This is a genomic window from Bradyrhizobium sp. Ses1, from assembly GCF_059512365.1.
In genome coordinates, this window is the sequence record NZ_JCAMOQ010000026.1 from 1 (window position 1) to 113646 (window position 113646).

The 113646-nt window shown below is 64.1% G+C and carries 104 protein-coding genes, 3 tRNA genes and 1 riboswitch; of the genes, 55 read left to right on the forward strand and 52 right to left on the reverse strand.

The window, feature by feature from the left end:
* Positions 1-130: 130 nt before the first annotated feature.
* Entirely contained in the window at positions 131-892 is a 762-nt protein-coding gene (locus AC5ZG5_RS26355; RefSeq protein ID WP_456644743.1) for an SDR family oxidoreductase, read from the reverse strand.
* 89 nt (positions 893-981) lie between these two features.
* Here AC5ZG5_RS26355 and AC5ZG5_RS26360 point away from each other — a divergent pair, with 89 nt between their 5' ends.
* Entirely contained in the window at positions 982-2511 is a 1530-nt protein-coding gene (locus AC5ZG5_RS26360; RefSeq protein ID WP_456644742.1) for a malonate--CoA ligase, read from the forward strand.
* Positions 2512-2650: 139 nt separating this feature from the next.
* Positions 2651-3040 (forward strand): DUF3658 domain-containing protein, encoded by a 390-nt coding sequence (locus AC5ZG5_RS26365; RefSeq protein WP_456644741.1) that lies wholly within the window; start codon positions 2651-2653, stop codon positions 3038-3040.
* Between the two features lie 30 nt (positions 3041-3070).
* On the opposite strand, the gene AC5ZG5_RS26370 is transcribed toward AC5ZG5_RS26365, so the two are convergent.
* Together AC5ZG5_RS26370 and AC5ZG5_RS26375 are read right to left on the reverse strand one after the other, a co-directional pair.
* A complete protein-coding gene (locus tag AC5ZG5_RS26370) occupies positions 3071-3931 on the reverse strand; it encodes a sulfite exporter TauE/SafE family protein (protein WP_456644749.1) in 861 nt (286 codons plus the stop codon).
* 17 nt (positions 3932-3948) lie between these two features.
* Positions 3949-4188 (reverse strand): hypothetical protein, encoded by a 240-nt coding sequence (locus AC5ZG5_RS26375; protein WP_456644750.1) that lies wholly within the window; start codon positions 4186-4188, stop codon positions 3949-3951.
* Positions 4189-4292: 104 nt separating this feature from the next.
* On the opposite strand from AC5ZG5_RS26375, the gene AC5ZG5_RS26380 reads away from it, so the two are divergent.
* From AC5ZG5_RS26380 to AC5ZG5_RS26400, 5 genes are all read left to right on the forward strand, one after another.
* Complete coding sequence (locus AC5ZG5_RS26380) at positions 4293-5216, forward strand: LysR family transcriptional regulator (RefSeq protein WP_456644740.1); 924 nt, start codon at positions 4293-4295, stop codon at positions 5214-5216.
* Positions 5217-5425: 209 nt separating this feature from the next.
* Complete coding sequence (gene sdhC / locus AC5ZG5_RS26385) at positions 5426-5824, forward strand: succinate dehydrogenase, cytochrome b556 subunit (RefSeq protein ID WP_028165151.1); 399 nt, start codon at positions 5426-5428, stop codon at positions 5822-5824.
* 17 nt (positions 5825-5841) lie between these two features.
* Entirely contained in the window at positions 5842-6216 is a 375-nt protein-coding gene (gene sdhD / locus AC5ZG5_RS26390) for a succinate dehydrogenase, hydrophobic membrane anchor protein (RefSeq protein ID WP_130229006.1), read from the forward strand.
* Positions 6217-6219: 3 nt separating this feature from the next.
* Positions 6220-8061 carry a succinate dehydrogenase flavoprotein subunit gene (gene sdhA / locus AC5ZG5_RS26395; protein WP_456644739.1) on the forward strand — a complete coding sequence of 614 codons (1842 nt, stop codon included), beginning with the start codon at positions 6220-6222 and terminating at the stop codon, positions 8059-8061.
* Positions 8062-8098: 37 nt separating this feature from the next.
* Entirely contained in the window at positions 8099-8881 is a 783-nt protein-coding gene (locus tag AC5ZG5_RS26400; RefSeq protein ID WP_028165154.1) for a succinate dehydrogenase iron-sulfur subunit, read from the forward strand.
* A gap of 119 nt (positions 8882-9000) precedes the next feature.
* Here the strand turns inward: AC5ZG5_RS26400 and AC5ZG5_RS26405 are convergent, their stop codons facing one another.
* The 8 genes from AC5ZG5_RS26405 to AC5ZG5_RS26440 all read right to left on the reverse strand — a co-directional run bounded on the left by AC5ZG5_RS26405 (position 9001) and on the right by AC5ZG5_RS26440 (position 18210).
* Positions 9001-10245, reverse strand: a complete 1245-nt coding sequence (locus AC5ZG5_RS26405; protein ID WP_456644738.1) for a GGDEF domain-containing protein — start codon at positions 10243-10245, stop codon at positions 9001-9003.
* A 145-nt stretch (positions 10246-10390) separates the two neighbouring features.
* A complete protein-coding gene (locus AC5ZG5_RS26410) occupies positions 10391-13735 on the reverse strand; it encodes an adenylate/guanylate cyclase domain-containing protein (protein WP_456644737.1) in 3345 nt (1114 codons plus the stop codon).
* A gap of 94 nt (positions 13736-13829) precedes the next feature.
* A complete protein-coding gene (locus AC5ZG5_RS26415; protein ID WP_051396836.1) occupies positions 13830-14702 on the reverse strand; it encodes a hypothetical protein in 873 nt (290 codons plus the stop codon).
* Between the two features lie 97 nt (positions 14703-14799).
* On the reverse strand, positions 14800-15171 hold the full coding sequence (locus tag AC5ZG5_RS26420) for a hypothetical protein (protein ID WP_028165157.1): 372 nt from the start codon (positions 15169-15171) through the stop codon (positions 14800-14802).
* 317 nt (positions 15172-15488) lie between these two features.
* Positions 15489-15923 carry a cupin domain-containing protein gene (locus tag AC5ZG5_RS26425; protein WP_456644736.1) on the reverse strand — a complete coding sequence of 145 codons (435 nt, stop codon included), beginning with the start codon at positions 15921-15923 and terminating at the stop codon, positions 15489-15491.
* Between the two features lie 113 nt (positions 15924-16036).
* Positions 16037-16921, reverse strand: coding sequence for a LysR family transcriptional regulator (locus tag AC5ZG5_RS26430; RefSeq protein WP_456644735.1), 885 nt, complete (start codon positions 16919-16921; stop codon positions 16037-16039).
* A 264-nt stretch (positions 16922-17185) separates the two neighbouring features.
* Positions 17186-17464 carry a hypothetical protein gene (locus AC5ZG5_RS26435; RefSeq protein ID WP_028165159.1) on the reverse strand — a complete coding sequence of 93 codons (279 nt, stop codon included), beginning with the start codon at positions 17462-17464 and terminating at the stop codon, positions 17186-17188.
* Between the two features lie 272 nt (positions 17465-17736).
* Positions 17737-18210: a nuclear transport factor 2 family protein gene (locus tag AC5ZG5_RS26440; RefSeq protein ID WP_456644734.1), complete on the reverse strand. Its 474-nt coding sequence runs from the start codon at positions 18208-18210 to the stop codon at positions 17737-17739.
* Between the two features lie 225 nt (positions 18211-18435).
* Here AC5ZG5_RS26440 and AC5ZG5_RS26445 point away from each other — a divergent pair, with 225 nt between their 5' ends.
* The 5 genes from AC5ZG5_RS26445 to AC5ZG5_RS26465 all read left to right on the forward strand — a co-directional run bounded on the left by AC5ZG5_RS26445 (position 18436) and on the right by AC5ZG5_RS26465 (position 24797).
* Positions 18436-20580: a hybrid sensor histidine kinase/response regulator family protein gene (locus AC5ZG5_RS26445; RefSeq protein ID WP_456644748.1), complete on the forward strand. Its 2145-nt coding sequence runs from the start codon at positions 18436-18438 to the stop codon at positions 20578-20580.
* Between the two features lie 71 nt (positions 20581-20651).
* Complete coding sequence (locus AC5ZG5_RS26450) at positions 20652-21587, forward strand: glutathione S-transferase family protein (RefSeq protein ID WP_456644733.1); 936 nt, start codon at positions 20652-20654, stop codon at positions 21585-21587.
* Positions 21588-21604: 17 nt separating this feature from the next.
* Entirely contained in the window at positions 21605-21988 is a 384-nt protein-coding gene (locus tag AC5ZG5_RS26455) for a VOC family protein (protein ID WP_456644732.1), read from the forward strand.
* Positions 21989-22117: 129 nt separating this feature from the next.
* The gene (locus AC5ZG5_RS26460; protein ID WP_130229005.1) at positions 22118-22360 is read left to right on the forward strand and encodes a hypothetical protein; all 243 of its coding nucleotides are present in this window, start codon (positions 22118-22120) and stop codon (positions 22358-22360) included.
* Between the two features lie 199 nt (positions 22361-22559).
* Positions 22560-24797 (forward strand): OmpA family protein, encoded by a 2238-nt coding sequence (locus tag AC5ZG5_RS26465; RefSeq protein WP_456644731.1) that lies wholly within the window; start codon positions 22560-22562, stop codon positions 24795-24797.
* Between the two features lie 139 nt (positions 24798-24936).
* On the opposite strand, the gene AC5ZG5_RS26470 is transcribed toward AC5ZG5_RS26465, so the two are convergent.
* From AC5ZG5_RS26470 to AC5ZG5_RS26505, 8 genes are all read right to left on the reverse strand, one after another.
* Positions 24937-25872 (reverse strand): homocysteine S-methyltransferase family protein, encoded by a 936-nt coding sequence (locus AC5ZG5_RS26470; RefSeq protein ID WP_456644730.1) that lies wholly within the window; start codon positions 25870-25872, stop codon positions 24937-24939.
* A 226-nt stretch (positions 25873-26098) separates the two neighbouring features.
* On the reverse strand, positions 26099-27856 hold the full coding sequence (locus tag AC5ZG5_RS26475) for an alkaline phosphatase (protein WP_456644729.1): 1758 nt from the start codon (positions 27854-27856) through the stop codon (positions 26099-26101).
* Positions 27857-28048: 192 nt separating this feature from the next.
* Complete coding sequence (gene argG, locus AC5ZG5_RS26480; protein WP_130227331.1) at positions 28049-29386, reverse strand: argininosuccinate synthase; 1338 nt, start codon at positions 29384-29386, stop codon at positions 28049-28051.
* A 101-nt stretch (positions 29387-29487) separates the two neighbouring features.
* Positions 29488-30243: a phosphatase PAP2 family protein gene (locus tag AC5ZG5_RS26485; RefSeq protein ID WP_130227332.1), complete on the reverse strand. Its 756-nt coding sequence runs from the start codon at positions 30241-30243 to the stop codon at positions 29488-29490.
* A gap of 179 nt (positions 30244-30422) precedes the next feature.
* Positions 30423-30914 (reverse strand): hypothetical protein, encoded by a 492-nt coding sequence (locus AC5ZG5_RS26490; RefSeq protein ID WP_456644728.1) that lies wholly within the window; start codon positions 30912-30914, stop codon positions 30423-30425.
* A 142-nt stretch (positions 30915-31056) separates the two neighbouring features.
* The gene (gene rlmN / locus AC5ZG5_RS26495) at positions 31057-32271 is read right to left on the reverse strand and encodes a dual-specificity RNA methyltransferase RlmN (RefSeq protein WP_028165173.1); all 1215 of its coding nucleotides are present in this window, start codon (positions 32269-32271) and stop codon (positions 31057-31059) included.
* A gap of 65 nt (positions 32272-32336) precedes the next feature.
* Positions 32337-32957, reverse strand: a complete 621-nt coding sequence (locus AC5ZG5_RS26500) for an invasion associated locus B family protein (protein WP_456644727.1) — start codon at positions 32955-32957, stop codon at positions 32337-32339.
* A gap of 122 nt (positions 32958-33079) precedes the next feature.
* Entirely contained in the window at positions 33080-33919 is an 840-nt protein-coding gene (locus tag AC5ZG5_RS26505; protein ID WP_456644726.1) for an SDR family oxidoreductase, read from the reverse strand.
* An 89-nt stretch (positions 33920-34008) separates the two neighbouring features.
* Here AC5ZG5_RS26505 and AC5ZG5_RS26510 point away from each other — a divergent pair, with 89 nt between their 5' ends.
* From AC5ZG5_RS26510 to AC5ZG5_RS26520, 3 genes are all read left to right on the forward strand, one after another.
* Positions 34009-34983, forward strand: coding sequence for an NADPH:quinone oxidoreductase family protein (locus AC5ZG5_RS26510; RefSeq protein ID WP_456644725.1), 975 nt, complete (start codon positions 34009-34011; stop codon positions 34981-34983).
* Between the two features lie 353 nt (positions 34984-35336).
* Positions 35337-36203, forward strand: coding sequence for a hypothetical protein (locus AC5ZG5_RS26515; RefSeq protein WP_456644724.1), 867 nt, complete (start codon positions 35337-35339; stop codon positions 36201-36203).
* An 18-nt stretch (positions 36204-36221) separates the two neighbouring features.
* Complete coding sequence (locus AC5ZG5_RS26520; protein WP_456644723.1) at positions 36222-37397, forward strand: TAXI family TRAP transporter solute-binding subunit; 1176 nt, start codon at positions 36222-36224, stop codon at positions 37395-37397.
* On the opposite strand, the gene AC5ZG5_RS26525 is transcribed toward AC5ZG5_RS26520, so the two are convergent.
* A complete protein-coding gene (locus AC5ZG5_RS26525) occupies positions 37398-37781 on the reverse strand; it encodes a YkvA family protein (RefSeq protein WP_456644722.1) in 384 nt (127 codons plus the stop codon).
* A 111-nt stretch (positions 37782-37892) separates the two neighbouring features.
* Positions 37893-38192, reverse strand: coding sequence for a 4a-hydroxytetrahydrobiopterin dehydratase (locus AC5ZG5_RS26530; RefSeq protein ID WP_208823086.1), 300 nt, complete (start codon positions 38190-38192; stop codon positions 37893-37895).
* Between the two features lie 172 nt (positions 38193-38364).
* On the opposite strand from AC5ZG5_RS26530, the gene AC5ZG5_RS26535 reads away from it, so the two are divergent.
* Positions 38365-39807 carry a TAXI family TRAP transporter solute-binding subunit gene (locus AC5ZG5_RS26535; RefSeq protein ID WP_165435319.1) on the forward strand — a complete coding sequence of 481 codons (1443 nt, stop codon included), beginning with the start codon at positions 38365-38367 and terminating at the stop codon, positions 39805-39807.
* Between the two features lie 288 nt (positions 39808-40095).
* On the forward strand, positions 40096-41643 hold the full coding sequence (locus AC5ZG5_RS26540) for an alkaline phosphatase D family protein (protein WP_456644721.1): 1548 nt from the start codon (positions 40096-40098) through the stop codon (positions 41641-41643).
* 99 nt (positions 41644-41742) lie between these two features.
* Here the strand turns inward: AC5ZG5_RS26540 and AC5ZG5_RS26545 are convergent, their stop codons facing one another.
* Complete coding sequence (locus AC5ZG5_RS26545) at positions 41743-42123, reverse strand: response regulator (RefSeq protein WP_456644720.1); 381 nt, start codon at positions 42121-42123, stop codon at positions 41743-41745.
* A gap of 200 nt (positions 42124-42323) precedes the next feature.
* Between AC5ZG5_RS26545 and AC5ZG5_RS26550 the strand changes: the two genes are divergently transcribed.
* From AC5ZG5_RS26550 to AC5ZG5_RS26560, 3 genes are all read left to right on the forward strand, one after another.
* Complete coding sequence (locus AC5ZG5_RS26550) at positions 42324-43085, forward strand: Crp/Fnr family transcriptional regulator (RefSeq protein WP_456644719.1); 762 nt, start codon at positions 42324-42326, stop codon at positions 43083-43085.
* 338 nt (positions 43086-43423) lie between these two features.
* Complete coding sequence (typA, locus tag AC5ZG5_RS26555) at positions 43424-45250, forward strand: translational GTPase TypA (RefSeq protein ID WP_028165184.1); 1827 nt, start codon at positions 43424-43426, stop codon at positions 45248-45250.
* Between the two features lie 152 nt (positions 45251-45402).
* Positions 45403-46647 (forward strand): flavin monoamine oxidase family protein, encoded by a 1245-nt coding sequence (locus AC5ZG5_RS26560; RefSeq protein ID WP_456644718.1) that lies wholly within the window; start codon positions 45403-45405, stop codon positions 46645-46647.
* A 221-nt stretch (positions 46648-46868) separates the two neighbouring features.
* On the opposite strand, the gene AC5ZG5_RS26565 is transcribed toward AC5ZG5_RS26560, so the two are convergent.
* Together AC5ZG5_RS26565 and AC5ZG5_RS26570 are read right to left on the reverse strand one after the other, a co-directional pair.
* Positions 46869-47276, reverse strand: a complete 408-nt coding sequence (locus tag AC5ZG5_RS26565) for a thiol-disulfide oxidoreductase DCC family protein (protein WP_456644717.1) — start codon at positions 47274-47276, stop codon at positions 46869-46871.
* 44 nt (positions 47277-47320) lie between these two features.
* Entirely contained in the window at positions 47321-48217 is an 897-nt protein-coding gene (locus AC5ZG5_RS26570) for an alpha/beta hydrolase family protein (protein WP_456644716.1), read from the reverse strand.
* 271 nt (positions 48218-48488) lie between these two features.
* Between AC5ZG5_RS26570 and AC5ZG5_RS26575 the strand changes: the two genes are divergently transcribed.
* From AC5ZG5_RS26575 to AC5ZG5_RS26585, 3 genes are all read left to right on the forward strand, one after another.
* On the forward strand, positions 48489-48998 hold the full coding sequence (locus AC5ZG5_RS26575; RefSeq protein WP_028165189.1) for a GNAT family N-acetyltransferase: 510 nt from the start codon (positions 48489-48491) through the stop codon (positions 48996-48998).
* 168 nt (positions 48999-49166) lie between these two features.
* Complete coding sequence (gene ppa, locus AC5ZG5_RS26580) at positions 49167-49694, forward strand: inorganic diphosphatase (protein ID WP_028165190.1); 528 nt, start codon at positions 49167-49169, stop codon at positions 49692-49694.
* Positions 49695-49755: 61 nt separating this feature from the next.
* On the forward strand, positions 49756-51237 hold the full coding sequence (locus AC5ZG5_RS26585; protein ID WP_456644715.1) for a M20 family peptidase: 1482 nt from the start codon (positions 49756-49758) through the stop codon (positions 51235-51237).
* Between the two features lie 99 nt (positions 51238-51336).
* On the opposite strand, the gene AC5ZG5_RS26590 is transcribed toward AC5ZG5_RS26585, so the two are convergent.
* The 3 genes from AC5ZG5_RS26590 to AC5ZG5_RS26600 are packed head-to-tail and all read right to left on the reverse strand — an operon-like array spanning position 51337 to position 52868.
* The gene (locus tag AC5ZG5_RS26590) at positions 51337-52221 is read right to left on the reverse strand and encodes a bifunctional methylenetetrahydrofolate dehydrogenase/methenyltetrahydrofolate cyclohydrolase (protein ID WP_456644714.1); all 885 of its coding nucleotides are present in this window, start codon (positions 52219-52221) and stop codon (positions 51337-51339) included.
* Between the two features lies 1 nt (position 52222).
* A complete protein-coding gene (locus AC5ZG5_RS26595; RefSeq protein WP_456644713.1) occupies positions 52223-52552 on the reverse strand; it encodes a DUF167 domain-containing protein in 330 nt (109 codons plus the stop codon).
* A 25-nt stretch (positions 52553-52577) separates the two neighbouring features.
* A complete protein-coding gene (locus AC5ZG5_RS26600) occupies positions 52578-52868 on the reverse strand; it encodes a YggT family protein (protein WP_028165194.1) in 291 nt (96 codons plus the stop codon).
* A gap of 180 nt (positions 52869-53048) precedes the next feature.
* On the opposite strand from AC5ZG5_RS26600, the gene AC5ZG5_RS26605 reads away from it, so the two are divergent.
* Positions 53049-53124, forward strand: a tRNA-Ala gene (locus AC5ZG5_RS26605).
* A 129-nt stretch (positions 53125-53253) separates the two neighbouring features.
* Here AC5ZG5_RS26605 and AC5ZG5_RS26610 read toward each other — a convergent pair.
* The 5 genes from AC5ZG5_RS26610 to AC5ZG5_RS26630 all read right to left on the reverse strand — a co-directional run bounded on the left by AC5ZG5_RS26610 (position 53254) and on the right by AC5ZG5_RS26630 (position 58758).
* Complete coding sequence (locus AC5ZG5_RS26610; protein ID WP_456644712.1) at positions 53254-54057, reverse strand: glutamine amidotransferase; 804 nt, start codon at positions 54055-54057, stop codon at positions 53254-53256.
* Positions 54058-54184: 127 nt separating this feature from the next.
* The gene (locus AC5ZG5_RS26615; RefSeq protein WP_130227351.1) at positions 54185-54964 is read right to left on the reverse strand and encodes an SDR family NAD(P)-dependent oxidoreductase; all 780 of its coding nucleotides are present in this window, start codon (positions 54962-54964) and stop codon (positions 54185-54187) included.
* 229 nt (positions 54965-55193) lie between these two features.
* Positions 55194-55697: a tellurite resistance TerB family protein gene (locus tag AC5ZG5_RS26620; protein WP_456644711.1), complete on the reverse strand. Its 504-nt coding sequence runs from the start codon at positions 55695-55697 to the stop codon at positions 55194-55196.
* Between the two features lie 219 nt (positions 55698-55916).
* On the reverse strand, positions 55917-57326 hold the full coding sequence (locus tag AC5ZG5_RS26625; RefSeq protein WP_456644710.1) for an adenylate/guanylate cyclase domain-containing protein: 1410 nt from the start codon (positions 57324-57326) through the stop codon (positions 55917-55919).
* Positions 57327-57372: 46 nt separating this feature from the next.
* On the reverse strand, positions 57373-58758 hold the full coding sequence (locus tag AC5ZG5_RS26630) for a cytochrome P450 (protein ID WP_456644709.1): 1386 nt from the start codon (positions 58756-58758) through the stop codon (positions 57373-57375).
* Positions 58759-59009: 251 nt separating this feature from the next.
* Between AC5ZG5_RS26630 and AC5ZG5_RS26635 the strand changes: the two genes are divergently transcribed.
* The gene (locus AC5ZG5_RS26635; RefSeq protein WP_456644708.1) at positions 59010-60701 is read left to right on the forward strand and encodes an MFS transporter; all 1692 of its coding nucleotides are present in this window, start codon (positions 59010-59012) and stop codon (positions 60699-60701) included.
* 30 nt (positions 60702-60731) lie between these two features.
* On the opposite strand, the gene AC5ZG5_RS26640 is transcribed toward AC5ZG5_RS26635, so the two are convergent.
* Entirely contained in the window at positions 60732-60956 is a 225-nt protein-coding gene (locus AC5ZG5_RS26640) for a hypothetical protein (RefSeq protein WP_456644707.1), read from the reverse strand.
* A 256-nt stretch (positions 60957-61212) separates the two neighbouring features.
* On the opposite strand from AC5ZG5_RS26640, the gene AC5ZG5_RS26645 reads away from it, so the two are divergent.
* Positions 61213-62262, forward strand: a complete 1050-nt coding sequence (locus AC5ZG5_RS26645; protein WP_028165202.1) for a polysaccharide deacetylase family protein — start codon at positions 61213-61215, stop codon at positions 62260-62262.
* Between the two features lie 97 nt (positions 62263-62359).
* Here the strand turns inward: AC5ZG5_RS26645 and AC5ZG5_RS26650 are convergent.
* From AC5ZG5_RS26650 to AC5ZG5_RS26665, 4 genes are all read right to left on the reverse strand, one after another.
* A tRNA-Thr gene (locus AC5ZG5_RS26650) sits at positions 62360-62435 on the reverse strand.
* 90 nt (positions 62436-62525) lie between these two features.
* Positions 62526-64307 carry a heme biosynthesis protein HemY gene (locus AC5ZG5_RS26655; RefSeq protein WP_456644706.1) on the reverse strand — a complete coding sequence of 594 codons (1782 nt, stop codon included), beginning with the start codon at positions 64305-64307 and terminating at the stop codon, positions 62526-62528.
* A 7-nt stretch (positions 64308-64314) separates the two neighbouring features.
* The gene (locus AC5ZG5_RS26660) at positions 64315-65589 is read right to left on the reverse strand and encodes a COG4223 family protein (protein WP_456644705.1); all 1275 of its coding nucleotides are present in this window, start codon (positions 65587-65589) and stop codon (positions 64315-64317) included.
* Positions 65590-65701: 112 nt separating this feature from the next.
* Positions 65702-66439, reverse strand: a complete 738-nt coding sequence (locus AC5ZG5_RS26665; protein WP_456644704.1) for a uroporphyrinogen-III synthase — start codon at positions 66437-66439, stop codon at positions 65702-65704.
* Positions 66440-66573: 134 nt separating this feature from the next.
* Here AC5ZG5_RS26665 and tsaD point away from each other — a divergent pair, with 134 nt between their 5' ends.
* The 3 genes from tsaD (at position 66574) to AC5ZG5_RS26680 (ending at position 69242) form a co-directional block, all read left to right on the forward strand.
* Positions 66574-67647, forward strand: coding sequence for a tRNA (adenosine(37)-N6)-threonylcarbamoyltransferase complex transferase subunit TsaD (gene tsaD, locus AC5ZG5_RS26670; RefSeq protein WP_456644747.1), 1074 nt, complete (start codon positions 66574-66576; stop codon positions 67645-67647).
* Between the two features lie 198 nt (positions 67648-67845).
* Positions 67846-68826 (forward strand): NAD(P)H-dependent glycerol-3-phosphate dehydrogenase, encoded by a 981-nt coding sequence (locus AC5ZG5_RS26675; RefSeq protein ID WP_456644703.1) that lies wholly within the window; start codon positions 67846-67848, stop codon positions 68824-68826.
* Positions 68827-68828: 2 nt separating this feature from the next.
* Complete coding sequence (locus AC5ZG5_RS26680; RefSeq protein WP_130226288.1) at positions 68829-69242, forward strand: EVE domain-containing protein; 414 nt, start codon at positions 68829-68831, stop codon at positions 69240-69242.
* A gap of 93 nt (positions 69243-69335) precedes the next feature.
* Here AC5ZG5_RS26680 and AC5ZG5_RS26685 read toward each other — a convergent pair whose 3' ends face one another.
* Positions 69336-70484: a DNA topoisomerase IB gene (locus tag AC5ZG5_RS26685; RefSeq protein WP_456644702.1), complete on the reverse strand. Its 1149-nt coding sequence runs from the start codon at positions 70482-70484 to the stop codon at positions 69336-69338.
* A 342-nt stretch (positions 70485-70826) separates the two neighbouring features.
* Here AC5ZG5_RS26685 and acs point away from each other — a divergent pair, with 342 nt between their 5' ends.
* The 3 genes from acs to AC5ZG5_RS26700 all read left to right on the forward strand — a co-directional run bounded on the left by acs (position 70827) and on the right by AC5ZG5_RS26700 (position 73998).
* Positions 70827-72779, forward strand: a complete 1953-nt coding sequence (gene acs, locus AC5ZG5_RS26690; protein ID WP_456644701.1) for an acetate--CoA ligase — start codon at positions 70827-70829, stop codon at positions 72777-72779.
* A gap of 21 nt (positions 72780-72800) precedes the next feature.
* Entirely contained in the window at positions 72801-73193 is a 393-nt protein-coding gene (locus AC5ZG5_RS26695) for a Kazal-type serine protease inhibitor family protein (protein ID WP_456644700.1), read from the forward strand.
* Between the two features lie 274 nt (positions 73194-73467).
* On the forward strand, positions 73468-73998 hold the full coding sequence (locus AC5ZG5_RS26700) for a L,D-transpeptidase (protein ID WP_456644699.1): 531 nt from the start codon (positions 73468-73470) through the stop codon (positions 73996-73998).
* A gap of 51 nt (positions 73999-74049) precedes the next feature.
* Here the strand turns inward: AC5ZG5_RS26700 and AC5ZG5_RS26705 are convergent, their stop codons facing one another.
* Both AC5ZG5_RS26705 and AC5ZG5_RS26710 read right to left on the reverse strand, forming a co-directional pair.
* Positions 74050-74559 carry a thermonuclease family protein gene (locus tag AC5ZG5_RS26705; RefSeq protein ID WP_456644746.1) on the reverse strand — a complete coding sequence of 170 codons (510 nt, stop codon included), beginning with the start codon at positions 74557-74559 and terminating at the stop codon, positions 74050-74052.
* 216 nt (positions 74560-74775) lie between these two features.
* Positions 74776-74973 (reverse strand): DUF1674 domain-containing protein, encoded by a 198-nt coding sequence (locus AC5ZG5_RS26710; RefSeq protein WP_028165213.1) that lies wholly within the window; start codon positions 74971-74973, stop codon positions 74776-74778.
* 196 nt (positions 74974-75169) lie between these two features.
* On the opposite strand from AC5ZG5_RS26710, the gene AC5ZG5_RS26715 reads away from it, so the two are divergent.
* The 3 genes from AC5ZG5_RS26715 (at position 75170) to purH (ending at position 80218) form a co-directional block, all read left to right on the forward strand.
* Entirely contained in the window at positions 75170-76516 is a 1347-nt protein-coding gene (locus AC5ZG5_RS26715) for an RsmB/NOP family class I SAM-dependent RNA methyltransferase (protein ID WP_456644698.1), read from the forward strand.
* Positions 76517-76706: 190 nt separating this feature from the next.
* Positions 76707-78461 (forward strand): heparinase II/III family protein, encoded by a 1755-nt coding sequence (locus AC5ZG5_RS26720; RefSeq protein ID WP_130226293.1) that lies wholly within the window; start codon positions 76707-76709, stop codon positions 78459-78461.
* Between the two features lie 59 nt (positions 78462-78520).
* Positions 78521-78602, forward strand: a riboswitch (ZMP/ZTP riboswitch).
* A 23-nt stretch (positions 78603-78625) separates the two neighbouring features.
* Entirely contained in the window at positions 78626-80218 is a 1593-nt protein-coding gene (gene purH, locus AC5ZG5_RS26725; protein ID WP_456644697.1) for a bifunctional phosphoribosylaminoimidazolecarboxamide formyltransferase/IMP cyclohydrolase, read from the forward strand.
* Between the two features lie 182 nt (positions 80219-80400).
* On the opposite strand, the gene AC5ZG5_RS26730 is transcribed toward purH, so the two are convergent.
* Positions 80401-81786: an MFS transporter gene (locus AC5ZG5_RS26730; RefSeq protein WP_456644696.1), complete on the reverse strand. Its 1386-nt coding sequence runs from the start codon at positions 81784-81786 to the stop codon at positions 80401-80403.
* Between the two features lie 219 nt (positions 81787-82005).
* On the opposite strand from AC5ZG5_RS26730, the gene ggt reads away from it, so the two are divergent.
* The 4 genes from ggt (at position 82006) to AC5ZG5_RS26750 (ending at position 87797) form a co-directional block, all read left to right on the forward strand.
* Positions 82006-83652, forward strand: a complete 1647-nt coding sequence (ggt, locus tag AC5ZG5_RS26735; protein WP_456644745.1) for a gamma-glutamyltransferase — start codon at positions 82006-82008, stop codon at positions 83650-83652.
* A gap of 339 nt (positions 83653-83991) precedes the next feature.
* Positions 83992-85290, forward strand: coding sequence for an MFS transporter (locus tag AC5ZG5_RS26740; protein WP_456644695.1), 1299 nt, complete (start codon positions 83992-83994; stop codon positions 85288-85290).
* 19 nt (positions 85291-85309) lie between these two features.
* On the forward strand, positions 85310-86206 hold the full coding sequence (locus AC5ZG5_RS26745; RefSeq protein WP_130226298.1) for an SDR family oxidoreductase: 897 nt from the start codon (positions 85310-85312) through the stop codon (positions 86204-86206).
* A 202-nt stretch (positions 86207-86408) separates the two neighbouring features.
* Positions 86409-87797: a serine hydrolase domain-containing protein gene (locus AC5ZG5_RS26750; protein WP_456644694.1), complete on the forward strand. Its 1389-nt coding sequence runs from the start codon at positions 86409-86411 to the stop codon at positions 87795-87797.
* 146 nt (positions 87798-87943) lie between these two features.
* On the opposite strand, the gene AC5ZG5_RS26755 is transcribed toward AC5ZG5_RS26750, so the two are convergent.
* Entirely contained in the window at positions 87944-88609 is a 666-nt protein-coding gene (locus AC5ZG5_RS26755) for a glutathione S-transferase (RefSeq protein ID WP_130226300.1), read from the reverse strand.
* A gap of 159 nt (positions 88610-88768) precedes the next feature.
* Between AC5ZG5_RS26755 and AC5ZG5_RS26760 the strand changes: the two genes are divergently transcribed.
* From AC5ZG5_RS26760 to panE, 3 genes are all read left to right on the forward strand, one after another.
* Positions 88769-89350 (forward strand): DUF2239 family protein, encoded by a 582-nt coding sequence (locus AC5ZG5_RS26760; protein ID WP_456644744.1) that lies wholly within the window; start codon positions 88769-88771, stop codon positions 89348-89350.
* A 220-nt stretch (positions 89351-89570) separates the two neighbouring features.
* Positions 89571-90917, forward strand: a complete 1347-nt coding sequence (locus tag AC5ZG5_RS26765; RefSeq protein ID WP_456644693.1) for an MATE family efflux transporter — start codon at positions 89571-89573, stop codon at positions 90915-90917.
* Between the two features lie 174 nt (positions 90918-91091).
* Entirely contained in the window at positions 91092-92012 is a 921-nt protein-coding gene (gene panE, locus AC5ZG5_RS26770) for a 2-dehydropantoate 2-reductase (RefSeq protein ID WP_456644692.1), read from the forward strand.
* Positions 92013-92113: 101 nt separating this feature from the next.
* Here panE and AC5ZG5_RS26775 read toward each other — a convergent pair whose 3' ends face one another.
* The 3 genes from AC5ZG5_RS26775 to AC5ZG5_RS26785 all read right to left on the reverse strand — a co-directional run bounded on the left by AC5ZG5_RS26775 (position 92114) and on the right by AC5ZG5_RS26785 (position 94693).
* Positions 92114-92692, reverse strand: coding sequence for a c-type cytochrome (locus AC5ZG5_RS26775; RefSeq protein WP_456644691.1), 579 nt, complete (start codon positions 92690-92692; stop codon positions 92114-92116).
* Between the two features lie 204 nt (positions 92693-92896).
* Complete coding sequence (locus AC5ZG5_RS26780; RefSeq protein WP_130226302.1) at positions 92897-94174, reverse strand: PQQ-dependent sugar dehydrogenase; 1278 nt, start codon at positions 94172-94174, stop codon at positions 92897-92899.
* Between the two features lie 444 nt (positions 94175-94618).
* A tRNA-Gly gene (locus AC5ZG5_RS26785) sits at positions 94619-94693 on the reverse strand.
* Positions 94694-95092: 399 nt separating this feature from the next.
* Between AC5ZG5_RS26785 and trxA the strand changes: the two genes are divergently transcribed.
* Together trxA and AC5ZG5_RS26795 are read left to right on the forward strand one after the other, a co-directional pair.
* On the forward strand, positions 95093-96013 hold the full coding sequence (trxA, locus tag AC5ZG5_RS26790; RefSeq protein WP_028165228.1) for a thioredoxin: 921 nt from the start codon (positions 95093-95095) through the stop codon (positions 96011-96013).
* 33 nt (positions 96014-96046) lie between these two features.
* A complete protein-coding gene (locus AC5ZG5_RS26795; RefSeq protein ID WP_028165229.1) occupies positions 96047-96721 on the forward strand; it encodes an LON peptidase substrate-binding domain-containing protein in 675 nt (224 codons plus the stop codon).
* A gap of 149 nt (positions 96722-96870) precedes the next feature.
* Here the strand turns inward: AC5ZG5_RS26795 and AC5ZG5_RS26800 are convergent, their stop codons facing one another.
* Complete coding sequence (locus AC5ZG5_RS26800; protein WP_130226304.1) at positions 96871-97221, reverse strand: hypothetical protein; 351 nt, start codon at positions 97219-97221, stop codon at positions 96871-96873.
* Positions 97222-97299: 78 nt separating this feature from the next.
* On the opposite strand from AC5ZG5_RS26800, the gene AC5ZG5_RS26805 reads away from it, so the two are divergent.
* Both AC5ZG5_RS26805 and AC5ZG5_RS26810 read left to right on the forward strand, forming a co-directional pair.
* Positions 97300-97836: a TetR/AcrR family transcriptional regulator gene (locus AC5ZG5_RS26805; RefSeq protein ID WP_456644690.1), complete on the forward strand. Its 537-nt coding sequence runs from the start codon at positions 97300-97302 to the stop codon at positions 97834-97836.
* A 41-nt stretch (positions 97837-97877) separates the two neighbouring features.
* Positions 97878-98075, forward strand: a complete 198-nt coding sequence (locus AC5ZG5_RS26810; protein WP_028165232.1) for a Trm112 family protein — start codon at positions 97878-97880, stop codon at positions 98073-98075.
* A 140-nt stretch (positions 98076-98215) separates the two neighbouring features.
* On the opposite strand, the gene AC5ZG5_RS26815 is transcribed toward AC5ZG5_RS26810, so the two are convergent.
* Positions 98216-99436: a ubiquinone biosynthesis hydroxylase gene (locus tag AC5ZG5_RS26815; protein WP_456644689.1), complete on the reverse strand. Its 1221-nt coding sequence runs from the start codon at positions 99434-99436 to the stop codon at positions 98216-98218.
* A 116-nt stretch (positions 99437-99552) separates the two neighbouring features.
* Here AC5ZG5_RS26815 and tesB point away from each other — a divergent pair, with 116 nt between their 5' ends.
* Positions 99553-100413: an acyl-CoA thioesterase II gene (gene tesB, locus AC5ZG5_RS26820; protein WP_456644688.1), complete on the forward strand. Its 861-nt coding sequence runs from the start codon at positions 99553-99555 to the stop codon at positions 100411-100413.
* 109 nt (positions 100414-100522) lie between these two features.
* Here tesB and AC5ZG5_RS26825 read toward each other — a convergent pair whose 3' ends face one another.
* Positions 100523-101410 (reverse strand): DUF4339 domain-containing protein, encoded by an 888-nt coding sequence (locus AC5ZG5_RS26825; RefSeq protein ID WP_456644687.1) that lies wholly within the window; start codon positions 101408-101410, stop codon positions 100523-100525.
* Positions 101411-101661: 251 nt separating this feature from the next.
* Here AC5ZG5_RS26825 and AC5ZG5_RS26830 point away from each other — a divergent pair, with 251 nt between their 5' ends.
* The 4 genes from AC5ZG5_RS26830 (at position 101662) to AC5ZG5_RS26845 (ending at position 105512) form a co-directional block, all read left to right on the forward strand.
* Positions 101662-102000 (forward strand): P-II family nitrogen regulator, encoded by a 339-nt coding sequence (locus AC5ZG5_RS26830; RefSeq protein ID WP_028164749.1) that lies wholly within the window; start codon positions 101662-101664, stop codon positions 101998-102000.
* A gap of 82 nt (positions 102001-102082) precedes the next feature.
* On the forward strand, positions 102083-103384 hold the full coding sequence (locus AC5ZG5_RS26835) for an ammonium transporter (protein ID WP_130226307.1): 1302 nt from the start codon (positions 102083-102085) through the stop codon (positions 103382-103384).
* 308 nt (positions 103385-103692) lie between these two features.
* Complete coding sequence (locus tag AC5ZG5_RS26840) at positions 103693-104031, forward strand: P-II family nitrogen regulator (protein ID WP_028164751.1); 339 nt, start codon at positions 103693-103695, stop codon at positions 104029-104031.
* Between the two features lie 38 nt (positions 104032-104069).
* Positions 104070-105512 (forward strand): ammonium transporter, encoded by a 1443-nt coding sequence (locus AC5ZG5_RS26845; RefSeq protein ID WP_130226308.1) that lies wholly within the window; start codon positions 104070-104072, stop codon positions 105510-105512.
* A 191-nt stretch (positions 105513-105703) separates the two neighbouring features.
* Here AC5ZG5_RS26845 and AC5ZG5_RS26850 read toward each other — a convergent pair whose 3' ends face one another.
* Positions 105704-106114, reverse strand: a complete 411-nt coding sequence (locus AC5ZG5_RS26850) for a type II toxin-antitoxin system VapC family toxin (RefSeq protein WP_456644686.1) — start codon at positions 106112-106114, stop codon at positions 105704-105706.
* Positions 106111-106347 carry an AbrB/MazE/SpoVT family DNA-binding domain-containing protein gene (locus AC5ZG5_RS26855; RefSeq protein ID WP_130226310.1) on the reverse strand — a complete coding sequence of 79 codons (237 nt, stop codon included), beginning with the start codon at positions 106345-106347 and terminating at the stop codon, positions 106111-106113. The genes AC5ZG5_RS26850 and AC5ZG5_RS26855 overlap by 4 nt, the downstream gene beginning before the upstream one ends.
* Positions 106348-106521: 174 nt before the next feature.
* On the opposite strand from AC5ZG5_RS26855, the gene AC5ZG5_RS26860 reads away from it, so the two are divergent.
* From AC5ZG5_RS26860 to AC5ZG5_RS26875, 4 genes are all read left to right on the forward strand, one after another.
* Positions 106522-107748 carry an aminotransferase class I/II-fold pyridoxal phosphate-dependent enzyme gene (locus tag AC5ZG5_RS26860; protein ID WP_456644685.1) on the forward strand — a complete coding sequence of 409 codons (1227 nt, stop codon included), beginning with the start codon at positions 106522-106524 and terminating at the stop codon, positions 107746-107748.
* 20 nt (positions 107749-107768) lie between these two features.
* Positions 107769-110240 carry a DNA translocase FtsK gene (locus tag AC5ZG5_RS26865; RefSeq protein ID WP_456644684.1) on the forward strand — a complete coding sequence of 824 codons (2472 nt, stop codon included), beginning with the start codon at positions 107769-107771 and terminating at the stop codon, positions 110238-110240.
* A gap of 151 nt (positions 110241-110391) precedes the next feature.
* Positions 110392-111195, forward strand: a complete 804-nt coding sequence (locus AC5ZG5_RS26870) for an outer membrane lipoprotein carrier protein LolA (RefSeq protein ID WP_456644683.1) — start codon at positions 110392-110394, stop codon at positions 111193-111195.
* Between the two features lie 151 nt (positions 111196-111346).
* Positions 111347-112162, forward strand: a complete 816-nt coding sequence (locus AC5ZG5_RS26875) for an exodeoxyribonuclease III (protein WP_028164758.1) — start codon at positions 111347-111349, stop codon at positions 112160-112162.
* Between the two features lie 134 nt (positions 112163-112296).
* Here the strand turns inward: AC5ZG5_RS26875 and AC5ZG5_RS26880 are convergent, their stop codons facing one another.
* Positions 112297-112737 (reverse strand): cyclic nucleotide-binding domain-containing protein, encoded by a 441-nt coding sequence (locus AC5ZG5_RS26880; protein ID WP_028164759.1) that lies wholly within the window; start codon positions 112735-112737, stop codon positions 112297-112299.
* Between the two features lie 41 nt (positions 112738-112778).
* Entirely contained in the window at positions 112779-113465 is a 687-nt protein-coding gene (locus AC5ZG5_RS26885; protein WP_027582830.1) for a response regulator transcription factor, read from the reverse strand.
* Positions 113466-113646 lie beyond the last annotated feature (181 nt).

A 113646-nucleotide genomic window follows, 5' to 3' on the forward strand; every position in this document is an offset into this window, starting at 1 on the left:
CCATCAACCCGCCCTGCCGCCTCAAGCGGCGGGCACCTGTCCCTGATTATCGTGTCTCACGATAAGGGTGCACTTCATGCACCTATCCCGGATTACGCTGCGCTCCATCCGGGCTACAGGGGATCAAAGACTAATCCCTGCTCGTGGGGGTCTGGATGAAGCCGCGGTTGTGGGTCGGGCTGATCAGGATCTCGTTGACGCAGACCCGCGGCGGCAGGCTGGCGACGAAGGCGATGGTGCGGCCGAGATCCTCCGGCTGCAGCATCTTGGCCTGCTCGGCTTCGCTCGGCACCACCGGCCGCAGTTTCAGGATCGGCGTAGCGACCTCGCCGGGCGACAGGCAGCAGGCGCGCAGGCCATTGGCGCATTCATCCATGTTGAAGGAATGGGTCAGCGCCAGCACCGCATGCTTGGTCGTGGTGTAGGCCGGCCCCGGCATCTTCGAGACATGGCGTCCGGCCCAGGAGGCTACGTTGATGATGCAGCCATCCTGCTGCTTGCGCATCGCCGGCAGCACCGCATGCATGCAATACAGCACGCCGTTGAGATTGATCTCGACCAGTCTGTCCCAGCCCTGAAGCTCCATGTCGGCCCAGCTCCGCTTCGGCACGTTGATGCCGGCGCTGTTGACCAGGAGGTCGATGCGGCCATGACGGCCGAGGATCTGGTCGGCGGCCTTGTTGACCTCGTCCTTGTTGCTGACGTCGAGCGGGATGGCCTCGGCCTTGCCGCCCTTCTTGGCGATGTTGGCGACCACCCGGTCCAGCTCCTCCTTGCGGCGGCCCGAGACCACCACCGTCCAGCCGTCAGCCGCCAGGAATTCCGCCCCGGACTCGCCAATCCCGGTGCCGCCGCCCGTCACCCAGGCCACGCGTTTCCCATTATTTGTCATGCAAACTGTCTCCGTTGCTTTCCAAAGGGCGTTTTTGCTAAGCCATTCGCCGGATTTCCCGGCCTTTTCGCCCTTCCAGGGAATGTTGCATGAACACGAGCGCCAACGCCAACCTGTTTTCCCGCCTGTTCGACGGTCTCGAGGATCCGAGCCGGCTCGCGATCGAGCAACTCGACGGCAGTCGCATCAGCTATGCGGACCTGATCGCGCGCACCAGTCAGATGGCGAACGTGCTGGTTTCGCGCGGCGTCAAGGTCGGCGACCGTGTCGCGGCGCAAACCGAAAAATCGGTGCAGGGCCTTGTGCTTTATCTCGCGACTGTGCGCGCCGGCGCGATCTATCTGCCGCTCAACACCGCCTATACGCTGAACGAGCTCGACTACTTCATCAGCGACGCCGAGCCATCGCTGGTGGTGTGCGATCCTTCCAAGGCGGAAGGCATCGGCGCGATCGCGGCGAAAGTCGGCGCCAAGGTCGAGACGCTCGGTGCCGACGGCAAGGGCTCGCTGACGGAGGCCGCCGACAAAGCGAGCCCGGAGTTCAAGACGGTCGCGCGCGGCAATGATGATCTCGCCGCGATCCTCTATACGTCGGGCACCACCGGCCGCTCCAAGGGCGCGATGCTGAGCCACGACAATCTCGCCTCGAACTCGCTGTCGCTGGTCGACTACTGGCGCTTCACCAAGGACGACGTGCTGATCCACGCGCTGCCGATCTATCACACCCACGGCCTGTTCGTGGCCAGCAACGTCACGCTGTTCGCCCGCGCCTCGATGATCTTCCTGCCGAAGTTCGATCCGGACCTGATCACCAAGCTGATGGCGCGCGCCACTGTGCTGATGGGCGTGCCGACCTTCTACACGCGCCTCCTGCAGAATCCCGCGCTGAATAAAGAGACGACAAAGCATATGCGGCTGTTCGTTTCGGGCTCGGCGCCGCTGCTCGCCGACACCCACCGCGAATGGTCCGCGCGCACCGGCCACGCCGTGCTCGAGCGCTACGGCATGACCGAGACCAACATGAACACCTCCAACCCCTATGACGGCGAGCGCGTGCCCGGCGCGGTCGGCTTTCCGCTGCCCGGCGTCTCCGCGCGCGTCACCGACCCTGAGACCGGCAAGGTGCTGCCGGCGGAGACCATCGGCGTGATCGAGGTCAAGGGCCCGAACGTCTTCAAGGGCTATTGGCGGATGCCGGAAAAGACTAAGGCCGAGTTCCGCGACGACGGCTTCTTCATCACCGGCGACCTCGGCAAGATCGACGCCAAGGGCTACGTGCATATCCTCGGCCGCGGCAAGGACCTCGTGATCTCGGGGGGCTTCAACGTCTATCCCAAGGAAATCGAGACCGAGATCGACGGCATGCCCGGCGTGGTCGAATCCGCCGTCATCGGCGTGCCGCATGCCGATTTCGGCGAAGGCGTCACCGCCGTCGTGGTGCGCCAGCCCGGGGCCACGATCGATGAAGCCGCGGTGCTCAACGGGCTCGATGGCCGATTGGCGAAATTCAAGATGCCGAAGCGGGTGTTCATCGTCGACGAACTGCCGCGCAACACCATGGGCAAGGTGCAGAAGAATATTTTGCGGGATACGTATAAGGATATTTATACGAAGAAGTAGGGGCGCACAGCCGCTCCGGGGGACAGAGCTTATGAACCGAGAGCAAGCGGAAGAGATTCACGAATATCTGCTTGACGTTGTTGAGTCGCTCGAGCGAGCAGAGGGAGCGATCTCCAGCCTCGGTGAGGAAGCACGAAGGATGTTCGCCAGCGGTCTTGGGGCAGCCGGCGATGCCGTGTACTACGAGCTACTGTTCGTGCTCTACAAGAAATTCCCGGATCTGAGACCGCCGGATAAGGAGGCTCCGCACATCCTCAGCACGCTTCGCTGGGAAGAGGTTTCGCTTCCCTCTTCGATTTCCGAAGCCGATATCGATGGGATAATCTTTTCGGTGCTGCATTCTCAGTGGCGCAAGACCGCGGCGATCATTGGCTGGGCGCTCGATCGGTGTAGGGAACTGGGACTGGTGGTCAGCGATGAGGTTCTCGCTGCGCGGCTCGGCGCATTGGCCGAAGCCGACTGCATTGAGAGCCAAGGCGATCTCCGCATGTGGCGGCATAGTGAGGTAAGGAAAAAGCCGTCGAACTGACCGTCCGCCGCTGAAAGCGCAGTTCGGCAACTACTGCCCGCTCACGAGGCTGATCGCGAACCGGCCGCCGACGATGAAGAGGTAGGCGCCGAACGCCATCTCCAGCGCCCGCTTCGATAGCGCATGCGCGACCTTCACGCCGAGCGGGGCGGTGACCAGCGTGGTCGGCATCACCAGGATAGCGCCGATCAGCGAGACATAGCCGAGCGCGAACGGGACCTGCAGCGCAAGGACATCGGGAAAGCTCGCCGCGGCCGGCCAGCCGGCATAGACATAGCCGAGCGCGCCGGGGATCGAGATCAGCACCGCGAGCGCCGAAGAGGTTGCGACCGCCTGATGGATCGGGCGGCCGTAGAAGGTCATCAGGAGATTGGCGAACAGGCCACCGCCGATGCCCATCAAGGTCGAGAGCAGACCGACGAAGAAGCCGTAGACGCGCATCAGGAAGCCCTTCGGCAGTTCGTCGCCGAACTTCCAGCCCTCGCGCGCCAATAGCAGCCGCGCCGCGGCCGACCATGCCACCATCACGAATACGATCTTGAACAGCCGCTCCGGCGCAAACCGCGCGGTGACGCTGCCGGCGAGGACACCGAGCACGATCGGAATCCACCAGCGCTTCAGCACCTCCATGTCGACCGCGCCACGCCGGTAATGGGCGCGAAACGAACTGATCGAGGTCGGGATGATGACGGCAAGCGAGGTGCCGATGCAGAGCGGCATCCGCACCTCCACTGGCACCCCGGCCAGACGGAAGCATTCGTAGAACACCGGCACCAGGATCGCGCCGCCGCCGATGCCGAACAGGCCGGCGAGAAAGCCGGACAAGGCCCCAACCGCGATCAGCAGCAATGCGAGTTCAAGGAGTTCGATAAGATCGAGGCCAGCCATGATGTCCCTTGCGCCAGCGTTTAGTCTCTGCAGCCTTGCACGCGCAAGGCCGCCAGAGCCGCCACGGCTGGCGCCGCGAGGATCAGGCTCACCCCGAAGACCGAGGGGTATCGATCGCCCGCCTGAGCCAGCATCGCGGTCCCATCCAGCAACAGCCCTGTAACCGCGAAAACAACCGGACCGATCAGGCCATCGGCCGATCGGTTGTGAAGCAGACGCATCGTCCTGGGATGCGATACGAAGCCGGTACTCCATCCCATCTCAAATTCCTCCATATGACGCCTTCCCGAAGCCTAGACCCTTGTCGAAGGCGGGAGTATCTAACCTCTTTGGTGGTTACCTTTGCGAATTCCGGAAGGATCGGATGGACCAGCTTTCGGCCATGGCGACCTTTGTGCGCGCGGTGGAGACGGGCAGCCTCTCGGCGGCGGCCCGCTCGCTCCCGAGTTCGCTGACCTCGGTCAGCCGCCAGATCTCCGCGCTGGAGCAGCATTTCGGCACCAGGCTGCTATTGCGCACCACGCGGCAGCTCGCGCTGACCGATGATGGCCGGATCCTCTATGAGCGCGCGAAATCGATCCTCGGCGAGGTCAAGGAAATCGAAGCCGCATTGTCACGCGACCGCCACCAGCCCTCGGGACGACTTCGCGTGAGCTGCCCCAGCCTGATGGGACGGCTCGTGATCGCGCCGCTGCTCGCCGAATTCCTGCGCCGCTATCCACTGCTGTCAGTCGATCTGCTGCTGGTCGATCGCGCCGTCGACATGGTCGAGGAAGACGTCCATCTGGCGATCCGTGTCGGCCGCTTGCGGGATTCGCAACTGGTCGCGCGCAAATTCGCCGACCTCAGGATGATCGTGTGCGCCTCACCCGCCTACCTCGCGCGCCACGGCGTGCCGCAGACGCCGCGCGACCTCGCTAGTCATGACTGTCTCGTGTTCTCCGATGCACCCGGCAGCGCCGAGTGGCGCTTCGCGGAGAGCACGAAGGCAGACCGCAAAATCCGCATATCCGGTCGGCTCTGGATGAATAGCCTCGATGCGCTTGCCGCGGCGGCGAAGGAAGGCGCGGGCATTGTGCGCGTGCCGTCGTGGCAGGTCGACGCCGATATCAGGGCTGGCAGCTTGCGGCGCATCCTCGCCGACTACGAACCGCCGCCCACGCCGTTGCACCTCGTGTTTCAGCCATCGCGGCTTGCGTCGCCAAAGACGAGGGCATTTGTCGATTATCTGGTTGAGCGATGGCGAGCCGCCGACCCGTTCGGCGCGCATGCAGTCGCAGCCTTCTAACGGAATCAGAATTCGCTTCTTGGACTGGATCGACCGCCCTGGTATACCAAGCCCCTGATCGGCTTGCTTCATCAATGGTGTAGCAATGAATACCCGTTCGTTTTGCAGGCATTTGGCCGTTGCGCTGTAAGGTTCGACTCCGTAAATAGAATTTATCTACCGCGCTCCCCGATGGGCCGGCCGCGGTCCCACCAAACTCAAAGTCGCTGATGACCGCCAGGATCGAACGACCGCTCTCGCCCCATATACAGACCTATCGCTGGACCCTGACGATGGCGCTTTCCATCGTCCATCGCGCCACGGGAATAGCGCTTTATGCCGGCACGCTGCTGCTCGCCTGGTGGCTGATCGCGGCGGCCTCCGGCCCCAGCGCCTACGCCAATCTGCAGGCTTTCACCGGCAGCTTCATCGGCAAGCTGATCGTGTTCGGCTACACATGGGCGCTGATGCACCATCTGCTCAGCGGCATCAGGCATTTCGTGTGGGACTTGGGCTACGGCTTCAAGGCCAATGAACGGGAAGCCCTGACCTGGGCCGCGCTGATCGGCGGCATCGTGCTCACGGTGCTGATCTGGATCATCGCTTACGCGATCGGAGGCGGACGATGAGCGACTCTCGTTCCTCGATGCGCACGCCGCTCGGCCGCGTCCGCAATCTCGGCGCCTCGCATTCCGGCACCACCGATTTCTGGCGCCAGCGCCTCACCGCTGTCGCGATGACGCTGCTGATCGTGCCGGTGCTGTTCGTGATCCTGACGCTGGTCGGCCGCAACCATGCGGGCGCGACACAGATCCTCGGCTCGCTGCCGATCGCGATCATCCTCTTGCTCTTCATCGTCGCCAGCACCTGGCACATGAAGATCGGCATGCAGGTCGTGATCGAGGACTATGTGCATAACGAGAAGCTGAAGCTCGCCAGCATCATGGCCAACAATTTCTTCTGCGCTGCGGTGGCCTTGGCCTCGATCTACGCGCTCCTTAAATTATCCTCGGGAGTATGAACCATGGCCGCTGAAGGTAACGGCAAGGCCACCAATGGCAGTGGCCCGGCCACGAACGGCAAAGCCTATCCGATCGAAGACCACACCTACGACGTCGTCGTGGTCGGCGCCGGCGGCGCCGGCCTGCGCGCGGTGGTCGGCTGCTCGGAAGCGGGCCTGCGCACCGCCTGCATCACCAAGGTGTTTCCGACCCGCTCGCACACGGTCGCGGCGCAGGGCGGCATCTCGGCCTCGCTCGGCAACATGCATCAGGACGACTGGCGCTGGCACATGTACGACACCGTCAAGGGGTCGGACTGGCTCGGCGACCAGGACGCGATCGAATACATGGTGCGCAACGCGCCGGAGGCGGTCTACGAGCTCGAGCATTGGGGCGTGCCGTTCTCGCGCACCGAGGACGGCAAGATCTACCAGCGTCCGTTCGGCGGCATGACCATCGACTACGGCAAGGGCCAGGCGCAGCGCACCTGCGCCGCCGCCGACCGCACCGGCCACGCGATGCTGCACACGATGTACGGCCAATCGCTGCGGCACGCGGCCGAGTTCTTCATCGAGTTCTTCGCCATCGACCTGATCATGGACGACCAGGGCGTCTGCCGCGGCGTGATCGCGATCAAGCTCGACGACGGCACGCTGCACCGCTTCCGCGCCCAGACCACGATCCTCGCCACCGGGGGCTACGGCCGCGCCTATGCCTCCTGCACCTCGGCCCATACCTGCACGGGCGACGGCGGCGGCATGGTGCTGCGCGCCGGCCTGCCGCTGCAGGACATGGAATTCGTGCAATTCCACCCGACCGGGATCTACGGCGCCGGCTGCCTCGTCACCGAGGGCGCCCGCGGCGAAGGCGGCTATCTCGTCAATTCCGAGGGCGAGCGCTTCATGGAGCGCTATGCGCCATCGGCCAAGGACCTCGCCTCGCGCGACGTGGTCTCGCGCGCGATGACCATCGAGATCCGCGAAGGCCGCGGCGTCGGCAAGAAGAAGGACCACATCTACCTGCACCTCGATCATCTCGATCCGAAGGTGCTGGCCGAGCGGCTGCCCGGCATCTCCGAATCGGCACGGATCTTCGCCAATGTCGACGTCACCCGCGAGCCGATCCCGATCGTGCCGACCGTGCACTACAACATGGGCGGCATCCCCACCAACTTCCACGCCGAAGTGCTGACCAAGCGGGACGGCGACGACAATGCGGTGGTGCCCGGTCTGATGGCGATCGGCGAGGCCGCGTGCGTCTCCGTGCACGGCGCCAACCGGCTCGGCTCCAACTCACTGATCGACCTTGTGGTGTTCGGCCGCGCCGCCGCGCTGCGCTGCGCCGAGAAACTGACCGCCAACGCCAAGCAGCCGGAACTGCCGAAGGATTCCGCCGAGATGGCGCTCGGCCGGCTCGATCATTTCCGCTACGCCTCGGGCGGCACGCCGACGGCGAAGCTGCGCGACAGCATGCAGCATGTGATGCAGACCAATTGCGCGGTGTTCCGCACCGGCGAAGTGCTGCAGGAAGGCAAGAACCTGATCCACAAGGTGCATGGCGGCATTGGCGACATCGCCGTCTCCGACCGCTCGCTGGTGTGGAATTCCGACCTGATCGAGACTCTGGAATTCGACAATCTGATCGTGCAGGCCGTCGTCACCATGGATTCGGCGGCCAATCGCACCGAGAGCCGCGGCGCGCATGCGCGCGAGGACTTCCCGGATCGTGACGACAGGAACTGGATGAAGCACACGCTGGCCTGGCTCGATCAGAAGGGCAACACCACGATCGAGTTCCGCCCGGTGCACGATTACACAATGACCAACGACGTGCAGTATATCCCGCCCAAGGCGCGTGTGTACTGATCGCGCGTAGTGATGACGACAGCGAAGGCTTGCAAGCATGGTTGAATTCGCGCTTCCGAAGAACTCGAAGATCTCAGGCGGCAAGACCTGGCCGAAGCCGGCCGGCGCCACCGAGACGCGCGAGTTCAAGATCTATCGCTGGAATCCGGACGACGGCAAAAATCCGAGCGTCGACACTTATTATGTCGACACCAACGATTGCGGACCGATGGTCTTGGACGGCCTGATCTGGATCAAGAACCACATCGATCCGACGCTGACCTTCCGTCGCTCCTGCCGCGAGGGCGTGTGCGGCTCCTGCGCCATGAACATCGACGGCCAGAACACGCTCGCCTGCACCAAGTCGATGCACGACGTCAAAGACGGCGCGGTGAAGGTCAACCCGCTGCCGCACCAGCCGGTGGTGAAGGACCTTGTCCCCGACCTCACCAATTTCTACGCGCAATACGCCTCGATCGAGCCGTGGCTGAAAACCACAACGCCGACGCCGCAGAAGGAATGGAAGCAGAGCCACGAGGACCGCGAGAAGCTCGACGGCCTCTACGAGTGCATCCTCTGCGCCTGCTGCTCGACCTCGTGCCCGAGCTACTGGTGGAACAGCGAGCGCTTCCTCGGTCCCGCCGCGCTGCTGCAGGCCACGCGCTGGGTCACGGACAGCCGCGATGAGGCCACCGGCGAACGGCTCGACAATCTCGAGGACCCGTTCCGGCTCTATCGCTGCCACACCATCATGAACTGCGCCAAGGCCTGCCCCAAGGGCCTCAACCCCTCCGAAGCGATCGCCGAGCTCAAACTGAAGCTGGTCGAGCGGCAGATGTAAGCCGCCGGCGAACGTTACAGGGACGACGGCCTGCGATAACTCGCGCCACGGGTCAAAAGCACGGGTCGTCTTCGCTCATTCGGGGTACCGATCTACCCTCGAAAGCGGTCATCAAACATTTAAGCGTCCGCGCCGACAACCCCGTTCCTGCCTGACGCCTTCGCCCGATAAAGGGCAGCATCCGCCTTCTCGAGCAGCTCCCGAAAAACCCTGGCATGGGTTGGAAAGGTGGCGATGCCGATGCTGACCGTCACCGGCCGCTGTAGTTCTGGATGAGTGCTGTCGGCCACAGCCGCCCGAATGCGTTCTGCCAGCGCCATGGCGCCTGGGGGCAGCTGCGGGCACAGCAATGCGAACTCTTCCCCGCCATATCGAAACAGCTCGTCACCCTCACGCTTTGAGGCGACAATCGTCTCGGCCACCTTGCGGATCACTCCATCGCCGACGACGTGGCCACGGCTGTCGTTGATCGATTTGAAGTGGTCGATGTCGATCATCATGAGACTAAGCGACAGGCCCGATTGCGAAGCAGCCTGCAGCATTGCCACCCCTTTCGCATCGAACTGCCCACGATCCTGAAGTCCCGTCAGCGCATCCCTGCCAACTCGCTCAGCAAGCTTCTCGTAGCGATGCCGGTAAGTCAGGCGATCGAACACGTCCGCGGCGCGACGCGATTGCACGGGAAGAGGCTCTCGTTCAAAGATGCGGAGATATGCGGTCATCATGAGGCTGAAGAAGGCAGCCGCGGCGACCTTGGCGATCCACCCGCCGTAGAATGCCGATTCTGGCACGCCGGTAAGATGATGCAGCCCCAGGTAGAAGAAAGCCTGGTCGAAGCTCAACACAAGCGCCAGGCTGATGAAGATCCGCCCGGGGACGGTGGTCGTCACCAATTTTCCAAGCCGTTCATAAATGATGACAAGGGCGATCAGATCGATGAACAGCAATAGGCTGCCCCAGACCATGAGCAAGCCCATTTGGTCGATGAAGCGGAGATCCGGATTATAGCCTGGCAAGCTCGCCGGATTGCTATAGAGGCGCAGGAGAAGCCCTAGCGCGATCATCAGAATGTTGCCGCTCAGGAGGCCGTAGATCGGCTGCCGCATCACCTCGGCGTCTTCCTTGATGTAAAGCAGCAGGAAAAAGGCGAGCTTGCCCGTGAACATCACGGTGGACCCCGGCGAGATCAGCCCGAAGGGCAGTTCGATGAAGAAGGTCGCGGCTAAATAGGTCTCGAGGAAGTGCATCGTGCCGAGGAGGCAGAAAAAAACACCAACTCCAATGCTCTGCCTTGCTCTGAAAATGCTCCCCATGACAATGAAATAGATGATGCCATGCGCGAGCAGGACGAGAGAACCGAACATACCGCCGAGAAGCCCCTACCGTGAAAGTCGATCTGTTCCTCTCCCTTGCCATTTTGCTTTGCTCCCCTCAATAGGGCGCGCCGTCGGTGCAAGCAGTACCTTGAAATCCTCCGTTCCCCACATCCCCGGCCATCGCGCGCGAGGATCAGCGCACCGCAGCTTGAACGGCGCGCGCCCTTCTGAGGTCGGCCGTCTCGGCGCCCTCATCGAACCAGCGGCAGATCGGCTCCAATAGCGCGCGCGACGCCTCAAGCTTTCCTTGCGTGCGCCAGAGTTCGGCGAGATCCATCGAGGCGCGCAGCTCCAAGGATTTCGCGCTTTGACCGCAGGCCACTTCGATGGACTTCGTCAGGCACGATTCGGCTTCCAGAATGTTCGACGGGTCGATCGCCAGAAGAAGCTGCGCCTTTTGCCGATGCAATTCCGATTCCCATGACCTGCCGGTCACGTCATCGAGATTGGTCAGGGTCTGCTCGACGATCCATAGCGCGTACTCGTTTTCTCCTGCCCTTGCGTGCATCTCCGCAAGCCAGCTCTCCATCATCGGCAACATGAAGCCGACATTGTTCTGCCGGGCCTCGTCGAGTCCTCGGGCAATCTCGGCGCGAGCCTCTTCGATCCGGCCAAGGTCGCCGACGGCCCGGCCGCGCGAAATTCGCGACAGGATTGCATAGAGCGAAAACCGCTGCTCCCGCGACACCTCGAAGCTCTTTTCGGCGTTCTCGAAGGCGAGATCGGCCTCGCCGCGCAACAGGTGCACGACTGACGTCATGTAATGCGCGAACGCTATGGTGTAGGGGTGGCGAAGATCCCGCGCCAAGGCAAGCGCCTCCGAGACGCGCGCGAGCGCCTGGTCGGGATAGCCGAGGAACCACAAATCCCAGGACAGCAGCAGGAGCGAGGCCGCCTGCGGCTCGACCATGTAGAGATGGTATAGCGGCGGCCTGCCCTTGTTCATCGAAAGCTTGATCGACTCCTCGAAATGGTCCACCGACGATCGAAAGTTCCCGATCGTCAATAGCGTGCTGCCCATCATTCGATGAGCGACCATTCGCGGCACCGCGTCCGGCAACGCCTGGGCCCGCGACATGAACTCATCGGCCATGGCGAGCGCTTCATCATTCTTGCCGGACATCCAGGAATTTCCCCACAACCCGAACAGCGCCTGGAAATATTCGGGAATATTGCCGAGCCGCAGGCACAGGGCCCGCGCCTGCGAAAAGGCTTCGCGGGTATCAGCGGAGGCATAGCCCTGCACCGCGATGAGCGGTATGCCCAACGCCAGTTGGATGTCGATCTCCTGCCTGGTCCGCTCGAGCGTATCAGGCAGGCCGCTCAGAAGCTGAAGCGCCTTTCGAAAATTGGCGATGGCCTCGACATTGGCCGAATGCGCTAGCGCGCGTTGCCCGGACTTGAACCAGCAGCGAATGGCAAGCGGATGATTGCCGGCCTCCTGATGATGATAGGCGAGAACCTCGGGCTGATTTTCGGCGAGCTCCGGGAAATTATGCTCCAGGATCGTGGCGATGTCGGCGTGAAACTGCAGCCGCTTGCTTTTGAGCAGGGAGTCGTAGATCGCATCGCGCAACAGCACGTGCTTGAAGGCGAAACGGACGAACGGCGAAACGTCGACCCGGTAAATGATATCAGCGCGTTCGAGCAATGAGAGCGCCGACAGCATATCCTCCTCGTCGACCTGCGATGCAGCCGACAAGAGGTCATAGGAAAACTCCCGTCCGATCACGGCCGCGATCTGCGCAAGCCGGCGGCTCGGTGCGACCCGGTCGAGCCGTTCCATCAAGGCGTCGCTTAGCGTGTCCGGAACGCGGAGCAAGGCCGGCTGCGCCTTGCGCTCGACGGCACCTCGGCTTCGCAAAGGCGCGCTCAACGTGCTGTTTGTCAGTTCCTCGATGAATAGCGGGACGCCATCGGCCTTTTCGACGATCTGGTCGAGCAACGGCTGGGGCATGCTCGCGCCGCTCAGGAGCTCCCGGATCATTGCCCTGACCTCGCTGTGCGACAGGCGGGTGAGCGAGTGCAGGGTGGTGTTCGCGTGAGTGATCCATGCAGGGCGAAATTCGGGCCGGCAGGATACGATCAGCAGCACGCGGGCGCGGTCGATGCGGCTGGTGGCCAGTTCGAGCAGCTCAAGGGTCGACGCGTCAAGCCAATGCGCATCCTCGAAGATGCACAGCGTCGGGCGCTGGACGGAAAATGCCAAGAGGATGTCGACAAGCGTAGAGATCGTCCTGTTCTTCACTTGCCGCGGCGTCAGTCCTGACAGTTCGAGATCATCTTCCAGCGGGATCGACAACAGTTTCGCGATCAGGGCGACCGGCTCTGCCGAGCCGTCAATCGGGCGCGGAAGGTAGGCCTTGAGCTTTGCAAGCTTGTCGGTATCGGGCTCGCGAGCCGTCAGTTGGGCCGCCTGTTCGATCTGCTCGATCACGGGAAAGAACGCGCTCTGACTGTGATAGGGCGAGCACTGATGGTGAAGCAGGACGTGCGGCTCATCCTCGACACGCGATTTCAGTTCGTGGAGAAGCCTCGATTTCCCGACTCCGGGAATGCCCGAAAGAAACACGACCTGGCCGTCGGCTTCCTTGGCTTTCTGCCACCTGTCGAGCAGCAGGCTAAGCTCGCTCGAGCGCCCGATCAGCGGCGTAAGAGAACCCGCATGCGCCGCCTCGAAGCGGCTCGTGGTGTGCTTTGCCGAGAGCACGCGATAGACGTGAACGGATTCAGTGACACCTTTGAGCTCCTGCAGACCGAGGTCCTGAAAATCAAACGCAGCCGAAACAAGCCGTCTGGTCGATTCCGAAACGACCACCGTATTGGCGGCCGCAAGGGTCTGCAGACGCGCGGCGATATTCGGCGTCTCGCCCACCGCGTCCATCGACCACGTGCCGCTCTCTCCGGTTTCGCCGACCACGACGGGGCCGGAGCAGACACCCACCCGGCACGTCAGGGTGACCGGCCCTGGAATGGTCGCAACTCTGGAAACGATCTCCAGCGCCGCATGCGTGGCGCGAACGGCGTCATCCTCATGCGCATAGGGCCAACCGAAGAACGCCATCGCGCCGTCGCCGAAGTAGCGCGCGACCTCGCCTCCGTAGCGCCGGATCGCGGTGCTGCATTCGCCCCGATACGCGTCAATGAGTTTTTGCAGATCCTCCGGGTCCAGCGCCTCCGAAAGCTGCGTGGACCCCACCAGATCGCTGAACATCACCGTGATCTGACGGAATTCGGCCTCGCGCTGCGGCACGACCGAGGCGGACGCGATGCCGAACTTCGCTGCCGTCAATGCTTCGATGGCCTTCAGCAGCTTCTTGCGATGGCCTAACGAAATAACGCCGAGCTTCCTGAGATCATTGTCGGTCAGATCCGGAAGGACGGAGTATTCGATATTATTGTCGGCGAAGGTTTGGGCGTACTGCCCCAGGCCATGTCCACACAGCCAGTCGGTCACCTCGGTGGTTGTCCTCGCCATTGCAGAGGCCCTCGTCTCTTGTCGCTCGAGGCACGCCAGACTGCGACGACTGCCGTGCCGTTCTGCTCACGCCGAGGGCCGAGCACCGCGCCTCTTACTGTACGAAGGCCCTGCTCAGACGATACGGAAGCGCCTCTCCGACCGCCTGCTGAAGCTCGTCGAGCATCTCCGCCTCGGATTTGAGGAGCTCGTGATTATATCCCTCCGCCATGATCAATGCCGATTCATACGTCTCCTGGACGACCCTGATGCGGTCGCTCGGAGGAAGCGACGCGACGAACTCGATCGTCTCTTCCACATGGGCAACCTCGCTCCCAAGGCAACTGTGACTTCGGAGAAAGCGGGTCGCATCGACGCCGTCAGGGCATAGTGCCTGCACCTTCTCGATATCGGTCTTCTGCTTGAGCGCGGCGATGCGTTCCAGACAGTAGGAATAGCCGATGCAGCCGATCGGGTAGTCCTCGACGCAGAGCTCATCGAACCGCTCGCAGAGCGGCTTGATGCCGTCGGGAATGAAGTTGGCGACCAATCGCTCGGCGGGCAGGCCCAGCGCGCGAAGATCCTTGAGCGCAAGCCGGTCGTGACCAGTCTCCTCGCGCGCACGTTCTTCAAGATAAGCCGCCACTTCCGGCCTCCCCAGTTCGTTGAATCGCCTGGCGGCGCGCTGGAGATTTCGCGGCGTGTGGACAGACGTGTGGTAGGCGCCCACGATGGCAATGATGTAGCCGACAAGCGTCGGCGCCGGGCTGGCGAGGCGCTTTTCAATTCTGGAAAATCCGAGATTGATCGCGCCGTCGAGCAGCCCGATCGTGCTGCCCCTGGCGCCGACGCCCGTCATCGGCGTCGCAAACGGATCTGCGTATTCCTTTGTGCCGCCCGGGAGATGAAACCAGACCTCCCCGGACTCGCGAGCGATGATCGAAATATTGCCGCTAACGTTGACCCACTCCGTGACCAGGGGCGCCATTCCACACCTCCATATCCGAGCGGTCGCGCGCGCAACGTTTCCCGCACGGTGCGCGCGAAACTCGCCAAAAATACAGCTCAGGCCAATCTCGACTGCGCTAGATTCCGTTCGGCGTAATGGCCATCAGCAAGCGCGCTGTCTCGAGCAGAGACAGGTGATGCGGAGGCTGCTCGACGCGCGATCGGTCCGGCACCACGAAAATGACTCCGGTCCCATCAGGGTCCGGGTTGTGACAGCCGTTATTATACTCTTCTTCCGTGAACACGATGGGGTTCGCGAGGAATATGCCCCGGGCCTCGAGCGACGCCTTGGCGTTTGGCGAGGTGCCGTCCGACTGCCGCGTCGTCAACCACTTTTCAAAATCTGGATCGGTCCACGCCTCGACGATCAACTGTGCGAGGGCATCGTTCTGATAAGAAAAATCAGCAACTCTTTCTTGGAGATTAGCGTCCCGGAAGATACCTGCCATAGCGAAGCCCTCCGTAAAATACAGGGGCGCCGTTCTGACGCCCGGTATTTTGGTAGCTTAGTTGTAGAACTCTGCGGTGGCAAGCCAGACTAGCGCCACCGAAAAGGCTGTAAGCATTTGGCGGTCGACGATGAAAGCTGGCCGCGGCCGAACGCCTCGCCGTCAGGGTTTCGCCGCGGCTTCCACGCCGTGAAGCTGGGTGGCTACGATCAATTCGCCGATCTTCCTGCCCAGCTGTTTTCCAACTTCGGTAGAAAACCGATAGTGAAAACCCGCCCGCGCCTGCGGCCATCAGGCGCAGGCCGAGCGCAGAGAACTTAAGGAAGAGGTCCGACGATCGCCTGATCGTGGCGTGCCGCGATGGCGGGCAAGAGATCCATATGCTCCTCCCGGGGATCGGGAATGGCGTGCAGGTCGCGGAAGAATTCTTCGTGGCGGCGCGGCGTGGACACCAGAATATGTCGCGCGTCGGCGTCCCCGACATTGGTGAAGCCGTGGACCGTGCCTCTCGGGACCAGGACGCGTGCGCCCGGCCCTGCCACGGCGGTGCGGTCGCCGATGAGGTATTTCAGTTGGCCTGCGATCACGATGAAGAGCTTGTCTTCGGTGGCGGAGGTGTGCGCGGGTGCGCCGGTGCCGGGCTTGATCGTCATGTCGAGGATCGTGAAGGGGCTCGGATAGGGGTTGATGATCCCGGTGGTGATCCCGGCGAATTCTGTCGTTTCGAATTCCGTGGTGATATCGGCTTGCATGTTCGCTCCAGGGCAAGGTTGCGATCTGACAAACCGCATGTAGCGACCGCGCCGGCCCTGAGTAGCCCTGCCGGTCCGGACAGAGCGGCCAGGATACTGGCCAATCGGGCGCGTCACTGTCCGGCCGCCGCAGCCTCCAGGTGGCGCGCCAGGACTTGCGCGAACGCATTGACCTTGGGATTGAGGTCGGCGCGCGAGGGAAAGGTGAGATGCAGCCGGATCGATCCCGAGAACAGGTTCGGCAGCACGGGTACCACCGCTTTCGACGCAAGCTCGGCTTGGCACAGCGATTGCGGCAGCAGCCCGACGCCTTGATGCAGCAAGACGAACTCACGCACCAGGGCGAAACTGTCCACCGCGAGTTGGAATTGCGGGAACTCGACCCCGTTCTTGAGAGCACGGGACAGCAGGCGACGCAGCTCGGGCCGTTCGGGACCAATCAGCGTGCTCACCTGATGTATGTTGGCCGGCTCGCCGTTCCTGCGCAGATATTCGGCGCTGCCATAGAGGCCGAACTCCATGTCGAGAACGCCCCTGACAAGCGCTTCCTGCGGGTTGGAAGCGCCGATGCGAAGGGCGACGTCGATGTTTTCGGAGACGAGGTCGAGCACGTCGTTCGTGAGCAGCACCTCGAACCGCACGGCGGGATGCGCTTCACGGAATTCGGAAACGGCGCCGGCAATGAGCCCGGGCGGAAAATCCGCCGGCACCGTCAGACGGATTCCACCGCCATAGGGGCTGCCTGCCTTGCCCAGGCCGTCGAGCGCGCCGGCGAGGGAGGCCAGAGCCTCCGCAGAGCGTCCGTACAGTTCGGCGCCTTCCGTGGTGAGCGAGAAAGCGCGAGTCGAACGCTTGAAAAGGCGCACGCCGAGTGTCCTTTCCAAGGTCCGGATGCGCAAACTGACGGACGAGCGCGGGGTGTTGGTCTGACGTGCGGCCGCCGCAAATCCGCCAGCCCGCACGACAGCGACAAAGGTTTGAAGAGAGTTGAGGTCCATTCGGCGCGCCTTTTGTCACGCCAAATTCGGATGTCGTCGCATCGGCCGGGCCGAAATCACGCATGTCATATGATTTATCCGCGATCTGCGGGCAGACGGACGAAGCACGTCGTGGCGGAAGAGGATTGATGTGGTTGCCGGCTTCAATGACGTTGCGGAGCTACAGGATCGTTTCAACGAATCGGAGATGAGTTACATTCGAAATGTTGTCCCGTGCGTCACACCGGCCAGGACGCACGGGACCACAAATGCGGCGCACGAAACTCAACAGCCGTGGCAGATCGTGAGCTTGCGATCGACAGCGCGATCCTCTTCGCTGATTTGCTCGAGCTCGTTCGTGTTCTGCGACGGCAGGTCCTTCGCATGGGGCTGACGATGGCCGACCGGCGCAGGCCACGGCAGACCTAACGTCCGTGATGAGGCATCGGACATGCCTGACGAGACGGCCGAGGGCGATGGTTTCGCCAGTCCCACCGTCTCGGCCGTGGCCGTGCGACCAGAGAGTAAAGCTGCCAGAAGCACTGCTCCGATCATCTCACGCATGATTGCTCTCCAAAGCTTCGATTGCCGTTGGTGTCATCGGCTGACCTCCTTCCGATATGGAGCGGCCAGAATCGGCGCGGCTTGCTACAGCGTGATTTCAATCATTCGGGAGAAGAGTTGCGGTTGTAAGAACCGACCAGCTAGCCGTGATGAACTGCGGGCGAACGACCCGACGATCTGTTCTTGCACCGCCTAAGCAATAGGCACTCCGCGCGTCGATAGATCATCGACGCGTGCCATGGAGCGTGGGTTGCCACTCCGAACAGAGACGTTCAAAGCCCGAGGTCGGAAAGCCCCGGGTGATTGGCGGGACGAGGTCCCGAACGGTCCCAGTGGTATTTGCGATCGGACTCCTTGATGGGGAGATCGTTGATGCAGGCGAACCGTTTTTGCATCAGCCCGTTCTCGGCAAATTCCCAGTTCTCGTTGCCGTAGGAGCGAAACCAGTTTCCGGAATCGTCGTGCCACTCATAGGCGAAACGTACGGCGATCCGGTTCTCGGTGAACGCCCAGAGCTCCTTGATCAGGCGGTAGTCGAGCTCCTTGACCCATTTCCGCGTGAGAAACGCGACGATCTCGGCGCGGCCGTTGATGAATTCCGATCGGTTTCGCCAGTAGCTGTCCAGGCTGTAGGCGAGCGACACCCTTTCCGGATTACAGGAATTCCAGCCGTCTTCCGCGCCGCGCACTTTCTGCACGGCAGTCTCATGGGTGAAGGGTGGAAAGGGGGGACGGCTCTCAGCCATGTACGATCTCCATTTCTAGCTCGGCCCGGGTCCGGCGCATGGCACGCGAGTGTGCCCGGGCGGCTCATCCTTATCTTTCCGAAGCACGCGCCAGCTTTCCATAATGCACGATAGCTTGTGATGCGAGGGACGGAACTGGCGGCGATGGCGGCCAGCAAGCCGCGTCAGCTCCCCTTCCTTCCGAGCCGAATTTTGCGTTAAGGTTGCGGAGGATCCGGAGTGCCCGTGCAGACCGCACAACGCCATTCGCTGAAGTTGTTGCAATGGATGATGGCCGCTTCCCTGGCCCTTCCGCTGGCGCTCTTTGTTTTTGCTTCGGCGATCTCCTGGAATTCAATCAACCAGGCCGCCGACCGGGAAATCGAGCGCACGCTCGATGTCGCGCACGAGCACGCGCTGAAAGTGTTCGAGACCATCAACCGCAGCCTGTCGGAGATCGCGGAAATCATTCGCGGCCTTCCCGACGACGCGATCCGTTCGCGTGAAGAGAGCCTGCACGAGCGGCTGAAGCAGCTCACGGCATCGCTGCCCCAGGTGAAATCGGCCTGGGTCTTCGACGCCAGGGGCCACGCTCTGGTCAACAGCCTGGTGGCCCCGGCGCCCGACATCGATTTCTCGGACCGAGCGTATTTCAGGGCCCATGCCGCCGGCGACGTCGGCACCCATATCGGCGACGTGCTGACGCCGCGGCCGCCCTACCGGGGCGCACCATTCTTCGGCGTCAGCCGTCGGCGGTCGACCGAGACAGGCGACTTTGCCGGCGTGATCCAGGCATCGGTTCTGCCCGAGTATTTCGAGAATTTCTACGCGCGGATCGGCCGCGAACCCGGCAGCTTCTTCGCGCTCGGGCGCACCGACGGCGCGATGCTGGCTGGCTATCCGACGGCCGACCGCGAGTTCCGCCTCGACCCTGACGGGCCGGTCGGGCAGAAGCTTGCCGCGATTCCCGATGGCGGCCTGATCACCGTCACATCCCCGGCCGACGGCATCGAACGCCGTCTCGGTTATCGGCGGCTCGCCGAATATCCGATCTATGTCAGCGCGGGGCTCGAGACCTCGGCGATCCGCGCGCGCTGGCTCGCAACCATCGGCCAGCACCTGATCTTCGGCGTGCCCGCCACCGCGCTGTTGTTCCTGCTGCTCGCTCTGGCGCTGCGGCGGACGCGACGCCTGCATGAGGAGGCCGAAAGACGCCAGGAAGCCGAAGAGGCGCTGAAGCATGGGCAACGGCTGGAGGCCCTCGGCCAGCTCACCGGTGGCGTCGCGCACGACTTCAACAATCTGCTGACCGTGATCCGCGCCTCCATCGACATGTTGCGGCGGCCGAACCTTCCGGAGCAGCGGCGGCTGCGCTACATCGATGCGATTTCGGAGACGGTCAACCGGGCCTCGAAACTGACCGGCCAACTGCTCGCCTTCGCCCGACGACAGACGCTCAAGCCTGAACTGTTCGACGTCGGCCAGAGCGTGCAGGTGCTGGGCGAGATGATCGGAACGCTGGTCGGGCCGCGGATCGAGATCGTCACCAGGCTGCCGGACGAACCCTGCTTCATCAACGCCGATGCCGGCCAGTTCGAGACCGCGATCATCAACATGGCCGTCAATGCCCGTGACGCCATGAATGGTGCCGGCCGGCTGACGATCGCGGTGCGTCGCGCAGCCGAACTGCCCGTTGCCGATGGCCATCCGCCGGCGCCGCACGGCTATGTCGCGGTGGCGGTCGGGGACGTCGGCATCGGCATTCCGCAGGATCAGCTCGGGCGCATCTTCGAGCCGTTCTTCACCACCAAGCAGATCGGTCAGGGCACCGGGCTCGGGCTGTCGCAGGTATTCGGATTCGCCAAGCAGTCCGGCGGCGAGATTGTCGTCGTCAGCGAGGTCGGCAAGGGCTCTACCTTTACGCTCTATCTGCCTCGCGCCGCGGCCACGGGTCCGACATTGCAGTTCGCGGCCGCGGATGCGCCGCCGGTCGACGGCAGCGGCATGTCGGTGCTGGTGGTCGAGGACAATATCGAGGTCGGCAGGTTTACAGCCGATGCGCTCGCCGAACTCGGCTACGCCGCGACCCTGGTCGAGAGCGCTACGCAGGCGCTGGACGCGTTGGCCGGCGACGCCGCCCGCTTCGACGTGGTGTTCACCGACGTCGCCATGCCCGGCATAAGCGGCGTCGAGCTCGCCCAGGAAATCCGCCGCCGCTGCCCGGACCTGCCGGTCGTGCTGACCAGCGGCTACAGCCAGGTGCTGGCGCAGCGAGGCAGCTATGGGTTCGACTTCCTGCAAAAGCCGTATTCGATCGAGCAGCTCTCGCACGCGCTGCACAAGGTCTCCCGGCCGAAACCAACACGCACACCGACGGCGGCGTCGTCCTGACGCGCGCCGGTCCATTGTAACCGGTCTGGGCCGGGGTTAGCCTTCCGTCGGCGTCTATCCAGGAGGGAACGATGAGTCCCGACTACCCGGTCATCCTCCATCATTTTCCTCAATCGCCGTTCTCGGAGAAGATCCGCCTGATCCTGGCGCTGAAGAACGTGACATGGACCTCGGTGCTGATTTCCCGGATCATGCCCCGTCCGGATCTGATGCCGCTGACGGGAGGCTACCGGCGGACCCCGGTGCTGCAGATCGGCGCCGACATCTATTGCGATACCCAATGCATCGTCCGCGAACTGGAACGGCGCTATCCGCAGCCGACGCTGTTCCCGAGCGGGTATTACGGGCTTGCCGCCGCGACAGCGATGTGGACCGACCGGCCGTTCTTCCAGAACACCGTCAACCTGATCTTCGGCTCGGTGGCCGACAATGTGCCGCAGGAGTTCATCGACGACCGCGAAAAGCTGCGCGGCGCCAAATTTGATGTTGCCGCCATGCGGGAAGCGATCCCGCAGATGCGCGATCAGTTTCGTGCCCACCTGCAATGGATCGAAGCCCAGCTTCGCAACGGCCATAGCTGGATGTGCGGCGATCGCGCCAGCCTGTGCGACGTCAACGCCTACATGAACATCTGGTACGTGCGCACCAACCTTCCCGACCTCGACAAGATGCTGTTCGAATTCCCTGCAACGCGATCATGGGAGGCGCGCATTCGCGCCATCGAGCACAAGCCATGCAAGGAAATCTCGCCCGCCTCCGCGCTCGAAATCGCCGCCAATGCTGCGCCGCGGACCACCGTGCTGGCCGACCCTTACGATCCCAACCACCGCAAGCCGGGCGACCAGGTCGAGGTGATGCCCGATGACTACGGCAAGATCAAAGTGAGCGGCGAGATCGTTTCCCTGTCTTCGCAGCATATCGCGATCCGCAGGCACGACCCCCGCGCCGGCGAGGTGGTGGTGCACTTCCCGCGGGCCGGCTTTCTGGTGTTTGATCAGGGCAGATAGGCCGAAGGAGTTGCTTGATGATCGATCACATCGGTTTTCCGGTTTCCGACTATCAGCGTTCCCTGGCGTTCTATCAGCAGGCGCTCGCGCCGCTCGACTACACGCTGATCATGGAAGTCACGCAGGAGAACGGCGCTGACCGGGCGGCCGGCTTCGGCGCGGGCGGCAAGCCGGATTTCTGGATCGGCGGTGAAGGCGGGCTTGAAAAGCCGCTGCATGTCGCGATCGTGGCAAAGGACCGCGCAACCGTGGATGCCTTCTACAAGGCAGCGATCGCAGCCGGCGGACGCGACAATGGCGCGCCCGGTATCCGCGCGCACTATCATCCCAACTATTACGGCGCGTTCGTGCTCGACCCCGACGGCCACAACATCGAAGCGGTCTGCCACGCGCCGGAATAGTTCCGGGCTTGGACCGCCGGAACATCACAGCATGCGTGCCGTTATCGTTCTTCCGAAACAGAAACGGAGCGAACCATGACGCGTGATGATCCGCGCGCCGCGATCGGAAACAACGGCACGGTTACGTAGATGCCGATCGAACCGCCCGAGGTTCCGCCGCCGACACCAGGCACGCCGAGCGAACCACCTCCCGGAATCCCTCCGGGGAGTCCGCGCCCTGAGGTGCCGCCGCCGGCACGTGAGCCCGGCGAACCGCCAGTACCTGACGAACTGCCCGGCAAGCTGCCGGATGAATTGCCGATTCGCGGGCCGAACGGACCGCCTCCGCCGAATCCGACCGATGCCGCGGAACCACGCAAGCAACAATGGTGAGATCGCGATTTGCAAGTCTCGTCTGAATGAGCAATGAACAAGTTTGCTTGCAAGTCATTGCAACGCTGAAATAAAAAGCCTTTCCCCTTTGTCGCCCGCCACATTGCGGCCTAACGAATAACCGTTGATCCGACCGCCGAGCTATTCGGCCCCCGCCCATCCTCCTTCCTTACCAAGAACTTTCCCGGGACCTGCAATCATGACAAACCTCCGCCTCGTGCTGCTTGCCACGACCGCATTGACGGTGACGCAGCTAGCCAGCTTCGCATCGCATGCGCAAACCGCGCCACTCGTCGTGGCACAGGCAGCGGCGCCGAAGGAAGAACTCGGCCCCGACGGAAAGCCGAAGCAGCCACCGAAGGCAGCGCCGCCGGCCGGCGCGCCGAAACAGCCCGCACCGCCGCAGCACCCAGGCGCGCCGGCTCCTGGCGCCGCGCCACACCCATCTGCACCGCCGCCGGCTGCTGCACCGGCACGCCCCACGCCGCAGCCTCCCGCCGCTGCACCGGAGCGGCCGACGCCGCCGGCTACCGCTCCGGGACGACCGACGCCACCTCCAGCCGCTGCTCCAGAACGGCCGACGCCGCCGGCTGCCGCTCCGACGCGGCCGACACCGCCTCCAGCCGCTGCTCCAGAACGGCCAACGCCTCCGGCTGCCGCCCCGGCGCGGCCGACGCCGCCTCCGGCAGCAGCGCCGCACACTCCGACGCCGCCAACTGCAGCGCCGCCGGCGCGCACGCAGCCGCCCACGCCTCCATCCGCGGCGACGCCACCGGCTACGCCCGCGACCCCGGCCACTCCGACGCCACCGCGCGGTGCGCAAAAGGAAGTGCCGCCCGCCGGCGCCAAGCAGCCCGCCGCTGCGCCGACGCAGCCTCATCCCGCGCCTGCGGCAACGCCGACACCCGCAACGCCGCCAGCCGCGGGAAGTCCGTCTCCGACGCCTTCGCCGGCACGGCCTGGCGCAGCGACGACGACACCTCCCGCCGCCGGTGCGCCGGCGAGCCAGCCTCCCGCTGCAGGCACGCCTCCCGCCGGCGCCAAGCAGCCCGGGGCGGCCCCCGCCACGCCGACGCAGACTCGGCCTGCGCCTGCGGCAACGCCGACACCCGCAACGCCGCCGGCCGCGGGAAGCCCGTCTCCGACGCCTTCGCCGGTGCGGCCTGGCGCAGCGACGACGACACCTCCTGCCGCCGGCACGCCAGCGAGCCCGCCTCCCGCTGCAGGCACGCCGCCTGCCGGCGCACCCGCTGCCGGAACTCCGACTGCGCCGCCCCAAGCCGGCCTCCCGCCCCGGCCTGCAGCTCCTCCCCCCGGAGCCGCCGCGCCGACCGTCGTCCCTGGCACGCCCGCCGCAGCGCCACCGCCCAACAGGGCGCAATACGCGCCGCCGACGATTGCGCCGGCCTTCCGGGCGGCACCTACGGTCGCAGCGCCGCTGCCACCACCGCCGCGTCCGCCGCAGCGTGACCTGACGCCGCTCGCGATCGGTGCGGGCGTGGTGGCCGGCGCCGTGATCGGCGCGACAATCGCCGACCTCCGCAACCAGCGACAGGAAGTCGTCGAAGGCGGCCGTACCGTCTACACCGAGCCGGATCGCATCATCATCCGCGACCCGAGTGGGCAGGAGTACGTCCGCGGCAACGATCTCTATCGCTTCCGCTATGGCGCTCGCGACATCCGGAGCGAGACGATCGGCGGCGAAACCCGCACCGTCGTGGTCCGTCCCGACGGCAGCGAGGTGATCACCGTGGTTGGAGCGGACGGTACGCTGCTGCGGCGAATCCGCAGGGACCCCGGCGGGCGCGAGATCGTCATCATCGACAACAGCTACCGCGATCCGCGGGCGGTCGGCGGCTTCTATGTCGACGTGCCGCCGCCGGTGGTCAACATTCCCTACGATCGCTACATCGTCGACGCCCAGGAGGCGTCGCCGGACGTGATCTACGAGACCATGGAGGCACCGCCGGTACAACGGATCGAACGGCGCTATTCGCTCGACGAGATCCGCTACAGCCCCAATGTTCGCATGCAAATGCCGAGCATCGACGTCAACACGATCAACTTCGAGACGGGATCGTGGACTATCCCGCCGGACCAGGCGGCTCGGCTGCAGGTGATCGCCGACGGCCTCAACCGCGCGATCCAGCGCAACCCGCGCGAGGTGTTCCTGATCGAGGGACACACCGACGCGGTCGGCAACGACGTCGACAATCTGTCATTGTCGGATCGCCGTGCGCAGTCCGCGGCTGAATTGCTGACCCAGCAGTTCGGTGTGCCGGCGGAGAACCTGACGTCGCAGGGCTACGGCAAGCAGTATCTGAAGGAGCAGACGGACGGACCGAGTCGCATCAACCGGCGCGTCACTGTCCGCCGCATCACCCCGCTGCTCAACGGCGGCACCGCTTCACTGCCACCACCCAGCACACCGCGCTGAGGCGAGCGATTTCGAACAAATGGCCGGGAGCGATCCCGGCCATTTTTGTTTCGACAGTGACCACGAACTCGCTTCAGACTTTTGATGGGTTTCGCTTCGCTCGACCCATCCTACGAGCCCGTCATTGCGGGCCACTCGGCTATATGCAGGCTTCGCAGATCGCGGCGACATGGCGATGGTCGGTGCCGCAGCAGCCGCCGAGAATGTGCATGCCGGGAAACGAGCGCCGGAGGTCGACGTAGCGGCGGCCGAGATCGGTGGGATCGCCGGCATCGAGCGTCTCGGATTCGTCGAGCTCCTGGTGGCTCTTGGCCGACGCATTGGCCCTGACGCCATGGATGCGCCCGGCCCACGTGTCGCCCGCGCTTAACGCGCCCGCGAAATGGGACGGATGCGCGCAGTTGATCAGGAAATATTCCGGCCCGTTTTGCGTGGCGTGATCGACAGCCTCGATCGCCTCACGCAGCGTTTCACCCTTCACCAGACGACCATCGGTTTCGACGGTGAAGGAGATCGCCACCGGAATACTGTGTGCCTTGGCCGCGTGGACGATGCCGATCGCTTCATCGATCCCGTTCAGCGTGAACGCCGTCACCATGTCGGCGCCGGCTTCCGCGAAGGCGGCAATCTGTGGCGCATGATAGGCTTCCGCCTCGGATGCATCCATGTTGCCGGCTTTGTAGCCATCGCCGCGCGGACCGATCGCGCCATCGATGACACAGGGCATGTTCGGCCGCTCCCAGCCGGTTCGCAGCTGGTTCAGGAACTCAATCGAACGGACGTTGATCGATGTCAGCGCAGCCGCGTCGTAGCCGAGCTTGACGCCCCAATCCGGATTGGCGCGCCAGGTTGGGCTGTCGAGCACGAAACCGGTGCCCTTCGCGCGCGCAATCGCAAGGTAGGACTCGTAGTAGCGCTTGAGGTGCTCACGACCATCCGCGGAGTCGAGCAGGACGAAAGCGGCAAAGTGCGGCAGCTCGAGGCCGTGGTGGAAGATCAGCGTCGTTTCCATGCCGCCGTCGGTCAGGAAGATGCCGCCGCGCCGCTGCGGCAGGTCGTGCCGATACCTGGCCATTGATGCCTCCGTGATAAAAAGGGGCTGTCACCGGTAGGTCGGCCAATGCCGGGTTTGGTTGGGCCGGCTGGTGCCTCATATTGTCGCGACTTCCAGATGGCTCCCGCGCGCAGAGGCGTGAGCGCAGAACCTGTCGGGATGGGCAAAAGCGTAGCGTGCCCACCTCCGAGCGAAGTGCTGATCGTGGGCACGCTTCGCTTCGCCCACGCTACAAGAGCTCGCGACGCTACGGCGCCGGTGCGGCAAGTCCCAGCGCATCGGCGATGACATGGAAGACTTCCGTGTTGTCCATCGAACCATGAACGCGTTCGCTGCCTGGGCCGGTTGCTGTCAGGATGACGTCTTCTCCCGAATGCACGCTGGCGCCGATCATCGCCGGCAGATTGCCGGGGCGTAGCACGGCTCCCGGAACGTCCTTGTATTTGTCGTTGGCTTTGAAAGTCCCAGGCTCATCGCCCTTCGCCGTCGGATCATTCGGGTTATCGAGCTTGGGGCGGAAGGTTTCGTAATGGTCCGGCAGGCTGGCCGAGAAAATCGCGAGCCGCCGGCTGACATCCACCCGTGAAGGATAGCCCTCGGCATCGGCAGCCGGATAGTTGGGGAATCCCGCCTTGTCATAGACGCCGACGCGTTCGCGGAACGGGACGTTGGGCGTGTTGGTCATGTCGTCATTGATGGTGCCGACAAGACTGTTGGGATGATTGTGGTCCGCCACCACCAGGATCAAGGTGTCATCGCCGCGGGCCTGCGCCCAGTCGCGCGCAAAACGAACGGCATTGTCGAGCATGATCGTGTCGTAGACCGCGCGCTCCATGTCCAGGAGATGAGCGTATTTGTCGATCAGTCCCGATTCCACCATCAGGAAGAAGCCGCCATCGTTCTTCGACAGCACTTTCAGCGCGGCCTGCACCTGCTCGGTCAGATCGGGCTGTTCGGGAAACTTGCCGACGCTGCCGCCTTTGAGGAACTTGCGGTCCAGGACACCGTCCATGTTGCCGGAGGCAAACAATCCCAGCAGCTTGTTCGTGTCGGGTTTCGCAGCGGCCGCATCAAGCTCGGACTTTGTCGTCACCACCTGATAGCCGGCATCGCGAAAGCGGGCGATGTAATCGATGTCGTCCTTGCGCTTTCCCGCTGCTGCTTGCGGCAGGAAATTCGCGCTGCCTCCTCCCATCAGGACATCGGGCTTGGCGGCGAAGAGCTGCGCGACGATCTCATCATAGGCGGCGCGGCGGCGGGTATGCACGACCATTGCCGCCGGTGTGGCATCCTCGACTTCGGTGTTGGTGACGATCCCGATGCCCAGACCAAGCCGCCGCTTCGCGACGCTGGTGATGGTTTCGACCTTGGGATCATCGAACGGGCTTGTGGAGCGATCAGCGTAGACACCCAACGCGTTGACGGCGGTCTTGTGACCCGTGGCGTAGGCGCTGGCCGCATTCGCCGAGTCGGTGATGATCGAATCGGAGCCGGCAGTCGCAACCAGCGCCATATGCGGCATGTCGTCGATGGCAAGCTTGCCGAGGCTTTTGCCTTCCGCAATTCCCTTGGAGAGCATACGCGCCGCAACCCGATGGGCCGGCGACAGTCCATCACCGATGAACAGGATCACGTTCTTGGCCTTGCGCGGACCGGTGTCGTAAACCGACCACACGACAGTGCGGCTGCGTGCGCCGTCAGAGACTTCCACCTTCACGCTTCCAGGCTTGGTCAATGCGACATCGCGAACGATCAGCGCCGACTGCTCCTTGCCGTCTTCGCGCTCCACGAAGGTGCCGGGCTGGCTGAACGCTGCGGAATAATCCGCGCCGTTCACCGTGACTTTCACATTCGCCGGATCAACGCGATCGGGAAACTCGACCTTGAAGTCGAAATGGGCGCCGGCGAGGATGTCGGCGCGGTCGATCGGATAGATCGTCTGGGCTAGCGTCGGCGATCCGGACAACAGGACGAGGAGAGCGGCACCGGCAAATGGCTTGATCATGATTTGCGCCCCACAATTGTTCGCCCGCGCCGTCCGGCTGCAGTACGGAGGTCACGGGCGCGCAGGCGACGAGACTAGCCGCGCCGAATGACGCGTCCATTACACATCGAGCCTGGATACCGGCGATGGATCGTCGCAGTCCGTAGCCCGGATGGAGCGCAAGCGTAGTCCGGGCTACGGAGCTCACACGCTTCAGCTCTTGTCGCTATCGAGCCTCAAGATGTTCGAGCCCTCGCCGAGCGACAGCAAGCCTGTCTCCGCGTAGAGATCCAGCTTGGTGCGGGTATCGGCGATGTCGAGGTTGCGCATTGTGAGCTGGCCGATACGGTCCGCCGGCGTGAACGCCGCATCCTCCACCTTCTCCATGCTCAGCCGCTCCGGCTGATAGCTCAGGTTCGGGCTCTCGGTGTTCAAGATCGAATAGTCGTTGCCGCGGCGCAGCTCGAGCGTCACCTCACCGGTGATGGCGCGCGCCACCCAACGCTGGGCGGTTTCGCGCAGCATGAGAGCCTGAGAATCGAACCACCGCCCCTGGTAGAGCAGCCGGCCAAGGCGCAGGCCGTTGATCCGGTACTGCTCGATGGTGTCTTCGTTGTGGATGCCGGTGATCAGGCGCTCATAGGCGATGTGCAGCAGCGCCATGCCGGGAGCTTCATAGATGCCGCGGCTCTTTGCCTCGATGATCCGGTTCTCGATCTGGTCGCTCATGCCAAGACCATGCCTGCCGCCGATGGCGTTGGCCTCGAGGAACAGCGCCACCGGGTCCGGGAAAGTCTGGCCGTTCAGCGCGACGGGCTGGCCTTCCTCGAAGCGCACGGTGACCTGTTCGGCCCTGACGACACAGTCGTCGCGCCAGAACGGCACGCCCATGATCGGATTGACGATCTTGATACCGCTTTGCAGGCTCTCGAGATCCTTGGCCTCGTGGGTTGCACCGAGGAGATTGCTGTCGGTCGAATACGCCTTCTCGGCGCTCATCTTGTAGGCGAACCCTTGCGCGGTCATGAACGCCGACATTTCCGCGCGGCCGCCGAGCTCGTCGATGAATTGCTGGTCGAGCCAGGGCTTGTAGATCTTCAGGTTCGAATTGGTCAGCAGGCCGTAGCGATAGAACCGCTCGATATCGTTGCCCTTGAAGGTGGAGCCATCACCCCAGATGTTGACCCCGTCCTCCTTCATGGCCGAGACCAGCATGGTGCCAGTCACGGCGCGACCGAGCGGGGTGGTGTTGAAATAGGTGGCGCCGCCGGTCGAGATGTGGAAGGCACCGGATTGGATCGCGGCAATGCCTTCGTGGACCAATTGCATACGGCAATCCACGAGGCGGGCTTTCTCGGCGCCGAACTCCATGGCCTTGCGCGGAATTTCGTTGTAGTCGGACTCGTCGGGCTGGCCGAGGTTCGCGGTGTAGGCAAAGACGCGCGCGCCCTTCTGTTTCATCCATAGCAGCGCTGCGCTGGTGTCGAGACCGCCCGAGAAAGCGATGCCGACTTTTTCGCCCTTGGGCAGGCTTTTCAAAATCGTACTCATGGAGCGTCCAATCGGTCGTAAAGTCGTTTGCTGTTAAGTTGCGCGAATATCAAATTTCGCGCTGATGGGCACGTGATTAATGGCGGCCTTTATGACGTCGCTCATATCGACGGCCTGGGGTCCGTCTCGCGCCGGCGCCACCGTCGCGCGAACCGGGTTAGCGCGGCATCAACCTGGGCATCCGTCACCCGCGTCGACGGCCAGCGGTAGATCAGGGCATAGGCGAGCCAGATCACCAGGTAGGTCACGATGCCGGCAATCGCGACGTCGGTGAAGAAATGCCCGCCAAAGGCCATCCGCAGGGCGCTGGTGGCGATACCGAACACGGTCGCCGCCGCAAACGCCAGGGCGCGCCATTGCGGCGGCGCCAGCGCTGCCGGCGCATAGGTCCAGAACGCAGTCGCCCCCTCGCCGGAGAAGAACGAGCAGTTGCGGCCGCAGGTGCCGCGCGGATCCCACCACGGCACGAAGCTCTTGTCGCCGGCAAACTCGGTCACCGCCACCGGTCGCGGCCGGCCCCAATAGGTCTTGAAAGTGAAGTTGGTGAGGACGCCGGCGGAGAGCAGCAGCGTCACCAGGAGAAACGTCGCGGCGCGGCCCGAGATCAGCATCGGCCGGTCGGGCCGGATCATCTTGACGACGAACGCAGCGATCGCGGGCAGCGCAAATCCCCATGCGATCCACATCGCCGCATCGCGCGCAAACGACGCGACAGCGTTCAGCTTCAGCGGAAAGGTTTTTTGCGCGGCATCGTAGAACAGCGCACCGAGCTTCAGGTCGAGTTCGGGAAACAGCCCGAACAACAGCCCGATCACGACCGCAAGCCCCAGCGCGATGAAAAGTCCGGTCCGGTTCATGGCGCGCGGTTTACCCGAGGCGGCGGGATGTGGAAACCCCGAATTCAACCGTCATTGCGGGGAGCGATAGCGACGAAGCAATCCACCTCTCCGCACGTGCAGCTGCATGGATTGCTTCGCGGAGCCTGTCGTCGGGCGGCGCTTCGCGCCGACCCGGTGGCTCGCAATGACAGCTCCATTCACGGCTGCGGCCTGGATTGTGACGGCAGTGGCGGGGGCGGCGGCAATTTGCGCGGCGGCTCGCGCCAGGCGCCGGCGGTGCGGCCCGCAATCAGCCAGTACACCAGACCCGCGACGATGCCGGCGCCGGTCATGATCTCGAGATGGCGATGCACGATGCCCTCGAACCGGAACGTATCGGGGTCGAACGGAACCAGGCCGAGATAACAGGCGGCCCCGACGATCGCGCCGCCGATCGCATAGCTCAGCGCGCCCCGGACATTGAAGGCTTCCGTGATCAGCACCACGATCAGCGCCGGCAGCAGCGCGAATCCGGAAATGAAGATGAAGCCGAAGCCGAGCACGATGTTGATGGCGTTCTGATCGATCTGACCGGTGCCGATATCGCTCAGCTCCGGATAGAGCACCGCCACGACGATGATCATGCCCGCCACCAGACAGGAGGCCAGGAAGGCGAACAGGATCAGGAAGACGCGGCCGATCAGTGCCATGGCTTCATTCCACCGTCAGACCGCACCCGCGATACGAATCTCTGCCGTCATGCCCGGGCTTCCACGCCTGCCTCGAAGCTTCGGAAAGACGTGGATGGCCGGGAGGAGCCCGGCCATGACGAGTTTCGGTGCATAGATCGTCTCAATCCGTCATCGCCATTGCGCGCAGCGCCTGGCGCTCGCGGGCGGAGAGTTTTTCGGTCTCCGATTTCAACTGGCCGCAGGCGGCGAGGATGTCGCGGCCGCGCGGGGTGCGCACCGGCGAGGAATAGCCGGCGTTGAAGATATATTCGGAGAACTTCTCGATCTGCTCCCAGTCCGAGCATTCGTAACGCGTGCCCGGCCAGGGATTGAACGGGATCAGGTTGATCTTCGCCGGAATGCCCTTCAGCAGCTTCACCAGCAGCTTGGCGTCATCGAGCGAATCATTGATGCCCTTCAGCATCACATATTCGAAGGTGATGCGCCGCGCGTTGGAGGCCCCGGGATAGTCGCGGCAGGCCTGCAGCAATTCCTGAATCGGAAATTTGCGGTTGAGCGGCACCAATTCGTTGCGCAACTCGTCGCGCACGGCATGCAGCGAGATCGCGAGCATGACGCCGATCTCCTCGCCGGTGCGGATGATGTTCGGCACCACGCCCGAGGTCGACAGCGTGATGCGGCGGCGGGAGATGCCGATGCCTTCATTATCAGCAACGATGAGCAACGCATCGCGCACCGCATCGAAATTGTAGAGCGGCTCGCCCATGCCCATCATCACGACGTTGGTGACGAGGCGGCCGCCGCTCTCGCGGTCGGCCCAATCGTTCAGCCGATCCCGCGCCACCATCACCTGGCCGACGATCTCGCCGGCCGTGAGGTTACGCACCAGGCGCTGCGTGCCAGTGTGGCAGAAGGCGCAATTCAGCGTGCAGCCGACCTGCGAGGAGACGCAGAGCGTGCCGCGGTCAGTCTCGGGGATATAGACGCATTCGACTTCATGCGGCTTCTCAAGATCGTTGCCGCTCGGCAGCCGCAACAGCCATTTGCGGGTGCCGTCGTTCGAAATCTGCTCGGCGATCACTTCAGGCCGGTCGACGGTAAAATGCTTCTCCAGCTCGCTGCGCATCTCCTTCGAGACGTTGGTCATCTCGGCAAAGCTCTTGGCGCCGCGGAAATAGATCCAGTGCCAGAGCTGCTGGGTGCGCATCTTGCGTTGCGAGGCCGGCACACCGATCTCGCCGAGCCGCTCGGCGATCTCCGTGCGCGACAGCCCGATCAGCGACGGCTTGGCCGGCGGCACATAGGTCTCGAGCGGAACTTTCTCCACGAGCGCGGTGCTGGCGCGATCGCTCTGGCTGGTGAGGGTGTCGGTCATGAAACACCAAATAGGCCTTCCAGCAGGCGCTGGAAAGGCGGGAAATGCGCGGATTTCAGGCTGAATTAGCGCCTGCAGTCCTGCGCCAGCCGATCGAGCGCCTGCGACAGGCCCTTGAGCGAGAACGTGTCCGTCGTCTCGGTGCCCTTGGCCGAGACGCCTTTCACGGTCAGGTCCGCAGCCTTGCGCATGGCTTCGACCATGCGCTCTTCTTCTGCGGCGTTCTTGATCCAGAGCCCGTCGCCCTGGGTGTACATCGCATACGACCCGCCGCCGACTTCGAGCGTCGATTCCGACCCGGGCTTCAGGGTGTAGCCGATCATGATCGAGACTTCGTTGATGACCTTTTCCGCCGGACGGGTCGAGACGAAGGCGTAGGCCGGATCGCGCGGGCGATTCGGCGGATTGGTCTTCGACGACGACGGTTTTGCCAGCGCAAAACACACCTTCTTGCCGTTCGGGGTCGCGGTATAGGCGCCCCAGGTGCCGAACTGGCCAATCAGGGTCGGTTCGGCGCCCCCGGCCGCGGCAGCCGCCGCAGCGCCCTCCGGCTTGGCCGGGGCCGCAGACTTTGCCGCGCCCTTGGTGGCCGCCTTGGGGGAAGCGCCCTGCGCCACGGCAAGGGAGGTCGTCGCGCAAAGGAGGGCGCTTGCAACCAGAGATGTCAGTATTTGCCGCACGGACAACTGGTTCCCCTATCATTGTGACTGGAAGATGGCCCAACCGGCGTCGTCCCCGGCGCGATGCAATAGCCGGAAAAGGCCTTTTTGGGAAGGTAGTTAGGGGCGTGGCGCGCGGTTCCGCCGCATTAACTTTTGGTACGCGAGGCGCGCTGCTGTTCCCATTGTGCGTCGGTCCATTGCAAGAGGTCCTCCGCCCCGGAGCTGCGCAAATGCGCCCCGCCGTCCTGCACCACCATCTCGCCATTGATGTAGCCGGCCTGGTCGGAGATCAGGAAACTTGCGAGGTTGGCGAGCTCGCCGTGCTCGCCGGGACGGCCCAGCGGGTTGCGGTGCGCCCAGCTCTCCTCGCGCCCTTCGGGCCGGAGCTGGCCGGTTGCTCCCGGCGTCGGAAATGCGCCCGGCGCGATCGCGACAGTGCGGATGCCCTTTGGCCCCCATTCCACGGCAAGGCTCTTGGTCATCGCGAGCACCGCCGACTTCGCCATCGCGGACGGCACCGTGAAGGCGCGCCCGGTGATCGTCGAGGTCGAGAGGATCGAGAGGATGACGCCTTTGTGCCCGCTCTCGATCCACCGCTTGCCGGCAGCAAGCGTGCAATACATCGTGCCGTGCAGCGTCGGCGCCAGGATCGCGTCCGCGGCACGGAATGAGAGATGCTCGGTCTGTGCAATGAAGGTTGCCGCCGCGTTGTTGACGAGTACGTCGATCGGCGCTTCCTGCCAGATCGCGTCCATCATCGCATCCACCGCCGCGCCGTCGCGGATGTCGCATGTGATTGTAGTGACCTTGGCGCCGAGATCGTCGCGCAATCTCGTCGCCGTGTGCTGCAGTAATTCCGTCCTGCGGCCACAGATGATCAGTTCGGCGCCGAGCTCGGCAAAGCGTCGTCCCATCGCTGCGCCAAGCCCGGAGCCGCCGCCGGTGACGAGGATCCGCTTGTGTGCCAGCAGGCTCTTTTCAAACATTGTTTGATCCCTCCGCGTTGTATTGTCGCCCGGCTTCAAATCCGGCATGAAGCGAGTAATCCTTCTGTGTCCGAAAATCAGGTGCATCCATGAAAGCCATTCTCTGCACGGAATATTGCCAACCCGACGATCTCGTGCTGGCTGACGTGCCCGATCCCGTGGCCGGACCGGGCGAAGCGGTGATCGCGATCAAAGCCGCGGCCCTGAATTTCTTCGACATCCTGATGATCCAGGGCAAGTACCAGATCAAGCCGCCGTTCCCGTTCTCGCCCGCGGCAGAAGTCGCTGGCGTGATCGAGAGCGTTGGTGACGGCGTTACTGATCTCAAGCCCGGCGATCGCGTGGTCGCCTCCTGCGGCCACAATGGCGCGCGCGAGAAGATCGCGCTGCCGGCGAATTCGATCGTGAAGATTCCCGACAATCTCGATTTCGATCGCGCCGCCGGGATCATCATCATCTACGGCACCGCGCTGCACGCGCTGGAAGATCGCGCGAGCCCGAAGCCGGGCGAGACGCTGGCCGTGCTGGGCGCCGCCGGCGGCACTGGGCTTGCGGCCTGCGAGCTCGGCAAGCTGATGGGCCTGAAGGTGATCGCCTGCGCTTCCTCGGACGAGAAGCTTGAGTTTGCCAGGCAGCATGGCGCCGAGCTGACGCTCAATTACGCCAAGGAAGATCTGAAAGAGGGCCTGAAGGCGCTGACCGGCGGCAAGGGCGTCGACATCATCTTCGATCCCGTCGGCGGGACCTACGCCGAAGCTGCGCTCCGCGCCATCGCCTGGGAAGGCCGCTTTCTCGTCATCGGCTTTGCCGCCGGCGACATTCCGAAGATGCCGCTCAACCTTGCGCTGCTCAAAGGCTGCGATATCCGCGGCGTGTTCTGGGGCGCGTGGACGCGGCTCAACCCCGAGAAGAACCGCAAGAACCTGCAGAAGCTCGTGGAGTGGACCGCCGAAGGAAAAATCTCTTCGCATGTCGATCGCACCTTCCCGCTGTCGCAAACGGCGGAAGCACTGAAGGTGCTCGCCGGCCGCAAGGCGATGGGCAAGGTAATCCTGCATCCATAAAGAGGCGACACGCGCGTGAGTTGTGGCGCCGTCCAGGCGCCGCGCTCTCCTATTGCGGAATTACGCGCACTTACCCCGTGACCCCAATTCATTTAACTATGTGAATTAACTGACCGGGTTAGTTCCGAATGCGGAACTTATTCCCAAAATCACCATTTTTAATTTAGTGAATAGGGCATTTTTGCCATAATCAAACCAAAATAAGTCCCAATTCGCGCAGGTCAGGGCCGTTTTTTGGGCTCATTCGCAGTGCGTAAGTTCCCGTTAGCGGGCACTCGGGGAAAGCCGACAAGAAGCAAGAGACAACCAGAGATGCCCCATGCGTTGCGTATTGTGTAACGGGAAGCGTCAAAATGGTGGATATTTCATCACGCGTCACGCCGAGACAGGCGCATGACGTAGATATCGATGATCCTGAGCTGGCAGAGTATCGCTACCAGCGGTCGTATCGATCGGATTCCGACATCGACACAGACGAGCCCGCCCCGCTGTTCCTGTCATACCCTCTCGACGAGGACAGCGGTGCGAAATATCGGCGAGGTTCTCTCGAACGTTCGCTCGGCCGCTCGTTGCTCACGAGTGGTCTTCTCATCGCTGCCGCCGCAGCCGCGGCTGTCCTGCTGGTTTCGCTGGACGTCACGCATAACATCACGGCCACCGCCAAGACGTGGCTGCTTGGCACCTCGCAGGTGCAGGCGCGAACCGTCATGGCGGCGCTCCCGCAACCCATGAGCGAGCCTGTACCGCCACCATCGACCAATTCAGGTCCGCCGTCGCGCGAGCAAATCACGGCCGCGTATCAGGAGGCGATCAAGGGCGGCCAGGCTGTGGTCCGGTCGGTGGCACCGCCAGCTGCCGCTCCACCGGCACCAGCAGCCGCTCCACCCGCGCCATCCGCCGCAGCACAAGCGGCACCGCCCGCTGCGCCGCCAGCAAGACTGCTGAGTCCCGACGAGCTCAGCGCCCTCATGAAGCGGGCGAACAGCCTGCTTGCGATCGGCGATATCGCAGCCGCACGGTTGCTGCTCGAGCGCGCCGCCGATGCGCAGGAGGCCGACGCGGCGCTGCTGCTGGCGCGGACCTACGATCCCCTGGTGCTGGGAACGAAGGATGCGCGCGCCATCACGCCCGATCCGGCTCAGGCGCGGATCTGGTACCGCCGGGCGGCCGAGCTTGGCTCGCAACACGCCCAGCAACGTCTCACACAAATGCAAGATTGAACCTTTTTGGGGTAGCACATGCTGCGATTGTTTGGAGTGGCGTTATTCGCCCTGACGATGATTTGCGGCCCGACAGTACGGGCTGAGGAAACCGAATATGATCCGGCAAAGGTCAGCGACAGCCTGAGAGCCATCTTCCAGTTCGGCTCGGCCGCCACCAAGCAGAACCTGAACGCCAACACGGTGACGCTGATCACGGGCACGATCGGCGGCACCTACGTCCAGTTCGGCGCCGACCTCGCTTCCGTGCTCGACGACGGCAACAAGTTGCGCGTACTGCCGATCGTCGGGCGCGGCTCCGTGCAGAGCGTCGCCGATATCCTGTTCCTGCAGGGCGTCGATCTTGGCATCGTCCGCGCCGACACGCTCGACTATCTCGAGCGGAAGGGTTTTGCGAAGGACATCAAGAAGCAGTTCGCCTATGTGACCAAGCTCTATAACGAAGAGATGCATGTGGTCGCACCGAAGACGATCAAGACCCTGAAGGATCTCGACGGCAGGATCGTCAGTGTCGACCTGCCCAATGGCGGCACCTTCGTCACCGCGCTGACAGTGTTCGAGCGGCTCGGGATGAAGGCGAAATTTCTCTACATCGAGCAGCGCATCGCAATGGAGAAATTGAAGGCCGGTGAAATCGACGCCGTGATCGTGACCGGCGGCAAGCCGTACAAATCCGTCAGCACATTCAACAATGACGGCCGCTTCCATCTCGTCACCGTCAACTATGACAAGCCGCTGCAGAACGACTATCTGCCGGCGACGCTCACCTCGAAGGATTATCCGAACCTGATTTCGGATCAGGAGCGCGTCGACACCATCGCCGTTCCTGCCGTGCTCGCGGCCTATAATTGGGCGCCGAACACCGAGCGCTCGCGCAAGCTGGCGCTGTTCGTGGACGCTTTCTTCACGAAATTCCCGGCCTTCCAGAATCCGCCGTTCCATCCGAAGTGGAAGGAGGTCTCGCTGGCTGCACCGGTGCCCGACTGGACCCGGCTGCCGTCGGCCAAGCAATGGCTCGAGAAGCACAGCGTGGAAGCGGTGACGCGCAGTCGCTTCGATGAGTTCCTGAAGCAATCGCCGGGCGCAGCCAAGCTGCAGACGGACGCCGACAAGGAGGCGCTGTTCAAGCAGTTCCAGGCCTGGGAAGCGGAGAACAATGCACGCGCGCAGGTGCGCACAGGCGAGAAGCGCTAGCTAGATCTCCTCGGCCGTCTCGATGCCGCGCTTCAGCGCGGCACGGGCGGCTTCGCGGTGCTCCGGCGTGATGTGGCTTGCGACCATGCGGATCGCGGTCGCCAGGATCGCAGCATCATCGGTGAAGCCGAGAACCGGCATCACGTCCGGCACGAAGTCGAACGGCAGGACGAAATAGGCGATGGCGCCAAGCAGCGCCGCCTGCACATGGCGCGGCGTCTCTTTGTCGAAGGCGCAATAATAGGCCGCCAGTAGATCTTCGGCGAAAGGCAGTTTCGCCACCACCCGCTTCAACTTGATCCAGAAACGCCGTCGCACGCTCTCGCGGTCCTGCGCCAGCCGATCGGCCGGCTCGAAACCGACAGTGTGTTCGGATGATGTCATCGGAAGAAGCTCCCTCGGACCACAGCCGCCAAACGGTCCCGCGACCCCTGACGCAAAAGGTGGGGACCTCCCGCCTGCCCTGCAAGATCATCCAAGGAGAAGTCGCCTCTCTCAGCCAGCCTGCTTGGCGATCGCCTCCATCGCCCTGGCCAATTCGATGTCGCGCGCCGTGACGCCGCCGGCGTCATGGGTTGCGAGCACCACATCGACCGTCTTGTAGACGTTCCTCCATTCCGGGTGATGGTCGCGCTTCTCCGCGATCAGCGCGACGCGCGTCATGAAGCCGAAGGCCTCGTTGAAATCCCTGAACGTGAAAGTCTTGGCGATCGCCTCACGTCCCGGCACCTCGGACCAGCCGGATAGTTCCTTCAGCGCCGATTTCCGCGCTTCCGCCGATAACCGTCCTGCCATGGCAAATCTCCACTTCACTCGTTCACACCCTAACACCGGCAGCCACCAGCGGGATCCATGCTCACGACGCGGCCGCAAAGCGCGTCCTATCGCCGCTGGTAACCATGACGGGATTGTAACCTAGCTGCTGCCGGAATTTTGTTACAATGCAAAGGATAAACGCGTCGGCGGGATGACCCAGAACCTCAAACGGCTGTTTGCGCGATCGATGACCGAGCCTGACTTCGTCGCCGCTCCAGCTTCGCCTCCGCCGCGTTCGGCGCGGCGTCGGCTGAGTTTCGTGATGATTGCCGGCGCGCTTGCCATCATCGGCGCACTGGCCGCCGGCTATTACTTCGCGATGCGGCCGGTGAACTTGAAAATCGCGGTCGGGCCCGCCAACAGTGACGACCTCAAAGTAGTCCAGGCGCTCGCCCAAGCCTACAACCAGGGCAACAGCCAAATCCGGCTGCGTCTGATGCAGACGGACGGCGCGGTAGCGAGCGCCGAGGCGCTGGCCGGCGGCAAGGCGGACCTCGCCATTATCCGCGGCGATCTGGATGTCCCCAAGAATGCGCAGGCGGTGGCGACGCTGCGCAAGAATGTCGTGGCGATCTGGGTGCCGCCGCAGGGTAAAGGCAGGGGCAGGAAAGCAGCGCCAAAAATCACCAAGATCGCGCAGCTCGCCGGCCACCGCGTCGGTGTCGTCGGCCGCACGCCCGCCAACGTCAACCTCTTGAAGGTGATCCTGCAGCAATATGGCGTCGACCCCGCCAAGGTAGAGATCGTCCAGTTTCCCGCCAATGAGACGGCCGAGACCATCAAGGGCCAGAAAGCGGACGCCTATCTCGCCGCCGGACCCGTCAACAGCAAGATCACAACCGACGCGATCGCAGCTTCGACGCGCGGCACGCCGACCTTCCTCGCGATCGACGCGGCGGAAGCGATCGCGCAGAACCATCCCGCCTATGAAGCCTCGCAAATCCCAGCCGGCTCGCTCGGCGGCGTCGACCGCCCTGCGGACGAGGTCAAGACCATCAGCTTCTCGCACCATATCGTGGCGCGCAGGGGCATTTCCGAATCGACCATCGCCATCTTCACCCGGCAGCTGTTCTCGATCCGGCAGTCGCTGAAGAACGATTTCCCGCCGGCCGCCAGGATCGAGACGCCGGACACCGACAAGGACGCCACGATTCCCGTGCACCCTGGGGCTGCGGCTTTCGTCGATGGCGACGAGAAGACCTTCCTCGACCGCTACAGCGATTACATCTGGTGGGGGCTGATGCTGGTCTCCGCAATGGGTTCGGCCGGCGCCTGGTTTGCCGGCTACCTGAAGAAGGACGAACGCAGCATCAACACCTCGCAGCGCGACCGGCTGCTCGACATGCTCGCTGCCGCGCGCCACAGCGATTCGATGGAAGAACTCGACCAGATGCAGGCCGAAGCCGACAACATCCTGCGCGAAGCGCTGACCTGTTTCGAGCACGGCGGAATCGAGCAGGGCACGCTGACCGCCTTCAACATCGCACTCGAGCAATTCCACAACGCGGTCACCGACCGCAAGCTGCTGTTGATCAGCATGCCGCAAAACCTGCAGCGCGCCAGCGCGCAATTCCGGGCGGCAGGGACCGCTTAGCCAAGGCGGCACGCAATCGGGTTCGCTTCAGTTCCCTGTTTGCGGGGCACGCGACCTCTCCTCCGTCATTCCGGGATGCGCGAAGGCGGAGGCCCGGAATCCATCGGGCCGCAAGCGACGTGGATGAATGGATTCCGGGCTCACGCTTCGCGTGCGCCGGAATGACGACCAGATGCAATTTCTCTGCGATTACGTGGAGATGGTCGGCGTAATCGCTTCGTCATAGAATCCTTCTAGGTCTGTTGCGACATTTCGGCGCATCCGGTGCCGGACCGACGGAGGCTTGCCATGACGATTAGGATTTCCCGCCGAAAGTTCCTCTCTTCAGCCGCTGTCGGCGCCGGCGTCATCGCGATGCCCCACCTCTCCCGCGCCGCCGACCGGCCGGCCGTCACCCATGGCGTGCAGTCCGGCGACGTCGGAGTTGACGGCGGCGTGGTCTGGGCGCGCGCCGACCGGCCGTCGCAGATGATGGTCGAGGTCGCGACGACCGAATCCTTCAAGGACGCGCGCGCACTGCCGCCGATCGCGGCCCTGCCCGAAAGCGATTTCACCGCCAAGATGCTCCTGGAAAACCTGCCCGCGGGCCAGGACATCTTCTACCGCGTGCGCTTCCGCGACCTCGCCCATGTCAACGTCCTCGGCGAGCCCGTAACCGGCCGCTTCCGCACCGCGCCCGCCGACCGGCGCGATGTCAGCTTTGTCTGGGGCGGCGACGTCGCCGGTCAGGGTTGGGGCATCAATCCCGACGATAACGGCATGTTCACCTTCGCCACCATGGCCAAATACAAGCCGGATTTCTTCCTGCATTCCGGCGACACCATCTATGCCGATGGCGTCATTCCGTCCGAGGTGAAACTCGCCGACGGCAAGCTCTGGAAGAACCTCACCATCCCCGAGAAGGCCAAGGTCGCCGAGACGCTCGACGAGTACCGCGCGGCGCACAAGTACAACCTGCTCGACGAGCATGTGCGCGCCTTCAATGCGGAAGTGCCGATCTTCGTGCAATGGGACGACCACGAGGTCACCAACAACTGGTCGCTGTCGAAACAGCTTCCTGCCGCCTACAAGGAGCGCGACATCAACGTGCTCGCAGCGCGCGCCGCACGCGCCTTCCACGAGATGTATCCGATGCGCGAAAGCATCGTCGAGCCGGGCCGCGTCTATCGCACGCTCAGCTACGGACCGCATCTCGACGTATTCATGCTGGACGAGCGCAGCTATCGCGGACCCAACGGGCCAAACCAGCAGACCAGCTACGGTCCCGATGCTTATTTCCTTGGCCCGGACCAACTCGCCTGGCTGAAGCGCGGACTGCTCAACTCGCGCGCCACCTGGAAGGTGATCGCCTCCGACATGCCGCTCAGCCTCATCGTCTATGACGATGCGGCCAACAGCAAAGGCTCCGAAGCGTTCGCGCAAGGAGACGGCCCGGCGCGCGGCCGCGAGCTCGAGATCGCCGAGATCCTGCGTTTCATCAAGACCGCCGGGATCGTCAACACCGTGTGGCTGACCGCCGACGTGCACTACGCCGCCGCGCACTACTACAATCCGAACAAGGCGCAGTTCCAGGACTTCGACCCGTTCTGGGAATTCGTCTCCGGCCCGCTGCATGCCGGCACTTTCGGCCCCAACGAGCTCGACAACACGTTTGGACCCGAGGTGAAGTTCATCAAGGCGCCCGGAGCCGACAAGCAGAACCTGCCGCCATCGGCGGGCATGCAGTTCTTCGGCCACGTCAAGATCGACGGCGCGACCGGACAGATGACAGTAACCTTGCGCGACCGCGCCGACGTCGCGCTGTGGTCGACCACGCTCGACCCGAAGCCGGTGTAACATCGTAACGTAGTGACGTGACGTAGCCCGGATGGAGCGCAATCCGGGACGCTCTATCCGCGAACCCAAGACCCCGGATTGCGCTGCGCTTCATCCGGGCTACGAATCTGAAACCCGCATTCGCAGCGCTGCTTCCAGCGCTTCGGTCGAGCATGGCTTGACCAGGCGCGGCTTGCCGGCCAGCGCAGCGGGAAGCTGGACGTCAGCGCCGTAGCCGGTGACGAAGAGATAGGGGATCCGTAGCGCGTCGAGCTCCTCGGCGAGCGCAAAGGTGTTCTCGCGGGCCAGCACGACATCCAGCAGCGCGAAGTCGGGCCGGCGATAGGCGATCATCTGAAGTGCTTGCGCGACACTGGTCGCTGTCCGCACCGTCTTCACCCCGAAGCCGAGGATCGTGTCCTCGAAATCGATGGCGATGATCGGGTCGTCCTCGACGATCAACACGTCGGAAGGCATGCGGCTGAAGAGGGCCGGTTTCATATGCGCGCCAGGTCCTGTTTTGAGGCATTGATCTGATGGTCCGGACATGAGCCGCCAGTCGGCACGCTGCCGGCGCCTCTGAAGCACACCGGCGGTTCCCGCATTGAAACCACCACACTGCGGCCCCGGCGTCTGTTCACTTGTGCACACAACAGGAGGAACGGGTTGACTATCGTCGCGGTTGGTGAGGGGGAGACCCGATGCTTCAACAACGCAGCCAACCGGACAGAGCTGACCGGCCCTTTAACAACCTGTTGCGCCGTCTGAGCGACGCCGATTATGGGCTGATCGCACCGCACCTCGCGCGCGCCGAGGCCAATGCCAACGACCTGCTTTACAGCCCCGGCGATGACGTGGAGACCGTGTATTTTCCGTGCGGGCCCAGCCTCGTCTCCTACCTCGTGACCAACGAGGACGGCCGCGACGTCGAGACCATTCTGGTCGGCCGCGAGGGTGCCGTCGGCGGCATCGTCAGCCAGGGATATCTTCCCGCCTTTACCCGCATCATCGTCAAGTTCGGGGGGCCGTTCGCGCGGCTGGCGATCGGCAAGCTGGAAGCGGCCAAGCTGAAATCGCCCTCGATCCGCAACGTCTTCGCACGCTACGCCGATTGCATGCTGGCGCAGATCTTCCAGTCGACGGCATGTAACGCGATCCACTCGATCGAACAGCGCACCGCCAAATGGATCATCTCGGCGATGGAGCGCACCAATGGCGATGGCGCCGTGCCGCTCACACATGAGCAGCTCGCCACGCTCTTGGGGGTAGGGCGCAGCTATGCTAGCCGTGTGATTCAGTCCTTCAAGGCCGAAGGCGTGCTGGAGACACGCCGCGGCGCGATCCTGGTCCGCAACCTCGACGGCCTGCGCCTCCGCTCCTGCCTGTGCAACGAGGCCGTCAAGGGCCACTTCGAGGAGGTGCTCCGTGGGGTCTATCCGAGCGAGGAAAAGGAAGCCGGATAGGCATCATGAAATCAGGCTGAATTGCATCCCCGACCCACGGTGCGCCCCCCTCTCCCGCTTGCGGGGAGGTGAAGGAGGACCCCATAGAGTTCCAAAAACGGCCGGTACCCGGCAAACAACGCATTGTTTTTTGGCGGTTTCTGACTATATTGCGCCGCAACGCGCAAGCTTTGCCCGGTCCCTTTTTGGCCGGGCTTGCTTTTTGAGGCGAGCCGCGCCCCGCGAGATTTCAAAGGCTTGAGTGTGATCCGGACCCGGAGGGGCCGTAGCTGCCAAAGATCGATCCCGGCTTTCCGGCGAGATCGCTCAAGACCTGTGCATGACCGAAAAGCAGAGCCATGAATCTTCGTAACGTCGCCATCATCGCCCACGTCGACCACGGCAAGACCACCCTGGTGGACCGCCTGCTGCAGCAATCCGGTACGTTCCGCGAGAATCAGAAGGTCGCCGAACGCGCCATGGATTCCAACGATCTCGAGCGCGAGCGCGGGATCACCATCCTGGCCAAGGCCGCATCGGTGCAGTGGAAGGACATCCGCATCAACATCGTCGATACCCCCGGCCACGCCGATTTCGGCGGCGAGGTCGAGCGCATCCTCAACATGGTGGACGGTGCGCTGGTGCTGGTGGATGCCGCCGAAGGCCCGCTGCCGCAGACCAAGTTCGTGGTCTCCAAGGCGCTCAAGGTCGGCTTGAAGCCGATCGTCGTCATCAACAAGGTCGACCGCCCCGACGCGCGCCCGACCGAAGTCATCAACGAAGTGTTCGATCTGTTCGCGGCGCTCGATGCCAGCGAGGAGCAGCTCGATTTCCCGATCCTGTACGGCTCGGCCAAGCAGGGCTGGATGGCGGAGAGCCCGGAAGGCCCAAAGGAAGCAGGCATGCAGCCGCTGTTCGATCTCATCGTGCGGCACGTCGCGCCGCCGAAGGTCGAGGAAGGCCCGTTCCGCATGATCGGCACCATCCTCGAGGCCAATCCCTATCTGGGGCGTATCATCACCGGCCGCATCACCTCCGGCATCGTCAAGCCGAACCAGGCTGTGAAGGTGCTGAATGCGGAAGGCAAGCTGGTCGAGCAGGGACGCGTGTCAAAGATCCTGGCGTTCCGCGGAATCGAGCGCACACCGCTCGATGAAGCTGAAGCCGGCGACATCGTCGCCATTGCCGGCCTCACCAAGGGCACCGTCGCCGATACGTTCTGCGATCCCACCGTCGAGACGCCGCTGCTGGCGCAGCCGATCGATCCGCCGACGGTGTCGATGTCCTTCATCGTCAACAACTCCCCGCTCGCAGGCACCGAAGGCGACAAGGTGACGAGCCGCATGATCCGCGATCGCCTGATGCGCGAGGCCGAAGGCAATGTCGCGCTGCGCGTCATCGAAGCCGCCGATAAAGACTCGATGGAAGTCTCCGGCCGTGGCGAATTGCAGCTCGCGATCCTGATCGAGACCATGCGCCGCGAAGGTTTTGAGCTCTCGGTGTCGCGTCCGCGCGTCGTGTTCAAGAAGGACGAGGCCACGGGCCAGGCGCTGGAGCCGATCGAGGAAGTCGTGATCGACGTCGACGAGGAGCATTCCGGCGTCGTCGTGCAGAAGATGAGCGAGCGCAAGGCCGAGATGATCGAGATGCGCCCGTCCGGCGGCAACCGGCTCCGGCTCGTGTTCTACGCGCCGACCCGCGGCCTGATCGGCTATCAGGGTGAACTGCTCACCGACACCCGCGGCACCGCGATCATGAACCGCCTGTTCCACGGCTATGCGCCCTATAAGGGCGAGATCCAGGGCCGTCGCAATGGCGTCCTGATCTCCAACGATCAGGGCGAGGCCGTCGCCTATGCCATGTTCAAGCTGGAGGATCGCGGCCCGATGATGATCGAGCCGGGCTGGAAGGTGTACAAGGGCATGATCGTCGGCGAGCACACCCGCGACAACGATCTCGAGATCAATGTGCTGAAGGGCAAGCAGCTCACCAACATCCGCACCACCTCCAAGGACGAAGCGGTGCGCCTGACCCCGCCGATCCGGATGACCCTGGAAAAGGCGCTGGCCTATATCGAGGACGACGAGCTCGTCGAAGTGACGCCGAAGTCGATCCGGCTGCGCAAGAAGCACCTCGATCCGAACGACCGCAAGCGCGCCGAAAAGGCCAAGGAAGCGGTGGCTTAACCTCTCGCTCCACAAGGGAACCGTCATGGCCGGGCTTGTCCCGGCCATCCACGTCTTCGATACTGGGAACCAAGAGCGTGGATGCCCGGGACATCTGCGCGAAGACGCGCTTCGCGCTTTTGCCCCGGCATGACGATGAAGTGGACGACCCGATGTCCCTCCCCTCCTCAGTCGATGTCGTCATCATCGGCGCTGGCGCGGCCGGCCTTGGCGCAGCCAATGCGCTGAAGGATTCCGGCCTGTCGGTGGTAGTGCTGGAAGCGCGCGACCGCCTCGGCGGGCGGGCGCATACGGTGCAGGCCGCGCCCGATGTGGTGTTCGACGTCGGCTGCGGCTGGCTGCATTCGGCGGACAAGAACAGTTTCGTCGCCGTCGCCGAACAACTGAATTTCGAGATCAACAAGACCTTGCCGCCCTGGCGCGAGCGCGCCTATGGCAAGGCGTTCCCGCAAGCCGATCGCGACGATTTCATGCGTTCGCTCGATGAATTCTACGAGCGCGCTTGGAAGGCCGCGCAAAAGGGCGAGGACGCGCCTGCGAACCGTTATCTCGAGCCGGGTAATCGCTGGAATCCGATGATCGATGCGATCTCCACCTATGTGAACGGCTGCGAGCTCGATCAGGTCTCGATCCTCGACATGGAGGCTTATGAGGACACCAACATCAATTGGCGCGTGCGGCGCGGCTATGGCGCGCTGGTCGCCGCCTATGGTGCCTCATGTCCCGTCGCGCTCAATTGCAATGTCACGCTGATCGACCATTCCGGAAAACGCCTGCGCCTCGAAACGTCGCTGGGCACCCTTGCGGCCGACCATGTGATCGTGACCGTGCCGACCAATTTGATCGCGGATGAAGCGATCCGCTTCTCGCCCGCGCTGCCGGCAAAGGTCGACGCCGCACGCGGACTGCCGCTCGGCGTCGACGACAAGGTGGTGCTGACGCTCGCGGATGCGGAGGCCTTTCCGAAGGAAGGCAATTTGCGCGGCGCCACCATGCGCACCGAAATGGGCACCTATCACATCCGTCCGTTCGGCCAGCCCTGCATCGAGGGCTTTTTCGGCGGCCGGTTCGCAAAAGAGCTGGAAGATGCCGGCGACGGCGCCTTTGCCGCGCACAGCATCGACGAGATCGCGGGCTTTCTCGGTAGCGACATCCGGCGCAAGCTGACGCCGCTTGCGGAATCCCGCTGGGCGCACGACCCCTTCGCCCGCGGCGCCTATTCGCACGCGCTCCCCGGCCATGCCGGCAAACGCGCCGTGCTGGCCGCGCCCATCGATGGACGATTGTTCTTCGCGGGTGAAGCGACCTCGCCGAACTTCTTCTCCACCGCACATGGCGCGCGCGACTCCGGCGAGCGCGCGGCACAGGAAGTGCTGGCTTCAAAGGCGAAGCGCTAACCGCTTTCCAGTCATCGCGAGCACCGTAGCCCGGGTGGAGCCAACGGGTCGCGTGAACGCGCGCCCGATGACAGGCTCCACGCAACACGGGACATCTCTATCCGCCTTGCGAGCGGCCCGGGGTTACGCTGGCGCTCCACCCGGGCTACGAGGCTGTGGTTATGGGTCGCTGCTTTCGCACGGACGACAGTCGTAGGATGGGTAGAGCGCAGCGAAACCCATCATTCAATCACCCGCGTCCGCATCTCAGCATCCGGCACAAAGCAAGTCTCGTATTTGCCGAAAATGCGATAGCGATTGCGCGCCACGAGATTGTAGACGGCGTCGCGCAGCGGCTTCGGCACCGCGAACAGTGCTCGGGTCCAGCGCCAGCCCGGCAGGTGGCTCAGCACCGTCAGCGCGGCGTCGGATTTGAAATACGCGACACCGCCATGCACGACGGCGTTGGTGTCAGGGTCGGCTGGATCAATGCCGAACCTCCGCGCCAGCCGCGTGCCATAGTCCGATTGGACCGGCGTGAAACGGAAGCGGCGGTTCGTGTCGCGCGCGACGACGAAGCGGACCCAGCGCGAGCAGAAGATGCAGACGCCGTCATAGAGGATCACGTCATCGTCCGGCCAGAGTCGCATTCTGTTTCCAGTTGACGCATTCTTGCGCGACGACGAAGCGTGCGTCATGGTTTAGTCCGAGCAGCACGCCGCGCTCTCAGCGCGCGGTCGAGTTCTGCCGCGGCGAGCTTAACGCCATTCTCGCTTTCGGGCAGCCAATGGCCTTCGCCGCCATAGGCCGGCAGCACGTAAAAATCCACCCGCCCGCCGGCCTCGCGAAAGGCATCGGCGAGCTGCCGCGATAGCGCCGGCGAGAAATAACTGTCGTTGGCGGCAACGAACCATGTCACCGGCACTTTCGCCCCTCGGCCGAACTCGGCCGCGGAAGCGAGCAGGGTGTGCGGCGCGCAAACCTGGTCCGGAAAATCATTGGCGCGGCCGCCGCGCCCCGGCGCGAAGGCGATGATCGCCAAGATGCCATTTGGGCTCTCGGCGGCAAGCGCCAGCGCACCCCAGCCGCCGGCGGAATGGCCGATGACGACAGCGTGATCCTTCCGGATGAAAGGCTGATCGCTGAGGTAATCGAGTGCGAGCCTGATCTGCCCGGCGGTAGCCCGAGCCGCGCGTGAATAATCCGCCTCGTCGCAGCCGCCCTGGTCTTCCAGGTATGTTCCGCCTGTTGCGCCATGGCCGAGCCGCTCCGGCACCAGCACGGCAAAGCCGCGTGCGACCAGAAACGCGGCCAGCGCGCGGTATTCGGGCTGCGGCATCTGCGCCCGGCGCAGCACATTCTGCGTCGTGGCGTGCGCGATCAAGGCCAGCGGAAACGGCCCTGCGCCTGGCGGGCGAAACAGCAAGGCGCGCGCCGGCCGCGCGGGATCGGGCGACGGCACCAGCCATTGCTGCCCCCGGTTCGGTTCTCCCTCCTCGCCTTGCGCCCCCAGGACGGGTTGCGCCGGAGCTGCCTTGGAGCCGAGCGCCGCGGCAAGAAGCAGCGCGAAAATCACTTTAAGCGAATGCATTCTTGGCCTGATGCGACCATGTTGGGCAAAACCGGATACGCCGAAAGACGATCTCGCGAATCAGCCCGGCGCAGTTTTTCACGACACGCTTGCTGACCATATGTCATCGGCGTGACGCCAGCCTGCCCCCCGCATCACGAACGGCCGATTGAAGTTCGCACTGTCCTCTTTCGGTACAAGTCGTTCGAAAACTGATGCAAAAAATCCACAGGTTAACCGATAATTAACGATAGAGCTTGAAGGCGGCGCGCCGACTTGCTTTGATTGGATCATGAGCACAACCCTGATAGAGGTCCGGCCGGCCAAGGTTGCGGATGCAGCCGCGGTGGCGGCTACGCATGACGAAGCCTGGCGTTCAGCCTATCAGGGCATCATCCCCGGCGCCGAACTGGAAAAGCTGATCAACCGGCGCGGCCCGCACTGGTGGGACAGTGCGATCCGCAAGGGCAGCCGCGTCAGCGTGCTGGTGTTCGGCGACAAGATTGCAGGCTACGCCAATTACGGCCGTAACCGCGCCCGCAGCCTGCACTTCGAAGGCGAGATCTACGAGCTCTATCTGCGGCCGGAATTCCAGGGCCTCGGCTTCGGCCGCCGCCTGTTCAACGCCGCCCGCCGCGATCTCGCGCAGAGCGGGCTGAAGAGCATGGTGGTCTGGGCGCTGTCGGATAACGACCCGGCCACGGAGTTTTATCGCGCGCTCGGCGGCCGCATGGTGGCGCGCTCCTCCGAAAGGTTCGGGCCGAAATCGCTCGACAAGGTCGCTTTTGCCTGGACCAACTGAGGCTGCGAGCGTCTCCGGGACGGCGCCACGGGCGCGCGTCAACCAATAGCCCAAAAATCCATCATTTTTCCTCGAAAGTTAGATGGATGGGCGGGCCCAGCCCGCGTATGACAGCAGCAATCACTGGTCCTGCCCGGCGCACCCGCGTTGGCAATCACGGAGTTCTCTATGCGTATTGATGCGGTATCGATCGGAGTGAATCCGCCGCATGACGTCAACGTCATCATCGAAGTGCCGGTCGGCGGCGAGCCGATCAAATATGAAATGGACAAGGAAGCCGGCACGCTGGTGGTCGACCGTTTCCTCTATACGCCGATGCGCTATCCCGGCAATTACGGCTTCATCCCGCACACCCTGTCCGACGACGGCGACCCCTGCGACGTCCTGATCGTCAACACCCGCGCCATCGTGCCCGGCGCGGTGATGAGCGTGCGCCCGGTCGGCGTGCTCCTGATGGAAGACGAAGCCGGCGGTGACGAAAAGATCCTCGCAGTGCCCTCGTCAAAGCTCACCCAGCGCTACGACAAGGTGAAGAACTACGGCGACCTTCCCCAGATCACGCTGGACCAGATCCAGCATTTCTTCGAGCACTACAAGGATCTCGAAAAGAACAAGTGGGTGAAGGTGCTGCGCTGGGGCGACGCCGAAGAAGCGCGCAGGCTGATCACCGAAGGGATCGCACGGGCGAAGAAGTAACACCTGATCCCGAACGCGCGGTGTGGCGCCTCCGGGGCATGGGAATGTCGAGGGGGAACGATTGCGCCGGCTCATCAAGATCATCGGCAAGGCCGTGCTGCTCCTGGTTGCAGCGGCGGTCGTCCTTGCCGGTGTGCTCGCTTTCAATGTCTTCAGCCGCGGCTCGCGGCAGCTCCAGGTCGCGGCCATCCCGCGCGCGGCCGTTGATGCGGAAACCGCCGCCTCCCGGCTAGCCGAGGCAATCCGCTTCAGGACCATCTCGAGCTTCGAAAAGCCCGAACAGCATGCCCCGGCGTTGCGCGGCATGCAGGCCCATATCGAGAAAAGCTTCCCGGCGTTTCATGCCGCCGCCAAGCGCGAGGTCATCGCCGGCCTGAGCCTGCTCTACACCTGGGAAGGCAGCGATCCGAGGGCACAGCCGATCGCCCTGCTCGCGCATCAGGACGTGGTGCCGGTCGCGCCCGGCACCGACAAGGACTGGCAGCAGCCGCCCTATGACGGCGTGATCGCCGACGGATTCATCTGGGGCCGCGGCTCCTGGGACGACAAGGGTAACCTCTATGCGATGCTGGAGGCCGCCGAGGCGCTCGCAAAAGCCGGCTTTCAGCCGAAGCGGACGATCTATTTCGCCTTCGGCCACGATGAGGAGGTTGCGGGCACGCGCGGCGCCAAGGCGATCGCCGCGACGCTCGCCTCGCGCGGGATCAAGCTCGACTTCGTGCTCGACGAGGGCCTGTTGATCACCGACGGCATCATGAAGGGGCTTGCCAGGCAAGCTGCCCTGATCGGCGTGGCCGAAAAAGGCTATGCCACGCTGGTGCTGTCGGCGCAGGCGACGCCCGGCCACTCCTCGATGCCGCCGCGCGAGACCGCGATCGGCATGATGAGCGCGGCGCTGGTCAAGCTTGAGGATCACCGCCTGCCGATGCAAATCCGCGCCACGGTGTCGGAGATGTTCGACACACTGGCGCCCGAGATGAATGGCGTCAACCGCGTGATCCTGTCGAATCTCTGGCTGTTCAAGCCGCTGCTCCTGCGCGAGTTCCAGAAGACCGGACCGACAGAAGCGATGGTCCGCACCACCACCGCGCTCACCATCTTCAATGCCGGCGACAAGGACAATGTGCTGCCCGGCCGCGCCGAGGCCACCGTCAACTTCCGGCTGCTGCCCGGCGACACCCAGGCAAGCGTGACTGATCACGTCAGCTCCACCGTCGGCAACGATCGCATCTCGATCAAGCCGTTTCCCGGCAATACCGATCCGCCATCGGTGACCGGCACAGCCAGCGCGTCCTACCAGACGCTCAACCGCACCATCCGCGAGATCTATCCCGACGTCATCGTCGCGCCCGGCCTGATGATCGCCGCAACCGATTCGCGGCACTATGCCGATATCACCGACAACATCTTCCGTTTCTCCCCGGTGCGCGCCAACAGCGACGACCTGAAGCGCTTCCACGGCACCAATGAACGCCTCAGCATCGAGGGCTACGCCGACATGATCCGGTTCTATCGGCGGTTCATCGAGAACAGCGCGGGGTAAGCACCGAGCGTCATTCCGGGCTCGATGCGAAGCATCGAGCTATGATGTGCAATTGCACATCATAGCTCGCGCTGCGCGCCCCGGAATGACGGCATTTACCTAAACCCCCGGCGCTGGCAGGCCAGCGATCGCGCAAGCGGCGCGGAGCGTGTTCACCAACAGGCAGGCCACCGTCATCTGCCCGACGCCGCCCGGCACCGGCGTGATCGCGCCGGCGACGCTCAGCGCCTCCTGATAGGCGACATCGCCGACCAGACGCGGCTTGCCGCCCTCTACAGGGATGCGGTTGATGCCGACATCGATCACGGTCGCGCCCGGCTTGATCCAGTCGCCGCGCACCATCTCGGGCCTGCCGACCGCCGCATAGAGCAGGTCGGCGCTAGCGGCGAGCTTCGGCAGGTCGCGCGAGCGCGAATGCGCGATCGTCACCGTCGCATTTTCGTTCAACAGCAACTGCACCAGCGGGCGGCCGACCAGGTTGGAGCGGCCAATCACCAGCGCATTCATGCCTTCGAGCGAGGGATGCATGCTCTTGGTCAGGATGATGCAGCCGAGCGGCGTGCAGGGCGACAGCGCGGCGAAGCCGCCAGCGAGCCGCCCGGCATTGTTCGGATGCAGGCCATCGACGTCCTTGGCCGGATCGATGGCATTGATGATGGTTTCGGTGTGAATGGATTTCGGCAGCGGCAGTTGCACCAGGATGCCGTGCACCGCCGGGTCGCGGTTGAGCTTGCCGATCAGCGCCAGCAGATCGGCCTGTGCGACATCGGCCGGCAGCTTCTGCTCGAACGAGGCCATGCCGGCGGCCTGGGTCTGCGTGTGCTTGCTGCGGACATAGACTTCGCTCGCGGGATCGTTGCCGACCAGGACCACAGCCAGCCCCGGCACCAGCCCGTGTTCGCGCTTGACGCGGGCAACCTCCTCCGCGACGCGTGCGCGGAGGTCGGCTGCAATGGCTTTTCCGTCGATGATGTGAGCCGTCATCTCAATCCTTCGCGTTGGGTGCAGTCACTTGGCGCAAGGTGTCACCGAGCTGCCGTGGATCGCCTTCGATCGCCACCTGTTTGAGCCGCGAGGTGGCGCCCGAGAGGATCTTCACCCGCCCCTTGGGCACGCCCAGCGCCTTGGCAAGCAGGCCCATTACCGCCCGATTGGCCTCGCCGCCGTCGGCAATGGCGCGGACCCGGACCTTCAGCACATTACGGCCGTCGGACAGCGTCTCGATCCCATCGATGTCGTCGCGGCCGCCGCGGGGCGTCACGCGGAGTGCGACGCTGATGCCACCGGTGGAATAGCGCCAAGGGAGATCTGCCAAGGATCGGTCACCGGCCGAAGGGCGCTCAGATCACGTTGGGATAGACGTAGTACATGATCACCCGCTCGATGAACATGATGAGCAGAATGACGATTATCGGCGAGATATCGAGCCCGCCCAGATTAGGCATGATCTTCCGGATCGGCGCCAGCACCGGTTCCGTGATCCGGTACAGGAACTCGGCCACCGCTGATACGAACTGGTTGCGCGTGTTCACGACATTGAACGCGACCAGCCACGACAGGATCGCAGCGGCGATCAGGAGCCAGACATAGAGGTCAAGGACAATGATGACGATGTCGAGGATGGCGCGCATGTGGTGGGGGCTCGCGGGTGGGACAACGAGCTAAATATCGGTTCGCCCCTGCACAAACAAGGGAACTTCCGGATCAACGTGGCCAAAAACCGGGCGTTTACTGTTCTTGACTTGGGCTTGGGCGGGACGGTAAATGGCGCCGATTGCCGGCCGCACTGCTCAGCACGGACCGGTCTGGACGGGGCCATAGCTCAGCTGGGAGAGCGCATCGTTCGCAATGATGAGGTCGGCGGTTCGATCCCGCCTGGCTCCACCAGCCTTCGCTCGCTTCGCGAGCTACGGCTCGGCAAGCCACCCGAGCTCTCTCGTAGCGAAGCGAGCGAAGGCTGCCGCGCCGAAGCCCAACGGGCGAAGGCGGGCTCGCTCCGCAAACTCCCAACGCCCCCTACTCCGCCGCCTCCGACATCACCGCCATCGGCTCGCGCGCCAGCCAGTCGTCGATGAAATGCTTCAGCCATGCCCGCTCGACCGCGTCGTAGACGGCGCGGTCGGCGAAATGCTGATGGCGTGGGCGGGCGCCGGGCGAATCCAGGCGGTCGCCGCCGCGCGTCGTCCAGCAATGCATCATCGCGTAGGTGACATCAGGATGGAACTGCAAGCCGAAGGCGTGTCCGTATCTGAACGCCTGCACCGGAAAGTCGCCGCCCTCGGCGAGAAGCTCGGCGCCGTCAGGCAATTCGAATCCCTCGCGGTGCCAGTGGTAGACCTGCTGCGGCCAATAGGGGCAAAGCGCGCGGCCTGCTTCGGTCGGGCGGATCGGATAATAGCCGATCTCGGCGCGGCCTTCCGGATGCGGCGCGACGCTGGCGCCGAGCTGCCTGGCGAGCATCTGAGCCCCCAAGCAAATGCCGAGAAACGGCCGTTGCTCGCGCAGCGGAATTTCGATCCAGTCGATCTCCCGCCGCACAAAATCATCGCCATCATTGGCGCTCATCGGGCCGCCGAAGATGATGGCGCCCGCATGCTCATCCAGTGTCTCGGGAAGCGCATCGCCGAACCGCGGGCGGCGGATATCCAGGGGATGGCCGAGCGCGCGCAAGGCGTTGCCGACGCGGCCGGGCTTGGAAGTCTCCTGGTGCAGGACGATCAGGACCGGCAGCAGGGAGGCAGGTCGGCTTGCGGTGACGGCCGCGCGCCTTCCACCGGGGAAAGGCAGCACGACATTGGCTGTTTCAGATCGTGACGACATCGACCTCAAGCGGCATGCAGCAAGCTGGCAGCATGCCTAAGCAATTCTTAATTTCGGGTGAGTTCACGCCAACTCATCGAATATTTTAAAGCAAATCGCGGGCCAAATTGGAGCCCTTTGGTTTGCGTCAGCGCCGACGTAGCTGGAAACCGCCGACCGCCGTCAGGATGAATGACCGCGGGAAAAATCGGAGCAGCAGTGGCACCACCTTGATGAAGAGGCCGGGCAGCACCGCCCGCTTGTTCGCCATCAAGCCACCATAGGCCTGCCGCGCGACCTCCGCCGCCGAGACGTTGAGGATCGCGGAGTCAAATCCCGGTGCGAAGCCGGCGCGGGCCTGGAATTCCGTCGGCACCGGCCCCGGACAGACCAGGGTGACACGGACGCCGTGCGGCTCGAGCTCCTTGCGCAGCGCCTCCGTGAACGACAGCACATAGGCCTTGGAAGCGTAATAGACCGCCATGCCCGGCCCCGGCAGGAAGCCCGCGATCGAACCGACATTGAGGATGCCGCCGCGATGGCGGATCAGCGAATCGGCAAATCGCAGCGACAGATCGGTCAGCGCGCGGATGTTGACGTTGATGATGTTGAGCTGGTCGGCCCGGTCGCGCTTGTTCGCGTAGCCGAACACGCCGAAGCCGGCATTGTTGACGACATATTCGACCTCGACGCCGGCCTCGGCCAGCGCGGCGGCGATCTTGTCGCCGGCATCTGGCTGCTCGAGGTCGCACGGAATCACGATCGGCGCTGCACCACCCTTGCCAGCGATTTCACTGGCGAGCGCCGTGAGGCGATCGGCGCGGCGCGCCACCAACGCCACACGATGACCGTTGGATGCGAAAACACGCGCCAGCTCGGCGCCTATACCCGCCGATGCACCGGTAATCAGCGTCACACACTCGGTCACGATCGAATGCTCTTAATGAATCACAGGGCCCGTTACGAACGGCCGAACGAGAGCATAGGCTTGTGGTCCGGCGCAAGCCACCCGCGGGCATATCCGCATGCAGCGCTGGCCGCCTTCGCGATCGGAATGCATCATTTTGGGGCTTAGCGCGCAAACCGGCCGGTTGCGCGATGTACATTAAAGTTTCGTCATCTGCACGGCGGGAAGCGAACAGCCCGCGAACGCAGTGTCAGATTGCCGCGTCGGCAACACCCCAGGGCCCCCGGGGCAGGCTCGCCTGCTTTTCGCCTACGCGGCGCTTGAGATCGATGCGATCACGCGAGGAGACACCCAGGAGATCCGCCGCTCGCCACACCACGTTGTCCTCGAACTCGCTGACCTGGCCGTCGGCAAAAACCAACTCCCACATCATCTCGACGATGCGCAGGCGCCCCTCTTCGTTGACCTGCCGCATGATGACGCTCGTGAAATGATAGAGATCGACCGCTTCGCCTTCGATCCGCGTTGCGGACGCGATCAATTTGTCCGCGGTGCCACGATCGAGTCCAAAGCGGCTTTCGATCAGGCTGTGCAGTTTGCGTTTCTCGTTCGCGCTCGGCTCGCCGTCGATCGAGACGACGTGGACGAGCAGCGCAGTGGCGGCAAGACGATAATCATTGTCATCGAATGCCCGATCCGCCTGCGCGTCGGACGACACAATATCGGCAATGAACTGGCGAAGTCCGTCAAGCATCAACGCCTCTATCGATTGACAGGGTACGGGACCTATATGGCGTGGAAACCCGACCCGCGCAATCGCGCCGGTTCTGCGGCCTGCATTACGTTTAGGCAATCTGGGCGCCGGTAAGGCCGATTTCGCCGTCATTGCGAGCGGAGCGAAGCAATCCATCTCACCACTTGCGGAAACATGGATTGCTTCGCTTCGCTCGCAATGACGGTTGAGGCCAGCGGATCACGGTATCTCGTACACCACCATCTTGTCGGCGATGCCGCGCAGTGCCGCTTCCTTCTGGATCGGCCGGATCTCCGCATTCCTCAGAATGGAGAGCACTTCCGGCGAATCGATCACCGGCGCAGTGATATGAATTTCCTGCTGGGTCGACAGGCTCTGAACACGCGCGGCGATGTTGACGGTCTGGCCGAAATAATCCTGCCGCTCGTTCAGCATCACCGCGAGGCAAGGACCTTCGTGAATCCCGATCTTGACGATCAGGTCCTCTTTGCCGCGCTCATCGTTGAGCTTCTTCATCGCCGCGCGCATGCGTAGACCGGCGGCGAGCGCATGTTCAGGCTTGATGAAGGTCGCCATGACGGCATCGCCAATGGTCTTCACCACGGCGCCGTGCTCGGACGCGATGATCTCGAGTAGCGCATGGAAATGCGCACGCACGAGATCGAAAGCGGCGAGGTCGCCGACCCGCTCATAAAGCGCGGTCGAGCCCTTGAGATCCGTGAACAAAAAAGTCAGCGAGGTGATCTTCAATCGCTGGTCGACGTTGAGATTGTCGGCCTTGAAGACATCACGGAAGGTCTGGTTGCTCAGCATCCGCTTCGCGGTGAGGATCGGCTTGCGCCTGCCCAGCATCTGGTGCAGCGCGTCGCCGGCAACCCAGACCGATGGCAGCACGCGGACGCCGGCCTGGTTTTCCAGCGAAAGTCGCAATGGCCCTGGCCGCAGCACCGTCGTGCCGGTCGGCGCCTGCAGCTTATTGTAGACGACTGAAAGCTGCTGGCGATCCGTGGTCGGCTCGCCCTGAATGTCAAGGAAGTGGGCCGAATGCGTCACCGGCTCAAATACGATGACGTACTGGCTGGGCAAGTTCAGCGACAGGATCGCCTTCTCGCCGGCGGGCAGTTCGAGCGCTTCAAGCGTCGCTTCGTTGATCAGGCGCGAAAACGATTCGTCGTTGATGTCGACACCCGAACTCCAGAACATCTGCCGCACATAGTCCCAGAGCGGCAGCGTGTTGGGATCGTGCGCGCCGATGCGGCGGACTCGCGGGCTGACCGTGAAGGCGACCTCGACCATTTCGTCGACCGAAGCCTCGTAGCCGGCGGCGCAGAGCGCACAATTGTAATCGTCGTGACGCAGCGATTTCAGCGTCGAGTGCGCATCGAGCACCCCGCCACAGCCGGGACAGAGCACGTTCCAGCTCATGTCGAACAGGCCGAGCCGTGACGAGTGGAGGAAACCGGAAATGACCTTTTCCTCGTCGAGCCCGGTACGCCCGGCGAAGTCCAAAGCGTTGATGCGGTTGAGATCGCGATCATCACCCTCGGCAATCAGCCGCGCGATTTCGTCGACGACGGCCGGATCGGCCGTTTGTTTCAACACAGCAAATTGGGCCTGGGTATCGCTCATGGCGCAACCTTAGATGAGATGACCCGCGCCGAAACGCAAGGTCTGGCTATCTCGGCTTGATCGTGAAGATCGGCGACCGGTCAGGCTGGGTCGTCACCACCCCGACCGGCATCACCGGCTGCCTGTCGACCAGCGAGATACGGAAGGCGCCGATCAGCTTCGCCAGCGCCAGCGTCGCCTCGACAAGCGCGAAATGCGCGCCGATGCAGACCCGTGCGCCGACACCGAACGGTAGATAGGCAAAGCGATCGGGCGGCGTGCCGGTCATGAAACGCGACGGCACGAATGCCGCCGGATCGTGCCAGAGCTTCTCATGCCGGTGCAGCAGCCATGGCGCGATCATCACCACGTCATGCTTCTTCACGGGCATGCCGGCGATCGTATCCGCCCCCGCTGCGGCGCGCGCGATCAGGAAGGCCGGCGGATAGAGCCGCATGGTCTCGTCGATGACGGCGCGGGTGAATTTCAATCGCTCGATCTCGAGTCCACCGCTTGCGGCGACCGCCTTCACCTCGGCGGCAAGCTCCTCCTGCGTCGCCGGATCGAGCGAAAGCAGATAGAGCGCCCAGAACAGCGCGGTCGCGGTCGTCTCATGGCCGGCCAGGATCATGGTCGCGATCTCGTCGCCGAGCTGCGCGTCGCTAAAGGCCTGACCGGTCTCGGGGTCGCGTGCAGCAACCATCAGATCGAACAGATCGCGCGGCGGCGCATCGCTGGTCTTGCCGGCGGCGCGGCGCTCCGCCATCAGCATGGCAACGAACGCGGTCCAGCGCTTGCGGAAGCGGGCGCGCGCAAAATCCTGCGGGCTCGGCCAGCTCAAAGGCAGCAGCATGTCGAGGAAGCGCGGCCGTGCCAATCGCTCGCCATATTCCACGACGAAATCGCGCAAGATGCCGCCGTGGCGATCCATGCCGAACGAGAACATGGTGCGGCCGGCGATCTCGAGCGTCATCTGCTGCATCGTCTCGCGAAGGTCTACCGGACCATGGCTCGCGGCCCTGAGCTTTGCGATGGTCTCGTCGGTCACGGCCACCATGTGCGGCACCAGCGTCGTGATCGCGCGCGGCGTGAAGGCCGGCGCGAGCGTGCGGCGCTGATGTTTCCAGGCACGGCCCTCGGCGATCAGAAGACCTTCGCCAAGCATCGGGCGCAACACCCGGAAGGCGGCCGGCGTGCGCGTATAAGTCTCGTAATTGTCGACCAGCACATGCCTGATCGCATCGGGCGTGTTGAGGATGAAGCTGCTGCGGCCGAAGAAGCGGCCGCGGACGATCTCCTCCTCATAGGCGCGCTGGCTCCAGCTTGCGATCGGGCTGCGGCTGATCAGCGTCATGCGCCTGAAGGCGGACAAATCGTCGGGCGCCCGTGGCGGAGCCGGCGGCACCAGCCGGTTTCGCGCAAGCGGCAGCTCGTAGACTTCGGCCATGCTCATGGTGCTCGCTCCAGTCTCGATCCACCCACTCTACGCTCTCCATCCGGGGGTGATGAAGACGTAAAACAGCGTTCTCGGGGAGAGTTCGCCGAACACGCGCATTTGTTACCTCGCCGACCGCTCCTCGCTCCCAAGCCGTGTTTTTGCGGAACGGAAATGACAGCATGACGACTGGACAATGCGGGCGTTTGACGGGCATCACTCGGCGGCCGGAATCAGCCAGCCAACCAACAGAGGACCACGGAACCACCATGACAGCATCGCCGCGACGCCCGAGCCCTGCCTCCGACGGCATCTTGGCGCCGCTTCGGCATTCAGTGTTCCGGCGCATCTGGCTGGCGAGCCTGCTCTCCAACCTCGGGATCCTGATCCAGGGGGTCGGCGCCGCCTGGGCGATGACGCAGATGACATCTGCGGCCGACAAGGTGGCGCTGGTGCAGACCGCCCTGATGCTGCCGGTCATGCTGATCTCGATGCCGGCCGGCGCCATTGCCGACATGCACGACCGCCGGATTGTGGCGATGGTGTCGCTTCTGATCGCGCTGGTCGGCGCCACGGTTCTGACCGCACTGGCTTGGCTCGACCTGGTGACACCGAATATCCTGCTCGCGCTCTGTTTCATCGTCGGCAGCGGCATGGCGCTGTTCGGCCCGGCCTGGCAGTCCTCGGTCAACGAGCAGGTGCCGCCCGAAACGCTGCCCGCCGCGGTGGCGCTGAACGGCATCAGCTACAACATCGCCCGCAGCTTCGGGCCGGCGATCGGCGGCATCGTGGTCGCAGCCGCGGGCGCGGTGGCCGCCTTTGCGCTCAACGCCCTGTTCTATCTGCCGCTCCTGATCGTGCTGTTCCTCTGGGACCGCGTCAGCGAGCCGTCGCGGCTGCCGCGCGAGCGGCTCAACCGCGCCATCGTCTCGGGCATGCGCTATATCAATCATTCCCCGTCGATCAAGATCGTGCTGACGCGCACGCTGGTCACCGGCATCATCGGCGGCTCGGTCTCCGCGCTGATGCCGCTGGTGGCGCGCGACCTCTTGCATGGCGGCGCCCAGACCTACGGCATCATGCTCGGCGCCTTCGGCATGGGCGCGGTGCTCGGCGCCCTTAATATCGGGGAGGTGCGCAAGCGGATGAGCGGCGAGGCGGCGGTGCGCGTCTGCGCGATCTCGATGGCGGGCGCGATCGCCGCGGTTGCGATCAGCAAGCTGGCGGTGGTGACCGCCGCGGCGCTGGTGCTGGCCGGCGCGGTCTGGATGATGGCGATCGCGCTGTTCAATATCGGCGTGCAGCTCTCGGCGCCGCGCTGGGTCGCCGGCCGCTCGCTGGCGGCGTTTCAGGCCGCGATCGCCGGTGGAATCGCGATCGGAAGCTGGGGCTGGGGCCGGCTCACCGATGCCGCCGGCGTCGAGATCGCGCTGCTGGTCTCCGCCGCCTTGATGCTGCTGTCGCCACTGCTGGGACTATGGCTCAGGATGCCACCGGTCGGCGCCCGCAATGAGGACGCCACCGAGATGCTCGCGGATCCCGAGGTCCGCATGCCGCTCACGCCGCGCAGCGGGCCGCTGGTGGTCGAGATCGAGTACCGCGTCGCACAAGAGAACGCGCGGGCCTTTCACAATGTGATGCTGGAGGTGCAGCTCAGCCGGCAGCGCAACGGCGCCTATGGCTGGTCGATCGCGCGCGACATCGCCGATCCCGAATTGTGGACCGAGCGCTATCACTGCCCGACCTGGCTCGATTACCTGCGCCAGCGCAACCGCGCCACCCAGTCCGAGCGCGAACTGCATCTGAAGGCGATCGCCTTCCATCTCGGTCCCGAACCGATACGGGTGCGCCGCATGCTGGAGCGTCCCTTCGGCTCGGTGCGCTGGAAGGACGAGACGCCCGACCCCGGAGCCACCGAAGTATTGCCCGTCGTCGCGACGGCGGCCGGCAGCAGCACCTGACCCCTTGCCGTCATTCCGGGGCGCGCGCTGCTACTGCCCATGCGTGGTCAGCGTCTGCTGGCAGGCCTTGGTGAGGCGACCGCGGTGCTCTTTCAGGCAGGCCAGCACAGCATCATCGCCCTTGTCGAGATACGCCCGGCAGAACCGCGACGCGTCGCGTGTGCAAGCTTCCCGCCCCTGCTGCTGCTGCTGCTGCTGCGCCGAGGCCGCGGACGCCGCCAGAAGCAGCGGAATGACGAACAGCAATCTGGTCATTTCTCAAGCCTTCGTATTGGCAATAGGCAGGACAACGGCGTGCTATGTTGTTTTCGCACTCCGGAAAAAGGTTCAAACGGCGGCACCCGCGGCTCGGTTCCGACCAAACGTCGCGGCGCGCCGTCTGTGACGGGCGTCACGCAGAACAACGGCCTAATTTTCTTCGGCAAAGGCAAGCGCGTTGGGATCGCGTTAAGACCTCGTTGGCACTAATGGATCGTTACGAGCGAGCCCCGAGTTTCCCAAGAGAGTAGCGATGCGTAATCCGATAGGCCTGATGCTGGCCGTTGTTGTTGCGGCGGTCGTGATCGCCGGAGTGTGGTTCTGGACTGCCGCGCCGCGGGCCGATGCGGCGCCGCCGCAAACCGTCGCCGCCCGGCCGGCGGATTCGCTGCCCCCAGCCGCCGCGAAATCGGCCGCCAAGGACGATGTCGAGACCACCGCCACGGTGTCGAAACAGGCGGCTGCCGCGCCGGCGCCCGCCCCTGCTCCCGCGCCGGCCCCGATGCAGGCGAAATCGACCTGCACCAATCCCGATGCGCTCGGCGTCAGCCGCACGGTCGTCATCGACACCACCGGCGGCCCGGGCTTCGGCTTCCTGCAGTACAAGCAGTTCGACTTCCTGACCGACAAGGAGGTCGTGCTGACCTTCGACGACGGCCCGTGGCCGACCACGCCGGCGGTGCTGAAGGCGCTCGCGGACGAATGCACCAAGGGGCTGTTCTTCCCGATCGGCCTGCACACCACCTATCACCCGGAGATCCTGAAACAGGTCGCCGCCGCCGGCCACACCATCGGCTCGCACACCTGGTCACACGCGCATCTCGACAGCAAGAAGCTGACGGAGCAGCAGGCCAAGGATGAGATCGAGAAGGGATTCAGTGCCGTGAAGATGGCGCTCGGGGCCGCGCCCTCGCCGTTCTTCCGCTTCCCCGCGCTCGCCCATACCCAGGCGACGCTCGGCTATCTCGGCTCCCGGAACATCGCGATGTTCTCCGTCGACGTCGATTCCCTGGACTTCAAGTCCAGCTCGCCTGACCAGGTGATCCAGACCGTCATGACCAAGCTGGACAAGCAGGGCAAAGGCATCATCCTGATGCACGACCTGCAGAAGCACACCGCGCAAGCCCTGCCGACGCTGCTGCGTCGCCTGAAGGCCGGCGGCTACAAGGTGGTCCAGATGAAGGCAAAGGAGCCGCTGGAAACCCTGCCCGAATACGACGCCCTCATGGTCAAGGACATGAAGGTCCCGGCCGTGAGCGCGCGTCCGCTCTCAAGCGTGGTGCAGACGGTGTCGCAGCAGTAACCGATTAAAGAACGCTCCCTTTCGTCTCATGGCCGGGCTTGTCCCGGCCATCCACGTTTTTGAGGGCGCTCGGAAATATCAAAAATGCTTTGAGCGATGGTGCCGCAAGAGGGACTCGAACCCCCGACCCCGTCATTACGAATGACGTGCTCTACCAACTGAGCTATTGCGGCGAACCGTTCGGCAACTTAGCCAGAAAGCGTGCGCACTGATATCGGGCGTAGCCCCGATTGGCAAGGTTGACGCGGCCATTTGACCGCGTCTCAGCTCCCCCAGCGGGACAGAAATCCGCGCCAGCCGCCGGCCTGGGCCTTTGGCGGCCCGATCTGCTCGGAAAATTCGTCGCGGGTGCCGTCTTCCTCGATCCCGGGATCGTCGGGGGCGCGGACGATGGGAATTACCGCCGGAATCGGCGCCGGCGGCGTCTTGGGGATGTCCTGGCGGTCGCGGAACAATGGCGCCACCGCTTCGGGCGATGATTCGGCTCGGGCCGGCTGTGGAGCTGGCGGGGCGGATGCCGTCACCGACGGGGCGGCGGGCGCTGGTTCCACCGGGGCCGGGGATGCGGCCGGCGGCGTGTTGTCCTGCGGGGCGGGCGGCGCTGCTTCAACCGGTTTTATGATGTCGACCGGCTTTTCGGCCACTCGCTCGAGCGGTTTCGCGGGCGGGGCGGGCGGGGCTTCCTTCGGCAGCTCGATCCGCTTCGAGGCGAGCATCGCTTCCTCGAACGGCGAGGATTCGATCGCCGGGCCCTTGTCGGACGGGAGCGCGGCGACCGGGGTCTGCCACTGGAAGGCATCGAGCCGGCCGGTAACCGGCGAGACCGGCCGCCAGCGGTCGCTGACATAGCCGTCCGCGGTCCAGGCCGGATCGTGCAGCGCGCGCACCGCGCGCAAGGTCCAGGCGCGGGCCCGGCCGCTGTCGCCATGCTCGGTGCGCTCGATCTCGGCCATCAGCAGCGCCACGCGCTGGGTCGGTGCGGCGATGAACGGCGTCAGCGCCTCGCGTGCCTTGGCGAATTCGGCGGCGTCGATCGCCGCGCGCGCGATCGCGAGCGCGCCCTCGATATTATCAGGCGTCTTCGCCGCCAGCGTCTCGACCCGCACCAGCCGCTGCCGCGCGGAGTCCCCGAGCTTCACATGCGCATAGGCATCGGCGAGCTCGGGATGCGGCTGCGACAGCCACGCGGTCTCGACGATCTTCATCGCGCGCCGAACCTGATGCGCCTCGCTCTCATATTTGGCGGCAAGCGCCGCGGCCGGGATCAGCGTCGGCGCGAGCTTGATCGCCTCCATCACGCTCTCGCGCGACAAATCGCGGTCGACGGTCTCGAGCTCCAGCGCGCGTGCGGTGAGCAGCACGCCGCGCTGCCGCCGATAGGTCGCCTTGTCGATCAAGCCGGAGCTCTGGTTGTTGTCGAGGATCGAAAGCGCGCCGGCCCAGTCGCCCTTGGCGCAGCAGAAGCCGAGCACGGCCTGCGAGGCCCATGGCGAGGACGGCGAAACCTTCAGCGCCTCTTCCGCGATCATGACGGCGGCGACCGCATCGTCCGAACGCTGCGCCTCGATGAACAGGCCGCGCAGGCCCAGCAGCCGCGTATCCTCGCGCTCGGCCATTGCGCGGAATGCGCGCTGCGCCCCCTCGCGATCGCCGTCGAGCTGCGCCGATTGCGCATGGAGGAGAAGCGTCAGCGGATCGCTGCCGGCGTGACGCCGCGCGGTTTCCGCATGGTGCCGGGCCGCCGTCGAATCGCCATGGCCGATCGCGAGCAGCCCTTGAGTGATCGCATGACGGCCACGGGCATGACGGCGCTCGCGCCGGCCGCGCCGGATGCGGGCCGGCACCCGCCACAGCCAGGACAGGATCGACCAGACGATGACGGCCACGACCGCGACGATGCCGAGCCCCAGCGCGAACACGGGCAGCGTGGTTACCGCGCGCCCGCCGCCCCAGGACAGCACGACATCGCCGGGCTGGTCGGCGACCCAGGCCGCGCCGGCCGCGGCAAGCGCGATCAATACGAGAAACAGAATGATCCGGATCATGGAGAACCTACTGTCCGGCCTTCGCGAGCCCAGCCATGGCGTTGTCGGCAAATGTTCGCGAGGCCGCCAGGGCCGCGGCGCGCGCTTCGACTTTTTCGAGCCACGCTTGCGCCGCCGTGCGATCGGCGGGCGCCAGCGTCTTCAGTTCGCGCTGCGCCTCGCCGAGATCGTTGCGCAGTGCGGCCTGGGTGATGCGCGCAACCACGCTGCCGCGATCGGTACCCGTCGCATCGGTGCGCTCGATGCGCACGAGCTTGGCCGCGCCGGCCTGCAGGCGATCGACGATGCCGGTGCCGGTGGTGGCCGCGGCCGACGGCGGGGGCGGCGCAAGCCTTGGCACGATCTCGAGCAGCTCGCGGCAGAGCGCGCCGGCGCTCGGCACGCCGGAGGCCGCGAACGTATCGAGCGGCTTGAGCACGTCAGGATTTTCCGCAAACTGCCTGGCGGCGTCGAGCGGCGCTGCATAGGCATCGCCGTGGCGGACCGCGAGATCGAGCAGCGATGCGGCAACCACGCGGCGCAGCGGCAGATCGTCAGCGAGCTTTGCATCGGCTGCGCCCACTTCCGCGATCTTGTTGCCTTGCTGGGCGAGCTCAGCCGTTTGCTTCCGTACCGCGCTCTCGATTCTTGAAATCCGATCGTTGACTGCTGACAGATCCGGCGTGGACGCGGACCGATCGCCTGGCATCGATTTCACCTGATCGATCGCCGTGGCCAGCTTCTCCGATTGCGCACGTGATGCCGCAAGTTCGCCGCGCAGCGCATTCGCGGATTTCTCCAGCCCGTCGATCCGCGCGGCCAGCGCCTGATCGCTTGAAGCCTGCCTGCCGATCTTCGCTTCGACGCCTGCGACGCGCCCCGTAAGCTCGTCGATAGCGCCGGCGCTAAGCTGCGGCACAGGCGGCTGCGCCGGTTGTACCGCGGGCCAGCCGAGCAACCAGCCGACGCCGATCACCAGCGCGGCAGCGACAGCGCCCGAAACAGGCGCAATCACCCAGGGCGAGATCGGCCGAGGCGGAGGTTCGGCGGAGGAGGGTTCCGGATCCGGCGCGGCTGCAGCCGTCTCCATCGCAGGCTCGGGTTGCGGCGCCGCCTCGGCGGCGGCCGCTTCACCGCTCACATTTCCGCTATCCGCCTGAGCGCTATCCGTGTTCACGGAATCCGTCCTGGGCGGTTCGCTCGACACCTCGGTCGCCTTGAGATCGATGGTTGGCGGCGCGCGCCGCGACCGGGCGGAGGAATCCGCCGCCGATTCGGTGTCTTCGGGCCTCTCATCGACCATGCAGCGGTTCCCTTGACTGTTGATACGCCGAAACCGGGAAAGCCAAGACTTTACCAGAACGAGACTTTACCAGAATAAGACTTACCAGAATCGGACCGTTCTCTTAAGCCAATCAGGGCCGCAAAGCACGCCTCAGGGTTTCGAACAGGGCATTTTCGTCCGGCGAGGCGGCGGTGACGACCTGGGTGGCTCCGGCTTCGCGCAGGACCGCGGCAACAGCAGCCGAAATGCAGCAATGCGGCAGCGCCAGGGCCGATATTTCGAGGCCTTCAGCCCGCGCCGCATCGAGAAACGCCCGCGCGCTGCGGCGGGAATAATGCAGCACGGCCTCGATACCGCCCGCCATGAAAGCGTCACACACCGGACGCGGCAGTCCCGCCACCGGGCTCATCCGGTATGTCGTGCGGGTTATGACCGTAAAGCCGGCTTCGCCCAGCTCGCCGGCGAGATCGCGCGAAAGATCGGCGCCCGCGAGATAAAGCAAGGTTGCCGCCTTTTTCAGTTTCTTCGCTTTCCTGTGCGCCCGCACGAGCTCATAGAGTGCGGTGGCATCCCCGTCGGCGCTTGCCACCTCGCCAAATCCGGCCTCGCGGGCCGCGGCGGCGGTATGCTCGCCGACCGCAAACAGCGGCAGGCGAAGCAGCGCATGGCCGGCGAGCTGGGGCGCAGCGGCGCGCAGCGCGTTGGCGCTGGTGACGATGACAGCGTCATAGTCCGCGGCATCGTCTTCCTGGAACGGCAGCACCTCGAACCGCAGCACCGGTGCGAGCAATACCTCAAAACCCAGGCTGCGCAGGCTATCGGCAGTGGCCTCACCATCTCCTTGCGGGCGCGTGACAAGAACGGCCATTTTCAGGCTTTCGGGAGCGACATTTGGGGCAGAACCGACGATTGCACGCTGTGACCTCACAATGCTACCGAGTGACGGAACGGAAGATAGCACGCGAAATAGCACAAGGACCGAACTTGGGTAACGACACGCCGATGCTGGTGTTGGGTATAGAGACCACCTGCGATGAAACCGCAGCCGCTGTGGTCGAGCGCCAGAGCGACGGCAGCGGACGGATTCTGTCCAACATCGTGCGCTCGCAGACAGAAGAGCATGCGCGCTTCGGCGGCGTGGTGCCGGAGATCGCCGCGCGCGCCCATGTCGACCTGCTCGACGGTATCATCGATCGCGCCATGAAAGAGGCTGATGTCGGCTATGCGCAATTGTCCGCCGTCGCTGCTGCCGCAGGTCCTGGCCTGATCGGCGGCGTCATCGTCGGCCTCACCACGGCAAAGGCGATCGCGATGGTGCACGACACGCCGCTGATCGCGGTGAACCATCTGGAAGCGCATGCGCTGACGCCGCGGCTCACCTGCGCATTGGCGTTTCCTTATTGCCTGTTCCTGGCCTCCGGCGGCCACACCCAGATCGTCGCCGTGGTCGGCGTCGGCCAGTATGTGCGGCTCGGCACCACCGTCGATGACGCCATGGGCGAGGCCTTCGACAAGATCGCAAAGATGCTGTCGCTGCCCTATCCGGGCGGGCCGGAGGTGGAACGCGCGGCAGAGGGCGGTGACGCCACGCGCTTTGCATTTCCGCGGCCAATGCTCGGCCGTCCCGACGCCAATTTCTCGCTGTCGGGCCTGAAGACCGCCGTGCGCAACGAGGCGAGCCGACTGGCGCCGCTGGAGCCGCAGGATGTCAGCGACCTCTGCGCCGGTTTTCAGGCCGCGGTGCTGGAATCGACCGCGGACCGGTTGAGCGTCGGTTTGAGATTGTTCCAGGAGCAATTCGGTCCGCCCCGCGCGCTCGTCGCGGCCGGCGGCGTCGCCGCCAATCACGCGATCCGCGGCGCGCTGCAGGATGTCGCCGCCAAGGCGCAGACGACGCTGATCATTCCGCCGCCCGCACTCTGCACCGACAATGGCGCGATGATCGCCTGGGCCGGCGCCGAGCGGATGGCGCTCGGCCTCACCGACACAATGGACGCGCCCCCGCGCGCCCGCTGGCTGCTCGACGCCAACGCCAAGGCGCCCGCGGGCTACGCCAACACCCGCGCGGGACTCTGAGATGTTTGAAGGATCACGCCGCAGACGCCGTGCCACCTCGCCCCGCTTGCGGCGAGAGGTCGGATTTGCGCGTAGCGCAAATCCGGGTGAGCGGGAGCCTCCGCGCACACCTCACTTTGCGGATTCGCGGAGAGCAGCCCCTCATCCCAACCCTCTCCCCGCAAGAGCGGGGAGAGGGAGTTCAGATGAGTCTGCCTGATGCCGGCGCATCAATCTGTTGGAGTGATAGGCGCGGGCGCGTGGGGCACGGCGCTCGCGGCCGTCGCGGCGCGGGCCGGTCGCGATGTCGTGCTCTATGCGCGCGACGCGGCGCACGCTGCGCAGATCCAGGCGACGCGCACCAATCCAAGACTTCCCGGCGTGCCTCTCGACTCCAGCGTCAAGGTCACCGCCGACATTGCAGCGGCTGCCCGCACCGATCTCATCCTCGTCGTAACCCCCGCGCAGCATTTGCGTGCGGCTGTCATGCATCTGGCGCCCCGACTTGCAGAGGCGACGCCCGTCATCGCCTGCGCCAAGGGCATCGAGCGCGGCACCCACAAGTTCATGACCGACGTGATTGCGGAGGCCGCACCCGATGCGACGCCGGCGATATTGTCGGGACCAAGCTTCGCCGACGATGTAGCGCGCGGGCTTCCAACAGCGGTGACGCTGGCGACGAGAGATGAATCCCTGGCGAGCGCGCTGGTGCAGGCGCTGGGGTCGCCGACCTTCCGGCCCTATCACACGACCGATGTCCGCGGCGTCGAAATCGGCGGTGCCGCCAAGAACGTGCTGGCGATCGCGGCCGGCATCGTGGCTGGCCGCGAGCTCGGAGCGTCAGCGCTTGCGGCACTGACCACGCGCGGCTTCAGCGAACTGGCGCGGCTCGGACGTGCGTGCGGCGCACGCGCCGAAACCTTGGTGGGACTGTCCGGCCTTGGGGACCTGATCCTGACCTGCTCCAGCCCGCAGTCGCGCAATTTCGCGCTCGGCATTGCGCTCGGCCGCGGGGAAGAGCCGCCAGCCGGCAAGCTTGCCGAAGGCATGTTCACTGCACCGGTGCTGATCGAGCTTGCGGCTTCGCAAAATATCGAGATGCCGGTATCAAATGCGGTGGCAGCGATCCTTACCAGGCAATTGACGATCGATGCCGCGATCGAGAGCCTGTTGACGCGGCCATTCAAGGCGGAGGGATGATGATGGCGTATTGGCTGGTGAAATCCGAACCGTCGACCTGGTCCTGGGACCAGCAGGTAGCGAAGGGCGCCAAGGGCGAGGCCTGGACCGGCGTGCGCAACTTCACCGCGCGCCAGAATCTCGTCAACATGAAGAAGGGCGACAAGGCCTTCTTCTATCACTCCAACGAGGGCAAGGAGATCGTCGGCATCGCCGAGATCATCAAGGAGGCCTATCCCGACCCGACCGACAAGACCGGCAAATTCGTCTGCGTCGACATCAAGGCCGACAAGCCCTTGAAGACGCCGGTGACGATCGGAGCGATCAAGGCCGAGGACAAGCTCGCCGACATGGCGCTGGTCAAATATTCGCGCCTGTCGGTGCAGCCCGTGACCGCGGACGAGTGGAAGATCGTCTGCAAGATGGGCGGACTGTAAGCCTCGTCATTGCCGGGCTTGACCCGGCAATCCATCTTTCAAAGACTTTTTCTTGATAGATGCGCGGGTCAAGCCCGCGCATGACGAATGTCGTCAAACCGCCGCTGCGGTCACCACCTGCGCCAATAGCTGCTCGCGCTTGGCTTGCGTTCGATAGCCTTTCATGGTCGCGGCGAAACGCTCCAGGATGCCGTCCTCGAAGGCGGTGACGATGGTGTCGTGGACATAGCTCTTGCGGCAGATCGCGGGCGTATTGGAGAGTTCATCGGCCGCCGCGCGCACCGCTTCCAGCACCTGCTTCTTGCGGCCGCGGGCGCTGGAGGCCGGCGTGATCCGCGACAGCGATTCCAGCACGACGGCGGAGGCCATCAGCGTGCGAAAATCCTTCAGCGAAATCTTGATACCGGCGATCTCGCGCAGGAACGCATTCACCGCCGTGGTCGACGCCGCACGGACGGTGCCGGACCTGTCGCGATACTGGAACATGCGCTTGCCCGGCACGCTCCGCAGGATGCCGATCGCGCGCACCAGCTTGGCCGCGTCGCATTCCTTGCGCACGGCCTTGCCGCCCTTGGCCTTGAAGGTCAGGACCACGCAGTCGTCCTCGAGCGTGACGTTCGACTTCAAGAGCGTGGTGGCGCCGCGGGTGCCGTTGAGCCGCGCATAGGATTCATTGCCGGGGCGTATCGCCGTGCGCGCAATCAATTCGATCACCGCAGACAGCGCAAATTCGCGCGTCGGCTCATCGCCGGACAGATATTTCGAGACGTTGCGCCGGATCTTCGGCAGCGCCCCCACCAGCTTTGCCAGCCGATGCGCCTTGCGGTGCTCGCGGACCTTCTCCCAGTCGGCGTGATAGCGGTATTGCAGCCGTCCCGCGGCATCGCGGCCGATCGCCTGCAGATGCGAACTCGGATCGTGGGAGTAGCGCACCTCGCGATAGGCGGGCGGCACCGCCATCGCGTGGAGGCGACGGATGGTCCGGGCGTCGCGGATGTGCGAGCCGTTGGCGCGAACAAATGAATAGCTCTTGCCGCGCTTGACACGCCGGATGGTGAGCAGGGCCTGGTCGCCGAGCTTGAGGCCAAGTTCCGCAGCCAGTTCCTTCACCGAGCCCTTGACGGTGATCTTCTGCTTGGGAGTGGGCAGCTTGGTCGGCCATTGGCCCAGCGCTTTCGCCAGCGGCAGGGTCGGATCGGCGGAAACGGGCCGCGTAGCCACAAAATTCTGCTGATCCATCATGACCGTTGACGCCTTGCTCCACTGGTTTTCGGTAATGCCGATTTTTATGGCTTGGTTCCGGAGGCTGTTGGCCTCGGGAACGCCATTTAGGGGGTTACTCCGGCTTTTGCGAGTCGCGAATCAGTCATTAACGGTTCCTAAATACCGTTCATGGCCGCCATTCGCGCGATAACGTTGATTTTGACCTCGCTCAAAACGCGATTTTGATCGATCCCCCCAACTGGAGGTCCAAGACACCAGCGCTTGTCCGGGTATTGTCCGGCGACGCATAATCACCGTAACCATGAAGATGGCCCGCAACACCGGGATCACGCGGGCCGGATGTCGAGTGGAGGGAATGTGATGTCCGAGAAGATTTATGACGTCTCAGCCGATTGGGCCAAACGCGCCTATATCGACGACGCCAAATACCAGGAGATGTATGCGCGCTCGGTTTCCGACCCCAACGGCTTCTGGGCCGAGCACGGCAAGCGCATCGGCTGGATCAAGCCGTACTCCAAGGTCGAGAACGTCTCCTTCGCGCCCGGCAACATCTCGATCAAATGGTTCGAGGACGGCGTGCTCAACGTCGCCTGGAACTGCATCGACCGCCATCTCGAAACCCGCGGCGACCAGACCGCGATCATCTGGGAGGGCGACGACCCCTCGAAGTCGAAGCACATCACCTATCGCGAGCTGCACGACGAAGTCTGCCGGATGGCCAACATCCTGCGCAACCGCAACGTCGGCAAGGGCGACCGCGTCACCATCTATTTGCCGATGATCCCCGAGGCCGCCTATGCGATGCTGGCCTGTGCGCGGATCGGCGCGATTCATTCGGTGGTGTTCGCGGGCTTCTCGCCCGACAGCCTCGCCCAGCGTATCAGCGACTGCAAATCCAAGATCGTCATCACCGCCGACGAGGGATTGCGCGGCGGCAGGAAGGTGCCGCTGAAGGCCAATGTCGACGCGGCGCTGGCCAAGACCGAGGGCGTCGACTGGGTCGTCGTGGTCAAGCACACCGGTGCTGCCGTCGACATGAGTCCGACCCGCGACTTCTGGTACCACGAGGCGGCCGAGATGGTGACGACGGACTGCCCGTGCGAGCCGATGCACGCGGAAGATCCGCTGTTCATCCTCTATACGTCAGGCTCGACCGGCCAGCCCAAGGGTGTGCTGCACACCTCCGGCGGCTATCTCGTGTTCGCGTCGATGACGCATCAATATGTGTTCGACTATCACGACGGCGACATCTACTGGTGCACCGCCGACGTCGGCTGGGTCACCGGCCACACCTACATCCTCTACGGTCCGCTTGCCAACGGCGCGACCACGCTGATGTTCGAGGGCGTACCGAACTATCCGGACAATTCCCGCTTCTGGAACGTCATCGACAAGCACAAGGTCAACATCTTCTACACCGCGCCGACCGCGATCCGCGCGCTGATGCAGGGTGGCGACGAGCCCGTCAAGAAGACGTCGCGCAAGAGCCTGAAGCTGCTCGGCTCGGTCGGCGAGCCGATCAATCCGGAAGCCTGGGAATGGTACTACCGCGTGGTCGGCGACAGCCGCTGCCCGATCGTCGACACCTGGTGGCAGACCGAGACCGGCGGCATCCTGATCACCCCGCTGCCCGGCGCCACCAAGCTCAAGCCGGGCTCGGCGACACGGCCATTCTTCGGCGTGGTGCCTGAGATCGTCGATGCCGAAGGCAAGGTGCTGGAGGGCGAGGCGACCGGCAATCTATGCCTGATCCGTTCCTGGCCCGGCCAGATGCGCACCGTCTATGGCGACCACGCCCGTTTCGAGCAGACCTATTTCTCGACCTACAAGGGCAAGTATTTCACCGGCGACGGCTGCCGGCGCGACGCCGACGGCTTTTACTGGATCACCGGCCGCGTCGACGACGTCATCAACGTCTCCGGCCACCGCATGGGCACCGCCGAGGTCGAGAGCTCGCTGGTGGCGCATGCGGCGGTGTCGGAAGCCGCCGTGGTCGGCTATCCCCATGACATCAAGGGCCAGGGCATCTACGCCTATGTCACGCTGATGGCGGGCACCGAGCCGAGCGAGGAGTTGCGCAAGGAGCTGGTTGCCTGGGTGCGCAAGGACATCGGTCCGATCGCCTCGCCCGACTTGATCCAGTTCGCGCCGGGCCTGCCCAAGACCCGCTCCGGCAAGATCATGCGCCGCATCCTGCGCAAGATCGCCGAGGACGAACCGTCAAGCCTCGGCGATACCTCGACGCTGGCCGATCCCGCGGTGGTTGATGATCTCGTCAAGAACCGGCAGAACAAGAAGGGCGCCGCGGTTTAACACCGCGGCAGGGGGGAGTTCATGGGGTTGCACTTTGGTCGTCTTGCCGCCGCGGCGCTGATCGCCGCGGCCGGTCTCATGATCGGCATGCCGAGCTTGCGCGCGGCGAATCTCGACGATGCCTGCGGGGGGCCGGAGAAGATCACCTGCAACTCGGCGCTGTTCTGTCGCAAGGAGGCCGGACAGTGCGGGGTCGCGGATGCCAAGGGCACCTGCGAAAAAGCCCCGGCTTTTTGCATCCGGATTCACCGGCCGGTTTGCGGTTGCAACGGCAAGACCTATCCGAACGAGTGCGAAGCGCGGCACGTCAAGGTCGCGGTCGATTATGCCGGCCCTTGCAAGAAGGCACCGGGTGCCGCCGAGCCGAAGCCGGAGAAGTCGCCCGCGACCAAGAAGAAAAAATCGAGCAAGTAGGCGCGATCGACATCTTCCAATCCTCACGCGATTGTCACGCGTCCGCAGCGGGAGCGGCACGTTTGCCGCCGCAGGTTGTGTCGTTTGCGGGTCATTTACTTTATTTGCAACTTTTCCGCTCTTCCGCCCGACGCGAACCGCCCCCCGCGCGACATAAGAAAACAGCCGGTTAACACACACGGTCAAGAATGCCGGGTGCGAACGGCAGGCCGGAGCCTGACCGGCAGCGCGATATCTGAGATCCCGCAAAGGGCGGCTGGATGTGGAGAGTTTCATGTCGATGAGGATCGCGGTGGCCATGGCTGCCACCTTTGGGCTGGGCGTATTTGCGCTGGCCGCATTGATGCCGACAGCCGCCGAAGCGCGGCCGGAAATGGTCGATATGCATGACGACCATTATTCTCCGGGCACGATCGTGGTGAGGACCGGCGAGCGGCGCCTCTATCTGGTTCTCGATTACGGTCACGCCATGCGTTATCCGGTCGGCGTCGGCAAGGCCGGCAAGCAGTGGGCCGGCACCACGCAGATCGACGGCAAATACCGCTATCCGGCCTGGTCGCCGCCCGCCGAAGTCAAGCGCGACAAGCCCCACATGCCCGACGTGATTCCCGGCGGCTCGCCGCGCAATCCGATGGGCGTTGCGGCGATGACGCTCGCCGGCGGCGAATATGCGATCCATGGCACCAACGTGCCGGGCTCGGTCGGCGGCTTCGTCTCCTATGGTTGCATCCGCATGCTGAACGATGACATCACCGACCTCTACTCTCGCGTCCCCGTCGGCGCCACCGTGGTCGTCACGCACTGAACCGATCGAAGCACGCGAATTAACAAGACCTGCGCTGTCGCGCGGCTTTCTTCATTCCCAGAAGCGCCGGCTCCTCGCGCACCAGCCAAGGCGATGGCCGCCATTGTAGCTGCGCGCATGGCCTGCCGCGAGCAGTGCCGCCGACACGTTGTCCGTACGCCTGGTCGCGACGTTGGCGACGACGCGCCCCGGATATTTGTCGGGACCGATATTGTAGATCACGACGCCGCCCTGGCTGAGAAGATTGCGCAAGGCATCGGTCGCAGCCTCGGCCCTTTCCAATTCTTCCTGGCATGATGCCTTCAACTCCGGCGCATCGATGCCGCGCAAGCGGACATGGGTCATGAGATCGCGTCCCTGCTCCAGATGCACGCGCGCCTCGAACGTGTCGCCGTCGATCGTCCTGACGACGTCGACAGTGCGGCGGACATCTGGAGTGCCGCCGCGCTGCCAGATCGCATCGGCATCCTGCACGCGGCTACTGCCCCAATGCGGAAGCTGCCAAGGCACCCATTGCCGGATTGGAAGCATGGTGCCGAGCGCAATACCGATCACGAACACCCATGGCAAAGCAGCCGAGAACCGACGGCCAAATGGAGCGCGGCGAAATGATCGCCGATATGGATTGATTCGCTCGTCGGGAGGCATCGCCCCACGCTAGAGCATGATCCGGAAAAGTGGAAACCGGTTTTCCGTCGCGACAAACGCGAAGCGTTTGCGTGGGAAGATCATGCCCAAACAAGATCGAGCCCGGTGAGGTGAGAAGAGACGGCTGCGTCAGAAATCCGACGCGATGCCCTTGCTCTCCCAATCGCCGTAGCGTGTCGGTTCCGGTCCCTTTGGTCCCTGAACCTCCTTCTGCATCGGCGTTGCGTTTGCCGCCGCGGCCTTCCGTCGCGCTTCGGCTTCGGCAAGCGCGCGCTGCGCGGCTGGCGTCAGCGGCTTGCGTTCCGGCGGTGATCCATTGTCGGCCATGCTACGATTTTCCTGCAACTTTCCTGCAACAGATTTTTATATCGCGGATGACCACAAACCTTTGGCATCACGATCAAGAAATCGGAAGACCGATTCTTAGATTTGGCTTATTCGCATGCCAGAGCTGTGGCCTCTTCCCCATGATGGCATGAGCCGAGGCGCTATCCGCTTTCCCTGACTGAGATATTTCCGCTCCATGCCCCCTTCAAGATTTGCAGCGTCGATCGAAGTGCCCGGCCTTGCGGCGCGAAGGATCGCAGCCGACATTCTGGACGGCGTTCTGCACAAGCATCGCACGCTCGATGACCAGCTCGATGGCACTGGCGCCCATCCCGGCCTCAAGACGCTTGCCGATCGCGACCGCGCGCTGATGCGCCGATTGGTGTCGACGATCCTGCGCCGGCTCGGAACCCTCGGCCATCTGCTGTCGCGCCTGCTCGACCGCGGCATCCCGACCGATGCGCCGCGTGCGCAGAGCGCGCTTTTGATCGGCGCCGCGCAGATCCTCTGGATGGACGTGCCCGATCATGCCGCGGTCGATCTGTCGGTGCGACTCGTGCAATCGGACCGGCGCGCCGCCAAATATGCAGGCCTCGTCAATGCCGTGCTGCGCCGCTGCGCCCGCGAGGGCCATGCGCTGGTCGACGAGGTCAGGACCCAGACGCTGGATCTCCCGCACTGGTTGTTTGCGCGCTGGGCCGCCCATTACGGCGAAGCCACCGCGCGCGAAATGGCGCTTGCCATCGCCAATGAGCCCTCGCTCGACCTCACGGTGAAATCCGACCCCGCGCAATGGGCGAGCCGGCTGCACGGCGAGATGCTGCCGACGGGAACCGTGCGCACGCTGTTGCACGGCTCGGTGACCATGCTGCCGGGCTTTCCGGAAGGGCAATGGTGGGTGCAGGACGCCGCCGCGGCACTTCCGGCGCGGCTGTTCGGCGACATCAAAGGCAAGCGAATCGCCGATCTCTGCGCCGCGCCCGGCGGCAAGACGGCGCAGCTCGCCTATGCCGGCGCACAGGTGACTGCCGTCGATCGCTCGCCGGCGCGGATGGCACGGCTGCGCGACAACCTTGCGCGACTTTCGCTTTCGGCGGAATGCATCGTCGCCGACGCCATCGAGTGGCCGGGCGAGGCGGACGGCTTCGACGGCATCCTGCTCGACGCGCCCTGCACCTCGACCGGCACCATCCGCCGCCACCCCGATGTGGCCTGGCTGCGGCAGGAGGCCGAGATCGCGACGCTGGCCGCCCTGCAGAGACGGCTGCTGCAAAAGGCGGTCACGCTGCTCAAGTCAGGCGGAACACTGGTCTATTGCACCTGTTCGCTGGAGCCGGAGGAGGGCGAGCAACCCATTGCGGCGCTCCTGGGCAGCGAATCAGGGCTGCGCCGCGCGCCGATCACCCCAAGCGAGGTCGCCGGCATCTCCGAGCTCCTCACCGCCGACGGCGACTTGCGCACACTGCCCTGCCAACTGCCCCATGCCGATGCGAGGCTCGGCGGATTGGACGGATTCTACGCCGCGCGACTGGTTAAATCCTGATTTCATTGCATTTTCGCCATCGCCGGAGCCCGATCTTCGCGCCAATGGTTTGCGGTTGGCGCGAAGAAAACCGGTGCGCCCTTGTTCGGATCGCGCTGCACCTGATTCGTGCCGTTTCAAGATGGTGTCTTGGCGGCGTTTCCGGATTAAAAGGATTCGCCAGAATCCCTTCTCCCTTCAAAGGTTAGGCGTGTCCGTCGCCCAACGCAGACGCATCTCGACGCTGATCGCTGGCCGCTTCGCGCGCAGCGTGGCCGCGCGCGCCAGCGGCGGAACCGTCGCGCTCTCGCGATTGTGGCCCGGCCGCAGCGACCGCCTGATCATCGCCCCGCACGACCTGCGTACGGCGGATGCCACCCGCGCCGCGGAAATCTATGCCGGCCGCTTCGTGTTCGCCGGCAAGATCGTGACCTGCCACGGCCGTTCGATCTTCGACCTCGAGCCGCCATCGGAGGATTGGGAGGCGGCCCTGCTCGGCTTCGGCTGGCTGCGCCATCTGCGCGTCGCCGATACCGCGCTGACCCGGGCCAACGCGCGTTCCCTGATCGACGACTGGATGTCGAACGCGTCGCGCAAGCGGCCGCTGGAGCGGCGCGCCGACGTGCGGGCGCGCCGTGTCATCTCGCTGTTGTCGCAGGCGCCGCTGGTGCTCAGCGATACCGACGGCAAATTCTACCGGAAATATCTGCGCGGGCTGGGACGCGAGATCCGCCATTTGCGCTACGGCATGGTCGATGCCGCCGATGGCGTGCCGCGGCTGCAGGTCCTGATCGCGCTGTGCTACGCCTCGCTCTGCCTTGCCAACCAGGCCCGCCACGTCCGCTCGGCGACGCGACGTCTGTCCGACGAATTGCAACGGCAGATCCTGCCCGATGGCGGCCACATCTCGCGCAATCCCGGCGCGCTGGTCGAACTGCTCAGCGATATGCTCCCGCTGCGCCAGACCTTCGCCGCTCGCAACATCGCCCCGCCGCCGGCGCTGCTCAACGCCATCGACCGCATGATGCCGATGCTGCGCTTCTTCCGCCATGGCGATGGCAGCTTCGCGCTGTTCAACGGCATGAGCACCGCGCCGTCCGACCTCGTCGCGACACTCTTGGCCTATGACGACGCCCACGGCGCACCGATGGCGAGCATGCCGCATACCGGCTATCAGCGGCTCGACGCCGGCAACATGACCGTGATCATCGACACCGGCCCGCCGCCGCCGCCCAGCATCAGCCAGGATGCCCATGCCGGATGTCTGTCGTTCGAGCTTTCATCCGGACCGAGCCGGATCGTCGTCAATTGCGGCATGCCTGCCACCGGTCGCGACAATTGGCGGCCGTTCGCGCGCTCGACGGCGGCGCATTCGACACTGACCTATCACGACACCTCATCCTGCCAGTTCGTCGAGATGTCGGCGATGAAGCGCCTGCTCAAGGGCGCGCCGATCACCAGCGGCCCGAGCAATGTCGAGAGCTATCGCGAGGCAACCGGCAATGGCGATGTCCTGACGACCTCGCATGACGGCTATCTCTCGCGCTTCGGCGTCATCCACCACCGCGTGCTGATGGCGGCGCAGGACGGCTCGCGGCTCGACGGCGAGGACACGGTGTCGCCGCCATCAGGCGGCCGCATCAAGGGCCACGACAGCGAATACGCGCTGCGATTTCACCTGCACCCGTCGGTGAAGGCGAGCCGGCTTTCGGATGCCCGCGGCGTCATGCTGGTCTTGCCGAACCGCGACGTCTGGACCTTCGAGGCGGTCGACGACAAGGTCGATCTCGAGGACAGCGTGTTCCTCGCCGGCAATGACGGCCCGCGCCGCACCTCCCAGATCGTGATCCGGCAGGATGCAAGGCAGGTCTCCACCATCCGCTGGAGTTTCGTCCGCTCGAGCACTTCGGCGTCGGTCACCAATGCGCGCCGCAATGCACGACGGGAGCCGGAACTTCCGCTTTAGACGGACTCCGTCCAGACCTATTGGGCCGTTGTGAAGATCGTCGAAAGCTGCTAACGAGCACTCGCTCGCGCGACTGGCGACCTTGGATGGAGCACCATCGGGAAGCGCGGGATATATCTGCCGCGCGCCTGGGCATAGGTACTCCCTAACAGAGGATCTTGCCCATGACTGACACGACCCGCCGCGTCACCCGCGCCCTCCTTTCCGTTTCCGACAAGACCGGCCTGATCGAGTTCGCCCGCGCGCTCGCCGTCCATGGCGTCGAGCTCGTCTCCACCGGCGGCACCGCGAAAGCGATTGCCGGCGCCGGCCTCAAGGTGAAGGACGTTTCCGACCTCACCGGCTTCCCCGAGATGATGGACGGCCGGGTCAAGACCTTGCATCCCAAGGTGCATGGCGGCCTGCTCGCGATCCGCGACAACAAGGAGCATGCGGCGGCCATGCAGGCCCACGGCATCGCGCCGATCGACCTGCTCGTCGTCAATCTCTATCCGTTCGAGGCCACCGTCGAGAAGGGCGCCGATTTCGAAGAGTGCATCGAGAATATCGACATCGGGGGTCCCGCGATGATCCGCGCCGCGGCGAAGAATCATGACGACGTCGCCGTGATCGTCGAAGCGCAAGACTACCAGGCGGTGCTCGACGAGCTCGCGGCCAACAAGGGCGCGACCACGCTTGCGCTTCGCCGCCGCCTCGCCGCCAAGGCCTATGCCCGCACCGCGGCCTATGACGCCGCGATCTCGAACTGGTTCGCGAAGGAGCTCAACACCGAGGCGCCGGATTTCCGCGCCTTCGGCGGCAAGCTGATCCAGAAGCTGCGCTATGGCGAGAACCCGCACCAGAGCGCGGCGTTCTACGCGACGCCGGAGAAGCGCCCGGGCGTCGCCACCGCGCGGCAGGTGCAGGGCAAGGAGCTGTCCTACAACAATATCAACGACACCGACGCGGCCTATGAATGCATCGGCGAGTTCGATGCCAAGCGCACCGCCGCCTGCGTCATCGTCAAGCACGCCAATCCTTGCGGCGTCGCTGAAGGCGCCGATCTCGTCAGCGCCTATCGCAAGGCATTGGCCTGCGATTCGACGTCCGCCTTCGGCGGCATCGTCGCCGTCAACCGCACGCTCGATGCGGACGCCGCGCGCGCGATCACCGAGATCTTCACCGAGGTCATCATCGCGCCCGACGCGACCGACGAGGCGATCAAGATCGTTGCGGCAAAGAAGAATCTCCGTCTTCTGCTCGCCGGAGGCCTGCCCGACCCACGCTCGGTGGGCCTCACCGCCAAGACCGTCGCCGGCGGGCTGTTGGTGCAGAGCCGCGACAATGCGGTGATCGACGACATGGCGCTGAAAGTCGTGACCAAGCGCGCGCCGTCGGATGCCGAGCTGCGCGATCTCCAATTCGCCTTCCGCGTTGCAAAGCACGTGAAGTCGAACACCATCATCTACGCCAAGGACCTCGCCACCGTCGGCATCGGCGCCGGCCAGATGAGCCGGGTCGATTCGGCCCGCATCGCCGCGCGCAAGGCGCAGGACGCCGCCGCCGAATTGAAGCTCGCCGAGCCGTTGACCAGGGGCTCGGTCGTCGCCTCCGATGCGTTCTTCCCGTTTGCCGACGGCATGCTCGCCTGCATCGAGGCCGGCGCCACCGCGGTGATCCAGCCCGGCGGCTCCATGCGCGACGACGAAGTGATCAAGGCCGCCGACGAGCACGGCATCGCCATGGTCTTCACCGGCGTGCGGCATTTCCGGCATTGAGCCGGGATCACGCTCCGCACCATCCGCGCTACCCGCCGTCGTCCCGGCCTTGAGCCGAACCTCACCCGTCATTGCGAGCGCAGCGAAGCAATCCACGTCTCCGCAAGTGGCGCGATGGATTGCTTCGCTTACGCTCGCAATGACGACTTCGTCGTCCCGGCTCAAGGCCGGGACGACGGGAGTTAATCCCGCACCCGCAATATCAGCGCCAGCCCCCCAAGGAAGAACAGCACCAGCACCGCCATGCCGGCCTTCTGGCTCGCGGTTGCTGCGGTGATGGCGCCGATCAGGAGCGGGCCCATGAACGACGTCACCTTCCCCGTCAGCGCGAACAATCCGAAATATTGCGCGATTCGATCCCTCGGCGCGAGCTGGATGAGAAGCGTGCGCGAAGCCGCCTGCAACGGCCCGCCGGCGGCGCCGATCAGACAGCCAAGCACGAGATAGGCGCGCTCGGCCGCGCCAGCGAACAGCGCACCGCCCGGCTCGGGCGGCGCGACCGGCACGAACAGGATCGAATCCTTGTCGACCAAAAGAATCGCTGCGATCGAGAACAAGAGGATGACCAGGCTGCCCACGATCACGCGCTTCGGCCCCAGGAGATCGTCGAGCTTGCCGCCTAGCCAGGCGCCGAACACGCCGGCGATTGCGAGGATGATGCCGAACGTGCCGATCTGGATCGTGCGCCAGCCGAAGGTGCCGGCGGCGTAGATGCCGCCGAACGCGAACAACGACACCAGCCCGTCGGCATAGATCATGTTGGCGAGCAGGAACGTCGCCACCGATTTCCGCCTTGGCAATTCGCCGATCGTTTGCCTCAGTTCGCGCAAGCCCTCGCGCAGCGCCTGCCGCACCGGCCGCTTCGCCGGATAGTCCGGTGTGAACAGAAACAGCGGCGTCACGAACAGGATGAACCACAGCCCCGTCAACGGCCCGGTGATGCGATCGCCCGCATGCGTGGCGGGATCGAGCCCGAACAGCGGCTTGAAGCCGAACAGCGTGCGCCCGCTGTCGGGGCTCGCCGCGAGGAAGCCGAGCACCAAAAACAGGCTAAGCACGCCGCCGACATAGCCGGTAGCCCAGCCCGTTCCTGACAGCCGCCCGATCCGGTTCGGCGGCACCAAGGTCGGCATCATCGCATTGTTGAAGACGGTGGCGAATTCCGCGCCGACAGAGGCGAGCGCATAGGCGAACAGAAGCTGCGGGATGATGCTGGCATCGCCGGGCCGGCCGATCCACATCAGGGAGGAACCGAGCACGAGCAGCGCGCCGAAGCCCGCGATCCACGGCTTGCGCCGGCCGCTCGCATCCGCAATGGCGCCGAGCACCGGCGACATCAGCGCAATCGCAAGTCCCGCTGCCGCGGTGGCAAAGCCCCACATCGCCTGTCCGCTCGCCGGATCGGGCGCGACGAAACCTGCAAAATAGGGCGCGAAGACGAAGGTCGTGATCAGCGTGAAATAAGGCTGCGCGGCCCAGTCGAAAAAGATCCAGCTCACGACGGCGGCACGGCCTGGATATCCCTTCGGCAACTCCGCGTTGCCTGCCTCGCTGATTGCCATGTCCATGCGAAAATCGTCCTGCCCCAATCACGAACAGGCGCTTTGCCTGTCGGCTTCAAATCCATATAGCATGCGGCCCCGACGCGAGCGCTTCACTTCGGCTCCAACCGCGGCGAAATATTGATGACAACTTCCTCAAATGGTTGGCGCAGGATTGTCGCGACTGTCGTGCTCGTGGTCTTCACGATCATGCCGGCGGCCGCGCAGGAACAGCGCCGCTTCTACATGCCACCGGCTGCCGACACCATGCGGGGCATTGCCGCCGAACATGGCATGGTGGTGGCGCAGGAAAAGCTGGCAGCGCGCGTCGGCGCCGACATCATGCGCCAGGGCGGCAATGCCGTCGATGCGGCAGTCGCGACCGGCTTTGCCATGGCGGTGACCTATCCGCGCGCCGGTAATATCGGCGGCGGCGGTTTCATGGTGATCCACCTTGCCGACCGCAACGAGGATGTCGCGATCGACTATCGCGAGACCGCTCCCAGCGCCATCACCCGCGACATCTTCCTCAATGCCGAGGGCAAGCCCGATCCCGACAAGTCGCGCAATTCCGCGCTCGGCATCGGCGTGCCCGGCACCGTTGCCGGTCTCGCGCTGGCGCTGGAGAAATATGGCTCGGGGAAATTCACGCTGGCGCAGATCGTCAAACCCGCGATCGATCTGGCGCGCGACGGACTTCCCGTTGCTGACGATATCGCGGACACGCTGCCGGACATGTATCGCCGCATGTCGCGCTGGCCGAACTCGGCCAGGACGTTCTCCCGCGTCGATGGCTCGCCGCTGCACGAGGGCGACACGCTGATCCAGAGCGATCTTGCGGCCACGCTCACCGCAATCGCCGAACAGGGTCCGCGCGGTTTCTACGAAGGGCCGGTCGCGGAAAAGCTCGTCAAGGCTATCAGCGATGCCGGCGGCATCATGGCGCTGGACGATCTGAAATCCTATCAGCCCGTGATTCGCACGCCGGTGCGCGGCACCTATCGGGGATATGACATCGTCTCGATGCCGCTGCCTTCCTCTGGTGGCATCGTGCTGCTGGAGATACTGAACATCCTCGAGGGTTTCCAGATGTCCGACATGAAGCAGGGCTCCGCCTCCTCGCTCCATGTCATGATCGAAGCGATGAAGCGCGCCTATGCCGATCGCGCCCGCTATCTCGGCGATCCCGCTTTCATCAACGCGCCGACACTCGCTTTGCTCGACAAGGATTATGCCGCCAAGCAGCGTGCCACCATCGACCTTGCCCGCGCCACGCCCTGGGCCGAAGCGGCAGCAGTGCCGCCGCAACGCGAAGGCTCCAACACCACGCATTATTCCGTGGTCGACGCCAGCGGCAATGCGGTCAGCAACACCTATACGCTGAACTTCCCCTATGGCGTCGGTCTCGTCGCGGAGGGCACCGGCGTGCTGCTCAACAATGAGCTCGACGATTTCACCGCCGCGCCCGGCGCCTCGAATGCATTCGGCCTGGTCGGCTTCGAGGCCAATCTGCCCGGTCCGGGAAAACGGCCGTTATCGTCGATGTCGCCGACCATCGTGCTGAGGAACGGCAAGCCAGTGCTGGTGACCGGAACACCCGGTGGCAGCCGCATCATCTCGGCCGTGACGCAGGTGATCGTCGATGTCATCGACTATAAAATGGATATCGCCGCCGCCGTCGCCGCTCCGCGCGTGCATCATCAATGGCTGCCGGATGAAGTGCGGATCGAGAAGGGATTTCCCGATGACGTGCTGGCCGAGCTCAGAACCAAAGGCCACAAGCTGGTCGAGCCGCTCGGCTATTCCTCCGCCAACTCGATCCTGCTGACATCGAACGGCCCGCTCGGCGCCCCCGATCCCCGCACCCGCGGCGCCGAAGCGGCGGGGTATTGACGGAGGCGGTTGGCTAAAGCGTAGGGTGGGCAAAGCGCAGCGTGCCCACCACCAAGACCCTTCCAGTTGATGTGCCCTCTCCCCTTGTGGGAGAGGGCTGTTCCGATCTAGCCACGAATTCGCTTCGGTGAGGGGCCTCTCTCCACCAACGCCCGCGCCTGCGGAGACAACCCCTCATCCGTCGCGCATTGCATGCGCGCCACCTTCTCCCACAAGGGGAGAAGGGAAGGCCGCCGACCCTACATCTTTTTACGGAACCATCGCGATAAATTTAACTTTCCCGCAAACCGGCCGCATGCAATAGCGCCAATCAAGAAGAAACTCGCGGAGACCTCGAACATGACGATATCGGAGCCATCGAAGACGGTGGAAGTCGCCGAAATCCACGACACGAGCCTGCTCGCCTTCTACCGCGACATGAACCTGCAGGAGCGGCGCACCTTCTGGGCCTGCGCCTCGGGTTGGGCGCTCGACGGCATGGATTTCATGATCTATCCGCTGGTGATCGGCACTATCATCACGCTGTGGAAGGTCGATCCCGGCACCGCGGGCCTTGCGGGAACGGTGACGCTGCTCTCGTCGGCCATCGGCGGCTGGCTCGGCGGCTATCTCGCCGACCGCATCGGCCGCGTCAGGACGTTGCAGCTCACCATTCTCTGGTTCTCGTTCTTCTCGCTGGTCTGCGCGGTCGCGCAGAACTTCGATCAGCTCCTGATCGCGCGGGCAGTTCTGGGCCTCGGCTTCGGTGGCGAATGGGCGGCGGGCGCAGTGCTGATGGGCGAAGCGATCCGGCCGCAATATCGTGGGCGCGCGGTCGGCTCGGTGCAATCGGGCTGGGCCGTCGGCTGGGGTCTTGCGGTGCTCGCGCAGGCGATCCTGTTCTCGATCCTGCCGGCGGAAATCGCATGGCGCTGGATGTTCGTGATCGGCGCGCTGCCGGCGCTCCTGGTGTTCTATCTGCGCCGCTACGTCACCGAGCCCGAGATCGCCGCTGCCACGCGCCAAAAGCAGCAGGCCGCGGGCGACCGGCCGTCGCTGTGGGAGATCTTCCACGGACCGATCCTGAAGACGACCATCCTGGCGTCGTTGGCGGCGACCGGCTGCCAAGGCGGCTACTACGCCATCACCTTCTGGGTACCGCGCTTCCTCACCACCGAGCGGCACCTTTCGGTGGTCACCTCGACCGGTTATCTCGCCGCGCTGATCATCGGCTCGTTCATCGGCTATCTTGTCGGCGCCTGGCTCGCCGATCGTATCGGCCGTCGGAACCTGTTCCTGACCTTCTCGCTCGGCGCCATCGCCGTCGTGCTGGTCTATACGCAAGTGGAGATCAGCAACGAATTGCTGTGGGTGCTGGGCTTTCCGCTCGGCTTCTTCGCGTCAGGCTATTTCTCCGGCATGGGCGCGTTCCTGACCGAGCTCTATCCGACGCGGCTGCGCGGCTCCGGACAGGGCTTCTGCTATAATTTTGGCCGCGGCATCGGCGCGCTGTTCCCGTTTCTCGTCGGCGCGCTCTCGACCACGACCTCGCTCGCCAACGCGATCGCGATTTTCGCGGTCGCCGCTTACGCTGTATTCTTCCTGGCCGCCTACGCGCTGCCGGAGACGCGCGGACGGGTGTTGCATGCTGAGGGATAAATAACACGGGAGGGTTCGGATGACATCGCTCAAGGGCAAGACACTGTTCATCACCGGTGCGAGCCGCGGCATCGGGCTCGCGATGGCGCTACGGGCGGCACGCGATGGCGCCAATATCGCGATCGCCGCCAAGACCACCGAGCCGCATCCGAAACTCAAGGGCACGATCTATACCGCCGCAGACGAGATCCGCGCCGCCGGCGGCAAGGCGCTGCCTGTTATCTGCGATATCAGGGACGAGGCGCAGGTGATCACGGCGATCGACAAGACGGTCGGGGAATTCGGCGGCATCGACATCTGCGTCAACAATGCCAGCGCGATCGGCCTGACCACCTCGCAGGCCACCGACATGAAGCGGTTCGACCTGATGATGGGCATTAACACGCGCGGCACCTTCATGGTGTCGAAATACTGCATCCCACATTTGAAGAAAGCGGCGAACCCGCACATTTTGATGCTGTCGCCGCCGCTCGATATGAAGACAAAGTGGTTCGAGAACTCGACCGCCTACACGATGGCGAAATACGGCATGAGCATGTGCGTGCTGGGGCTGTCGGGCGAATTGCGATCGGCTGGTGTCGCCGTCAACGCGCTATGGCCGCGTACGACGATCGCGACCGCCGCGGTCGGCAATCTCCTCGGCGGCGACGCCATGATGCGCGCCAGCCGCACGCCCGAGATCATGGGCGATGCCGCGCATGTCATCCTGACCAAACCGGCACGCGAATTCACCGGGCAGTTCTGCATTGACGACAAGGTGCTCTATGACAGCGGCGTGCGCGATTTCGAGCGCTACCGCGTCGATCCGTCGCGGCCGCTGATGTCCGACTTCTTCGTGCCCGACGACGACGTGCCGCCGCCCGGCGTCACCGTTCAGCCGCTGCCCTCCGTTGGCGAAGCGCAGAAGTCGCGGTAAGACTCAACGACACGATCGCGGGGCTCTCCCTCCCTCTCCCCGTTCTTCACGGAGAGAGGGTCGGGGTGAGGGGCTGCCTCCGCAAATTCTGTAAGAGATGAGCTCGCGGAGACCCCCCTCACCCGGATTGCATCTGGCGATGCAATCCGACCTCTCCCCGCAAGCGGGGCGAGGTAAGATCAGCTTCAGCGCGGAGGAATTTGTGGGCTGGCAGAAATGGATCGCGGCAGCAATCGCGTTCGCCGCCGCGGTGGCGGTTGCCGCCTACTTCCGTCCCGATCGGGCCGTTCGTGTCGCGACGGGCGTGGTCGCACACAATGTGTGTTCCAAAGTGTTCGTCTCTGGCCTCGATCCGGAGACGGTGTTTTCGGAAACAATCGATCGGGCCGGCATCCGCAGACTGCGTCCGCTGCTCCGCTTTGCGCTCGACCGCACCGGCAAGACCGTCGATGCGTCGGTTGTGGGATGGCTGACAAGCCGCGCCGCCTTTCACGACGGCCTCGGTTGCGTGCTGCTGCACGGTAGAAAAGCGCCTTATGTGCTCAAGAGCGATATCGACGCGCTGAAGGTGGCGAAAGCGCCGCCGCTGCTTGAGGAGATCGGGGGCCCTGAACCTGTCGAGCCTTCGGACCCAGCGCTAGAAGCGGCACTCGATCATGCCTTCGAGGAGCCGTCGGAACCGCCACTCCGGCGCACCAAGGCGGTGGTGGTCGTCCATAACGGCAAGATCATCGCCGAGCGCTATGCCGAGGGCATCAGTGTCGACACACCGCTGCTTGGTTTTTCCCTGACCAAGTCGGTGATCAATGCGCTGATCGGAATCCTGACGCAACAAGGCGTGGTCACGCCGTCGATGCCGGCGCCGATTCCGGAATGGCGCGGCAGGAATGATCCGCGTCGCGAGATCGAGGTCGAGCACCTCATGCGCATGACCTCAGGGCTGGCGCTGGACGAGACCAATTCGGGCTTCGATCCCTCAAGCCAGATGGTCTACCTGCGCAACGACATGGCGGGCTTTGCAGTGAAGGCACCGCTGATGGCGCCGCCCGGCACTCGCTGGCATTATTCGAGCCCCTCGACGCAACTGTTGGCGCGGATCATCCGCGATGCCGTCGGCGGGCCCGAGCAAACGCTCGCCTTTGCCTGGCGCGAATTGTTCAACCCGCTCGGCATGCGCAGCGTTACGTTGGAATTCGACGGCAGCGGCACGCTGCAGGGCACTGCCTACATGCTGGCGAGCGCCCGGGACTGGGCCCGCTTCGGGCTGCTCTACCTCAATGACGGCGTGGTCGGCGGCAAGCGGTTGTTGCACGAGGACTGGGTGGACTTTTCCGCCGCCCCAACCCTGAAGACCGACTATGGCGCGGGCTTCTGGACCAACCGCGGCGAACACCGGAATGCCAAGGCCCGCGTCGCGCTCGGCATTCCCCGCGACGCCTTCTTTGCCTCTGGTGATCTCGGCCAGCGCATCGTCATCATGCCGACGCAGCACCTCGTCGTTGTCCGCCTCGGCAACAGCGTTGATCGGACCGGCGACATGCGCGGATTGGCGCGGCTGGTGAAAGAGGTGATCGCGGCGGTGGGGCAGTGAGACTCCCTCGCCCCGCTCTTGCGGGGAGAGGGTCGGGGTGAGGGGCTGCCTCCGCGAATTCGATGGACAGGAGTGTGCGGTGAGTCCCCTCACCCGGCGCTGCGCGCCGACCTCTCCCCGCAAGAGCGGGGAGAGGTGAGCCACATCTACCGTCCGACCTGATACGGCCCGCCCTTCTCCAGCGCGCGGGCGTAGGCCGGGCGCGCGTGAATGCGTTCGAGGAAGGCCATGCACTTCCGGTGCCCCTCCTCCAGCCCGGCGCGCGCGGAAGCTGCTTCCAGCGGAAAGCTCATCTGGATATCGGCGGCGCTGAACTCATTGCCTGCGAACCACTCGCTCTTGCCGAGCTCCGCCTCCCAGAACGCCATGTGCTGCTTGAGCTGCGGATTGACCAGCGCCGTCAGCACCTGGTTGGAGACCTTGCGCACGAGCGGGCGCAGCAAGGAGGGCGCGCGTTTCGGCATTGTCGTGAACAGCAGTTTCAACAGCAGCGGCGGCATCGCCGAGCCTTCGGCATAATGCAGCCAATAGGTGTAACGCAGCCGTTCCGGTGTCTCGGCCGCCGGGATCAGGCGTCCCTGGCCATAGGCGCCGAGGATGTATTCGACGATCGCGCCCGATTCCGCGATCGTGTTGCCCTTGTCGGTGATGACCGGCGACTTGCCGAGCGGATGGACGACCAGAAGCTCCTTCGGCGCGCGCATGTCCGGCTGGCGCTGATAGCGCACGATCTCATAGGGCACGCCGAGCTCTTCGAGCAGCCACAGCACCCGTTGCGAGCGCGAATTGTTGAGGTGATGAACGGTCAGCACGGCGTCCCCCGAAATTCGAAAAACTTACCGGGCGTTCCGTATCAGGCAATCGCCAGATTCGCGATTGGCCGAGCGGCCAAATTATTTACCCGGGTGATATTGACACCTGAATTATACCCGGGCATAAATTGCTGAACACAGATTAACCAGATGTCTCAGATGAATCAGACCTTTACAGCTTTCGAAGGCCAGCGGCGCCTCGCCGCCGGGCCCCTGCCGGAAGTCGCGCTGGCGATCAAACGGGCCGGCCAGAGCGCCGAGCCGATTGCGATCTTCTGCGACGGGACCGGACGCGCCCTCGATCTGGACCTTCGCGGCAGCGATGACGAGATCCTGGCACGGCTGCCACCATCGGCTCCGCCAGGTGAAGCGCCGGAGCTGGCGCCGAGCGAGCCGCGTGGCCGCGGCCGGCCGAAACTCGGCGTGGTCGCGCGCGAGGTGACGCTGTTGCCGCGCCATTGGGAATGGCTCAACGCGCAGCCCGGCGGCGCCTCGGTCGCGCTCCGCAAGCTCGTCGACGAAGCCCGGCGCAGCAGCGGCGACCGCGACCGTCAGCGCGCCGCGCGCGATGCCGCCTATCATTTCATGTCGGCGATGGCTGGCAACCTGCCGAAATTCGAGGAGGCCTCGCGCGCCCTGTTCGCCGACGACCGCCGCCGCTTTGTCAGCGAGATCGCCGACTGGCCGCCGGACATTCGCGACCACGTCGTCAAGCTCGCCTACAGCGACCGCGCGGATTAGCGCGTGGAACTAAGCCACAACGGAGGTGCACCCCCTCTGCCGCTTGCGGGAGAGGGTTGGGGTGAGGCTGTCTCCGCGGCGGGATTCTTTAGGTGGTGAGAACCCTCACCCGGATCGCATCTAACGATGCGATCCGACCTCCCCCGCAAGCGGGGGAGGTGAACTCGCGGCACGACTGATTCAATCAACGACCTATCACATTTCAACAGGTACCCTTTCCATGTCCAAGCCGCCGCTCTGGAGGACCTTCCTCGCCTTCCTGCTGCCGATGATGCTGAGCAACATCCTGCAGGCGCTGTTCGGCACCATCAACAACATCTATCTCGGACAGATGATCGGAGTCGAGGCACTCGCAGCGGTCTCGGTTTTCTTCCCGGTGATGTTCTTCCTGATCGCTTTCGTGATGGGCTTGAGCTCGGGCGCGACCGTGCTGGTCGGCCAAGCCTTCGGCGCCGGCCAAGTCGACAAGGTCAAGGCGGTGGCCGGCACGACGCTGACGGTCGCGCTGCTGCTGGCAAGCGGAATCGCGCTGTTCGGATTGCTGTTCACGCGCGAACTCCTGGTCGCGCTCGCCACACCATCCGACATTCTCGATGCCGCCACCTCCTACGCGCAGACCATGATGGTCACGATGCCGCTCACCTTCGCCTTCATCCTGGCCAGTTCGATGCTGCGTGGTGTCGGCGACACGCTCACGCCGCTGTTCGCGCTCGCGATTTCGACCGTCATCGGCCTCGTGGTGACGCCGGCGCTGATCCGCGGCTGGCTTGGCCTGCCGCATCTCGGCGTCGCCAGCGCGGCCTGGGCCTCGGCGGTATCGAGCCTGCTGACACTGGTGTGGCTCAACCTCTATCTGTGGCGACGACGCCATGCGCTGGCTTTCGATGGCGCGTTCCTGCGCGCGATGCGGCCGGACGGCAGGTTGCTGCGAACCGTGTTGCGGCTCGGCATTCCCGCAGCGCTCGGCATGGTCGTGATGTCGCTTGCCGAGCTGGTGCTGCTCGGCCTCGTCAACGGTTTCGGCTCCAATGCCACGGCGGCCTATGGCGCCGTCAACCAGGTCTTGAGCTACGTGCAGTTTCCCGCGCTGTCGATCGCGATCGCGGTCTCGATCTTCGGCGCGCAAGCGATCGGCCGTGGCGAGGCCAGCCAGATCGGCGCGATCGTCGGCACCGGGTTGAAGATGAATCTGGTCCTGACCGGCGGACTGGCCGTGCTCGGCTATCTGTTCTCCCGCACGCTGATGGGCTTTTTCATCACCGACCCCGCCGTGCTCGAGCTCGCGCAGGGACTGCTGCATATCGTGCTGTGGAGCTCGGTCCTGTTCGGGATGTCGACGGTGTTTTCGGGGGCGATGCGTGCCGGCGGCACGGTCTGGATGCCGCTGTTGATCTCCGCCCTCGCGATCGCGCTGGTCGAGATCCCGTCCGCCATCCTCCTCAGCCGGCTGATCGGCATCGAGGGGGTATGGGCCGCCTATCCGATCACCTTCTGCACCATGTTCCTGCTGCAGATGGGCTATTACATGCTGGTCTGGCGGAAGCAGACGGTCGAGCGTCTGATTTGACCGGGAAGAGGGATCATCCCTATATGATGATGATCATCATATAGTAGACGGGCCGCGCGGATCGCGCCACAATAGGGGCCAAGGAGAAAGACCGAAGGCCAGGAGGGTCGCCTCCCTATTTGACAGTCCGTTCGCCCGTCCACCTCTCAAGCAACAACAACAAGGAATCATCCCATGCGCGTTCTCGTCGTCGGCGCCGGTGCGATCGGCGGATATTTCGGTGGGCGGCTGCTGCAGGCCGGCCGTGACGTCACATTCCTGGTCCGCCCCAAGCGCGCATCCGAACTCGCCGCCGCAGGCCTCGTGATCAAGAGCCCGAACGGCGACGTGACATTGAAGAATCCGCCGACGGTGCAGGCGGACAAATTGAACGAGACATTCGACGTCGTGCTATTGAGCTGCAAGGCATTCGACCTGGAGGACGCCATCAAGTCGTTCGCGCCGGCGGTCGGGCCGAACACCGCGATCATCCCGCTGCTCAACGGCATGCTGCACCTCAATGAGCTCGACAAGAAATTCGGTGCCGAGCATGTGCTCGGCGGTCTCTGCGCGATTGCGGCGACGCTCAATGAAGCACGCGAGGTGGTGCAGCTTCAGCCGATGCAGTCGCTGACCTTCGGCGAACGCGACGGCAAGATGTCCGACCGCGTGCGCGCGATCGCGGAGGTGTTTTCCGCCATCAACGGCGCCACCGCCAGCGATCATGTGATGCAGGACATGTGGGAAAAGTGGGTGTTCCTGGCTTCGCTCGCGGCTTCCACCAGCCTGATGCGCACTTCCGTCGGCAACATCCTGGCGGCGCCCGGCGGCAAGGATTTCCTGCTCGGCATCCTCGACGAGTGCAGCGCGGTAGCGGCCGCTGAAGGCTATGCGCCGGGTGGACCGTTCTTCGAGCGCGTCAAGGGCATGCTGACCGCCGCGGGCTCGCCGATGACCGCCTCGATGTTCCGCGACATCAAGGCCGGCCTGCCGGTCGAAGCCGATCATGTGATCGGCGACCTCGTCGCCCGCGCCGACGCCGCCAAGATTCCCGTACCGAAGCTGCGCACGGCCTATACGCACCTGAAAGCGTACGAATTGCAGCGGGGCGATTAGTCTTGTAGCCCGGGTGAAGCGCAGCGCAACCCGGGCAGGTCTCTCCGCGGCGCACAGAGTTCCCGGCTTACGCTTCGCTCCACCCGGGCTACGGCATCTCGTCAAAGATGCGCGAGATAATGCGCCAGCGCGGTGATCTCTTCGTCGCTCAGGGGATAGGCGACCTCGGCCATCGCGGCCATGCCGCCGCCGGAGCGCGCGCTGGACTTGTAGTCGTGCAGCGCCTTGACGAGATAATCCTCGCGCTGGCCGGCGATGCGCGCCACCGCCTTGTTGCCGGCATAGCTGTCGGTATGGCATGACGCGCAGCGGCGGCCGGCGGCGGCCTGCTTGCCCTTTTCCGACAGATCCGGATCGTCGTCCTTCGGGCCCTTCGGCGGCGGCAGCGATGAGAAATAGGCGCCGAGATTGCGGATGTCGTCATTGTTGAGCTGCTCGACGATCGGCTGCATCAGCTCGTTCTTGCGGGTGCCGGCGCGGAAGAACACGAGCTGCCACTGGATGAACTGATCCGGCTGGCCGGCGAGCGAGGGGATGTTCTCGGTCTGCGAAATGCCGTTCTCGCCGTGGCATGAGACGCACATCTCGGCCTTCTCCTTGCCGGCCGCGACATCGGCGGCGCGGGCGGGAAGTGCGCAGGCAGTCACTGCTAACAGTGTTGCGGCCAATACAATCCGCATTTTCATTCCTCTCACTCGTCATTGCCGGGCTTGACCCGGCAATCCATCCCGCAAAAAGGTGGTTCTTTCGGGATGGATGCCGGGGTCATCTGCGCGAAGACGCGCTTCGCGCTTTTGCCCGCGCATGACGATTGGATCGATTCGCAACAAGAATTGCAGGCTGCAGCCGCCGTCCGGCCGCCGCAGCCCCCATTCGTTATCGTCTCATTTCTTGCTGTAGCTGATGCGATAGATCGCACCGGCCCAATCATCCGCAACGAGGATCGAGCCGTCCTTGTCGAGGATGATGTCAGCCGGGCGGCCGAGATAATTCTGGTCGCCTTCGATCCAGCCTGACGCGAACACTTCCTGCTTGGCGTTCTTGCCGTCGGGACCGACGATCACGCGCACGATGCGCGCGCCCTGGTACTTGTGCCTGTTCCAGGAGCCATGCTCCGCGATCAGGATGTTGTTCTTGTAGTCCGCCGGGAATTGGTTGCCGGTGTAGAACTTCATGCCGAGTGGCGCGACATGGGCCCCTAAGTTGAGCACGGGCGGCGTGAACTCCGAGCATTTATGCCCCATCGCGAATTTCGGATCGGGCAGGTCGCCCTGGTGGCAATAGGGATAGCCGAAATGCTCGCCGATCCTCGAGATCATGTTGAGCTTGTCACTCGGCAGATCGTCGCTGATCCAGTCGCGCGCGTTCTCCGTGAACCAGTAGCGGCCGGTGCGCGGATCGACATCGCCGCCGACGCTGTTGCGCACCCCGAGCGCCCAGATTTCCGCGTTGCCGGTCTTGGGATCGACACGGCGAATCTGCGAGAGGCTGGTCGGGGGGATGCCGATGTTGAAGGGCGGTCCGAACGGAATGTAGAACCAGCCGTCCTTGTCGACAGCGATATATTTCCAGCCATGCGCGGCATAGGAGGGCATGTCGTCATAGACCACCTTGCCCTGGCCGAGATTGTCCAGATTGGCTTCCGCATTGTCGTAGCGGATCAGCTTGTCGACCGCGATCACGTAGAGCGCGCCGTCGCGGAAGGCGAGACCGGTGGGCATGTTCAGCCCCTTGAGGATGGTCTTGACCTCTTTCTTGCCGTTGTTGTCCTTGATCGCGTAGACGTTACCGAGCCCGAATGAGCCGACGAACAGCGTGCCCTTGTCGCCCCAGGCCATCTGCCGCGCGGCGAGCACGTTCGATGCATAGACCTCGATCTTGAAGCCCTGCGGCAGCTTGATCTTCTTGATCAGCGCCGCCAGCTCGGAGTCGGAGGCGCCGGTCGGCGGTCCCGATGGCGGGGCGAGGCCCTTTTGCGCTTCGGTCTCATCGCCCAGGAACCAGTCATCCGGCGGATGGGTCCAGAATTCCTTGGTGCCGGATTCGTATTTCTTCAGCTCCCTGCCCTTGTCCTGCTGCTGTTGTGCGTTGGCAAAGCCAGTCCCCGCCACGAGGGCGATGGTGGCAAGCGCAAGAATGGAACGATTGAAAACCGATTGCATCGCGTTACTCCCCTAATCCAGCCGGACGGCTGGCTCTTTATTGATTCTAACGAGACGATCGTGGTGGCCTGCGAGAGATAGGCCAGAGCGGAAAATGTTAGCACATCCCCCGCGCGAGAGAAGCGCAGGCGATCAACGCCGCATTCGAGCGAGGTCAAGACAAGTTGAGAGGTTCGCTTACGCTGTTTTCCTGCGAAGCATCAGCGATGTCATTGCGCCGCAATATTCGTTTGAAGCTAACGCCTCTCGCAGCGTCACCGCCGACAATTTCGATTGGCCAGAGAAATCAACCATCGGATGAATGGTTGAGCAGCCATCAAGCCGGGCCGCGCCTCTCGCCGGAGAGGTCTTAACACAGGCACGCTTCGTCAATCGGAGGGAAGTCAACCGCGCACGGCGCGGGCGCGGGGCTACAAGTAAAAGCCGGTCCGCCGGATGGGAAATTGGAGCGGGCGAAGGGGCTCGAACCCTCGACCCCGACCTTGGCAAGGTCGTGCTCTACCACTGAGCTACACCCGCATCCTGATGACGACGATCGCTCGCCGGCAATGGCAGAGCTATGCCAAAAGCGGACCGCGAATGCAACAGGCCCGAAGGCGGCTAAATCGCCTCATTTGACCAGAAATGGGGACGAGGGCCCAAAAGCAACGCGGCGAGGAGCGTTTCGGTGGCGGCTCGCCGCGTTTTTCGCCTGGGAACCTGCTTTTCCCGACCTCAGGCCGCCACGGCCGATTCGCCTCGAGCAGCCCTGCAAACTCCGGCCGCATTTGGTCGCGCCCCTGCACAACCGGCCTGCGGCGGAACGAGCAGCGCGCCTGCCGATTGAAATTTGACGCGAAACCGCCATTTAGCTGACGGGTGTTCAGTTCCGGCCGTGCTAGAACAGGCGCCAATCTCGGGACATCAGGCGAGGATATCGTGACGATAGTTGAGCAGGGCGGCGGTCCGGCGCCGCAGGCAGGCGATCTGATCAAGGAAACGACCACCCAGACGTTCGTCAAGGACGTCATCGAGGAGTCGAAGCGCCAGCCGGTGCTGATCGATTTCTGGGCGCCCTGGTGCGGCCCGTGCCGCCAGCTCACCCCGATCCTGGAAAAGGTGGTGACCAACGCCAAGGGCCGGGTCAAGCTCGTCAAGATGAACATCGACGAGCATCCGTCGATCCCCGGCCAGATGGGCATCCAGTCGATCCCCGCCGTCATCGCCTTCGTCAACGGCCAGCCGGCCGACGGCTTCATGGGCGCGATCCCGGAGAGCCAGGTCAACGCCTTCATCGAGCGGCTGACCAAGGGCGTCCCGGCCGCGGGCGAGCCGAACATCGCGGAAATCCTGAAAGAGGCCGACGCCGTGCTCGCCGAAGGCGACGCCGCGGCCGCGGCGCAGATCTATGCCGAGGTGCTCGGCATCGATGCCACCAATATCGCCGCACTCGCCGGTCTCGCCAAATGTTATGTCACGACAGGCGCGATCGACCAGGCTAAGCAGACGCTCGGCATGGTGCCGGAGTCCAAGCGCAACGATCCGGCCGTCAAGGCCGTGCAGGCCGCGATCGACCTTGCCGAGCAGGCCGAGTCGGTCGGACCGATCGGCGAACTGGAACAGAAAGTCGCCGCAAATCCGCTCGATCATCAGGCGCGGTTCGATCTTGCCACCGCGCTGAACGCGATGGGCAAGCGCAGCGAGGCGACCAACCAGCTCCTGGAGATCGTCAGGCGCGATCGCAAGTGGAACGACGACGGCGCGCGCAAGCAGCTCGTCCAGTTCTTCGAAGCGTGGGGCGGGGCGGATGAAGCGACCGTCGAGGGACGAAAGCGGCTGTCGACGATCCTGTTCTCTTAGCTAGAGCGCGCGCGCATAACACCGGGGCCACAGATGCCGATCAATGCCGAATATCGGGGCCCGGCCGAGCTTCCCGAGGTAATCCCGGTCTTTCCGCTTGCCGGCGCGCTATTGTTGCCGCGCGGCCAGATGCCGCTCAACATCTTCGAGCCGCGCTATCTTGCGATGGTCGACGACTCCTTCCGCGACGGCCATCGGCTGATCGGCATGATCCAGCCCGACGTGACGCATTCGCACAATGAGGAGAAGCCGGCGTTGTTCCGCGTCGGCTGCGTCGGCCGCATCACCCAGCTCGCCGAATCCGGCGACGGCCGCTATATCCTCGAACTCACCGGCGTGGCGCGCTTCAAGGTGGTCGAGGAGCTCAACGTCCTGACTGCGTACCGCCAGTGCAAGGTCGACTTCTTCTCCTTCTCGGGTGATTTCGTCGCGCGCAAAGGCGAGGAGGACGTCGACCGCGAAGCGCTGCTCTCGGTGCTGACAGACTTCCTCAAGGCCAACAATTTGAAGGTCGACTGGGCCGGCATCGAAGCCGCGCCCAACGAGGCGCTGGTCAACGCGCTCGCAATGATGTCGCCCTATGGCCCGGCGGAGAAGCAGGCGATGCTGGAAGCGCCTGACCTGAAGACCCGCGCCGAAATCCTGATCGCGGTGACCGAGATGGATCTCGCCAAGAAGCGCACCAGCGGCGATCCGCCGCTGCAGTGATTCGCTCGTAGTTGCGCGTCACGCCCCTCCGCCGTCATTCCGGGGCGCGCGAAGCGCGAGCCCGGAATCCATTTCTCCACCGGCTGACGCGGCGCGATGGATTCCGGGTTCACGCTGCGCGTGCCCCGGAATGACAGCGTCACATTTGGCTAATACCCCGCGACCGCCATCGCCACCACGGCGGTGAGCGCCATCCAGCCGAAATGCCGGCCGCGCGTCGCGACCGCATTGGCGAGGGCCGCGAAAGCGAACACGCAGGCCAGCGTGACGACGATCCAGTGCCGCGCCACCTCCGAGGCCATCCAGGGCGCGGCGAGCAAGAGCACGCCGCCGCCGATCCACGCCACCGTGCCGGCCTGCCAGACCAGGCGGATCAGCGTGCGCAGCCGCGCCGGTTCGATCGTCATTTTCGGAAACACCTTGAACTCGCCGAGGTAACCGTGGATCAGCGCCGCCGCGATCGCGGCGAGGCCGGAACATTGCAGCAGGATATCGCGCATCGTTCGCCTCCATACAGGTGTGTATAGTTATCGCGCGCGCATTGGCGCCTGTCAATACACTGGTGTATGGTGGGCGACATGACCGATCAGCTTTCCGCCAAGGACTGGCTCGACCAGGGCCTGAAAGCGCTGGCAAGACGCGGCTTCACCGCGCTAAAGGCCGACCCCTTGGCAAAGGAGATGGGCGTCTCCCGCGGCAGCTTCTACTGGCACTTTGCCGACATCGCCGCCTACCACGCCGCCATCCTGAAACATTGGCGTGAGATCGCTGCGGAGCGGATCATCGTCGATGTCGAGGCGGCAGCGACAGGTTCCGACGCACTCGCCGTGCTGCTGCGACGCGTGTTTTCCGAAAAGCCGGCGCTGGAAAATGCGGTGCGAAGCTGGGCGAGCGTCAACGCTTCAGCGCGCGCCGCCGTGCAGGCGATCGACCAGCGGCGGCTCGGCTATGTCGAAGGCCTCCTGAAACGGGCGGGTCTCACCGAGGACGTCGCCCGCGCCCGCGCGCAAATTCTTTATTGGGCATTCCTCGGCCACGCGCTGACGGAGCAGCCGCTGCCGAAAGCAAGACAGCAGGCGATCGTCGACGAGCTTTTGCGGATGGCGGCGCGCTGATCGAATGTGATAAAGACGAGCCGTCAAGCTGGAAGACCATCATGAACTCCCCGACCGATCATCTCGAAAGCACCGCCGATCCAAAACTCCTGGAAATCCTGGTCTGTCCGATCACCAAGGGCCCGCTGGAGTTCGACGCGGCTCGCCAGGAATTGATCTCGCGCTCCGCAAAGCTCGCTTATCCGATCCGCGACGGCATCCCGATCATGCTGCCGGAAGAAGCGCGCAAGATCGAGTGATGGATTTGAGCCGTCATTGCGAGGAGCGATAGCGACGAAGCAAGTTCGTAGCCCGGATGGAGCGCAGCGCAATCCCGGGCCGCAACGTCCGCTTGCACGGGATTTCCCGGATTACGCTGCGCTTCATCTGGGCTACGGAGCTACAGCGCCTCGCCCTTCAACAGCCGCGGCACTTCGCCCGACAGCCCCGCCGCCTGACGGATGAACAAGCTCTTCAGCGGCGGCAGGCGGTCGACGACGCCAAGCCCGACGTCGCGCACGGTCCTGAGCAGCGTCGATTCGTTGGAGAACAGGAAGTTCAGCGAATTGGTCGCAACTCCCATGGCCATGGTGTCGAAGCGGCGCCAGCGCTGGTAGCGCTCGAGCACATCGGCTTGGCCGAGATCGATGCCGAGCCGCGCCGCATCGACTACCACTTCCGCCAATGCCGCGACATCCTTCAGGCCCATATTGAGCCCTTGGCCTGCGATGGGGTGGATCAGATGCGCGGCGTCGCCGACCAGCGCCAGCCGCTCGGCGATGAAGGAGCGCGCGACGAAATAGCTGAGCGGAAACGCGCGCGGCTTGTCGAGCGCCTTGACCTCACCAAGATGCAAACCAAAACGCCGCTCCAGCTCGTCGTGGAATTCGGCCTCGCTCAAGCCGACGATGCGGGACGCTTCCTTGCGGTTCTCGGTCCACACCAGCGAGGAGCGTTTTCCCTTCAGCGGAAGGATTGCGAATGGACCCGCGGGCAGGAAATGCTCTTCGGCGCGGCCCTGGTGATCGCGCTCATGGCCGACGGTGACGACGATGCCGGACTGATCGTAGTCCCAGCCATGGGTGACGATGCCGGCGCGCTCGCGCAGCTTCGAACGGGCGCCATCGGCGGCGACCAGCAAGCTCGCTTCGATCGCACTGCCATCCGCGAGCGTCACGCTGACGAGATCGGCATTGGCCTCATAGGTCGAAACCGCGCTCGCGCGCAGATCAATGCCTGCGGCCTCGGCGTGCACCACCAGCGCGTCGATCAGCAGCCTGTTCTCGACCATATGCGCAAACGGCTCGCCGGGCTCGACATCGCCGGCAAAGGTCAGGAACACCGGCCGCGTCGCATCGTCGAGCCGCGAATCGGTGACGACCATGTCGAGGATCGGCTGCGTCGTGTCGGCGATCTCGGCCCAGATGCCGATCGCCTCGAACAGCCGGCGGCAGGCGGCGACGATCGCGGTCGCCCGCGGATCGCGGCTTGGGCGCTGCCCAAGCGCCGGATCGACCACGATGACGGGGATTTCGGTCCCAAGCCCCTGCCGCAGCGCCAGCGCCAGCGCCAAGCCCGCAAAAGCGCCGCCGCAAATGACAATGCCTCGTTGTGCCGACATGCAAGTCCCTTACGCGCTCATGCCCTCAGACTGTGCTTGCTACCTGATAATAGCTGGGCGAAACAGTGGCACCAAACAAGGTGCTTAATGCCGCGCAACAAAATGGAAGGCCATCCATGTCAAAAAGCCTGATTGACCTGCTTTCCATCCTGGATCTCGAACCCCTCGAGGTGAATCTGTTCCGCGGCAACAGCCCGAAAACGAGCTGGCAACGGGTGTTCGGCGGGCAGGTGATTGGGCAGGCGATGGTTGCAGCCTGCCGCACGGTCGAGGGCCGCCTGCCGCATTCGATCCATTGCTATTTCATCCTGCCGGGCGATCCCCAGGTGCCGATCATCTACCAGGTGGAGCGACTGCGCGACGGCAAGAGCTATTCGACCCGTCGCGTCACCGCGATCCAGCACGGCAATGCCATCTTCTCGATCATGGTGTCGTTCCATGCCGAGGAGCAGGGCGCCTTCGATCACCAGGAGAAGATGCCGGACGTGCCGCCGCCGGAAAAGCTCACCGCGGAGGAAGTGTCGAAGCAGCCGATGTTCCGCGAAATGCCGGATTTCATCCGCCGCTATTACGAATCCGATCGGCCGATCGAGCTGCGCCCGGTCGAGCTCGGCCGCTATTTCGGCCAGAAGATCGACGAAGGCCGCATCCATGTCTGGATCCGCACCGCGGCGAAGCTGCCAGACGACCCCGCACTGCATCTGTGCGCGCTCGCTTATGCCTCCGACTTCTCACTGCTCGACGCCATCATGGCGCGCTACGGCCGCACGCTGTTCGACAAGCGCATGATGCCGGCAAGCCTCGATCACGCGATGTGGTTTCACCGCCCGTTCCGCGCCGACGAATGGCTGCTCTACGCGCAGGATTCGCCGAGCGCACAAGGCGGCCGCGGCTTGACGCGCGGCATGATCTTCAAACCCGACGGCACGCTGGTGGCGTCAGTGGCACAGGAAGGTTCGGTGCGCGAACGCAGGTAGCGCGCGGTAGAGCTGGGATAGCGGCGAAGGTTGCGATGCCTCACCTCTCCCATCGGGAGAGGTGAGGTGCCTCCGACGCGAAACTAACCCGAGGTCGTCTTGCCCTGCTCTAAGCGTTCGCCAGCGTGCTGCGCTCGACCAGCGCGAATTGCGACAGGTACCAGTTCGCATACCAGCGCAAGGCCCACGGGATTGGAATCAGCAATAGGCAGCCGATGGTGAACAGGACCGTTCGCCAAAGCATCTCGAGGCCTGACGCCTTGAAGATGATTTCGCGGCGCGTGCCCTCGATATTGCGGCACATCCACCTCATCCACGCCGTGGTCACCCACGCCCAACCGATGATGGTGATGAAGGAGATCGCCAACAACAGATACCACCCGGTATAGGCGATGATGCTGCCGTTGAAGGCGATCGGGAGCTGCTGTCCGTTTGACGTGAGATGGCTGGCGATCCAGCGGATGACCACCCATCCGAGCGCCGCCTGCAGCAGCGGCGCAAGCAGCTCGACCGTCGTGCTCTCGGTCCAGCCGGTATAGCTCAAGAGCCCGATCGCGACGAACACGTACCAGATGTCACCGACCTGTCCCGTGAAACCGAGATTCGGCCGGCCGGGGACGTTGATGTGCGGGATGATCCAGCGATAAAAACCGGTGGCGGACCACGGCGCCGGGATCACCAGGAGCTGGCCAATGGCGAACCACAGACTGCGCCCAAACAGCTCCCAGATCGGCAGATCGGCCGAGACCGTCCCACCCGCATAGCCGGCAGCAGTGACGATCGGCGGCCCGCCCGCCTGCGAGGGCATCGCCGAACTGGAAGGATCCGAAATCAGTCCGGGAATCTCGCGCGCCTTCTGCCAACCGGCCATCCCCTCGGTCCAGACCAGCGTATCCGGCCCGACGGTGCCCCGCATGATGAGATCACGGAGCTGGAATTCGGGAAACGGGCCCTTTTGCTGGCCCTCGGATGCATAAAACCAGGATCGATCGGCCATGGCATTTCCTTGGAAAACACGATTCTTGGGAACGGACGCCAGTAGAACAACGGGCGAAGCAGGAAAGCCGCATTGTGACGGACGATCATGTCCCCTGTACAGGGAGCGAAACCAGGGCCTGCCAATGTTTTCCCCCTTAACCTGCAACTTTTTTGTGCCATTTGCTCAGAAAGATGCCAGATTGGCCCGCGATCGAAGGTCATCCAAAGAGGAAGGATGGCCGTGCTTAAGGAAAATGCGGGCCGCTAGCCATGAAACTTGTCGTCGCCATCATCAAACCCTTCAAGCTGGACGAGGTTCGCCAGGCGCTGACCGAGATCGGCGTCCACGGCATGACCGTCACTGAAGTCAAAGGTTATGGCCGGCAGAAGGGGCACACCGAGATCTACCGCGGCGCAGAGTATGTCGTGAACTTCCTGCCGAAATTGCGCATCGAGATCGCAGTCGCATCCGACATCGCCGACAAGGCGGTCGAGGTCATCACCGCAAAGGCACGCACGGGCCAGATCGGCGATGGCAAGATCTTTGTCACGCCGATCGATCACGCGCTGCGGATCCGCACCGGCGAAACCGACAGCGACGCGCTCTAACTTCTCCAAACTCTCCGAGCGCGACCGACAACGCCGCCGGTCGCATCCACCAGACTCATTTCATTTCTGCCGGGGAAACACCATGGGGGCATCCTCTCGTGCCGCGCGGCTGATCGCGCCGCTTGGTCTTGCGACGCTGTTGTCGGCGACGCCGGCGCATGCCGAGACGTCGGCCATCAACGCCGCCGATACCGCCTGGATGATCGTTGCCACCGCGCTGGTGCTGATGATGACGATCCCGGGGCTTGCGCTGTTCTATTCCGGCATGGTGCGCAAGAAGAACGTGCTGGCGACGATGGCGCAGAGCCTGTCGGCCGTCGCGATCATCTCGATCCTTTGGGCGATGTTCGGCTACTCTCTCACCTTCGTCGGTGATGGACCGTGGATCGGCGCGCTCGACCGCTGGTTCCTCGCCGGCATGACCATGGACGGCGTCAATCCGGCGGCGAAGACGATCCCGGAAGCGCTGTTCATGCTGTACCAGATGACGTTTGCGATCATCACCGTGGCGCTGGTGGCAGGCTCGGTCGCCGATCGCATGCGCTTCTCGGCCTATCTCTGGTTCTCCGTCGGCTGGTTCATCTTCGCCTATATTCCGCTCGCACATTGGGTGTGGGGCGGCGGCTTCCTCGCAAGTCTCGGCGTGCTGGATTTCGCCGGCGGGCTCGTCGTGCATCTTTCGGCCGGCGTCAGCGGATTGGTCGCCGCGCAAGTGTTGGGGCGACGCCACGGCTATGGCAGCGAGAACTTGTCGCCGTTCGACCTGTCGCTCGCAGTGATCGGCACCGGGCTGCTTTGGGTCGGCTGGTTCGGCTTCAATGGCGGATCGGCACTGACCGTGAGTTCGCGCGCGGTGATGGCGATCATCGCCACGCATCTTTCCGCCTGCGCGGGCGCGCTGACCTGGGGCGCGATCGAATGGGCGACGCGACGCAAGCCGTCGGTGCTTGGCATGATCTCAGGCGCGGTCGCAGGGCTCGGCACCATCACGCCGGCCTCGGGCTTCGTCGAACCATGGCACGCGGTCATCATCGGCATCATCGCGGGCTTCGTGTGCTTCTGGGCCTGCACCTGGCTGAAGCTCCGCTTCAAGTATGATGATTCACTCGACGTGTTCGGCGTCCACGGCATCGGCGGCATGGCCGGGACGCTGCTCGCGGGCGTGTTCGCCACCAGCGCCATCGGCGGCACGGCCGGCCTGCTCGAGGGCCGTCCGCAGCAACTGCTGATCCAACTCGCCGGCGTCGCCGTGACGCTGGTGTGGTGCGGCGGCATCACCTTCGTGCTGCTGAAGCTGGTCAGCGCGTTCGTCCCGCTCCGGGTGTCGCTGCAGCAGGAGCTGGAAGGCCTGGATATTTCGCAGCACGGCGAGGCCCTGCAGTAATTTCGCTTACCATATTACCTCTAGGTTGCCACCGTGCTGGGCAGGATTATGTCCAGACTCTGGCGTGCCCATGAATTGGGCAATATTGATTACGTTTTGAGCGCGACGGAATAGCGCAGGTCCGACCAATTCCCGTCAAACGCGAAAACGGGCGGATTCATAATCCGTTAGGCGGTGCCGTCGATCTGGCACGGCATTTGATTCTAACGCCTGCGGCTGTGACCGCGTCGTGAATTTTCTCCGCGTGGTGGATCTCAGTCGAAAAACACCCGGTTCGTCTGCACCGGGCCCAAGCGGGGATAGGACACATGAAAATTGTTATGGCGATTATTAAGCCATTCAAGCTGGAAGAAGTCCGCGACGCCCTGACCGCCATTGGCGTTCACGGTCTCACGGTGACGGAAGTCAAGGGTTACGGGCGCCAGAAGGGCCACACTGAGATCTATCGCGGCGCTGAATACGCCGTGAGCTTCCTGCCCAAGATCAAGATCGAGGTCGCGGTTGCGGCCGACCAGGTCGACAAGACTATCGACGCCATCACATCGGCGGCAAAGACCGGACAGATCGGCGACGGCAAGATCTTCGTCATCAACCTCGACCACGCGGTGCGCATCCGCACCGGCGAGGCCGATGCCGCGGCCCTCTGATTTCGCGCTCAAACCTTACAATTCAGGAGTAGAATAACATGACGTTCAAACGTCCCCATGGCGCGGGATTGGCGGCACTCGCATTCGGCTTGTTCGCTGCGACCGCTGCCTATGCCGAGCCGACCGTCAACAAGGGCGACAACGCCTGGATGATGACATCGACGGTGCTGGTGCTGTTGATGACGATCCCGGGACTCGCGCTGTTCTATGGCGGCCTGGTCCGCTCCAAGAACATGCTCTCGGTGCTGATGCAGGTGTTCTACACGGTGTGCATCGTCACCGTGCTCTGGGCGCTCTACGGCTACAGCCTCGCCTTCACCGGCGGCTCGGATTTCATCGGCGGCTTTTCCAAGGCCTTCCTGGCAGGCGTGACGCCGGACTCGAAGGCGGCCACCTTCAGCGTCGACGCCAATATCTCCGAACTCGTCTATGTCTGCTTCCAGATGACGTTCGCGGCGATCACGCCGGCGCTGATCGTCGGCGCTTTCGCCGAGCGCATGAAGTTCTCCGCGCTCGCGCTGTTCATCCCGCTCTGGGTGACGCTGATCTACTTCCCGATCGCCCACATGGTCTGGTACTGGGCCGGACCGGACGCGATCACGGATGCGGCGAAGGCATTGGCGGCTGCGGCTGACGGCGCGGCCAAGACCGCGGCGCAGGCCAAGCTCGACGAGATCAATGCTGACGCCGGCTGGATCTTCAAGAAGGGCGCGATCGACTTCGCCGGCGGCACGGTCGTGCATATCAACGCCGGCATCGCCGGCCTGGTCGGCGCGATCCTGATCGGCAAGCGCACGGGCTACGGCAAGGAGCTGATGGCTCCGCACTCGCTCACGATGTCCATGATCGGCGCCTCGCTGCTCTGGGTCGGCTGGTTCGGCTTTAATGCCGGTTCGAACCTCGAGGCTTCCGGTGGCGCCGCGCTCGCCATGACCAACTCCTTCGTCGCGACCGCGGCGGCGGCGTTGTCCTGGATGTTCGCGGAATGGATCATCAAGGGCCATCCGTCGGTGCTCGGCGCCATCTCGGGCGCGGTCGCAGGCCTCGTGGCGGTCACCCCGGCCGCCGGCTTCGCCGGCCCAATGGGCGCGATCGTGCTCGGCCTCGTGGTCGGCGTGGTCTGCCTGTTCTTCTGCACCGTGGTGAAGAATGCGCTCGGCTACGACGACTCGCTCGACGTGTTCGGCGTCCACTGCGTCGGCGGCATCGTCGGCGCGATCGGCACCGGCATCCTGGTGAACCCGGCGCTCGGCGGCACCGGCGTGATGGACTATGTCGCCGGCAAGATCGGCGACTACGACTTCGTCGCCCAGATGACCTCCCAGCTCTGGGGCGTCTGCACCACGCTGGTGTGGTCCGGCATCGGCTCGGCCATCCTCTACAAGGTCGTCGACGTGATCGTCGGCCTGCGCGCCAACGTCGAGACCGAGCGCGAAGGCCTCGACATCACCGAGCACACCGAGCGCGCTTACAACATGTGAGTTCTCCCGGGGTGTGATCTCTCCCGGGATCACACCCAGAACTACGGTTCGGGCACATACCCGGCAATGCCCTGACCGTTGAGGGGCTCCAGCGCAAGTTGGAGCCCCTTTCTTTTTGACCGCGGCCCGAAGAAAGGAGAGGGCAAGCCGGCCTTCTAACGGCTGCCGACGCGGCAGGGCTGCTCGAGGTGCTACCGTTCGCCTTCCGGCGCAATCAGCGCGACAGTTGGAAAATAGGTGCGATAGCGCCGCACGTCGCGGGTCAAGAGTGGCAGCTGCTCCACCGCAGCATGGGCTCCGATGAAGAAATCAGATAGTACCCCTGTGCGGCTGCCACCGGCGGCGCGATATTGGAGATAGGCCTTGCCGGCAAGAAAGAGCGCGGCGCGCGGGATCTCTGCCAGCTCGATTTTCAAGTCGCAGAGTGTGGCGTCGACGGTTTCGACCTTGTCGTAGCGTATCGAGACTTCTGCGTAGATGACATTGTTGATGAACAATGGCCCAGCCGATGCCGCCCGTTCGAGCTGCACCTGCGACCAGTCGGCCCATTTCTCGTCGTCGGTCGCGAGGTCGAGAAGGACATTCGAATCGACGAGGGTCATTCCGGCTCATCACGCAGAAGGGCCATCAGTTCGTCAGTCGTCATGCCCCGCCCCGCGGAGCCACGCGCCTTGGCAAATCGGCTGGCCGGCCGCGGTCCATCAGCTCTCTCGATCAGAACGCTGCCGTCGTCGCTACGGCGAATATTGACCTCGCTGCCCGGACCAATACCCAGGTAATCGCGAAGCGGCTTTGGGATTGTCACCTGGCCCTTGCGGGTGACAGTCGTTGTCATCGCTGATCTCCAATTGCCCGGTAATACCCAGAGAAAATATGGTAATACCACGCAAATTGTCCAGCGGCACCGATGGTTAATCGCGTCTTAACCTCGCCGTATCTATGGTGACTGGATCAATTTACGGTCGAGCTGGATTCCCCTCGACCGCATTGAAAGTGCTGGCGTTTAGACATGGCAATGACCGCTCCCTCCGGCGTGGCGCAAGACGCCGGCAGTGTAATGCCGGCCGGTCAGGCCGAACGCTCCCCGTTTGCGCGCACGGCCGAGCTGCTGGCACCGTACCAACCCGGCAAGCCATTGATTACGCTGTCGTTGGGCGAGCCGCAGCACCCGGTTCCCGCCTTTGTCGGGCCGGTGCTGGCCAAGCACACCGCCGAGTTCGGCCGCTATCCGCTCGCCAAGGGCATCGAGCCGTTCCGCCGCGCGGCGGCGAACTGGCTTTCGACCCGGTTCCACCTGCCGCGGCCGGTCGATCCCGAGACCGAAGTGCTGGTGCTGAACGGAAGCCGCGAGGGCCTGTTCTTCGCCGCCATCACCGCCGCCCGCTATGTCGGCGCGCGCGCGGGGACGCCGGCAATCCTGATGCCGAACCCGTTCTATCCGGCCTATGGCGCCGGCGCGCGCGCGTCCGGCTGCGAGCAGGTCTATCTGCCGACCACGCCGGCCAACGGATTCCTGCCCGATCTCGACGCGCTGGATGACGCGCTGCTGGCGCGCACGGTGGCGTTCTACATCGCTTCGCCCGCAAACCCGCAAGGCTCGGTCGCCTCGGGCGATTATTTCGCGCGGCTGAAGGCGCTCGCCGCTCGTTTCGGGTTCATCATTTTGAGCGACGAATGCTATTCGGAGATCTACACCCGGGAAGCTCCCGGCAGCGCGCTGGAACATGCCGGCCCCGACTTCACCAATGTGGTCGTGTTCCAGTCGCTCTCGAAGCGTTCGAACCTGCCGGGCATGCGCGTCGGCTTTGCCGCCGGCGACAAGAGATTCCTCGCCGCCTTCCACGAGCTACGCAACGTGGCGGCGCCGCAAGTGCCGGTGCCGCTGCAGCATGTCGCGGTCGCCGCCTATAGCGACGAGGCGCATGTCGAGGAGAACCGCAGGCTCTACCGGATCAAGTTCGATCTCGCCGACCAGATCCTCGGCAGCCGCTATGGCTATCAGCGTCCGGCCGGCGGCTTCTGCGTCTGGCTCGACGTCTCCGAGCGCGGCGGCGATGAGGCGGCGACGGTGAAACTCTATCGCGATGCCGGCGTGCGCGTGATCCCGGGCAGCTATTTGGCGCGGCCGCAAGCCGACGGCTCCAATCCGGGCGCGGGCTATATCCGGCTCGCGCTGGTCTCCGACAGTGAATCAACGGCCGAGGCGCTGCACCGCCTGGTCGAAACCTTAAGTTAATCGCAAGGCTTTGGAAGCGTATGCCAGCGATCGAACGTGTCATTCCCCTGGTCGGCCATCTGCCGGTCCCGATCCGCGAAGCCTTGGAGCGGCGGGTGCGAGAATTCGGCGGGCTGTGCCTGATCACGCTTGCCGGCGTCGCCGCCGCGGCGCTGATGACGTGGTCGGTGCAGGACCCGAGTCTCAGCCACGCCACCTCGCGCCCGATCCGCAACATCCTCGGCTATCCCGGCGCGATCGGCGCCGATCTGTTGATGCAGATCCTGGGCCTCGGCGCCATCATGCTGATCCTCCCCATCGCGGTGTGGGGCTGGCGCATGCTGACGCATCGCGCCTTCGACCGCGAGGCGCTGCGGCTGGCATGCTGGATCCTCACCACCGTGATCGCCGCGGGCTTTGCGAGCTGCTTCCCGCATAATGGCGCCTGGCCATTGCCGACCGGGCTCGGCGGCGTGGTCGGCGATGCGCTGGTGCGCGCACCGGCAGTGGTGTTCGGCCCGGCCGGCATGATCTTTCGCCTGGTGCTCGGCACCATCCTGTTCGTGGCGATGACCGCGAGCTTCCTGTTCGCGAGCGGCTGGGGCGCAAAGGAGAGCGAAGAAGAGCTGACGGCGATCGAGGATCGTGACGAGCCGTTCGTCGAAGAAGACGACGAGGAGGACCGCAGTTCGATCTCGCTCGGCTGGCTGTTCCACGCTGTCATGAGCGCGAAGGCGCGGCTCGGCTGGCTCTTCGGCACCGCCTATCGGTCGCTGGTCTCGAGCGCGCCACAACGCAGCGCAGCCGCGTTCGAGCGGCAGGAGCCCAGTCTCGGCGGCCGTGCCGCGCCGTCCGTGGTGCCGGAGGCGAGCGAGGAATTCGACGAGGAGATCGAAGAGGAAGAGGAACAAGACGAGGAGGAAGAAGCCGAGGAAGCGCCCGTCGCCCGCGCCCCGCGTAAGAAGGCCGAGCCGCGTGCGAAGAAGAAATCCTCCGACAAGTTCGAGCTGCCCTCGGTCTCGGTGCTGTCAGCGCCGAAGGCCGCCGACCGCCAGCCGCAGAGCAAGGCCGAGCTCGAAGCCAATTCGCGCGCGCTCGAAGGCGTGCTGCAGGATTTCGGCGTGCGTGGCGAGATCGTCAAAGCCAATCCGGGTCCGGTCGTGACGCTGTACGAGCTCGAGCCAGCGCCCGGCATCAAGTCGTCGCGCGTGATCGGCCTCGCCGACGACATCGCCCGCTCGATGAGCGCGCTGTCGGCTCGCGTCGCCGTCGTCGCCGGCCGCAACGCCATCGGCATCGAATTGCCGAACCTGCATCGCGAAAAGGTTTACCTGCGCGAACTCCTGGTCGCGAAGGAAGCTATCGACTCGGTGGCAAAGCTGCCGCTCTGCCTCGGCAAGAGCATCGGCGGCGAACCCGTCATCATCGATCTCGCGCGCACGCCGCATATGCTGATCGCCGGCACCACCGGCTCCGGCAAATCGGTCGCGATCAACACCATGATCCTGAGCCTGGTGTATCGGCTGCGCCCCGACCAGTGCCGCCTGATCATGGTCGATCCCAAGATGCTCGAACTCTCCGTCTATGACGGCATCCCGCATCTTTTGACGCCGGTCGTCACCGATCCCAAGAAAGCGGTGGTCGCGCTGAAATGGGCCGTGCGCGAGATGGAAGAGCGCTACAAGAAGATGGCCAAGCTCGGTGTGCGCAACATCGACGGCTACAATGCGCGCCTGGTCGAGGCAAAGGGCAAGGGCGAAGAGCTGACGCGCACCGTGCACACCGGTTTCGACAAGGAGACCGGCAAGGCGATCTACGAGGAGGAGAAGCTCGACCTCGATCCGTTGCCCTACATCGTCATCATCGTCGACGAGATGGCCGACCTGATGATGGTCGCCGGCAAGGACATCGAAGGCGCGGTGCAGCGCCTTGCGCAGATGGCGCGCGCCGCCGGCCTGCATGTGATCCTCGCCACGCAGCGTCCTTCGGTCGACGTCATTACCGGCACCATCAAGGCCAACTTCCCGACCCGCATCGCCTTCCAGGTCACCTCGAAGATCGACAGCCGCACGATCCTGGGCGAGATGGGCGCCGAGCAACTGCTGGGGCAGGGCGATATGCTCTACATGGCCGGCGGCGGCCGCATCAGCCGCGTGCACGGCCCGTTTGCCTCCGACGACGAAGTCGAGAAGGTGGTGCGCCACCTGAAGACGCAGGGCGCCCCGGAGTATCTGGAAGCCGTTACCGCCGAAGAGCCGACCGACGAGGACGGCGCGGTATTCGACTCCACCGGCATGGGCGGGGACGGCGGCGGCGGCGACCTCTATGCGCAGGCGGTGGCGATCGTGAAACGCGACCGCAAGGCCTCGACATCCTATATTCAACGGCGGCTGCAGATCGGCTACAACCGCGCGGCCTCATTGATGGAGCGGATGGAACTCGAGGGCGTTGTCGGCCAGGCCAATCATGCCGGCAAGCGCGAGGTCCTGATCGAAGAAGAAGGCAGCATGTGATCCCGCCCCGAGAATTTCACGGAAAAGCGATATCCCCGCGGCATCACCCACGGTAAACTCAGGCATGATCCGGAAAAGTGGGCACCGGTTTTCCGAAAAGATCATGCCCCTAAAGTCGGAACACGCGTTGCATCAGAATCCGAAATACCGAATGGCCAAACAGCACGTCCATCGCGCCATCCATTCCGGATTGGCGATCCTGATCGCCACGTCGATCGCCGGCGCCGCGCCCTCATCGGCGCAGAACGTGCCGGTGCCGAAGCCCGCGCCGAAGGGCCGCGATGGCACGCAGCTGAGCGCGCAGGAGCAGAGAGGCCCCGCGACGACAGGCTCGACACAGACGCCGCCGACCCCTGTCATCCCCGATCCGCGCCGCAACGTTCCCGCCAGCATCTTCACGACGTTCGATGCCAACCAGAAGGCGCAGGCCGCGAGGATCAGCAGCTATCTCTCCTCGCTGCAATCGCTCGCCGGCAGTTTCGTGCAGGTCGGCCCCGACGGCTCCAAGACCAAGGGCGATTTCTATATCCAGAAGCCCGGCAAGGTGCGCTTCGAATATGAGCCGCCAAGCCCGATCGACATCGTCGCCGACGGCTCCTCGGTCGCGGTGCGCGACCGCAAGCTCGCCACGCAGGATATCTATCCGCTGTCGCAGACGCCGCTGCGCTATCTGTTATCCGACCGCATCGACCTGATGAAGGACACCAACGTCGTCAGCGTCACCGCCGACGATGTCTTCGTCTCGATCATCATCGAGGAGAAGCAGGCGCTGATCGGCACCAGCCGGTTGATGCTGATGGTCGGCGCCAAGGACGGCCAGCTCAAGCAATGGACAATCACCGATCCGCAGGGCTACGACACCACCGTCGCCGTCTACAATCTCGATTCCACCAGGAAGATCGATCCGGGCCTGTTCAAGATCGATTTTACCAACTACGCGACCCCGCCGGGATAGTAGTTCGTAGGATTGCAGGGTGGGCAAAGCGCAGCGTGCCCACCATCAACACGCCGACGTAAATGGTGGGCACGCTCCGCTTTGCCCACCCTACGCGTCCCCTGTGGACAATCCTATCCACCGCCGCAATCCATGCTAAGACGCAGTTCCCATGCGTCTCTCCCTCACAACCTGGAACATCAATTCGGTGCGTCTGCGCATCGACCTCGTCGCCAAGTTCATCAAGCAGGCGCGGCCGGACGTGCTCTGCCTGCAAGAGACCAAATGCATCGACGACGCCTTTCCGTTGAAGCGGTTCAAACGGCTTGGCTATGAGCATGTCGCGCTGAACGGGCAGAAGGGCTATCATGGCGTCGCCATCATCTCGAAAGTGCCATTCGAGAAGACCGACATCCGCACCTTCTGCGACAAGATCGATTCCCGCCACATCTCGGTCGAGTTCGGCGACAAGGCACAATTGTCAAAGCCGCTGGTGCTGCATAATTTCTATGTGCCGGCCGGCGGCGACATCCCCGATCCCGCGCTCAATCCGAAATTCGAGCACAAGCTGCAATTCCTCGACGAGATGAAAGCCTGCGAGCCCCTGCACCCGCGCGGCGACGACCGTCACGTCCTGGTCGGCGATCTCAACGTGGCCCCGCACGAAAACGACGTGTGGTCGCACAAGCAGCTCCTGAAGGTCGTCTCGCACACCCCGATCGAAACCGAGAAGCTGCTCGCGGCGCAGGTGCATGGCGAATGGTTCGACGTCGCACGCGAGCGCATTCCACTGTCGGAGAAAGTCTACACCTGGTGGAGCTATCGCGCCGCCGACTGGACCGTCGGCGACCGCGGCCGCCGGCTCGACCACATCTGGGTCTCGCGCGCGCTGAAGGACAGCGTCACGGATTTCAGGATCACCCGCGACGCCCGCGGCTGGGAGCGTCCATCGGACCACGTGCCGGTGACGGTGACGCTGGAGGTGTAGCCAGCTGTCGTCCCGGGCTTGACCCGGGACCCATAACCACAGGCTTTTGTGGTGTGCTCCGCCGCAACCACTTGCTTCCGCCACAACGGCTGTCTGTGGTTATGGGTCCTCGCTTTCGCGAGGACGACAGGCAGTTACGAACTCAACTTCCCGCCCGCCACCACGATATCGCTGGCAAGCTGGCTGGTGCGGGTGGCGAATTCGTCGCGTAGCCTTCGCGCCGCGGCGGGATCGCTTTCCAGCACGCGTTGAAACAGGCTGCGCGAAATTCGAACACAGGTGGCGCGCTCCAGCGCGGTCGCGGTCGACGGCCGCTTCATCGGCACGATCAGCGCGAGCTCGCCGATCAGCGCGCCGGGGCCTGCGATGATCTCGGCACCGCCATCTTCCACGCGGAAAGCGCCGCGCTGTACGACATAGCCCGCATCCGCCTGGTCGCCGGCATGGAAAATAACGTCGCCGGGTTCGAAATTTCGCTGTTCGGAGCCGATCGCAAGCATGCGCAAAGCAGTATCCCCCAGCAGGCGCAAGGTGGAGACGCGTTCGAGCAGCGCTACGTCATCTTCGATCGACATTCAGGCCGGTGACCGGGGATACGATTCGGTCGCGAATCGTATCACGGCACCAGTTTGTAGCCACCGGCTTCCGTCACCAGGATCTCGGGATTGGCGGCATCTTTCTCGATCTTCTGCCGGAGCCGGTAAATATGCGTTTCCAGCGTATGGGTGGTGACGCCCGAATTGTAGCCCCAGACCTCCTGCAGCAGCGTCTCGCGCGACACCGGCATCTGGCCGGCGCGATAGAGGAAGCGCAGGATCGCGGTCTCCTTCTCGGTCAGCCGCACTTTCCGCGCATTGGCGGCGGTCAGCATCTTCGAGCCGGGCCGAAAGCTGTAGGGACCGACGGAGAACACCGCGTCTTCGCTCGCCTCGTGTTGGCGGAGCTGCGCGCGGATCCGGGCCAGCAGCACCGCGAAGCGGAAGGGCTTTGCCACATAATCATTGGCGCCGGATTCGAGGCCGAGGATGGTGTCCGAATCGGTGTCATGGCCGGTCAGCATGATGATCGGCGCCTTGAAGCCGCCTTTGCGCAAGGACCGCACCACCTCGCGGCCATCGGTATCGGGAAGGCCCACATCCATCAGGACCAGATCGGGAGAGTTGGTCTTGGCGGCGCTGGCGCCCTTGGCGCCGGTATCGACTGCGGAGGCTTCGAATTCCTCGTGAAGGGAAAGTTGCTCGACCAGCGTGTCACGCAGGTCGGTGTCGTCATCCACGATCAAAATCTTGCGGGCATTGGCCATAGGAACGATCCTCTTGGAGGCAGGCAGCAGCGGACACAAGCGGACAGCGCTTTGGCCGAGACTTGATGGCGAGACTCGCTGTGTAGGTAGTCGTTCATTACCGATTCACAAGCCGATCACAGTCTATCCCAAATCAGCAGCCGATTGGATGAATGTGCTGTAATCCCGCCAGATAGAACAA

Coding starts and splice junctions, on each gene's coding strand:
- AC5ZG5_RS26355 (WP_456644743.1), bottom strand. CDS start 892: ATGACAAATAATGGGAAACGCGTGGCCTGGGTGACGGGCGGCGGCACC.
- AC5ZG5_RS26360 (WP_456644742.1), top strand. CDS start 982: ATGAACACGAGCGCCAACGCCAACCTGTTTTCCCGCCTGTTCGACGGT.
- AC5ZG5_RS26365 (WP_456644741.1), top strand. CDS start 2,651: ATGTTCGCCAGCGGTCTTGGGGCAGCCGGCGATGCCGTGTACTACGAG.
- AC5ZG5_RS26375 (WP_456644750.1), bottom strand. CDS start 4,188: ATGGGATGGAGTACCGGCTTCGTATCGCATCCCAGGACGATGCGTCTG.
- AC5ZG5_RS26380 (WP_456644740.1), top strand. CDS start 4,293: ATGGACCAGCTTTCGGCCATGGCGACCTTTGTGCGCGCGGTGGAGACG.
- sdhC (WP_028165151.1), top strand. CDS start 5,426: ATGACCGCCAGGATCGAACGACCGCTCTCGCCCCATATACAGACCTAT.
- sdhD (WP_130229006.1), top strand. CDS start 5,842: ATGCGCACGCCGCTCGGCCGCGTCCGCAATCTCGGCGCCTCGCATTCC.
- sdhA (WP_456644739.1), top strand. CDS start 6,220: ATGGCCGCTGAAGGTAACGGCAAGGCCACCAATGGCAGTGGCCCGGCC.
- AC5ZG5_RS26400 (WP_028165154.1), top strand. CDS start 8,099: ATGGTTGAATTCGCGCTTCCGAAGAACTCGAAGATCTCAGGCGGCAAG.
- AC5ZG5_RS26405 (WP_456644738.1), bottom strand. CDS start 10,245: ATGTTCGGTTCTCTCGTCCTGCTCGCGCATGGCATCATCTATTTCATT.
- AC5ZG5_RS26410 (WP_456644737.1), bottom strand. CDS start 13,735: ATGGCGAGGACAACCACCGAGGTGACCGACTGGCTGTGTGGACATGGC.
- AC5ZG5_RS26415 (WP_051396836.1), bottom strand. CDS start 14,702: ATGGCGCCCCTGGTCACGGAGTGGGTCAACGTTAGCGGCAATATTTCG.
- AC5ZG5_RS26420 (WP_028165157.1), bottom strand. CDS start 15,171: ATGGCAGGTATCTTCCGGGACGCTAATCTCCAAGAAAGAGTTGCTGAT.
- AC5ZG5_RS26425 (WP_456644736.1), bottom strand. CDS start 15,923: ATGCAAGCCGATATCACCACGGAATTCGAAACGACAGAATTCGCCGGG.
- AC5ZG5_RS26430 (WP_456644735.1), bottom strand. CDS start 16,921: ATGGACCTCAACTCTCTTCAAACCTTTGTCGCTGTCGTGCGGGCTGGC.
- AC5ZG5_RS26435 (WP_028165159.1), bottom strand. CDS start 17,464: ATGCGTGAGATGATCGGAGCAGTGCTTCTGGCAGCTTTACTCTCTGGT.
- AC5ZG5_RS26440 (WP_456644734.1), bottom strand. CDS start 18,210: ATGGCTGAGAGCCGTCCCCCCTTTCCACCCTTCACCCATGAGACTGCC.
- AC5ZG5_RS26450 (WP_456644733.1), top strand. CDS start 20,652: ATGAGTCCCGACTACCCGGTCATCCTCCATCATTTTCCTCAATCGCCG.
- AC5ZG5_RS26455 (WP_456644732.1), top strand. CDS start 21,605: ATGATCGATCACATCGGTTTTCCGGTTTCCGACTATCAGCGTTCCCTG.
- AC5ZG5_RS26460 (WP_130229005.1), top strand. CDS start 22,118: ATGCCGATCGAACCGCCCGAGGTTCCGCCGCCGACACCAGGCACGCCG.
- AC5ZG5_RS26465 (WP_456644731.1), top strand. CDS start 22,560: ATGACAAACCTCCGCCTCGTGCTGCTTGCCACGACCGCATTGACGGTG.
- AC5ZG5_RS26470 (WP_456644730.1), bottom strand. CDS start 25,872: ATGGCCAGGTATCGGCACGACCTGCCGCAGCGGCGCGGCGGCATCTTC.
- AC5ZG5_RS26475 (WP_456644729.1), bottom strand. CDS start 27,856: ATGATCAAGCCATTTGCCGGTGCCGCTCTCCTCGTCCTGTTGTCCGGA.
- argG (WP_130227331.1), bottom strand. CDS start 29,386: ATGAGTACGATTTTGAAAAGCCTGCCCAAGGGCGAAAAAGTCGGCATC.
- AC5ZG5_RS26485 (WP_130227332.1), bottom strand. CDS start 30,243: ATGAACCGGACCGGACTTTTCATCGCGCTGGGGCTTGCGGTCGTGATC.
- AC5ZG5_RS26490 (WP_456644728.1), bottom strand. CDS start 30,914: ATGGCACTGATCGGCCGCGTCTTCCTGATCCTGTTCGCCTTCCTGGCC.
- rlmN (WP_028165173.1), bottom strand. CDS start 32,271: ATGACCGACACCCTCACCAGCCAGAGCGATCGCGCCAGCACCGCGCTC.
- AC5ZG5_RS26505 (WP_456644726.1), bottom strand. CDS start 33,919: ATGTTTGAAAAGAGCCTGCTGGCACACAAGCGGATCCTCGTCACCGGC.
- AC5ZG5_RS26510 (WP_456644725.1), top strand. CDS start 34,009: ATGAAAGCCATTCTCTGCACGGAATATTGCCAACCCGACGATCTCGTG.
- AC5ZG5_RS26515 (WP_456644724.1), top strand. CDS start 35,337: ATGGTGGATATTTCATCACGCGTCACGCCGAGACAGGCGCATGACGTA.
- AC5ZG5_RS26520 (WP_456644723.1), top strand. CDS start 36,222: ATGCTGCGATTGTTTGGAGTGGCGTTATTCGCCCTGACGATGATTTGC.
- AC5ZG5_RS26525 (WP_456644722.1), bottom strand. CDS start 37,781: ATGACATCATCCGAACACACTGTCGGTTTCGAGCCGGCCGATCGGCTG.
- AC5ZG5_RS26530 (WP_208823086.1), bottom strand. CDS start 38,192: ATGGCAGGACGGTTATCGGCGGAAGCGCGGAAATCGGCGCTGAAGGAA.
- AC5ZG5_RS26535 (WP_165435319.1), top strand. CDS start 38,365: ATGACCCAGAACCTCAAACGGCTGTTTGCGCGATCGATGACCGAGCCT.
- AC5ZG5_RS26540 (WP_456644721.1), top strand. CDS start 40,096: ATGACGATTAGGATTTCCCGCCGAAAGTTCCTCTCTTCAGCCGCTGTC.
- AC5ZG5_RS26545 (WP_456644720.1), bottom strand. CDS start 42,123: ATGAAACCGGCCCTCTTCAGCCGCATGCCTTCCGACGTGTTGATCGTC.
- AC5ZG5_RS26550 (WP_456644719.1), top strand. CDS start 42,324: ATGCTTCAACAACGCAGCCAACCGGACAGAGCTGACCGGCCCTTTAAC.
- typA (WP_028165184.1), top strand. CDS start 43,424: ATGAATCTTCGTAACGTCGCCATCATCGCCCACGTCGACCACGGCAAG.
- AC5ZG5_RS26560 (WP_456644718.1), top strand. CDS start 45,403: ATGTCCCTCCCCTCCTCAGTCGATGTCGTCATCATCGGCGCTGGCGCG.
- AC5ZG5_RS26565 (WP_456644717.1), bottom strand. CDS start 47,276: ATGCGACTCTGGCCGGACGATGACGTGATCCTCTATGACGGCGTCTGC.
- AC5ZG5_RS26570 (WP_456644716.1), bottom strand. CDS start 48,217: ATGCATTCGCTTAAAGTGATTTTCGCGCTGCTTCTTGCCGCGGCGCTC.
- AC5ZG5_RS26575 (WP_028165189.1), top strand. CDS start 48,489: ATGAGCACAACCCTGATAGAGGTCCGGCCGGCCAAGGTTGCGGATGCA.
- ppa (WP_028165190.1), top strand. CDS start 49,167: ATGCGTATTGATGCGGTATCGATCGGAGTGAATCCGCCGCATGACGTC.
- AC5ZG5_RS26590 (WP_456644714.1), bottom strand. CDS start 52,221: ATGACGGCTCACATCATCGACGGAAAAGCCATTGCAGCCGACCTCCGC.
- AC5ZG5_RS26600 (WP_028165194.1), bottom strand. CDS start 52,868: ATGCGCGCCATCCTCGACATCGTCATCATTGTCCTTGACCTCTATGTC.
- AC5ZG5_RS26610 (WP_456644712.1), bottom strand. CDS start 54,057: ATGTCGTCACGATCTGAAACAGCCAATGTCGTGCTGCCTTTCCCCGGT.
- AC5ZG5_RS26620 (WP_456644711.1), bottom strand. CDS start 55,697: ATGCTTGACGGACTTCGCCAGTTCATTGCCGATATTGTGTCGTCCGAC.
- AC5ZG5_RS26625 (WP_456644710.1), bottom strand. CDS start 57,326: ATGAGCGATACCCAGGCCCAATTTGCTGTGTTGAAACAAACGGCCGAT.
- AC5ZG5_RS26630 (WP_456644709.1), bottom strand. CDS start 58,758: ATGAGCATGGCCGAAGTCTACGAGCTGCCGCTTGCGCGAAACCGGCTG.
- AC5ZG5_RS26635 (WP_456644708.1), top strand. CDS start 59,010: ATGACAGCATCGCCGCGACGCCCGAGCCCTGCCTCCGACGGCATCTTG.
- AC5ZG5_RS26640 (WP_456644707.1), bottom strand. CDS start 60,956: ATGACCAGATTGCTGTTCGTCATTCCGCTGCTTCTGGCGGCGTCCGCG.
- AC5ZG5_RS26645 (WP_028165202.1), top strand. CDS start 61,213: ATGCGTAATCCGATAGGCCTGATGCTGGCCGTTGTTGTTGCGGCGGTC.
- AC5ZG5_RS26655 (WP_456644706.1), bottom strand. CDS start 64,307: ATGATCCGGATCATTCTGTTTCTCGTATTGATCGCGCTTGCCGCGGCC.
- AC5ZG5_RS26660 (WP_456644705.1), bottom strand. CDS start 65,589: ATGGTCGATGAGAGGCCCGAAGACACCGAATCGGCGGCGGATTCCTCC.
- AC5ZG5_RS26665 (WP_456644704.1), bottom strand. CDS start 66,439: ATGGCCGTTCTTGTCACGCGCCCGCAAGGAGATGGTGAGGCCACTGCC.
- tsaD (WP_456644747.1), top strand. CDS start 66,574: ATGCTGGTGTTGGGTATAGAGACCACCTGCGATGAAACCGCAGCCGCT.
- AC5ZG5_RS26675 (WP_456644703.1), top strand. CDS start 67,846: ATGCCGGCGCATCAATCTGTTGGAGTGATAGGCGCGGGCGCGTGGGGC.
- AC5ZG5_RS26680 (WP_130226288.1), top strand. CDS start 68,829: ATGGCGTATTGGCTGGTGAAATCCGAACCGTCGACCTGGTCCTGGGAC.
- AC5ZG5_RS26685 (WP_456644702.1), bottom strand. CDS start 70,484: ATGATGGATCAGCAGAATTTTGTGGCTACGCGGCCCGTTTCCGCCGAT.
- acs (WP_456644701.1), top strand. CDS start 70,827: ATGTCCGAGAAGATTTATGACGTCTCAGCCGATTGGGCCAAACGCGCC.
- AC5ZG5_RS26695 (WP_456644700.1), top strand. CDS start 72,801: ATGGGGTTGCACTTTGGTCGTCTTGCCGCCGCGGCGCTGATCGCCGCG.
- AC5ZG5_RS26700 (WP_456644699.1), top strand. CDS start 73,468: ATGTCGATGAGGATCGCGGTGGCCATGGCTGCCACCTTTGGGCTGGGC.
- AC5ZG5_RS26710 (WP_028165213.1), bottom strand. CDS start 74,973: ATGGCCGACAATGGATCACCGCCGGAACGCAAGCCGCTGACGCCAGCC.
- AC5ZG5_RS26715 (WP_456644698.1), top strand. CDS start 75,170: ATGCCCCCTTCAAGATTTGCAGCGTCGATCGAAGTGCCCGGCCTTGCG.
- purH (WP_456644697.1), top strand. CDS start 78,626: ATGACTGACACGACCCGCCGCGTCACCCGCGCCCTCCTTTCCGTTTCC.
- AC5ZG5_RS26730 (WP_456644696.1), bottom strand. CDS start 81,786: ATGGACATGGCAATCAGCGAGGCAGGCAACGCGGAGTTGCCGAAGGGA.
- ggt (WP_456644745.1), top strand. CDS start 82,006: ATGCCACCGGCTGCCGACACCATGCGGGGCATTGCCGCCGAACATGGC.
- AC5ZG5_RS26740 (WP_456644695.1), top strand. CDS start 83,992: ATGACGATATCGGAGCCATCGAAGACGGTGGAAGTCGCCGAAATCCAC.
- AC5ZG5_RS26745 (WP_130226298.1), top strand. CDS start 85,310: ATGACATCGCTCAAGGGCAAGACACTGTTCATCACCGGTGCGAGCCGC.
- AC5ZG5_RS26760 (WP_456644744.1), top strand. CDS start 88,769: ATGAATCAGACCTTTACAGCTTTCGAAGGCCAGCGGCGCCTCGCCGCC.
- AC5ZG5_RS26765 (WP_456644693.1), top strand. CDS start 89,571: ATGTCCAAGCCGCCGCTCTGGAGGACCTTCCTCGCCTTCCTGCTGCCG.
- panE (WP_456644692.1), top strand. CDS start 91,092: ATGCGCGTTCTCGTCGTCGGCGCCGGTGCGATCGGCGGATATTTCGGT.
- AC5ZG5_RS26775 (WP_456644691.1), bottom strand. CDS start 92,692: ATGCGGATTGTATTGGCCGCAACACTGTTAGCAGTGACTGCCTGCGCA.
- AC5ZG5_RS26780 (WP_130226302.1), bottom strand. CDS start 94,174: ATGCAATCGGTTTTCAATCGTTCCATTCTTGCGCTTGCCACCATCGCC.
- AC5ZG5_RS26795 (WP_028165229.1), top strand. CDS start 96,047: ATGCCGATCAATGCCGAATATCGGGGCCCGGCCGAGCTTCCCGAGGTA.
- AC5ZG5_RS26800 (WP_130226304.1), bottom strand. CDS start 97,221: ATGCGCGATATCCTGCTGCAATGTTCCGGCCTCGCCGCGATCGCGGCG.
- AC5ZG5_RS26805 (WP_456644690.1), top strand. CDS start 97,300: ATGACCGATCAGCTTTCCGCCAAGGACTGGCTCGACCAGGGCCTGAAA.
- AC5ZG5_RS26810 (WP_028165232.1), top strand. CDS start 97,878: ATGAACTCCCCGACCGATCATCTCGAAAGCACCGCCGATCCAAAACTC.
- AC5ZG5_RS26815 (WP_456644689.1), bottom strand. CDS start 99,436: ATGTCGGCACAACGAGGCATTGTCATTTGCGGCGGCGCTTTTGCGGGC.
- tesB (WP_456644688.1), top strand. CDS start 99,553: ATGTCAAAAAGCCTGATTGACCTGCTTTCCATCCTGGATCTCGAACCC.
- AC5ZG5_RS26825 (WP_456644687.1), bottom strand. CDS start 101,410: ATGGCCGATCGATCCTGGTTTTATGCATCCGAGGGCCAGCAAAAGGGC.
- AC5ZG5_RS26830 (WP_028164749.1), top strand. CDS start 101,662: ATGAAACTTGTCGTCGCCATCATCAAACCCTTCAAGCTGGACGAGGTT.
- AC5ZG5_RS26835 (WP_130226307.1), top strand. CDS start 102,083: ATGGGGGCATCCTCTCGTGCCGCGCGGCTGATCGCGCCGCTTGGTCTT.
- AC5ZG5_RS26840 (WP_028164751.1), top strand. CDS start 103,693: ATGAAAATTGTTATGGCGATTATTAAGCCATTCAAGCTGGAAGAAGTC.
- AC5ZG5_RS26845 (WP_130226308.1), top strand. CDS start 104,070: ATGACGTTCAAACGTCCCCATGGCGCGGGATTGGCGGCACTCGCATTC.
- AC5ZG5_RS26850 (WP_456644686.1), bottom strand. CDS start 106,114: ATGACCCTCGTCGATTCGAATGTCCTTCTCGACCTCGCGACCGACGAC.
- AC5ZG5_RS26855 (WP_130226310.1), bottom strand. CDS start 106,347: ATGACAACGACTGTCACCCGCAAGGGCCAGGTGACAATCCCAAAGCCG.
- AC5ZG5_RS26860 (WP_456644685.1), top strand. CDS start 106,522: ATGGCAATGACCGCTCCCTCCGGCGTGGCGCAAGACGCCGGCAGTGTA.
- AC5ZG5_RS26865 (WP_456644684.1), top strand. CDS start 107,769: ATGCCAGCGATCGAACGTGTCATTCCCCTGGTCGGCCATCTGCCGGTC.
- AC5ZG5_RS26870 (WP_456644683.1), top strand. CDS start 110,392: ATGGCCAAACAGCACGTCCATCGCGCCATCCATTCCGGATTGGCGATC.
- AC5ZG5_RS26875 (WP_028164758.1), top strand. CDS start 111,347: ATGCGTCTCTCCCTCACAACCTGGAACATCAATTCGGTGCGTCTGCGC.
- AC5ZG5_RS26880 (WP_028164759.1), bottom strand. CDS start 112,737: ATGTCGATCGAAGATGACGTAGCGCTGCTCGAACGCGTCTCCACCTTG.
- AC5ZG5_RS26885 (WP_027582830.1), bottom strand. CDS start 113,465: ATGGCCAATGCCCGCAAGATTTTGATCGTGGATGACGACACCGACCTG.